The sequence below is a fragment of the Ottowia sp. genome, from assembly GCF_016703145.1.
Lineage (GTDB): Bacteria > Pseudomonadota > Gammaproteobacteria > Burkholderiales > Burkholderiaceae_C > Ottowia.
The window spans coordinates 1,627,044-1,742,386 of the sequence record NZ_JADJCO010000003.1 but is presented as its reverse complement, the minus strand read 5'-3'; the positions used below and the strand labels follow the sequence as shown (position 1 = coordinate 1,742,386).

Here is a 115,343-nt window from a genome sequence, read left to right as displayed (position 1 = left end):
TCTTGCCGGCGAAGTCCACCGTGACACGATCGCCGTCCTCGACCGGCGCGCCTTGCGCGCGCTGGGCGAAGCTGCGGCGCTGCTTGCGCAGGATGTCCAGCGTGCGATCGACGGCTGCGTCGGTCACCTCGGCGGTGGCCTTCTCGACCTCGGCCGTGGCCAGGTCGCCGATCTTCACGTCGGGGAACACCTCGAACACGGCGTCGAAGGCCATCTGGCCCTCGGGCGCGCCGTCCTTCTCGGTGATGGTGGGCTGGCCGGCCACGCGCAGCTTGGCCTCGTTGGCGGCGTTGAAGAAGGCCTCGCCCACCTTGTCGTTCATGACCTCGTACTGCACCGAGTAACCGTAGCGCTGCGTCACGATGCCCATCGGCACCTTGCCGGGACGGAAACCGTCCATCTTGACGGTGCGCGCCAGCTTGCGCAGGCGGGCGCCCACCTCGTTCTGGATGGTCTCCACGGGCAGGGTGAGCGTCATCTTGCGCTCGAGCTTCTCAAGGGTTTCGACATTTACGGCCATGGTGTTCTCTCTACAAGTTGATGTCTGGTGCGCGGGGGGGGACTCGAACCCCCACACCATTGCTGGCGTCAGGACCTAAACCTGGTGCGTCTACCAATTTCGCCACCCGCGCAACGCTTCAAATGATGCGGGCGGTTCGCTCTGCGGGAGCAATCGCCCGGGAAATTTGGCGAACTGGTGATTTTAGCCTGCCGCCGAGGCGTCCCCGCGGCCCTGTGCGCCCATATGTTGGTGCGCCTGCATGGCGTTCTCCACGATGTGCGGCGCGAGCCCGCGGCGCTGCAATGCGTCGCCCAGCTTCATGCGCAGGAAGTTGCTGGTGGTGTAGCGCGAGACGCCGCTGTAGTAGCGCTCCACCATGTCCCGCACCATCTCGGAATAGAGGTCAAGCACCTCGGGCTGGATGCTGAAGTTGTCGTAGTTGACGATGGCCCAGGCGCGCCGTTCCAGCGGCTTCAGGCGTTGTTCCACCTGGGTCTGGATGGCCTGCACGTCGGCCGCGCTGCGCACCGTGAAGCCCTCGAAGTTGATGAACAGCACGTTCTGTTGCGGGTCGTAGGCAAGGCGCTGTTCCAGCGGCAGGCTCAGCATGTCCTCGCGCAGGCCCATGGGCTCGGGCCGGAAGATGCGTGCGTCCATGAGCGTGGGCGGCGCCTGCATCACCGGCACGAAGTCCATGCAGTCCAGGACGTCGCGCTGCAGGTCCACGCCCGGCGCGATCTCGATCAGTTCCAGCCCCTGCGCGCACAGGCGGAACACGCAGCGCTCGGTGACGTAGAGCACCCGTTGCCCGCGCTGCACGGCCACCTGGCCGCTGAAGGTGCGGTGCTCCACCGCCTGCACGAACTTGCGCGTGCTCCCGGCCATGAAGCTGCCGACGAACACCACCTTCTTGGCGTTCTGGCTGATGTTGATGAAGCCGCCGGCGCCCGCCAGCTTGGGGCCAAACTTGCTGACGTTGAGGTTGCCCTCGCGATCGGCCTGAGCCAGGCCGAGAAAGGCGATGTCCAGGCCGCCGCCGTCGTAGAAGTCGAACTGGTAGGGCTGGTCGATGATGGCCTGGCAGTTCACCGCGGCGCCAAAGTTCAGGCCGCCCGCGGGCACGCCGCCGATCACGCCGGGCTCGGCCGTCAGCGTCAGCAGGCTGGCGATCTTCTCCTCGTTGGCCACCTCGGCGATGCCTTCCGGCATGCCGATGCCCAGGTTGACCACGCTGTTGGCGTCCAACTCCAGCGCGGCGCGGCGGGCGATGATCTTGCGCGAGCCCATGGCCATCGGCGCCACGGCGCTCACCGGCACGCGCAGTTCGCCGCTGAAGGCGGCACTGTAGGGTTCGCTGAAGGTCTGCCAGTGGTTCTCGGGCCGGGCCAGCACCACGCAGTCGACCAGCACGCCCGGCACCTTCACTTGCCGCGCCGGCAGCGCGTTGCGGTCGGCCAGCCGCTCCACCTGCACGATGACGATGCCGCCCGAATTGCGCACCGCCATCGCGATGGCCAGCGCCTCCAGCGTCAGCGCCTCCTTCTCCATGGTGATGTTGCCATCGGGGTCGGCCGTGGTGCCGCGGATGATGCCGACGTGGATGGGGAAGGCTTGGTAGAAGAGGTATTCCTCCCCGTCGATGGGCATCAGGCGGACCAAGTCCTGGGTGGTCTTCTCGTTGAGCTTGCCGCCGCCCAGCCGCGGGTCGACGAAGGTGCCCAAGCCGACGCGAGAGAGGTGGCCGGGCTTGCCCGCCGCGATGTCGCGAAACAGGTGCGAGATCACGCCTTGCGGCAGGTTGTAGGCCTCGATCCGATTGCCGACGGCGAGCTGCTGCAGGCCCGGCACCAGGCCCCAGTGGCCGCCGATGACGCGCTTGACCAGGCCCTCGTGCGCCAGGTGATTCAGTCCCCTGTGCTGGCCGTCGCCCTGGCCGGCGGCGTACACCAGCGTCAGGTCGCGCGGTGTGCCACTGGGCTGGGGGCTGGCCAAGTCGTTGTTCAGGAAGCGCTCCTCGATGGCGATGGCGATTTCTTCAGCGAACCCGATGCCGACGAAGCCGCCGGTGGCTACCGTGTCGCCGTTGCGGATCAGGCGCGCCGCATCGGCGGCGGTGACGATCTTGTCGCGCTGAGCCAGCGTGGGCGCCATGGACAGGCGGGATGGCTCCAAGAGCTCGTTCATGCGGTGTCTCCTCGGGTTGTCGTTGTGGCGGGCAGGCGGGCTAGTTGAACGGCTCTTCACGCGTGCGTCGCTTCTGGTCGTCAACGGGATCGACCCGCGGGTGCATCTGCTTGCGCACGATGGCCGCCGCGGTACCGTCGGCCTGCATGGCCGCCCAGGCCGCTTGCCATCTGCCGGACTCGGCGGGCGGCAGGTCAGGCGAGGTGGCCAGGTAAAGCCGCGAGACCCGGATCACCTGGCCGAACTGCAGCACATCCAGGTTGCCGCGCACTTCGCGCATCGCGTGGGTCACCATCGCGCGCGGCGCCACCCAGGCGTCGATGCTGCGGTCCTTCATGCGCTTGGCATTCATCCACTCCTCTCGCTGGGGCGACACCTTGGTGAAGCCCTGGGACCGCACCAGCGCCTCGGCGCCGGAACTGGCCAGCACGCCCACGGGGCGGTCCTTGACGCGCGCGAGATCCGACACGTCCACCCCGGGCGATCCGACCAGCACCAGGTCGTCCTGCAGCACTTCCACCATCCAGTTGTAATGCGGCTCGCGCTCCGGCGAGCGGGTCAGGGCCAGGATGCCGACCCGGGGGCCCTTGCGCGCCAGCTCCTGCGCGACGTACCAGGGCATGTACTCGATGCGGCCGGAATGGCCCACGCGCCGCGCGAGTTCCCTGACCAGGTCGTGGATGACGCCGTGGCCCGGCCCCGGCTGCTCGGAAACCGAGGCGGAAGGGGTCTGGTAGGTGTAGGGTGGCAGTTCGGCGGCAACCAGGCGCAGTTCCTGGGCCTGCGCGCCGACACAGGCGAACAGCCCGAGCAGCAGGCCACGCAGCAGGGTACCCATGATCAGAACACCCCCACGGTGAGGTACAGGCCCAGCACCAGCAGGCTGGCCGAGAACGCGGTGAGGCTGCCGACCACGAACAGGTCGAAGTACGACTGCTTGTGCGTCAGGCCGCAGATCGCCAGCAGGGTGATCACGGCGCCGTTGTGCGGCAGGATGTCCATCGCCGCCGAGCCCATGGCGGCGATGCGGTGCATGATCTCGGGGTTGATGCGCGCGGCCTCGGCGGCGGTGGCGTAGTACTCGCCCATCGCGCCCAGCGCCAGGCTCATGCCGCCGGAGGCCGAGCCCGTCATGGCGGCCAGCACCGTGACCACCAGCCACAGCGACACCACCGGGTCGGAAGTCACCGCGCGCAGCCCTTCGCGAACCACGGCGAAGGCGGCCAGCGCGGCGATCACGGCGCCGTAGCCCACCTCCGAGGCGGTGTTGGCCATCGGCAGCAGCGAACCCATGGTGCCCTTGTTGAAAGTGTCGCGAAGATCGGCGATGCGCGAGCGATTGGCCAGCGCGATGAATACGATGGCCGCCAGCATGGCGCCGATGATGGCCCAGATCGACAGCACCTTCTTCAGGTCGATGTGCTTGAACTTCGCGGTGGCCAGGTAGCTGTGGTCGAAGGCCGGGATGACGTACTTCGACAGCAGGAAGTTCAGCGCGATCACGATCAGGATCGGCAGCAGGGCCATGAAGAAGGACGGCAGGTTCGAGTTGTCGACCGCGGCGAACTCCTCCTTGTGGTCGCCGTAGCCCTCGCCGGCCTTGTGGGCGCTGCGCGTGCGGTACGACAGCCACAGCATGCCGGCCGCGAACATGAACACCGCTGCCACCAGGCCCATGCCCGGGGCGGCGTAAATGGTGGTCTTGAAGAAGGGGATCGGGATCGCGTTCTGGATCGCCGGCGTGCCCGGCAGCGCCACCATGGTGAAGGTGAAGCTGCCCAGACCGATGGCCGCCGGTATCAGGCGCTTGGGGATCCGCGCCTCGCGGAACAGCGAGGCGGCGATGGGGTACACAGAGAAGGCGACCACGAACAGCGAGACGCCGCCGTAGGTGAGCAGCCCGCAGGCGATCACCACCGCCAGGATGGCGCGCTGGCCGCCCACCCACTGCACGATCTGGTGGGCAATGGCGCGCGCCGAGCCCGATTCGTCCATCAGCTTGCCGAACACGGCGCCCAGCAGGAACAGCGGAAAGTAGGTGGCGAAGTAGCTGCCGAGGGCCGGCATGAAGATCTGCGTGTAGCTGGCGAAGAAGGGCAGATCGCCCAGGTTGAAGGCCACCGCGACGGCGGCGCAGATGGGCGAGATGAAGATCACGTTCCAGCCGCGGTGGGCCAGGAAGATGAGCAGCGCCAAAGAGGCAAAGATGCCGACGATGCCGAACATGCGAAAGTCTCCGGAGAATTGTGGAAACGATGAACCTGTGCAAGGAGCGTGCCGGGCGTCGCCACTATCGGACAGCTCGGATCCGGGCTGAAATTTACGGGTTAACCCTTGCGATGAAGCGCAATTCTTCAGGAGGGCACCGCTTTACCGTCCAGCCTCATGGACGGCCCGAGGCACGGTGTACAGTGACCTGGACAGGGCGGCGGGCATCACGCCGCAGGCACGCGAGGTGCGCATGCGCCCGCAGATGAAGCAGAACCGGCGGCGGTTTCACGACGGAGACAAGGGCGCAGGATGTTGGACAACAAGATGGCATGGCCGGTCGGCGTGCCGGGCCACAGCATGGCGGACATCCGCACGCTCGCGATGCGTTCGCTGTTCGACCGGCTGGAAGGGCTGTGCGAAGGCGCGGTGGCGGTCGACATGGACGCGCGCGTGGTCTGGATCAACGACAAGTACGCGCGCAAGGTGGGGTTGCGCGGCGCCGATCAGGCGCTGGGGCGACCGGTCGAGGAGATCATCCCGGACAGCCGCCTGCGCGAGGTGGCCGGCAGTGGCAAACCCATTGCCATCGACATCATGAGCCTGGGCGACGAGCACGTGGTGGTCACCCGCATGCCGCTGAGCGACGACGGCGGCGCGCCCGTGGGGGCGATCGGCTTCGTGCTCTACGACAAGGTGGAGGGGCTGCGGCCGGTCATGGCCAAGGTGCAACAGTTGCAGACCCGGTTGCGCGCCGCCGAGCGCGCCCTGGCCGAGAGTCGCAGGGCACGCTACAGCCTGGCTTCGTTCCTGGGCGTTTCCGCGCCGGCGCTCGAGATCAAGCGCCAGGCGCGCCGCGCGGCGCAACTCGATGCCACCGTGCTGCTGCAGGGCGAGACCGGGACCGGCAAGGAACTGCTGGCGCATGCCATCCACCAGGTCTCCCCGCGCATCGATCGCTCCTTCGTCAGCGTCAACGCGGCGGCAGTGCCGGAATCGCTGCTCGAGGCCGAACTCTTCGGTGCCGCACCCGGGGCCTATACCGGCGCCGATCGCCGCGGCCGCGAAGGCAAGTTCAAGCTGGCCGACGGCGGAACCCTGTTCCTCGACGAAGTGGGCGACATGCCGCTGGCGCTGCAGCCCAAGCTGCTGCGCGTGCTGCAGGAGCAAGAGATCGAGCCGCTCGGCGCCAACCGACTGATCCGGCTCGACGTGCGCGTGATCGCGGCCAGCAGCTTCGATCTCGAGCAGCGCGTGGCCGAGGGGCGCTTTCGCGCCGACCTGTACTACCGGCTGAACGTGCTCACCCTGAGGCTGCCGCCGCTGCGCGATCGGCCGGATGATCTGCCGCTGCTGGTCGAGCGGCTGCTCGAGGATATCGGAGGCCGGCTGGGCCAGACCATCGAGATCGACGACGAGGCGATCCAGGCCCTGCAGCACCATGACTGGCCGGGCAATGTGCGCGAGTTGCGCAACACGCTGGAGCGTGCGCTGCTGCTGTGCGATGGCACGCAACTGACACGGGCCCACGTCATGGCGGCCCTGCCGGCCAGCGCCTCGCGCCAGCGCGCACCGGCCGCCGCGGCCCCGGACGAGACGGCCGCGGCGCCGCCATCCGGCATGCAGCCGCTTCACGCCGCCGTGCAGGCGGCCGAGCGCGAAGCGATCGCTGTCGCGCTGCAGGTGCACGGCGGCCGCAAACTGGCGGCGGCACGCGCCCTGGGCATTTCGCGGGCGGCCCTGTACCAAAAGCTGGCGCTGCACGGGTTGGCATAGCGGGCGAGGCGCGCCCGCGGAACCGGTTGCCCGGCCGGTCAGCGGGCCACGCCCAGCAGATCTTGCAGCCGCGTGCTGATGGTGATGTCATGACCGTCACCAAACCTCGCTATTCAGTGCTCAGCTGTGGGCACGTTCCCGCGATGCCACGGGCGCCGCCCGCACCCGGAACCAGGCCGCGTACATCGCCGGCAGGGCCAGCAGGGTCAGCGCCGTGGCGACGATCAGGCCGCCCATGATGGCCACCGCCATCGGACCCCAGAACACGCTGCGCGACAGAGGGATCATCGCCAGCACCGCCGCGGCCGCCGTCAGCACGATGGGCCGCAGCCGGCGCACCGCCGCCTCGACGATCGCATCCCAGGCCGGCACGCCGGCGGCGCGGTCCAGCTCGATCTGGTCGATCAGGATCACCGAGTTGCGCTGAATCATGCCCATCAGCGCGATCACGCCCAGCAGCGCCACGAAGCCGAAGGGCCGGCCCAGCAGCAGCAGCGCGCCGGCCACGCCGGCGATGCCCAGCGGTCCGGTCAGGAAGACCAGCATCGAACGGCTGAAGCTGTGCAACTGCAGCATCAGCAGCGTGAAGACGATGAACAGCATGATCGGCACGCCCGCCACGATGGAAGAGGAGCCCTTGCTGCTCTCCTCCACCGCGCCGGCCACCTCGATGCGCACGCCGGTGTCGCCGGCCGCCTTCCAGCCGGCCTCCAGCTCGCGCAGCTTCGGCAGCAATTGACTGGTGACGGTCGCGCCCTGCAGCCCCTCGGAGATGTCGCCCTGCACGGTGATGGCGTAGTCGCGGTTCCAGCGCCACATCACGCCCGGCTCCCAGGTGAAGACGGGGCGGGCGATCTGCGTCAGCGGAATAGCCCGGCCGCTGGCCGTGGGCAGGTAGGCGTTGCCAATGTCCGAGATGGCTTCGCGCTCGTCCGGCGACTGGCGCAGCACGATGTCGATCAGCTTGTTGTCCTCGCGGTACTGCCCGACGGTGGTGCCGCTGAACATGATGCGCGAGGCCTGGGCGATGGACTGGCTGGTCACGCCCAGCGCCCGCGCCTTGGACTGGTCGATCTCCAGGCGCACGGCCTTGACCGACTCATTCCAGTTGTCGTTGACGCCCAGCATGTGGGGGTTGGCGCGCATCGCGGCCTTGACCTCGTCGGCCTGCTGGCGCAGCTGGGCCGGGTCGGAGCCGACCAAGCGGAACTGCACCGGGTACGGCACCGGCGGGCCGTTGGGCAGCAGCTTGACCCGGCCACGCACCTCGGGCGCCTCCTCGGCCAGCAGCTTCGGCAGGCGCAGGCGGATCGCCTCGCGCTGGCGCAGGTCCTTCGCCAGCACGATGAACTGCGACACGTTGGTCTGCGGAAAGACCTGGTCCAGCGGCAGGTAGAAGCGCGGCGTGCCGGAGCCGACCCAGGTGGCGACGCTCTCGACGCCTTCCTCCCGCATCAGCCGCTGTTCCAGCCGTTTGGCCACGTCTTCGTTGGCCTTGAAGGAAGTGCCCTCGGGGAACCAGATGTCCACCATGATCTCGGGCCGGCTCGAATCGGGAAAGAACTGCTGCTGCACCCGGGTCATGCCGAAGATGCCGAGGCCGAAGATGCCGACCGTCGCCGCGATGGTGATCCAGCGGTGCTGCACGCACCAGTTCACCGTGCGGCGGAAGCGCGTGTAGAACGGCGAGTCGAACAGCTCGCGCGGCGGGGCATGGGGGTCGTGCGGCTTGACCTTGAGCAGCAGCGTGCCCAGGTACGGCACGAAGTACACCGAGACGATCCACGACAGCACCAGCGCGATCACCGTCACCGCGAAGATGGCGAAGGTGTACTCGCCCGTCACCGACCGGGCGATGCCGATGGGCAGGAAGCCCGCGGCCGTGATGAGCGTGCCGGTGAGCATGGGCTTGGCCGTCACGTCGTAGGCGAAAGTGGCGGCGCGAACCTTGTCGTAGCCCTCCTCCATCTTGCGCACCATCATCTCGACCGCGATGATGGCGTCGTCCACCAACAGGCCCAGCGCGATGATGAGCGAGCCCAGCGACACCTTGTGCAGCCCGATGCCGAAGTAATTCATCGCCAGGAAGGTCACGGCCAGCACCAGCGGGATGGTGATGGCCACCACCAGGCCAGGCCGGTAGTCGATGGTCCAGCCGAAACGGCCGCCCTTGTGCAGCCCGAGCGCGATGAAGCTCACGGCCAGCACGATCACCACCGCCTCGATCAGCACCCGCACGAACTCGCCCACCGAACTGGCGACGGACGCCGGCTGGTCCTGCACCTGCGCCAGCGTCATGCCCGCCGGCAGACTCTGCCCGATGCGCTGCGTGGCCGCGCGCAGCGACTGGCCCAGCGCGATAATGTCGCCGCCCTTGGCCATGGAGACGCCCAGCGCGATCGTCTCCCGTCCCTGGAAGCGCACCTTGACCGAGGGCGGGTCCACGTAGCCGCGGTGCACCTCGGCGATGTCCGACAGGCGCAACTGGCTGCCGGAGCTGCCGCGGATCGGCATCGCCCTGAGCTGCTCGACGTCGTTGAACTGCCCGCCCACGCGCACCTGCACCACGTCCTGCGGCGACTGCACGGCGCCGGCGCTCTCGACCGCGTTCTGCGCGCCCAGCTGCTGCAGCACGGCGTTGAAGTCCAGGCCCATCTGCGCCAGGCGCTTCTGCGAGACCTCGATCCAGATCTTCTGGTCCTGCACGCCGAACTGCTCGACCTTGGCCACGTCCTTCACGCGCAGCAGCTGCTGGCGCACGTCGTCGGCGAAGTCCTTCAGCTCGGCGTAGCTGTAGCCGTCGCCCTGCAGCGCGTAGATGACGCCGTACACGTCGCCGAACTCGTCGTTGAAGAACGGCCCCTGGATGCCGCCGGGGAGCGTGGAGCGCATGTCGCCGATCTTCTTGCGCACCGTGTACCAGACGTTGGGCACATCGGCCGGACGCGAAGAGTCCTTGATCTCGAAGATCACCTGCGACTCGCCCGGCTTGCTGTAGCTGCGGATCTTGTCGGCGTAGGGCACCTCCTGCAGCGTGCGCTCGATCTTGTCCGTCACCTGCTCGGCCACCTGCTGCGCCGTGGCGCCGGGCCAGTAGGTGCGCACCACCATCGCGCGGAAGGTGAAGGGCGGGTCCTCGTCCTGCCCGAGCTGGAAATAGGCGGCGAAGCCCAGCACCATCAGCACCACCATCAGGTAGCGCGTCAGCGCGGCGTGCTCCAGCGCCCAGCGCGAGAGGTTGAAGCCGGACCGGGCCGGCGGAGGCGTGTCGGAATGCGGCATGGCGGCGCGTCAGCGGGAAGCGGCCGCTCCCGGCGCCAACGCCGGGGTAGCCTGGATTGCTATTCCATTGATAGCTGATGACGTAATACCAGCACCGGCTTCAGCCGATTTTGGCTTATAAATCGTGACCTTCTGCCCCGACGTCAGCACGTGCACGCCGCTGGCCACCACCTGCATGCCGGGCGCCAGGCCGGCGGCGATCACCGCGTCGTTGCCGTCGGCCATGGCCACCTGCACGGGCTGCGAGCGCACGGTGCCGCTGGCCGCGTCGTACACCCACACGGCCGAGCCGGCGCCCTCCTGCCGCAGCGCGCTGGTCGGCAGCTTGATGACCGGCACGCCCTGCGCGCCGCCAGCGCGCGGGGCCACGTACACGGTGGCGCCCAGCGGCGGCGCCTCGCCCGCCAGCGCCACCTTGACCGCGTAGGTGCGCGTGACCGGGTCGGCGCTGGCCGCCACTTCGCGCACGCTGCCGGCCAGCGCCTCGCCGCCCGCCCAGCGGCGCACGTCCATCGGCAGGCCGATGGGCATCGCCGCCACGCGGTCTTCCGGCACGGCGAACACCGCGTCGCGCGGGCCGTCCTGCGCGATGCGCACCACCGGCGTGCCGGCGGCCACCACCTGGCCGACCTCGGCCTCCACGCCCGTCACCACGCCGGCGGCGTCGGCCACCAGGTGCGTGTAGGCGGCCTGGTTGCCCTGGCTGGCCAGCTGGGCGCGCGCCTGGTCCAGCGTGGCCTGCGCGGCCTGGAGCTGCGCGCCGCGGCGCTCGATCTCGGCGCCGCTGATAAAACCCTGCTCGCGCAGCGCCTCGAAGCGCTTCAAGTCCGCCGCCGCCAGGTCGCGCTGCGTGGTGGCGGCCTGCACCTGCGCCCGCCCGGCGTCGGCCGCCAGCTGGTAGTCGCGCGCATCGAGCTGCGCCAGCAGCGCCCCGGCCGCCACGCGCTGGCCGGGCTCCACCGCGCGGCGCACGATCTTGCCCGCGACGCGAAAGCCCAGGCGCGACTCCACCCGCGCCCGCACCTCGCCCGCGTACTCGTGGCCCGAAGCGAGGCGGCCCTCACCCACGGTGAGCAGCTTGACGGCGCGCACCGGCTCTTCCACCGGCGCCGGCTTGCCGCAAGCGGCCAGCAGCAGCGCCAGCGCGGCCAGGGCCGCGGCCCGCCCGGCGAAACGGCGCACCGGCGCCTGGGAACCGCGAGGGTGTGGATCCATCGAGGACACCTTTGAAGCAATTAATGACTGACTGGTTAGTAATCTATGGCAAGGCGCGGGAGCCTGTCAAGACGAATCGGAAGGGGGCAGGCACAATCGCGGCGCCGCCCATGCCGACCCCGCCTTCGCCCGTCCACGCGCCGATCGACCACTACGAGAACTTCCCGGTCGCCTCGTGGCTGTGCCCGCCCCGGCTGCGCGCGCCGATCGCGGCGATCTACCACTTCGCGCGCACCGCCGACGACATCGCCGACGAGGGCGACGCCCCCGCCGCCCGGCGCCTGGCCGACCTGGCGGCGTACCGGCGCGAGCTGCACGCCAGCGCCGCCGGCGCGCCGCCCGAAGGCAGCCGCTGGCCCCAGGTCTTCGGCCCGCTGGCCGCGCAGGTGCGCGCCTTCGGCCTGCCCCTGCCGCCCTTCGACGACCTGCTGTCCGCCTTCGCGCAGGACGTGGCCATGACGCGCGACGGCGCCGCCTACCCCGACCTGCCCGCGCTGCTGGACTACTGCCGCCGCTCGGCCAACCCTGTCGGCCGGCTGCTGCTGCACCTGTACGGCGTGCGCGGCGCCGAGGCGCTGGCCGAGAGCGACGCCGTCTGCACCGCGCTGCAGCTCATCAACTTCTGGCAGGACCTGAGCGTGGACATCCCGCGCGGCCGCTACTACCTGCCGCTGGCCGACTGCGCCGCGCACGGATTGGCCATCACCGATCCAGCGTCACGGTTCCCGGCCCTGCGGCCGGACCCGGAAACTACGAAATTAATAGCACACCTCGCAAGCCACGCGCGGTCTACCATGCAAAAAGGCTTGAAAATCGTGCACCGCGTGCCCGGCCGCGCGGGCTGGGAGCTGCGCGCCGTGGCGCAGGGCGGCCTGCGCATCCTCGACCGCATCGACGCGCTCGGCCCCGCCGTGCTCGCGCAACGCCCCGCGCTGGGCCGGCGCGACGCACCGCTGATCCTGTGGCACATGCTGCGGATGTGACAATCCGCGCGTGACCACGCCCCAAGACTACGTCCAGCAGAAGGCCGCCGCCTCGGGCAGCAGCTTCTACTACGCCTTTCTCTTCTTGCCGCCGCCGCGCCGCGCCGCCATCACGGCCTTCTACGCCTTCTGCCGCGAGGTGGACGACGTGGTGGACGAGATGCGTGACCCCGGCGTGGCCGCCACCAAGCTGGCCTGGTGGCAGACCGAGGTCGGCCGCGCCTACGCCGGCCAGCCCACGCATCCCGTGATGCAGGCGCTGATGCCCTGGACGGGTGAGTTCGGCATCGAGGCGCGCCACCTGCTGGCCGTGATCGAAGGCTGCCAGATGGACCTGGCGCAGACGCGCTACCTCGACTTCGCGCAACTGGAGCGCTACTGCCATTTGGTGGCCGGCGTGGTGGGCGAGGTGTCGGCCCGCATCTTCGGCCAGACCGCGCCGCAGACCACCGCCTACGCGCACACGCTGGGCCTGGCCTTCCAGCTCACCAACATCATCCGCGACGTCGGCGAGGACGCGCGGCGCGACCGCATCTACCTGCCCGTCAACGAGCTGCAGCGCTTCGACGTGAAGGCGCACGAAGTGCTGAAGGGCGTCTACAGCGACCGCTTCACCGCGCTGATGCGCTTCCAGGCCGAGCGCGCGCACCGCCTGTACGACGAGGCCCTGGCCCTGCTGCCCGCCGCCGACCGCCGCGCGCAGAAGCCCGGCCTGATGATGGCCAGCATCTACCGCACCCTGCTGCGCGAGATCGAGGCCGAGCACTTCCAGGTGCTGCACCAGCGCATCGCCCTCACCCCGCTGCGCAAGTTCTGGCTGGCGTGGAAAATGCAGGCCCTGGGGCGTTTCTGACCGTGGAAATAGCTATATTTTCAATAGCTTTTAGTGCAGTATCCGTGTGGGCTGAAGCCATTTTCCACGCATGAACCCTTCCGCCGCGCCGCCGGCACGCGTCGCCATCGTCGGCGCCGGCTGGGCTGGCCTGGCCGCCGCCGTGCGCGCCGTGCAGGACAGCCACCACGTCACCGTGTTCGAGGCCGCGCGGCACCTGGGCGGGCGCGCGCGCGGCCTGCCCCTGAGGCTGCCCGACGGCCGCGAGCTGCGGGTGGACAACGGCCAGCACATCCTCATCGGCGCCTACACCGACAGCCTGCGCCTGATGCGCACGGTCGGCGTCGATCCGGCCCAGGTGCTGCTGCGCCGGCCGCTGGCCCTGCAATTCCCCGACGGCAGCGGCCTGCGCCTGCCCGACTGGCCCGCGCCGCTGGACGCCGCCGCCGGCATCCTGGCCGCGCGCGGCTGGCCCTGGCGCGACAAGCTGGCCCTGCTGCGCGCGGCCGCCGGCTGGCGGCGCGCCGGCTTCGCGTGCGCCGCCACCGCCACCGTCGCCGACCTGTGCGCCGACCTGCCGCCCCGGCTGATTGCCGAATTCATCGAGCCGCTGTGCGTCTCCGCCCTCAACACGCCCATGGCGCAGGCCAGCGGCCAGGTCTTCCTGCGCGTGCTGCGCGATGCGCTGCTGGGCCCGCGCGGCGGCTCCAACCTGCTGCTGCCGCGCATCGACCTGGGCGCGCTGTTTCCCGAAGCCGCCGCGCGCTGGCTCGAAGCGCGCGGCGCCCGCGTGCTCACCGGCCAGCGCATCGACGCGCTGCGCTGGCAGCCGCCGCACTGGCACGCGGCAGGGCAGGCGTTCGATTGCGTGATCATCGCCACTTCGGCACCCAATGCGGCGAAAACTCTGATCCAGTCAGCGCTGGATGCTCCTGATTCAGCAGCATATCGACTGCGCCGCTGGAGCGAGGGCACGGCGCGGCTGGCGCACCGCGCCATCACCACCGTCTATGCGCGGACGCGGCCGGCACCCGCCGGCCGAGCGCTGCTGCACTCCCCCATGGTGGCCCTGCGCAGCGCAGCGGACGCGCCCGCGCAATTCGTGTTCGACCGGGACGCCATCGTCCCGCCCGGGCCGCCCACCGGCCTGCTCGCCTTCGTCGTCAGCGACAGCAGCGGCGAGCGCGCCGACCTCGAAGCCGCCATCACCCGCCAGGCCCTGCGCCAGCTCGGGCTGCGCGTGGAGCCCCTGCTCACCCTCACCGAAAAGCGCGCCACCTTCGCCTGCACCCCGGCCCTCGCCCGCCCCGCCCTCGCCATCGCTCCCGGCCTGCGCGCCTGTGGCGACTACGTCGATGGCCCTTACCCCGCCACGCTCGAAGGCGCCGTCCGCAGTGGCTGGCAAGCCGCCGCGGACCTGCACACCGCTGGGCTAGAATCGCCGCCTCAAGCGGGTGTAGTTCAATGGTAGAACGGCAGCTTCCCAAGCTTCATACGAGGGTTCGATTCCCTTCACCCGCTCCAACAAGGCGTCCATGGCCGCCGATGTCGTCCGGGGGCTACGGCATTCACCCGACATACACGCGAGCTGAACTGCCGCACTCCATCAGGCTGGCCTCGCCGATCCTGTTGAATCTGCTGATTGCGCCGTGGGGCCCGACAGGCCCAGCACCTGACGTGAAAGCTGCTGCTGGCACGTGGCCGAAGTGCATGCGGCGGTATCCAGCTGGCGGTAACTCGCAACCAATGTGAATGCCGGACCGCGGCCAGCAGAGCTGGGCGATGTCGCCCCCGCATTTGTGCATGAACAAATGGAGGCGGTGTCTCGTGAACTGCCGCGCCCGTTCGGCGCGGCACCGCCGCCGCTTGGTGTCGGCGCGCGTCCCGGCTATGCTGGCTTTTCGTGCCGACTGGGTGACATGAGGCAAGCTGCGCTGGAAGACACGGCATGGAACGAACCCCTCTTCATCAAAAGAACCAACTGCTCGCGGCCTTGCCGGATGCGGAGTGGAAGCGATGGCAAAGCGAGCTGGAGTTGGTGGACATGCCGCTCGGAGAAGTGCTGTACGAGTCGGGCGTCCCCATGAACCACGTCTATTTCCCGATCGACGCGATCGTGTCGCTCCTGTATGTGCTGGAGGACGGCGGCTCGGCGGAAATCGCGGTCGTGGGCAACGAGGGCGTGGTGGGGATCGCCATCGTCATGGGCGGAGAGTCCACCACCAGCCGGGCCGTGGTGCAAAGCGCCGGCAAGGGCTGGCGCATGCGCGCGCACGTCATCAAGGCGGAGTTCGCCCGCTCGGGGCCGGTGCTGCACCTGCTGCTGCGCTACATCCAGGCCCTGATCACGCAGATGGCCCAGACCGCGGTGTGCAATCGCCATCATTCCCTGGACCAGCAACTGTGCCGCTGGCTGCTGCTGAGCATGGATCGGCTGGAGGGGGACGAACTGGTCATGACCCAGGAGCTGATCGCCAACATGCTGGGCGTCAGGCGGGAAGGCGTCACCGAGGCGGCGCTCAAGCTCCAGCGCGCGGGCCTCATCCGCTACGCGCGCGGACACATCACCGTGCTGGACCGCGAGGGGCTTGAACAGCGGACCTGTGAGTGCTATGCGGTGGTCAGGGAGGAATACGGTCGCCTGCTGCCCCATGGCACGGCGAACTAGAGTCACCCGGCCGGGATGGCTTATCTGTCCTTGCCGACCTGGTTGCCGATCACGCCGCCCACCGCGGCTCCACCGACCGTGCCCACCGCGCTGCCGCCGGTGAGGACCGCGCCCCCGACAGCGCCGACACCGGCGCCGATGGCCGTGTCCCGGTCCCGTCTCGACATGCCGCTGCATGCACTCAAGCCCACCAGAAGGGTTGCTGCCAGGAGGGCTGCGCTGAGCTTGATCGTTTTCATGGAGGTACCTCTTTGAGGAAGCGTGGAATGGATTCCACGCACAGACGGATGTCTCTTGACGAAGGGTCGGCCCGTAAAACATCCTGAGCGGGCAATGGACCAGATGAAACCCAGACTACGCCCGGACGACGCGCCGGTCTGTGCGCTTGCGCACCGAGGCGGCTGAAGGGCCCAGGGCGTGGACCCGCCGCCGCGCGGACTTTGTTCGCTTGCGCACAGACGCCTGCCCGGCGCGCCCGTACAAGGGGCCATGGCCCATGGATCTGCCGATCCGCGGGCTGCGCAAGGAGTCCGTTCATGTCCAGTTTCTCTTCCCTCGTTCCCAGTTGGGACACTTCGTCGCTGGGCCATCCCGACAGAACCCCCCGCGCCGAGCGCCTGATGCTCGGCCAGCACCTGGCCCACTGCGGCGCTTTGCGGGGCCCGTTGCGGGCGGCGTGGACCGGCCTGTCCAGATGCCACCGCCTGCTGGCGGAGCGCGCCCTCACGGCGACCCTGCTGATCGCGCTGGTGGCCGGCACGGCGTGGCTGGTGCTGTAGCACCCGATGCACGGAAAACCCATGGGACTGCGACGCCGATGGACCTGGGTACCCCCACAGCTCGATCGTGTACTGGATACCCGCAGCGGCCCCACCCTCGGGCCGTTCAGGGCCGAGCTGTTCGGCTGCGCGGGCTTCGAACGGTACGGGCTCAGCCTGAACGGTTCGCACCGCGTGGGCAAGGCCCGGTTCGGGCAGGCCACGTTCCATCCGCGCCTGCAAGGCAACCTGCGGTCGCTGCGCACGTCGTTCCGCTACATCGCAGAACTCACCCAGGACGGGCATGAAGTCGGCCCGGGCTCCGAGTGGCTGCTGGACAATTTTTCGCTGATCGAGGATCAACTGAGGGAAATCGGCGAGGGCCTGCCCACGCGCTACTACCGCACCCTGCCCGTCCTGCAGGCCGAGTCCCTCGTCGGGCTGCCGCGCATCTACCACGTGGCCTGGGCTTTCGTGGCGCATACCGACAGCGCCTTCGACGAAGACCTGCTGACCTGCTTTCTCAACGCCTACCAGGAGGGCGGCGAGCTCAGCCAGGGCGAGCTCTGCGCGCTGCCCACCACGCTGCGGGTGGTGCTGGTGGAGAACCTGCGGCGCCTGGCCGACCGGATCGCCAGCCACGGGGCCGCGCGGGAACTGGCGGTGCTGTGCGCCGACCGCGCCCATCCCCTGGCGCTGGACGAGCTTCAGGCCATGCAGCGCCTGATGGATGCGCGCGGCGTGGGGCAGGTCTTCCTGGCCCATCTGGCCCAGGTGCTGATGGGGCACCGGGGCGGCTCCGGCGGTTCGCACCCGGCGGTGGACCGTTGGCTCCAGGAAGCCATTCCCGACCTGCCGTCCCTCCAGGTGCAGCAGCACGCCGACCACGCCGCGGACCACCTGAGCGTGGGCAATGCCGTGGCTTCCCTGCGGCTGATCGGGGCCAGCGACTGGCCCAGCATCGTGGCCCACACCAGCCGGACCATGCGCGTGATGCAGGCGTCGCCGGTGTTCGTCGCCGAGGACGATGCCAGCCGCAACACCACGCTGCACGGCATCGAGCGCCTCACCGCGCGCTGCAAGGGGCAGAGCGAATCCGCCGTGGCGCAGACGCTGATCCGCTTCATGTCCGGCGCGCAGGGCTCCGCCGCCCAGGCGGGGTACTGGCTCCATGGCGCGGGGCGCGCGCAACTGGAGCACGCGCTGGGCGCGCGGCGGCGCCTCGCGGACCTGGGGCATGCGCTGCCGGCGCTCCCCCGCACGGCCACTTACATGGGGGCCATCCTGGCCGGCACGCTGGCGCTCGTGGCCGGGCTGCTCCATCTGTCGGGCGGCGCGCTGACGCAGCAGGGCTACGCGGCCCTCGGCCTGCTGGGGCTGCTGATGGCGTTCCCGGCGTCCGAGGCGGTGATTGCCCTGGTCAACCGCCTGATCTCCGAATCGGCCACGCCGGCGCATCTTGCGCGGTTTCTGCTCAAGCACGGCATCCCGCCGTCGGCGCGCACGATGGTCGTGATTCCGGCGCTGCTCGGCAGCCGCGCCACGGTCGCGCAACTGGTGCACCGCCTGCACCTGCACTACCTGGCCAACCCGGAGGCCAGCGCCCAGTTCGCCCTGCTCAGCGACTGGGCCGATGCGGACGCCGAGAGCCTGCCGGAAGACGCAGCCCTGCTGGCGCACGCGCAAGAGCTGCTGCAGGCGCTGAATGCGCGGCACCCTCCGGCGCCCGGCGCCGCGCCGCGCTTCCTGCTGCTGCACCGCGCCCGCGTATACAGCGCCACCCAGCGCCAATGGATCGGGTGGGAGCGCAAGCGGGGCAAGCTCGAACAACTGGTTGCCACGCTGGCCACGGGCGTGCCGGGGCCGTTCATGGACATGGCGGCGCTGTCGCAGGCGGCGCCGGACACGCGCTACGTCCTGACGCTCGACAGCGACACCGAACTGCCTCCCGGCCAGTTGCGCGCCCTGGTGGGCGTGGCGGAGCACCCGGACAACCAGCCCCGGCTGGACGGCACGGGCCGCACGGTGACGCAGGGCTACGGCATCCTGCAGCCGCGCGTGGTGGCGCCCCTGCCCCGGGCGGGCGCCCGTTCGCCGTGGCAGTGGCTGTTCGCGGGGCAGCAGGGCATCGACCCCTACAGCGCCGCGACGTCGGACGTGTACCAGGACTTCTTCGGCGAAGGCAGCTTCATCGGCAAGGGGCTGCTGCACGTGGCCGCCCTGCACGCCGTGCTGGGCGAGCGCCTGCCGCACGAGCGCGTGCTCAGCCACGACCTGCTGGAGGGCGCGCTGGTGCGCTGCGCGGTGGTGTCCGACGTGGCCGTGATCGAGGCGGACCCGCCGCACAGCGACACCGACGCCGCGCGCCAGCACCGCTGGACCCGCGGGGACTGGCAACTGCTGCCGATGCTCTGGCACCACCGGCGCTGGGGGCTTTCCCCCGTCAGCCGCTGGAAGCTGTTCGACAACCTGCGCCGCTCCCTGGTGGCGCCGGCATCGCTGGTTTTGATCGTCGCCGCCATGGCCGGGCATGGCCTGGCGCTGCCGATGGCGCTGGCGCTGACGGCGATGGCCTATGCCACCGGGCCGGTGGTCGGCAGCCTCGCCGGCCTGCTGCCGCGCCGCGCCCGGTCGGTGGGCGCGCGCTTTGCCATTGCCGGCGGCAGGGATCTGCTGCGCGCCGTGCTGGGTGGCGCCTGGTACCTGGCCCAACTGCTGCCGCAGGCCCTGCTGCATGCCGACGCGATCGCCCGCACGGCGTACCGCATGCTGCTGAGCCAACGGCATCTGCTGGAGTGGACGACCGCCGAATCCGCCCACGCCGCCCTCAAGCCGGGCCTGGCGCCCGCGCTGGCCCGGCATCGGGCCGCCTCGTTGAGCGCGCTGGCGCTGCTGGCGGGGCTGTGGGCGCTGCCAACCCCCATCACACCCCTGGCCCTGTGCGTGCTCGCGGTCTGGGCCTGCAGCCCGGTGCTGGTGTGGCTCTGCAACAGACCCTGGCAGCACGCCCATCGCCCCGCGCCGGCCCCGGACGACCGCGTGCTGCTGGAGGGCATCGCGCGCGACACCTGGCGCCTGTTCGAGCGCTGCGTGGGCCCGGGCGACCACCACCTGCCGCCCGACAACCTGCAGACCGCGCCGTTCGAGGCCATCGCCCACCGCACCTCGCCCACCAACATCGGGCTCTACCTGCTCAGCGCCGCCTGCGCGCGGCAGTTCGGCTGGATCGGCAGCTTCGAGCTGCTGGCGCGCCTGGAGGCCACGCTTGGCACGTTGCAGAAAATGGAGCGCCACCGGGGGCATTTCCTGAACTGGTACGACACCGAGACCCTGCAGCCCCTGCACCCGCGCTACGTCTCGACCGTGGACAGCGGCAACCTGAGCGCCCATCTGCTCGCGGTGTCCCAGGCCTGCGCCGCGCTGGCCCGCGACCCGCTCGACCAGCACGCGGCGCTGCGGGCGATGCACGCCTCGCGGGCGCGGCTGGCGCCGCTGCGGGCCGGCATCCATGGCCTGCTGCACCACCCGCCGCACCAGACCGCCACCGGCCGGCTGCTGGACGCCGAACTGCCCTCCCCGCAGGACCTGCCCGGCCGCGCCGCTTTCTACGCCCTGCTGCACGGCGCCGCGGCCGAACTGAGCGCCCAGGCACCGCCCGAGCCCCCCATGCCGGCGGACGGCGAGGCACGCGCCCACGACGGGCTGCAGTGGCTCCTGGCCGACCACCTGGCCACGGTGCAGTCGGCGGCCCTGGACAGCGCGGCCATCGGGGCCGGCGACGGCCCCCTCATCACGCAGCGGTTGCTGGCGCTGGCCCGCGCGCTGGAGCAGTTGGCCTGGGAGGCGGATTTCGGCTTCCTGTTCCACGCCAAGCGCCATCTGCTGCACATCGGCTACCGGCTGGAAGAGCAGCAGCTCGACACCTCGTTCTACGACCTGCTGGCGTCGGAGTCGCGCACCACCAGCCTGCTCGCCATCACCAAGGGCGATGTGCCCGTGCGGCACTGGAAGGCGCTGGGGCGGCCGTTCTTCGCCAGTGGCCGCAGCGCCGTGCTGCGGTCGTGGTCGGGCTCGATGTTCGAGTACCTCATGCCGTTGCTGGTCATCGCCGAACCCCCGGGCGGCGCACTGGACGAGGCCAACCGCTCGGCGCTGCGGGAGCAGATGGCCTTCGTCGGCGGGCACGGCATGCCCTGGGGCATTTCGGAAAGCGCCTATGCGGGGCGGGACCAGACGCTGGCGTACCAGTACGCGCCGCAGGGGGTGCCGCGCCTGGCGCTGCGCCGCACGCCGGCGGCCGAGAAGGTGATCGCCCCCTACGCCACGGCCCTGGCGTGCCAGGTGGACGTGCAGGCCGCCTGCCAGAACTTCCGCGCCCTGGCGGCCCTCTCGGCGCGCGGGCGCTACGGCTTTCTCGACGCGCTGGACTTCACGCCCGGGCGGCAGACCCACGGCGAAGCCTTCACGCGGGTCAGCACCTACATGGCGCACCACCAGGGCATGACCATCGTGGCGCTGGCCAACGTGCTGCTGCGGGGCGTGGCGCAGCGCTGGATGATGGGCCACCCCGGCATCGAGGCGGTCTCATCGCTGCTGCAGGAGCGCGTTCCGCGCGAGCTCTCCAGGCTGCGCACCCCGCCGGCGCTGGGGGCGCCGCCGCAGTCCCCGCACAAGCGGCGCGGGCATTCCACCCGCACCGTGATCCCGGGCGCGCAGGCCCTGGAGCCCACCCACCTGCTGTCCAACGGGCGCTACAGCGTCACCCTGCGCGCGAACGGCGCCGGCTGGAGCCGCCTGGGCGCGGCCGGCATCACGCGCTGGCGGGATGACGTATTGCGCGATGCCTGCGGCAGCTTCGTGTACCTGCGGCTCAAGCGCCATGCCACGCCGGTCTCGGTGACGCGCCACCCGGCGCCCGACCCGGCGGCCACCTACCAGAGCACCTTCCAGCAGGACCGCGTGTGCTTCGAGGCGCACTGGCCCGGCCTGCGCGCGCGCACCACGGTCTGGGTCAGCCCCGAGGACGACATCGAGTTCCGCAAGGTGGTGCTGAACAACCTGGGCCCGCAGACCATCGAGCTGGAGCTGATCTCGGCCTTCGAGGTGACCTTGACGAGCGCCGCGGCGGACGAGGCGCATCCCGCCTTCTCCAACATGTTCGTCAAGGCGGACTGGCGCCCCGACCAGCAGGCCCTGTGCTTCGAAAGGGTGCCCCGGCTGGCTGGCGACGGCACCCTGCGCGCCGCGCATTTCCTGGCCCATGCGAGCGGCGAGATCCTGGGCCTGCGCTGCCAGACCGACCGCAGCCAGTGGCTGGGGCGCGGCCATGCGCCGAGCCAGCCGCTGGCCAGCCTGGCGCCCGTGCCCGGCCAGGCGGCGGCGCTGGACACCCACCTGGATCCCGTGGCGGTCCTGGGCGCGCGGCTGCGCATTGCCCCAGGGCAGCAGGTGAGCGTGACCTTCGCCACCGCCGCATGCGACTCCGAAGCCACGCTCATGGCGGTGGTGGACAAGTACCGCCAGCCCAGCTACGTGGAGCGCGCCTCGGTGATGTCCGCGACGCTGGCGCAGGGCCAGGCGGCGCCGCACCGCCCCGGGCCGGAACACCTCCCCGCCCTGCAACTGCTGACCACCGCCCTGGTCTTCACCCTGCCCAAGGCCGCCTTGAAAAGCGCGGCGAGCGCGCCGGGCGCGGCCCAGGCCCATGACCGGCGGGTGCTGTGGCCGCTGGGCGTTTCCGGCGACCGGCCCCTGATCCTGGTGAGCGCGGGCGCGCCGCAGGGCCTGGGCCTGCTGCGCATCCTGGTGCAGGCCTTGTGCGAATGGTCGCGTGGCGGCGTGGGGTGCGACGTGGTCGTGCTCAGCAGCGAAGCCCATTCGTACCACATGCCCGTGCAGCAGGAACTGAACCTGCTGTGCGACCAGCACGAGACGGACCGCAAGGCCCGCCCGGGGCCGGCGGTGGCGGGCCTGCACGTCTTCCGCCCGGCCGAGATCACCCCCGAGCAACTGGCCAACCTGCAACGCCTGGCGTGCGCATGGCTGCACGCCGATGGCCGCGCCCTGTCGCACCAGGTCAAGGCCTGGAGCGACCGCCACGCGGCCCGGTCGGGCCCGCTGCGCGCCGATGCGCCGCCGCGCCAGGTGGGTGTTCGCCGCAGCCTGGGCAGCGCGGCCCGGGCGCCGACGGGCGCGTTCTCCACGGACACGGGCGACTTCCAGTTCGACGTGGGGCCCGCCCTGCGCCCGGCCAGGCCCTGGGTCAACGTGTTGGCCAACCCCGGCTTCGGCAGCCAGATCTCCGACAGCGGCGGCGGCAACACCTGGGCGCTGAACAGCCGGCTGAACCAGCTCACGGCATGGCGCAACGACCCCGTGGCCGACACGCCCGTCGAATGGTTCCTGCTGCAGGACCGGCGCACGCAGGACGTCTGGAGCGTCACGCCCTCCGCCTGGGGCGAGGCTGGCGCGACGTACCGCATCGTGCACGGCCAGGGCTTCACCGGCATCAGCCACCGGCGCGGCGACCTGGGAGTCTCGGTGCGCTGGTGCGTGGACATCGAGACCGCGGTGAAACAGGTGCGCATCACGGTCACCAACCACGGCACGCGCAAGGCGCACCTGCGCATCGTCGGCATGGTCGAGTGGATGATGGGGGAAAAGCGCGCGGACCGCGCGACGGTGGCAACCGCGCCTTGCCTGGCCCATCCGCCCGCCCAGGGGCTGGAGGGGCTGCTGTGCACCCAGACCGAGGCCGCGGCCGGCTTGGGCGGTGGAACGGCCTTCTTCTGCGAAGCCCACGGCCATGCGAGCGACAGAAGCCACGACAGCCTGGACTGGACCTGCGACCGCAGCGCGTTCTTCGACACCCAGGGGCAGTTGCAGCTCCCGGCCCTGCTGGGCCAGCGCGGCGGCTACGGGCTGGACCCCTGCGCGGCGCTGTCGCGCCTCGCCACGCTGCGCCCCGGCGCGACCATCGAGCAGGTCTACCTGATCGGCTACGCGCCCAGCCCCGAGGCCGCGCGGGCGCTGATGGCGCAAGCCGCCCCCGTACCCGCCACCCAGCGCGAGCAAGCCGTCCGCCGGTACTGGGACTCGCTGCTCGGCGCCACCCAGGTCCGCACGCCCGACCCGCTGCTGGACGTGATGGTGAACCGCTGGCTGCTGTACCAGACCCAGTCCTCGCGGCTGTGGGCCAAGGCGGGCTTCTACCAGGCCGGCGGCGCGACCGGCTACCGCGACCAGCTGCAGGATGCCATGGCCTTCGCCTGGGCGGATCCCTCGCTGCTGCGCGCGCAGATCCTGCTGTGCGCCTCGCGCCAGTTCCAGGAGGGCGACGTGCAGCACTGGTGGCATGCGCCGGGCGGCGCGGGCGTGCGCACCCGCTTCTCCGACGATCTGCTGTGGCTGCCCTTCGCCTGCGCGCACTACCTGCATGCCACGGGCGACCCGGCCATCCTGCGCGAGGACGTGCCGTTCCTCGATGCCGCGCCCCTGCCCGACGGCGTCGAGGACGTCTACGGACGCCCCAGGTCAGCGAAATCTCGGCCTCGGTGTACGAGCACGCCGCGCGTGCCATCGACCGCAGCCTGGCCGTGGGCGCGCACGGCCTGCCCCTGATCGGCACGGGCGACTGGAACGACGGCATGAACCGGGTGGGCCATGAAGGCAAGGGCGAATCGGTGTGGCTAGCCTGGTTCCTGTGCGCCATCGTCAGCGACTGGATACCGCTGGCGCGCAGCGCTGGCGACGCCACCCGCGCCGCGCGGTGGCAAGCCGCGCGGCAGGGCTGGCGCCAGGCGCTGCAGGGCGCGGCCTGGGACGGGCAGTGGTTCAAGCGCGCCTTCTTCGACGACGGCAGCCCGCTGGGATCGGCCAGCCAGCCCGAAGCGCGCATCGACCTGATCGCGCAGGCGTGGTCCGTGCTCTCCACGCCGGACTGGTCCGCCCGCCAGGCCATGGCCATGGAGGCGGTCGAGGCGCATCTGGTCCGGCCGGACCTGGGGCTGATCCAGTTGCTGGCGCCGCCCCTGGTGCACGCCGTGCCCAGCGCCGGCTACATCCAGGCCTACCCGCCCGGCGTGCGCGAGAACGGCGGCCAGTACACCCATGCCGGCGTGTGGGCGCTCATGGCGGCGGCGGCGCTGGCGGTTCGCCAGCCAGCGCCGCACCCAGGCGCCGCCCAGGCCACCGACACGCCCTACCGCTACTTCACCTACCTGAGCGCGGCCCACCGGGCCAGCCACCCCGAATGGGGCCGGCATTACCAGATCGAGCCCTACGTGATGGCAGGCGACGTCTACAGCCAGCCGCCCGACGCGGGGCGCGGCGGCTGGAGCTGGTACACCGGCGCGGCGGGCTGGATGCACCGCGCCGCCGTGGAGTCCATCCTGGGGCTGCACCTGGGGGCCGAGGAGCTGTTCTTCACGCCCTGCCTGCCCGCCCACTGGCCCGAAGCCGAGTTGACGCTGACGCGCGACGGCCGCTCCATGCGGTTCATCCTGGTGCGGGCCAGCCCAGCCATGGCGCTGGACAGGTGGGCCGCCTCGGGCGCGCGGCTGCTGCGCGTGGGCGAGCGCCTGCGCTGGCGAGACCTGCCCGCGCACAGTTGCTTCGTCGTTCCTCTTGCGCCGGAGCGCACAGCCCATCCCGCGCACCGGGGAACCGGCGCCGAGGGCCAGGAGGCTGGCCCCGTGCAACCGGCCCCCTTTCGAACGCGCAATGTTCGCCATCGCACCGACCCCCGGCAGGCACCGGTCTACGCTGCAAGCAGCAAGAGTCCACTGGAGAAAGCCATGACGCCCCCCTCGCAAAACGAACGCGACCCGAAAATGCTCGCGAAACAAAACGCCGGCTTCACCGCGCCTCCGAAAGGCGTGGCGCCGCGCATCCTCCTCGCGAAGGACCGTGCCGGGACGACCGCACCGCCCCCCACCGAACCTCATCGGGAAATCCTGACCCTGAAGCGGGCTTCAAGGGTGCGCTATCCATAGCCGCCCGAGGCGGGTTGCCCGTAGGCGGCCTCTATCGCGGCGCGGCATCCGCCTGTGCCTGCTCGATGCGGTTCAGGGCCTGGCGTATCGCGGCAAGGATCAGCGTGTCCGCGCAGCCGTCATCGATGTCGGGCACATCCCATCCGAAGATGGCACGGTATTTGTCGACCAGGGCTTTGACGTCGGACACCAACTGGGCGCGGCGCGCGTCCAGTTCCAGTTGCTCCAGCTTCGCCATGGCATCTCTCCTTCAACGCGTGGTGGGCGGAGTGCCGTTCTAGCGACCGCAACCGATGCCGTCCGTGCGCCACCGCGCACTGACGAAGGCCACGCTTCAGCGTCAAAGGCTGTCCACCACGCCGCCATCCACCCGCAGCGCAGCCCCCGTGGTGGCCGACGCCTGCGGCGAACAGGCATAGACGATCATGGCCGCCACCTCGTCCACGGTGGCCAGGCGGCCGATGATCGAGGAAGGGCGCTGCCGGCGCACGAAGGCGGTGCCCACCTCGTCGATGGACTGGCCGGTTTTGCGCACCGCCGGGGCCAGCACCTCGGCCACGCCCTCCGACAGCGTGGGGCCGGGCAGCACCGAGTTCACCGTCACCCCACTGCCGGCCACCCGCTTGGCCAGACCGCGCGCAATGGCGATCTGCGCGGTCTTGCTCATGCCGTAGTGCACCATGTTGGGCGGGATGTTGAAGCCCGACTCCGACGCCACGAACACCACGCGGCCCCAGCCCCGCGCCACCATGCCCGGCATGTAGGCGCGCGCCAGGCGCACGCCCGACATCACGTTGACGTCGAAGTGGCGCTGCCACACCTCGTCGGGCGCCTCGAAGAAATCCTGCGGGGCGTAGATGCCCAGGTTGTTGACCAGCACGTCCACCGCCGGGTGCGCGGCCACCAGCGCGGCGCAGCCCTCGGCCGTGCCCAGGTCGGCCGCGAAGCCCTGCACGGTGGCGCTCGGCGCGGCGGCGCGCACCGCCGCCACGGCCTGATCGACCGCCTGCTGCGTGCGGCCGTTGACGATGACGGCCGCGCCGCTGCCGGCCAACGCTTTGGCCGTGGCCAGGCCGATGCCCAGGGTGGAGCCGGTGACGAGGGCGGTTTTACTGGTGAGATCGATGTGCATGGGACAACTCTTTCGAAAGTGAAAAATTGTGAAGGCTTCACGCCTGCCCGAGCAGGGCCTCCAACGCTTTCTGCATGCGCCGCGAGTTGGCATTGTCGTAGGCCACCCCAGGACGTGGGCTGGAATTGTCATCCACCCCCAAATTTCCCAATTTCCGCCAGTTTCCGCTGATCAACGAGCAGACGGTGACCGGTAAACGCTACAACGCGCAGTCCAGCATCGAGGTCGATACCGAGGTGTTCTGACCACCAGCGCCGGGCCGTGCGCGTCGGCCTGCGTCAGTGCGTGGTGTGTGCCCCGCTGCAGCAGCGCAGCACCACGCGGCCGGTGATCTGGCCGCGCCGCATGCGTTCAAACACCTGGTTCACCTGGTCCAGCGGCTGCGTCTCGGTGATGCAGCGCAATTTGCCCTCGGCGGCCAGCGCCAGCACCGCGCGCATGTCGTCGCGCGTGCCCACCGATGAGCCCACCACGCGCGCCTCGATGCCCACCAGCGACAGCGCCGGGAAGGTCAAGGGCTCGGCAGGCAAGCCCACCACCGACAACGTGCCGCCCGGGCGCAGGCAAGTGAACGCCGTGTCATACGCCGCCTTGGCTGCCGACGTGACCACCGCCACATGCACGCCGCCCTGCTTGCGCAGTGCCTTGATGCCGCCGGCATCCGCGGCGTTCAGCGTTTGTGCCGCGCCCAGCTCGCGGGCCAGCGCCAGTTTGCTGTCGTCCAGGTCCAGCGCGATCACCTCGGCGCCCCAGGCACGGGCGATCTGCACCGCCAGATGGCCCAGGCCGCCGACACCAAACACCGCCACACGCTGGCCCGGGCCGACGCCCGCATTTTTCAATGCGCGGTAGACCGTCAGCCCGGCGCAGAACAGCGGCGCGGCTTCTTCAGAGCTGAGGGCATCTGGAATCGGCAGCGCGTGGCTGGCACGCGCCGTCATGTAGTCGGCAAAACCGCCATCGACCATCACACCGGTGATCACCGCGCGCCGACAGAGGTTTTCGCGGCCCTCCAGGCAGGGCTCGCAGGCGCCGCAAGTGGCATGGTTCCAGGCGACGCCGACGCGGTCGCCCACCGCCAGATGCGTCACGTTGGCACCGCGCTCCACCACGCGGCCCACCACCTCATGGCCGGGGATCAGGTCCGCCTTGGTGGCGGCTTTCAGTGCCGGCTGGTCGCCTTCGGCCACATGCAGGTCCGAATGGCAGACGCCGCAGACCTCGACCTGGATCAGCACCTCATCCGGCTTGGGGGCCGGGCGGGGCACGTCTTCCACGCTGAGGGTGGGGCCGAAACTGTGAAGCACTGCAGCTTGCATGAGAGATCTCCTGGGGTTTGGCGAATTTGCGGGGCGCAAAGGCGCAAATGGGGCGCAAATCGGGTGTGTGCAAATGGAGCGCAATGGCGCAAACGGGGTCAGATTGGCGCAAACGGGGCGCAAACGGGGTCAGATGAAATTTTTCATCCGCCCCTTCTCTCACCCCTTCCGCAGCAACGCCTTCAACGCATTCTGCAACCGCCGCGCGCCGGTCTCGTCGTAGCCGGCCGCCAGCACGGCGGCCGCGTCCTGGCCCCAGGTTTGCGCGGGCGCGGGGTCGTTGCGGCGGGTGAGCAGTTGCAGTTGCAGGGCGCGGCGGGCGTTGATGTGCTCGGCTGGAGTGGGCACCTCGGCGGCCATTTCCAGGCGCAGGAGGGCTTCGGCGGATTTGCCGGCGTTGCCGCCAGCGCTGGCACCGAGGGCCTGGGTCCAGGCGCCGCGCACGGCCGGGGTGACGGCGCGGCCCAACTCCTGCACGCTGGGCACCTGGTCGGGCTGGCGCTGCTGCCAGGCGGTCAGCAGTTGCGTCAGGGCCTCGCCGTGGGCCTGGGCGGCCAGCTTGCGCAGGGCGGCCTCGGCGTGCTCGACGGCGTCGCGCTGGGCGCGGAAGGCGGCGTCACCCAGGCGCGGGCCGCGGTCTTCGCGCGGGAAGCGGTCGTTGCGATCACCAAAACGGTCGCCGCCGCCACGCGCGTCGCGGCCGCCAAAACCGCCGGGGCGGCCGTCACGGCCACCGGGGCCGCCCGGTCGCCCGCCGGCGCGGTCGCCAAACTTGCCGCCGCGGGCGGGGGCGGGCTCGGACTTGCGGGCGCCGGGGCGGTCGTCGCCGCGCATGGCGATGAGCGGCTTGGCGGGTTTGGAAGGCGCGGCGGGCGCGGGCGCCGGGGCGGCGCCGTCACCCTCGCCAGCATCGCCTTCAGCGGCCTGGGCGGCCTCGGATGCTCCTGATTCAGGAGCTGATGGCGCAGTATCGGCGCTGGCCGGAGCCTGTTTTTCTTCAGAACCGGACGCGGCGGCGGCCTGGCCGCGGGTGGCGGCGTCGAGCTGCGCCATGGCGGCGCGGATGCGCTGGGCGTCGCCGCTGGCGTTGGCGGCCTCCAGCGCCTTGGCGGCGTCGAGCACGGCCTTGTCGTGCACGCTCATGGCGGCCTGCTGCTTCTCGCGCTCGGCGCTCTTGCGGTTGAAGGCGTCGTCGATGGGCTTGCGGAAGGCGTCCCACAGCTTCTGCTCGTGCTTGCGGTCCAGGGGCACGGTCTGGGCCTCGGCCTGCCAGCGCTGCTGCAGTTGGCGGACGGCGTCGATGCGCAGCATGGGCGCGGCGCCCAGGGCGTCGGCCTCGGCGATGAGGGCCTGGCGGCGCGCGGTGCTGGCCTTCTGCTCGGCTTCCAGCGGCGCGGCGGCGGCGTGGATGGCGGCCTTCCACTGGGGCTGCAGGTCGGCGTAGGCTTTCTCGGACAGGTGGCCGGCGTTGCGCCAGCGTTCGGAGAACTGGTGGATCTGGCGGTTGAAGGCCTTCCAGTCGGCGCCGCCTTCGGGCTGCGCGTGGGCGGCGCCCCAGGCCTTGACGTCCTCGATCAGGGCCAGGCGCTGGGCGCGGTGCTCGGCGGCGTCGGCGCGCACCTTGTCGAGCCAGGCGTCGACGAATTTGTGCGCGGCGTTGCAGGCGCGGTCGAAGCGCTTCCACAGCGCGTGGTTGGGCGCGCCGCCCTGGTCGGCGGCCTTCCATTCCTCGCGCAGCTTGCGGAGGGATTCCTGCAGCTTGCGTCCGCCCATGGCGGGGATGGTTTCGACGCCTGCCTCCGGCGTCGGCGCCGGCGCGAGGACGGGGGCGACGTTGAATGTAGTCTCAGTTTCTTTTTGGCCTTCAGCCAGCGCCAATTCTACGCTTTCAGCTATGATTTCAGGAGTATCCGACGTGTCGGAGACGGGCGCTTCAGCAACGGCCGCGTCATCCACGGCGGCTTCAGGCTCGGCCGCCTCGGGCGCATCGGCCGGCGCGCCCTGGGGCACGGGGGCGCCCTTGGCCTTGCGCTGGACGAGCAGTGCCTCGGCCCGGGCGACGAGCTGCTCGCGCAGCTTGTCGGCGCTCCAGCGTTGCCAGCCTTCCAGCTCGCCGGCGGAGACCAGGGTGGCGTGCACGCGCGCTTCCAGCGCGTCGTCGATCAAGCGGCCGTGGGCCTTGAGCGACTGGCGCAGCGCCTGGGTGGCGCTGTGCGTGTTCTTCGTGTGGCCGGCGGCGACGGCCTGCTCCAGCAGCATCACGCCGGCTTCGACAGCCTTGGCGGCGGCGGCGCGCTGCTCGGGGTCGATTCGGGGCCTGGCGGGCTTGTCGGCGGCAGGCGCGGCGGCGCCCTCGCCCGCGGGCTCGCCGCGCGCGGCGCGCAGCTCTTCGGCCCACACGGGCACGGGCGGCAGCGGCGCGGCGGCATCCAGGGCGGCGGCCACGGCCTGGGCCAGCGCGGGGGTGAAGGCACTCCATACCGCTTCGAGCTGGGCTTGCGCGGCCTCGATCTGCGGCGGGTAGCGCAGGTCCACGCTGGGCCATTGCGCGTCTGCCTGCAGCGCCTGGGCCTGTTCGCGCCAGTGGGCCAGGTCGGCGGCCAGCGGAGCCTGCTGCGCCTGAGCCTCGGCCCAGGGCTTGGTGGACAGCAGCTCAATGCGCTGGGCCAGCAGCGCGGCGGCCTCGCGCTGCACCATCACGCGTTGTTGCAGGTCCTCGACGGTCTTGATGCGCTCGACCAGTTGCACGCGCAGACCGGCCAATGGCTCGCGCGACAGCGGCGCGCCGGCCTTGGCGGCGTCGCGCTGCCAGGCCAGGGCGTCGGCGATGTTCAGGCGCGCGGCGTCCAGCAGCGCCTGGGCCTTGGCCTGCCACTCGGCGGCGACGGCTTCCTGGTCCTTGGCGCGGCGCAGTTCGTCGAGCTTTTCGCGCAGCGCCTTGGCGGCGCCCTTGTCCTTGGCGGACAGCTCCTTGTAGACGGCCTGCATCTGCTCGGCGGCGGGCCCGGTGGCCAGCCAGTCGCGCACGCGCTGGGCACGCTCGCCCGAGGTGGCGGCGGAGAACACGCCGCCGGTCAGGGCGTCGAGCGGATGGGCCTCGGGCGCCTGGGGCGTGGGGGCCGGGGCGGTGGGCTGGGGGTCTTTGGGGTCGCGGGAGAAGGGGAACATGCTGCGGAGGATGTACGGCGGATGCGGGCGCGCCCGAGCGGCGCGGCGTGAGCCGCGTATTGTCACCGGGATTGCGGCGCTGGCGGCATGGGGCGGCGGGCGGGGTCGGCGTTTGAATTGTTGGTGGGGTTGGAGGCGCTAAGCTCGCCCCGTGCCCACCCCCATCCGCCGCATCGCGCACCTCGACATGGACGCCTTTTACGCGTCCGTCGAATGGCTGCGCTATCCGCAGCTCAAGGGCCTGCCGATGGTCATCGGCGCCGGCGCCGCGCGCATGGATGGCCTCCTGGCGGCGCTGCCCGAGGGTGCCACGCGCGCCGACATCCCGGTCGGGGCGTTCCCGCTGCTGCGGGACTACGTGGGACGCGGCGTCATCACCACCGCCACCTACCCGGCGCGCCAGTTCGGCGTGGGCTCGGCCATGGGGTTGATGAAGGCCGCCAAGCTGTGCCCGCAGGCCATCCTGCTGCCGGTGGATTTCAGCGAATACCGGCGCTATTCGCGCGAGTTCAAGCGCGTCATCCGCGAGATCGCGCCGGTGATGGAAGACCGCGGCGTGGACGAGGTGTACATCGACTTCACCGAGGTGCCGGGCGGCCAGCGCGAGGGCGGGCGGGTGCTGGCGCGGCTGATCCAGAAGAGCATCCTGGACGCCACCGGCCTGGGCTGCTCGATCGGCGTGGCGCCCAACAAGCTCGTCGCCAAGATGGCGAGCGAATTCGACAAACCCAATGGCATCAGCATCGTCTTCGGGCACGACGTCGAACGCCTGATCTGGCCTCTGCCCTGCCGCAAGATCAACGGCATCGGCCCGAAGGCCGACGCCAGACTGCAGGGCCACGGCATCCGCACCATCGGCGAGCTGGCGGCGCGCGAGCGCGCGTGGCTGGCCGGGCACTTCGGCAAGAGCTGCGGCGCCTGGCTGCACGACGCCGCGTGGGGATGCGACGAGCGCCTGGTGGTGACCGAAAGCGAGCCGGTGAGCATGAGCCGCGAGACCACCTTCGGGCGCGACCTGCACGCCGTGCGCGACAAGGCCGAGCTGGGGGCCATCTTCACCGGGCTGGCTGAAAGCCTGGCGGCCGACCTGCAGCGCAAGGGCTACCAGGGCAAGACCATCGGCATCAAGCTGCGCTTCGACGACTTCCGCATCGTCACGCGCGACACCACCATCGCCCAGCCCACGCACGACGCCGCCACCATCCGCCGCGTGGCGGGCCTGTGCCTGAAGCGCGTTCCGCTCGACCGCCGCCTGCGCCTGCTGGGCGTGCGCGTGGGCTCGCTCAGCAAGCTGGGCGCCAAGCGCGCGGGCGAGGCCGCAGCGGCCGGCTCGCCGCACGACACGGCGCCGCTGTTCTGAAGCAGTCCCGCGTTCAGGGAAACGTCAGCGGTTCATGGCGCTGCGCAGGTGACAGCACGGACCGAACGGCCGCGGAGCAGGCCAAGCCAGTGCGCTCCTGGCCGGGCTCTGCCCGGACAGCGGGTGCGCCCCCTTGAGGGGGAGGCGCAACATCGCGCAGCGGGTGGAGCCACGGGGGTGGGTCAATCCACCAGGGCCGAATACACCAACTGGCGCAACTGGGTGCGGATCGGGTAGGCGCTGGAAGGCAGCAGCTGGGTCATGAAAATGGCGGTGATCTCCTCGGCCGGATCGACCCAGAACGCCGTGCTGGCGGCACCGCCCCAGCCGTACTCGCCCGGGGTGCCCAGGGTGCCGGCGGCGATGGGATCCTGCAGCACCGAGAAGCCCAGGCCGAAGCCCTGGCCGTCGAACCCCACCTCGGCGAACAGGGGAATGCCGAACTGCTTCAGGTCCTGCCCGCCGGGCAGCGAGTTGGTGGCCATGCGCCGCACCGTGCGGCTGCCCAGGATGCGCTGGCCCTCCAGCTCGCCGCCGCGCAGCAGCATCTGCGTGAAGCGGTGGTAGTCGGCGGTGGTGGACAGCAGCCCGCCGCCGCCAGACAGGAAGCTGATCTCGCCGAGCAACAGGTTGCCGAAGTCGTCGTTGCGCGTGGCTTGGCCGTCCTTGCCGGGCACGTAGAGCGCGCCCAGCCGCTCGCCCAGGTCGCCGCGCAGGCGGAAGGCGGTGTCCCGCATGCCCAGCGGGCCGAGGATGCGCTCTTCGAAGAACTGCTCCAGGCTTTGCCCCGAGATCACCTCGACCAGGCGGCCCAGCACGTCGGTGGACACCGAGTAGTTCCAGCGCGTGCCCGGGTCGAAGCGCAGCGGCAGCGTGGCCCAGGCGTCCACGCACTGCTCCAGCGTCCAGTCCTTGGGCACGCCCCATTCGAAGCCGGCGTTGCGGTAGATCTCGTCCTGCACGTGGATGTGGTGGAAGCCGTAGGTCAGGCCGGCCGTGTGGTTGAGCAGGTGCACGATGCGCATCGGCTCGGTGGCCGGCCGGGTCACCGGCTTGATGGCCGGGCCGCCGGTGAGCACGCGCATCTGCGCGAAGGCGGGTAGGTACTTGGCCACCGGGTCGGTCAGCTCGAAGCGCCCTTCCTCGTACAGGATCATGGCCGCCACCGAGGTGATCGGCTTGGTCATCGAGTAGATGCGGAAGACCGTGTCGTCCTCGACCGGCAGCTTGTTTTCGATGTCGCGCCAGCCGTAGTTCTCGCGGTAGGCGATCTCGCCGCGGCGGCTGACCTGCACCTGCCAGCCCGGCAGGCGGCCGTCATCGACGTAGGCGGCGAAGTGGCGGCCGATACGGGCCAGGCGGGCGGGGTCGAAACCAAGCTGGGACATGGGAATTCGTCAAGTGGACAAGGATCGGCCGCATCCTAATCCACTCCCCCGCCGTCCCGATGTCACCGACGCGCGCCCGCGCCGCGAGCGACAATCCGCGCACGCTTTCCCAGGAGATCGTGCGCGAGGCGGTCACGGCGGCCCGAGAGCGGCGCGAGGGCGACTTTCCGGCGCTGGCGCCGCTGCGGTACTTCTATGAAAGAGGGTCGCAGGCCGGTCAGCGCCGCGCCTGCGCCCGCACCTGCCGCCACACGGCCAGCGCCTGAACGGTGTCGCGCACGTCGTGCACGCGCACGATGCGCGCCCCGCGCTCGACGGCCATGAGCGCGGCGGCCACGCTGCCGGCCACGCGCTCGGCGGCGGCCGGCGGCACCGGCGCGTCGCCCTGCAGCGCGGCGCCGATGGACGACTTGCGCGACCAGCCGGCCAGCAGCGGGTAGCCGGCCGCCAGCAGCTCGTCCTGGCGTGCCAGCAGCGCGAAATTCTGCGCCACGGTCTTGCCGAAGCCGATGCCGGGGTCCAGCACGATTCGGGTCTTTTCGACCTCCAGCCTGCGCAGATTCTGAGCCGATTGCTCCAGAAAAAGGAGCACCTGGGGCACCGCGTCGCCCGCCATCGGCGCTGACTGCATGGTCCGCGGATCGCCGTGCATGTGCATCAGGCAGACGCCGCAGGCCCCATGGCGGGCGACGGCCTCGGCCGCGCCCGGCTGACGCAGGGCCCAGACGTCGTTGACGATGTCGGCGCCGAGGTCAAGCGCGGCCTGCATCACCCCGGGCTTGTAGGTGTCGACCGAAACGGGCACGCCCAGGCGCACCGCCTCGCGCAGCACCGGCAGCACGCGCGCCAACTCCTCGGCCAGCGGCACGGGCGGGCTGCCGGGGCGCGTGGATTCGCCGCCGATGTCGAGGATGTCGGCGCCCTCCTTCAGCAGCCGCTCGCAGTGGCGCAGCGCGGCCGGCGCGTCGGCGTGGCGCCCGCCGTCCGAGAAGGAGTCGGGCGTGACGTTGACGATGCCCATCACGCGCGGCGCGCTCAGGTCGATCTGGAATCGGGTGGTGCTCCACTGCATGCGAAAGGCCGTCCTGCCGAAACGAAAAAGCGGGGCCGAAGCCCCGCTGGATGCGACGATGCCGGCGTGCGCCCCGATCAGGCCACCGTGGGCGCCGGGTCGGCCGGCTTGGCGGCCGGCGTGCCGCCGCTGCCCCCCGTGCCGGACGACGGCGTGCGCGGCGTGAAGTCCTTGGGCGGGCGCGGCACGCGGCCGGCCATGATGTCGTCGAGCTGCTCGACGTCGATGGTCTCCCATTCGAGCAGCGCCTTGGCCATGGCGTGCATCTTGTCCTGGTTGTCCTCGATCAGCTTGCGCGCCAGCTTGTACTGCTCGTCGATGATGCGGCGCACCTCGGCGTCCACCTTCTGCATGGTCTCTTCCGAGATGGTGGTGGTCTTGGTGACGCTGCGGCCCAGGAAGACCTCGCCCTCGTTCTCGGCGTAGACCATGGGGCCGAGCGCGTCCGTCATGCCATAGCGCATCACCATGTCGCGCGCGATGTGCGTGGCGCGCTCGAAGTCGTTGCTGGCGCCGGTGGTCATCTGGTTCATGAACACCTCCTCGGCGATGCGGCCGCCGAACAGCATGCTGATCTGGTTCAGCATGTATTCCTTGTCGTAGCTGTAGCGGTCGTTCTCGGGCAGGCTCATCGTCACGCCCAGCGCGCGGCCGCGCGGGATGATGGTGACCTTGTGCACCGGGTCGCACTTCGGCAAAAGCTTGCCGATGAGCGCGTGGCCGCTCTCGTGGTAGGCGGTGTTGCGGCGCTCGTTCTCGGGCATGACCATGCTCTTGCGCTCGGGGCCCATCAGGATCTTGTCCTTGGCCTTCTCGAAGTCCTGCATCTCGACCACGCGCGCGTTGCGGCGCGCGGCCATCAGCGCGGCTTCGTTGCACAGGTTGGCCAGGTCGGCGCCGCTCATGCCGGGCGTGCCGCGCGCGATGATGTTGGCGCTGACGTCCTGGCCGATCGGGATCTTGCGCATGTGAACGTTCAGGATCTGCTCGCGACCACGGATATCGGGCAGCGTGACGTAGACCTGCCGGTCGAAGCGGCCGGGGCGCAGCAAGGCGGCGTCGAGGATGTCCGGCCGGTTGGTGGCGGCCACCACGATCACGCCCAGGTTAGTCTCGAAGCCGTCCATCTCCACCAGCATCTGGTTGAGCGTCTGCTCGCGCTCGTCGTTGCCGCCGCCCAGGCCGGCGCCGCGCTGACGGCCGACCGCGTCGATCTCGTCGATGAAGATGATGCAGGGGGCGTTCTTCTTGGCGTTCTCGAACATGTCGCGCACGCGGGCCGCGCCGACGCCGACGAACATCTCGACGAAGTCGGAGCCGGAGATGCTGAAGAACGGGACCTTGGCCTCGCCGGCGATGGACTTGGCCAGCAGCGTCTTGCCGGTGCCCGGCGGGCCGACCAGCAGCAGGCCGCGCGGGATGCGACCGCCCAGCTTCTGGAACTTCTGCGGGTCCTTCAGGAAGTCCACCACTTCCTTGACTTCTTCCTTGGCCTCGTCGCAGCCGGCCACGTCGGCGAAGGTCACCTGGTTGGTGTTCTCGTCCAGCATGCGCGCCTTGCTCTTGCCGAAGCTGAAGGCGCCGCCCTTGCCGCCGCCCTGCATCTGGCGCATGAAGTAGACCCACACGCCGATCAGCAGCAGCATCGGGCCCCAGCTGACCAGCAAGGTCATCAGCAGCGAGCCTTCCTCGCGCGGCTTGACGTCGAACTTGACGTTGTGGTTGATCAGGTCACCCACCAGCCCGCGGTCGAGGTAGGTGGCCTGGGTGCGCACGCGGCGGTCGTCGGTCATCACGGCCACGATGTCGGTGCCGCCCTGGCCCTCCTGGATGGTGGCGCTCTTGACGCGGTTGTTCCGTACCTCCTCCAGGAAGTCGGAGTACGCCACGTGGTTGGCGCTGGCCATGCGGCCGCCGTCGAACTGCTTGAACACAGTGAACAGCACCATGGCGATCACCATCCAGACGGCGATCTTTGAAAACCATTGATTTTTCAAGGCCTTGCGCTCCAGTCGGAAAAACCCGGCAATGCCGGACAGATGCGGGGCATTTTAGGCTTTTCAACCCACCGGCCCGCCCCGCATCAACCCGCGACCCTGCCGGCGGGGCGGCATTCAGGGCCGCGAGGCGCCACGGCCTTGACGCACGTCAAGCAGCAGACGGCGGCCCACCCTTCAGACCGATCCCCACCAGAAAGGTTTCAGCCGACTTGCCGCGCGAAGCCTTGGGCTTGACGGGCTTGACCACGCGAAAGCTCTCCTTGAACAGCTTGACCAGCTGGCTGTAGCCGCTGCCGTGGAACACCTTGACCACCAGCGCGCCCTCGGGCTTGAGGTGCCGCTGCGCGAACTCCACCGCCAGTTCCACCAGATGGCTGATGCGCGCCGCGTCGCTCGACTCGATGCCCGACAGGTTGGGCGCCATGTCCGACACCACCACATCCACCGGCTGGCCCTGCAGCGCCTCGGTCAGTTGCGCCAGCACCGCATCCTCGCGGAAGTCGCCCTGCAGGAAGCGCACGCCCTCGACCGGCTCCATCGGCAGGATGTCCAGCGCCACGATGGTGCCGTCGAGCTGGCCCACGGCCGCGCCGCCGGGCGAGAGCTTGCGCCGCACGTACTGGCTCCAGGCGCCGGGCGCGCTGCCCAAATCCACCACGCGGTGGCCGGGCTGGATGAGGCCCAGCGTTTCGTCGATTTCCTTCAGCTTGTAGGCGGCGCGGGCGCGGTAGCCCTCCTGCTGCGCCAGCTTGACGTAGGGGTCGTTGAGATGGTCGTTGAGCCAAGCCTTGTTGACCTTCTTGCTCTTGGATTTGATTTTCATGCTGCCCGGATAATACGGGCCATGACCCAAATCGAATTGACGCCCGCCGAACGCAAGGCGCACCGCGCCGACGCGCACCACCTGGACCCCGTGGTCATGATCGGCGGCGATGGCCTGACGCCCGCCGTGCGCCAGGAGGCCGACGCGGCGCTGAACGCGCACGGCCTCATCAAGATCCGCGTGCTGGACGGCGAGCGCGACGCGCGCGAGGCGATGTTTCGGCAACTGGCCGACGAGCTGAACGCCGCGCCCGTGCAGCACATCGGCAAGCTGCTGGTGCTGTGGCGGCCCAAGCCGGCCAAGGAGCGCGCCGAGGACGAGGACCGCCGGCCCGGCCCGAAGGACGTGAAGGTGCTCAAGTACAGCAAGCGCGGCGGCCAGCGCCCCGAGGTGCGCGTGGTGCGCGTGCTGGGCAACCAGCGGCTGACGCCGGGCGGCAAGGTGAAAAGGGTCCAGCCCAAGCAGAAGTCGGTGAAGAAAAACCGCGCCGACTGATGGCCGAACGCTCCGAAATCGATAGCTATTCACGCAACACTGGCGCCGGAAAACGCCATATTCTGTGCATGAAATGGGGCACCAAGTACGGCCCCGAGTACGTCAACCGCCTCTACGCCATGGTGCGCCGGCACCTGACGGGCGACTTCCAGTTCGTGTGCCTGACCGACGACGAGCGCGGCGTGCGCCCCGAGGTGCGTTGCCTGCCGATCCCGCCGCTCAACCTGCACCTGGCGCCCGGTCAGCGCGACGGCGCGTGGAAGAAGCTCACCACTTTCGAGGCCGACCTGCACGGCCTGCGCGGCACGGCGCTGTTCCTGGACCTGGACGTGGTCGTGGTGGGCAGCCTGGACGGCTTCTTCACCCAGCAGGGCGAGTTCCTCATCATCCACGACTACCCGCGCTTCTGGCGCTTCGGCGAGCGCATCGTGGGCAATTCGTCGGTGTACCGCTTCCAGCTCGGCGCGCACGCCGACGTGCTGGCGCACTTCCGCGCGCACATGGATGAAGTGCAGCGCGCGCACCGCAACGAGCAGGACTTCCTCTCGCACTTCCTGCACCGCCAGGGCAAGCTGGGCTATTGGCCGCGCGGCTGGTGCCCCAGCTTCAAGTACGACTGCATCCCGCCCTGGCCCAGCAACTACTGGCGCGCCCCCTTCGTGCCCGAGGGCGCGCGCATCGTCATCTTCCACGGCGAAGTGAACCCGCCCGATGCGCTGGCCGGCAAGCGCAACAAGCGCTTGCGCTACATCAAGCCGGCGCTGTGGGTGGAGCAGGCATGGAAGGGCTGAAACGCGGGTTTCAAGCAATAAACGGCGCCAGCCCGCGCTAGTATTTCGCTGGCCGCTATCGATAAATGAGCAACCGGCTCAGCGCGCCACGCCCGCGCCCACGCCGGCCAGGGGCCGCCCCACCAGCCGCGTGAGGATCGCCAGCGGGCTGGCCTGCGGGTTCACCTCGCGGCCCGGTGGCAGGTAGAGCGTCTGCTCCATCATGTGCTGCCCGCTCATGACGGCGTGCGTGGCCTGGTCGGAATAGCACACCCACACGCTGCCGGCCGGAAAGGGCACGCGCACCTGCGCGCCCGACTTCTGGTACTGCTCGTCGAACTTCATCAGGTCGTGCAGCTGCAGCATCAGGTGGTCGTACTCGCTGCGCAGCGACTTGGTGACGTGCAGCGCATTCAGCACCTTCGCCTGCCACGCGCGGTACGGCTTGGCGCGGGGCAGGAACTGCCGCGCCACCGCCTCGAACGAATCGCCCACGCGCCACACGCGCGGCACGCTGGCCGGGTTGACGTTGGCGAAGACGCGCAGGATGCGCTCGCCGTAGTTGGGGCGCGACGGGAAGGCGTCCACGTGCAGGCGCTGGTCGTCGGCGCGCACCGACTGCGCGCGCGTCTCCACCTGGCGCGGGCGAAAACTGGTGGGCGCGATGCGCAGCGCGCCGCGGTACTCGGGCAGCAGGCCATCGACGAGCTGCCGCGCCCGCCGGCGGAAGCGCCCGATCATCGCGGCCAACTGGCGCTGCTCGTCCGCGCTGCCGGCGGCGCCCTTGAGCACGCCGTCGGCGCCCAGGCTGACGTTGCGCGACTTCGGCGCCAGCATGTCCTCGCGCAGCAGCGGCTGCTCGGCGGGCAGCACCTCGAAGGCCAGGCGCGGGAAGAACAGCACCTTGCCGTCCTCGACCGCCGCCGTCCACTCGGGCCGGCTGCGGGCCTGGCCCCAGTCGGCCAGGTCGAGCTGGATGATCCGCGACTCCATGTCAGCCCCGCTTCCCGCCGCCCAGCCGCCACAGCAGCGCCGCGGCGCACAGCCACTGCAAGGCGTACAGCACCGTGCCCACGCCGTGCCACAGCCGCAGGTCCTGCCGCGCCACGATGCGCGGGGCCACGGCAAACTCCACCAGCAGCGCCAGCAACAGGCCGGCAACTACGATAATGATAGCTTTCCGCTCAGTATCCACACCGGCTTCCGCCACATTTTGCTTCAAGACCAGCAGCAGCGCGGCGCCGCAGGCCACCGACACCCAGGTCTGCGCCGAGAACAGCCGCGCCGCCATCCGGCCCGCCATCGCCGGCGTCGGCAGGTGCGCGAACAGCATTGGCACCACCATGAAGCCCACCGCCGTCAGGCTGCCCCACCACAGGGCGGCGGCGAACAGGGGCAGGCGAGAAGCCATGTCAGAGGTATTTGACGGCGATGATCTCGTAGTGCTTCACGCCACCCGGCGCCTGCACCTCGGCGGTGTCGCCCTCCTCCTTGCCGATCAGCGCGCGCCCGATGGGGCTGGAGACGTTGATAAGCCCCTGCTTCAGATCTGCTTCGTCCTCGCCCACGATCTGGTAGGTGACCTGCTCGCCGCTGTCCTCTTCCTCCAGGTCGACGGTGGCGCCGAACACCACCCTGCCACCGGCGTCGAGCCCGGACGGATCGATCACCTGCGCGGCGGCCAGCTTGCCCTCGACCTCCTTGATGCGGCCCTCGATGAAGCCCTGGCGGTCCTTGGCGGCGTCGTACTCGGCGTTCTCGCTCAGGTCGCCCTGGGCGCGCGCCTCGGCGATGGCGTTGATGACCTCGGGGCGGTCCCGGGTCTTCAGGCGGTGCAACTCGGCCTTGAGCTGCTCGGCGCCGCGCTTGGTGATGGGGATGGTGGCCATGTCTCGAATGTTCCTTGCCAAAAGCGAAACCGCCGAGCGTTGTCCCTCGGCGGTGTGGTTGGTTGGGGGGGATTATGCCGCGATCGGCCACCCCCCGGAAGGCGGCATCACCCCAGCTGGGCATGCATCTCCTGCACCGAGATCACGCCCAGGCGGTCCATGAACTTCATGCCCTCCACCGCGGCCTCGGCGCCGGCGATGGTGGTGATGGTGGGCACGCGCGCCAGCAACGCGCTGGTGCGGATGGCGCGGCTGTCGGCGATGGCGTTGCGGCGCTCTTCCACGGTGTTGATGACCAGGGCGATCTGCTCGTTCTTGATCATGTCCACGATGTGCGGCCGGCCCTCGGTGACCTTGTTGACCGTCTCGCAGGCCACGCCCGCGTCGCGGATGGCCTGCGCCGTGCCGCGCGTGGCCACCAGCGCGAAGCCCATGGCCACCAGCTCGCGCGCGATCTGCACGGCCTGCGGCTTGTCGCCGTTCTTGACGGTGAGGAACACCTTGCCGCTGGGCGTGCCGTCGGCCTTGAGGGCGCGCGGCAGGCGTTCGCCGGCGCCCATTTGGGCCTTGATGTAGGCCTCGCCGAAGGTCTTGCCGACGCCCATCACCTCGCCGGTGGATTTCATCTCGGGGCCCAGGATGGTGTCCACGCCGGGGAACTTGACGAAGGGGAACACGGCCTCCTTGACGCTGAAGTACGGCGGCGCCACCTCGGCCCCCACGCCCTGCGCATCGAGCGACTGGCCGGCCATGCAGCGCGCGGCCACCTTGGCCAGCTGCACGCCGGTGGCCTTGCTGACGAAGGGCACGGTGCGGCTGGCGCGCGGGTTCACCTCCAGCACGTAGATCACGTCCTGGCCGTCCTTTTCCTGGATCGCGAACTGCACGTTCATCAGGCCCACCACGTTCAGCGCCTGGGCCATGGCGGCCGTCTGGCGCTTGAGCTCGGCCACCGTGGCGGCCTTCAGGTAGTACGGCGGCAGCGAGCAGCCCGAGTCGCCCGAGTGCACGCCGGCCTGCTCGATGTGCTCCATCACGCCGCCGATGAACACGCGGCCCGTGGCGTCGCGGATGGCGTCCACGTCGCACTCGATGGCGTCGTTGAGGAAGCGGTCCAGCAGCACGGGCGAGTCGTTGCTGACCTTGACGGCCTCGCGCATGTAACGCTCGAGGTCGCGCTGCTCGTGCACGATCTCCATGGCGCGGCCGCCCAGCACGTAGCTGGGGCGCACCACCAGCGGATAGCCCAGTTCGGCGGCTTTCTCCAGTGCCTCGCCTTCGGTACGGGCGGTGGCGTTGGGCGGCTGGCGCAGGCCCAGCGTATGCAGCAGCTGCTGGAAGCGCTCGCGGTCCTCGGCGGCGTCGATCATGTCGGGGCTGGTGCCGATGATGGGCACGCCGTTGGCCTCCAGGTCGAGCGCCAGCTTCAGCGGCGTCTGGCCGCCGTACTGCACGATCACGCCGGTGGGCTTTTCCTTGTCGACGATCTCCAGCACGTCTTCCAGCGTGAGCGGCTCGAAGTACAGGCGGTCGCTGGTGTCGTAGTCGGTCGAGACGGTCTCGGGGTTGCAGTTGACCATGATGGTCTCGTAGCCGTCCTCGCGCATCGCCAACGCGGCGTGCACGCAGCAGTAGTCGAACTCGATGCCCTGGCCGATGCGGTTGGGGCCACCGCCCAGCACCATGATCTTTTTCTTGTCCGTCGGCTCGGCCTCGCACTCCTCCTCGTAGGTGGAGTACATGTAGGCGGTGTTGGTGGCGAACTCGGCGGCGCAGGTGTCCACGCGCTTGTAGACCGGGCGCACGTTCAGCGCGCGGCGGCGCGCGCGCACGGCGGCGTCGGTGGTCTTCAGCAGCTTGGCGAGGCGCCGGTCGGAAAAGCCTTTCTGCTTCAGCGCCAGCAGCTCCTCTTTCGAGAGCGCATCGAGCGCCCGGTCGCCGTGCTGCTCGGTGTGCTGGTCCAGATCGAGTTCGATCTTCACGATCTGCTCGATCTGCACCAGGAACCACTTGTCGATCCTGGTGATCTGGTGCACTTCATCAAGCGACCAGCCGGCGGCAAACGCGTCGCCGACGAACCAGATGCGGTCCGGGCCGGGCTCGCCCAGCTCCTTTTCGAGCCATTCACGGTCCTGGGTCTTCTCGTTCATGCCGTCCACGCCCACTTCCAGGCCGCGCAGCGCCTTCTGGAACGATTCCTGGAAGGTGCGGCCGATGGCCATGACCTCGCCCACGCTCTTCATCTGCGTGGTCAGGCGGTTGTCGGCCGCGGGGAACTTCTCGAACGCGAAGCGCGGGATCTTGGTGACCACGTAGTCGATGGTCGGCTCGAACGACGCGGGCGTGGCGCCGCCGGTGATGTCGTTGCGCAGTTCGTCGAGCGTGTAGCCCACGGCCAGCTTGGCCGCCACCTTGGCGATCGGGAAGCCCGTGGCCTTGGACGCGAGCGCCGACGAGCGCGACACGCGCGGGTTCATCTCGATCACGATCATGCGGCCGTCGCGCGGGTTGACCGAGAACTGCACGTTGGAGCCGCCCGTGTCCACGCCGATCTCGCGCAGCACCGCGATGCTGGCGTTGCGCATGATCTGGTATTCCTTGTCGGTCAGCGTCTGCGCCGGGGCCACGGTGATGGAGTCGCCGGTGTGCACGCCCATCGGGTCGAGGTTCTCGATGGAGCAGATGATGATGCAGTTGTCCGCCTTGTCGCGCACCACCTCCATCTCGTACTCCTTCCAGCCCAGCAGCGATTCCTCGATCAGCAGCTCGTTGGTGGGCGAGGCTTCCAGGCCGCGCTTGCAGATGGTCTCGAACTCTTCCGGGTTGTAGGCGATGCCGCCGCCCGTGCCGCCCAGCGTGAAGCTGGGGCGGATCACGGTGGGAAAGCCCACCTGCTTCTGCACGCCCCAGGCTTCTTCCATCGTGTGGGCGATGCCCGAACGCGCCGAACCCAGCCCGATCTTGGTCATCGCCTCCTTGAACTTCAGGCGGTCCTCGGCCTTGTCGATGGCCTCGGGCGTGGCGCCGATCAGCTCGACGTTGTACTTGGCCAGCACGCCGTGGTGCCACAGGTCCAGCGCGCAGTTCAGCGCGGTCTGGCCGCCCATGGTGGGCAGGATGGCGTCGGGGCGCTCTTTGGCAATGATCTTCTCGACCGTGGGCCAGGTGATGGGCTCGATGTAGGTGACGTCGGCCGTGGCCGGGTCGGTCATGATCGTCGCGGGGTTGCTGTTGATCAGCACCACGCGGTAGCCCTCCTCGCGAAGCGCCTTGCAGGCCTGCACGCCGGAGTAGTCGAACTCGCACGCCTGCCCGATCACGATGGGGCCGGCGCCGATGATGAGGATGGTCTTGAGGTCTGCGCGCTTAGGCATTCGCGGCCTCCGCCTTGTGTTTTTCCATGAGTGCCGTGAAGCGGTCGAACAGGTAGCCGATGTCGTGCGGGCCGGGCGAGGCCTCGGGGTGGCCCTGGAAGCAGAACGCCGGCTTGTCCACGTAGGCCAGGCCCTGCAGCGTGCCGTCGAACAGGCTCACGTGGGTGGCGCGCACGTTGGCGGGCAAGGTCTTCTCGTCGACCGCGAAGCCGTGGTTCTGGCTGGTGATGGACACGCGCCCGTCGTCCAGGTCCTTGACCGGGTGGTTGGCGCCGTGGTGGCCGAACTTCATCTTGTAGGTGCTGGCGCCGCTGGCCAGCGCCATGATCTGGTGACCCAGGCAGATGCCGAAGGTGGGCGTGCCGCTGTCGATGATGGCGCGCGTGGCGGCGATGGCGTAGTCGCACGGCTCGGGGTCGCCCGGGCCGTTGGAGAGGAACACGCCGTCGGGACGGCGCGCCAGCACGTCCTCCGCCGGCGTCGTGGCGGGCACCACGGTGACCTGGCAGCCGCGCTCGGCCAGCATGCGCAGGATGTTGCGCTTGACGCCGAAGTCGTAGGCGACGACCTGGAACCGCGGAGCGTCCTGCGTGCCGTAGCCGCTGCCCAGCACCCACTCGGCCTCGCGCCAGTCGTAGGGCTGGCCGGTGGTGACCACCCGGGCCAGGTCGAGTCCGACCATGGGCGGCGCGGCGCGCGCCGCGGCGAGGGCGGCCTCGATGCGGCCGGGGCTGGGCGCCTCGCCCGTGGCCAGCGCCACGATGGCGCCGTTCTGCGCGCCCCCGGTGCGCAGGATGCGGGTGAGCCGGCGCGTGTCGATGCCGGCGACGGCCAGGGTGTGCTCGGCCGCGAGGTAGTCGCTGAGCGTGTGCTCGCCGCGGAAGTTGCTGGCCAGCAGCGGCAGGTCCTTGATGATCAGCCCGGCGGCCTGTACCTTGGCGGACTCGACGTCTTCGGCGTTGGCGCCGTAGTTGCCGATGTGCGGATACGTCAGCGTGACGATCTGCTGGCAATAGCTCGGGTCGGTGAGGATTTCCTGGTAGCCGGTGATGGCGGTGTTGAACACCACCTCGCCGACCGTGGTGCCGGCGGCGCCGATGGACTGGCCGATGAAGACGCTGCCGTCGGCGAGGGCCAGGATGGCGGGCGGGAATTTCCCCTCGAGAGACGAAAGCACTGGGTTCTCCGTGATGTGACGGTCGCCCGCGCCGCAGCTCAGGCGACGTCTGTCGCGGCGGCTTTCAGATGAGAAAAGTGCTTTGGAGCGGTCGGGCGACGCTGTTTCGAGAAAAGCCTCTGATTATAGCTGGCGGCCCCACCCGCCCTGCGTCAGCCCAGCCCTTCGGGCTTGATCTGCGCGCGCTTGATGACCGTGCTCCAGCGCTTTTGCTCGGACTGGATGAAGCTGGCGAACTGCGCGCTGCTGCTGCCGACGGCCAGCGCGGTTTCGTGCGCCAACTTCTCGGCCACCAGCTTGCCGCGCGTGGACTTGACGGCCTCGGCCTCCAGTTGGGACAGGTGGCCCAGCGGCCAGGTACGAGGAGCCAGCAGGCCGTACCACTGCGTCATCTCGAAGCCCGGAAAGCCCTGTTCGGCCACGGTGGGCACGTCGGGCAACTGCGGCAGGCGCTCGGCGGTGCCGGTGGCGATGCAGCGCAGCTTGCCGGCCTTGATGAACGACAGCAGCGCCGGCGCGCCGACCGAGGCCGCCTGCAAGCGCCCGGCCATCAGGTCGGTCAGCATGGGGCCGGTGCCGCGGTAGGGCACGTGCAGCATGAAAATCTGCCCGACCATCTTCAGGTACTCGACTGCCAGGTGCCCGGCGCTGCCGTTGCCGGCCGAGCCGTAGTTGAGCTGGCCGGGGCGGGACTTGGCGTAAGCGACCAGTTCCTTCACGTTCTTCACCGGCAGGTCGGGATGCACGACGTACAGGCTGGGCACCTTGGCCAGCAGCGTGACGGGCGCGAAGTCTCGGCCGACGTCGTAGGGCAGCTTGGGAAAGATGTACGGGTTGACGGCCAGCGTGCCGATGTGGCCGAGGATCAGGGTGTGCCCGTCGGTGCTGCCCGCCACTTCCTGCATGGCGATGTTGCCGGCGGCGCCGGGCTTGTTGTCGACGAACACGTTCTGCCCCAGGCCCTTGGACATCTCGGCGGCGACGGCGCGCGCCACGATCTCGGAGCTGCCGCCCGGCGCGAACGGCACCACCAGGCGCAAGGGTTTGGCGGGCCAAGCCGCCTGCGCCGCGACGGGGCCGAGGCAGGCGCCCAGCCCCAGGGCGGACGCGGCTTGCAGACAGTGGCGGCGGGACAAGGCAGTCGTGGTCATGGTGATCTCCTCCTCGATGGACGCTGTGGCCGGCACAGCATAGCAGCTGTCCCTGACGCCGTGCACCCCCTGGGCCGCGGCGCCAGCGCGTGTTCAGGCGCTGGACGCCCCCACGGCGCTGGCGTGCAGGCAGATGGCGGCGGCGGCGGCGACGTTCAGCGACTCTTCCCCGCCCGGCTGGGCGATGCGCAGCGCCTGCGCGGCGCGAGCGGCCAGCGCGGCATCGACGCCCTGCCCCTCGTGCCCCAGCACCCAGGCGCAGGGCCAGGGCAGGTGGGCACGGTGCAGCAGTTCGCCCTGGTGCGAGCTGGTCACCAACAGCGGCACGGTCAGCGCCCGCAGATCGTCGGGCGACAGGCCTTCCACCAGCCGCAGCCCGAAATGCGCGCCCATGCCGGCGCGCAGCACCTTGGGCGACCACAGCCCGGCCGTGCCCTTGAGCGCGGCCACCTGCGCAAAGCCGAAGGCTGCCGCGCTGCGCAGGATGGAGCCCACGTTGCCGGCGTCCTGCACGCGGTCGAGCACCACGGTGGCGGCATCCGCCTGGAGGGTTAGCGCCTGGGCCTGGTCGATCACGAAGGCCATCGGCGCTGGCGACTCCAGGCCGCTCACGGTGGCCATCAGCACATCGTCCAATACTATATTTTTAATAGCTGCATGCGCAATATCGGCACTGGCCAGAGGCCAAAAATACTCTGAAAACACTCCCAGCGCCGGCCGCAGCCCGCGCGCCAGCGCCGCACGGCACAGGTGGTCGCCCTCGACCCACACGCGGCCCTGGCGGCGGTAGGCGCCGCTGTCCTGCGCCAGGCGCTTCAAATCCTTCACCAGCGGGTTGTCGCGGGAGCTGATGCGCACCGGCTCGCGCTCGGTCACGACGCCGCCTCCACCACCGCCGGCAGCACGCGCGCCACGGGCGCGAAGCTGCGCCGGTGGTGCTCGCACGCGCCGTGCGCGCGCAGCGCCGCCAAGTGCACCGCGGTGCCGTAGCCCTTGTGCGCGGCAAATCCGTACTGCGGCCACTGGGCATCGATCTCGGCGCACCAGCGGTCGCGGTGCACCTTGGCCAGGATGGAAGCAGCCGAGATGGACGGCACCAGCGCGTCGCCACCCACCACGGCCTCGGCACGCATGGCCAGGCGCGGCAGGCGGTTGCCGTCCACCAGCACCTTGGCCGGCAGCAGGCGCAGGCCCGTCACGGCGCGCTGCATGGCCAGCAGGGTGGCTTGCAGGATGTTCAGCGCGTCGATCTCGGCCACCGTGGCGTGGGCGATGGCGCAGCACAGGGCCTTGGCGCGAATCTCGTCGAACAGCCGCTCGCGCCGCGCGGCGCCAAGCTTCTTGGAGTCGGCCAGGCCGGCGATGGGCCGGCGCGGGTCGAGGATGACGGCGGCGGCCACCACCGGCCCGGCCAGCGCGCCGCGCCCGGCCTCGTCCACGCCGGCGACGAGGCCGGGCGCGTCCCAGTCCAGCGGCGCCTGTTCAGCGCGCAAGAAGCGTGTCGATCGCATCGGTGGCCAGTCGGGCGGTGTCGCGTTGCAGTTCATCGTGCAGCGCGGTGAAGCGCTGCTGCACGGCCGCGATTCTCTCAGGCGCGTCCAGCCAGTCCAGCAGCGCGCGCGCCAGCGCCTCGGGCGTGGCGGCGTCCTGCACCAGCTCGGGCACGACGAAGGGCGCGTCGGGCGCGTCGGCGTGCTGGTGCGCCGTCACGCCCGCCGGGCGGTGCAGCCACGCGCGCGGTGCGCACAGCACGTTGGGCAGGCCGATCCAGGGCAACTGGCGGCGGCGGCGCATCAGGCGGTAGCTGAGGCCCGGCATGGCGTAGGCGATGACCATCGGACGCTTGAACAGCGCCGCCTCCAGCGTGGCCGTGCCGCTGGCGATCAGGGTCGCGTCGCAGGCGGCCAGCGCGGCGTGCGACTGGCCCGCCACCACCTTCAGGCGCTCGCCCAGGCCGCTGGCGCGCGCCGCGGCCTCGATCCGGGACTGCAGGTGCGGCACCGCCGGCACTATGAATTGCGTAGCTGGCTGCGCAGAAGCCACGTGGGCTGCAGCCGAGAAAAACCTTGAAACGAGGCGCTCGACCTCGGCCGCCCGGCTGCCGGGCAGCAGGGCGATGACGGTGCCGTCCTCGGGCAGTCCCAGCAGCCGCCGCGCCGCCGCGCGGTCCGGCCGCATCGGGATGACGCTGGCCAGCGGATGGCCGACGTAGGTGGCGTCGATGCCGTGCTCGGCCAGCAGCCCGGGCTCGAACGGGAACAGGCACAGCACGTGGTCGGCCGCCGCCTTCAGCCTGAGCAGCTTCTCGGGCCGCCAGGCCCAGAACGAGGGGCTGACGAAGTGCAGCGTCTTGATGCCCGCGTCTTTCAGCCGCGCTTCGAGGCCGAAGTTGAAGTCCGGCGCATCGACGCCGATGAACAGCTCGGGCCGCTCGGCCAGCAGCCGCTCGGCCACCTGGCGCCGGATGCGCAGCAACTCGGGCAAGCGCGGCAGCACCTCCAGGTAGCCGCGCACGGAGAGCTTCTCGACCGGCCACCAGGCGTCGAAGCCGCGGGCGGCCATCTGCGCGCCGCCGATGCCGGCCGCCGCCAGGCCGGGCCAGCGCGCGCGCAGGCCGTCGAGCAGCAGGCCGGCCAGCAGGTCACCGGAGGCTTCGCCGGCGACCAGTCCGAAGCGCGGGGCTTTCATCGAGGACGGCTACCGCACGATGCCGCGCTGCGCGCGGGCCAGGAAATCCTGCATCAGCGCGATGTCCTCGTCCGCCTCGGCGACTTCGCCGCGCAGCGCCTCGATCTGCTGGCGCGCGGCCTCCAGGGTGAGGCCCTTGCGGTAGAGCAGCCGGTGCATCCGCTTGACCATGGCGATGCGCTCGAGCGCGTAGCCGCGTCGGCGCAGGCCCTCGGCATTGATGCTCTGCGCCTCGGCCGGGTTGCCGGCGGCGGTGACGAAAGGCGGCAGATCCTGCGCCAGCCGGGCCTGGAAGGCCGTCATGGCGTGCGGGCCGACGCGCACGAACTGGTGCACGCCCGTCAGCCCGCCCAGGAACACCCAGTCGCCCAGGTGCACATGGCCGGCCAGTTGCACGGCGTTGGCCAGGATGATGTGGCTGCCCAGTTGGCAGTCGTGCGCGACGTGCACGTAGGCCATGATCCAGTTGTCGTCGCCCAGGCGCGTCACGCCGGCGTCCTGCGCCGTGCCGGTGTTGATGGTGACGAACTCGCGGATCGTGTTGCCGTCGCCGATCACGAGGCGCGTGGGCTCGCCGGCGTACTTCTTGTCCTGCGGCGGCGCGCCGATGCTGGCGAACTGGAAAATGCGGTTGTCGCGGCCGATGGTGGTGTGGCCCTCGATGACGCAGTGCGGCCCCACCGTGGTGTGCGCGCCAATGCGCACGAAGGGCCCGACGATGGCGTAGGGACCGACGCTGACGGTGGAGTCGAGTTCGGCCGCGGGATCGACCAGCGCCGTGGCGTGGATGCGGCTCACGCCCGCTCCTTCTACGACACCTGGCGGCGGGTGCACATCAGCACCGCCTCGCACGCCACCTCGTCGTCCACCGTGGCCTTGACGTTGAACTTGTAGATGCCGGCGCGCGCGCGATCCATGGCGGTGTGCAGGATGAGCTGGTCGCCCGGCTCCACCGGCCGCTTGAAGCGCGCGCCGTCGATGCCGACGAAGTAGAACACTTGGCTGTCGTCGAGCGAGATGCCCTCGGTCTCGAACGACAGCAGCGCCGAGGCCTGCGCCAGCGCTTCCAGCATCAGCACGCCGGGCATCACCGGCCGCTTGGGAAAGTGGCCGACGAAGAAGGGCTCGTTGGCGGTGACGTTCTTCAGCGCGCGCAGCCGCTTGCCCGCCACGTCCACGTCCAGCACGCGGTCCACCAGCAGGAAGGGGTAGCGATGCGGCAGCTTGTCGAGGATGCGGTGGATGTCCATCATGACGGTTGCTTCATTTTTGATAGCTTATGGCGCATATTTGGCGCCGGCTAGTGGCCTATTTTATTCTGTTTTATCGGGCAGCAGCCGCTCCAGGCGCTTGAGGCGATCACGCAGGGTGTGGATGTGCTTGAGCGTGGCGGCGTTCTTCTCCCAGGCGCCGTTCTCGTCGATGGGAAAGAAGCCGGTGTAATGCCCCGGCTTCAGGATCGAGCGCGTGACGATGGAGGCCGAGGAGATGTGCACGTGGTCGGCGATGCTCAGGTGGCCCAGGATCATGCCGGCGCCGCCCACCGTGCAGTGCGCGCCGATGCGCGCGCTGCCGGCCACGCCCACGCAGCCGGCCATGGCGGTGTGCCTGCCGATGTGGCAGTTGTGGCCGATCTGGATCAGGTTGTCGAGCTTGACGCCGTCCTCGATCACGGTGTCGTCGAGCGCGCCGCGGTCGATGCAGGTGTTGGCGCCGATCTCCACGTCGTCGCCGATGCGCACCGCGCCGAGCTGCTCGATCTTGGCCCAGCGGCCCTCGTCGGGTGCGAAGCCGAAGCCGTCGCCGCCGATCACCGCCCCGCTCTGGACCAGGCAGCGCGCGCCGATGATGCAGTCCTCGCCGACGGTCACGCGCTCCTTCAGCACCGTGCCCGCGCCGATGCGCGCGCCCCGGCCCACGAAACTGAGCGCGCCCACGCTGGCGCTCGGATCGACGAAGGCGCCCTCCTCCACCACCGCGCTGCGGTGGATGCCTGGGCGCGGGCCGCCGCCGTGCACGCGCCGCCACAGTTGCGTCACCTGCGCGAAGTACAAATGCGGGTTGGGCGCGACGATGCAGTCGCCGCAGCCGCGCGCGACCTCGGCCAGCTCAGGACCAACGATGACGCAACCGGCCTGGGACTCGGCCAGCAGGTGCGTCAGGCGGGGGTTGACCAGAAAGCTCAACTCGCCGGCCCGGGCATGCTCCAGAGGCGCCAGGCGGGTGACGATGCGGTCCGCGTCACCGAACAGTTCGCCGCCGAGGGCCTGGACGATGGCACCGGTTCGCAGCGTCATGGAAGGCGCTCCAGAAGGACGGGGAGCCAGGGCGCGGCCGGCGCGGCCACGGTCACTTGGCGCCGTTGTTGAGCGCCTTGATCACCTTGTCGGTGATGTCGAGCCGGGGGTTCACGTAGACGGCTTCCTGCAGGATCACGTCGTACTTCTCGGCATCGGCCACCTGGCGCACCACGCGGTTGGCGCGGTCGAGCACCTGCTGCAGCTCTTCCTGCTTGCGGGCGTTCAGGTCTTCCTGGAACTCGCGGCGCTTGCGCTGGAATTCGCGGTCCTGGTCCACCAGTTGGCGCTGGCGCGTCTGGCGCTGGCTCTCGCTCAGGGTGGGCGCCTCGCGCTCGAAGCGCTCGGACGCGGTCTTGAGCGCCAAGCCGGCGTCGTCGATCTCCTTCTCGCGGCGGGAGAATTCCTGCTCCAGCTTGGTCTGCGCCGCCTTGGCGGGCGTCGCCTCGCGCAGCATGCGATCGGTGTTGACGAACCCGATGCGCGCGCCGTCCTGAGCCTGGGCCGCAGGTGCCCACAGGGCCGCGCCGGACAGCGCCACGACGGCCAGATGACGAACGATGTACTGCTTCAAAACGAGGTTCCGATCTGGAATTGGAAACGTTGGATTCTATCGCCGGCCCTCTTGCGCAACGGCACGGCGAAGGCGAAGCGCAGCGGGCCCAGGGGCGAGATCCAACTGAAGCCGATGCCGGTGGAGTAGCGCAGCCCCTCGCTGCCGATCTTCTCGCCCTCGCCGTAGAGCGCGCCCACGTCGACGAAGCCGAACAGCCGCAGCGTGCGGTCGTTGCCGGCGCCGGGGAAGGGCATGATGAACTCGGTGTTCAGCGTGAACTTGCGCGTGCCGCCAATGAAGGCGCCAGTCACGTCGCGCGGGCCGAGGGTGGACTGCTCGTAGCCGCGCACCGACCCCAGGCCGCCGGAGTAGAAGTTCTTGAACACCGGGAACGGATCCCCGCCCAGGCCCTTGCCCCAGCCCAGCTCGCCGTTGAAGGCCAGCGTGTACTGCTTGGACAGCGGCACGTACTGCTGGTACTGGTAGTTGGCCTTGACGTAGCGCGCATCGCCGAACAGCCCCAGCTCGCCCATCAGGCGCTGGTAGCGGCCCGAATTGGGCGCCAGCGCACTGTCGCGCGAATCGCGCGACCAGCCCAGGGTGAACGGGAACGCCGTGCTGGAGTAGCCGAACTGGTTGGCGTAGGCCAGGTACGCGGCCGGGATGTTGGTGCCGGGCTTGATGCGCGTGCGCTCGGCGTTCATGCCCAGGTAGACGGTGTCGAGCTCGGTCACGGGCACGCCGAACTTCAGGCCCGCGCCCATGGTGATCAGGGTGTAGTTGCCGCCCTGGTCCTGGTACGGCTTCTGCGTCTTGTAGTAGACATCGACGGTGCGCGAGACGCCATTGGTGGTGAAGTACGGATCGGTCGCGCTGACCACCAGGGTGCGGTTGAACTTGCCGGTGTTGAGCTGCAGGTCGAGCCGGTTGCCGGAGCCGAACACGTTCTCCTGCGCCAGGCCGAAGGTGAAGGACAGCTTCTCGGCCGACGAATAGCCCGCGCCCAGCGAGATGTTGCCGGTGGGCTTTTCCTTGACCTCGACGTCCAGGTCCACCTGGTCGGGCGCGCCGGACACCTCGGACGTGGTGACGGACAGCTCGGTGAAGTAGCCCAGCCGGTCCACGCGGTCGCGCGACAGGCGGATCTTCTCGGCGTCGTACCAGGACGATTCGTACTGGCGGAATTCGCGCCGGATCACCTCGTCGCGGGTGCGCGTGTTGCCCTGGATGTTGATGCGGCGCACGTAGGCGCGGCGCGAGGGGTCGGCGCGCAGCACGACGGCGACGCGGTTGTTGGCGCGGTCGATGTCGGGCACGGCCTCCACGGTCGCGAAGGCGTAGCCGTAGTTGCCGAAGTGGTCGGTGAAGGCCTTGGTCGTCTCGGCCACCTGATCGGCGTTGTAGGCCTCGCCCGGCTTGATGGTGATGAGCGACTTGAACTCATCCTCCTTGTCCAGGAACCTGCCGTCCAGCGACACGCCGGAGACGACGAAGCGGTCGCCCTCGGTGACGTTGATGGTGACAGTGATCGACTCCTTGTCGGGCGACATGGCCACCTGGGTCGAGTCGATCTTGAAGTCGAGGTAGCCGCGCGCCAGGTAGAACGAGCGCAGCGCCTCCAGGTCGGCGTTGAGCTTGGCGCGCGAATACTGGTCGCTCTTGGTGTACCAGGACAGCCAGCCGCCGGCGTCGAGGTCGAACAGGTCCTTCAGGCGCCCGTCAGAGAACGCCTGGTTGCCAATGATGTCGATGCCCTTGATGCGCGCCGGCCGCCCTTCGGTGAGGTTGAAGGTCAGCCGCACCTGGTTGCGCTCGGTCGGGGTCACCGTCGTCACCACCTCGGCGCCGTACAGGCTGCGGTTGATGTACTGCCGCTTGAGTTCCTGCTCGGCACGGTCGGCCAGCGCCCGGTCGTAGGGCCGGCCGGCGGCCAGGCCGGCGTCGCGCAGCGCGCCCTGCAGGATCTCGTTGGTGAACTCCTTGTTGCCGGCGAATTCGACCGCCGCGATGGTCGGCCGCTCCTGCACGATCACCACCAGGACCTCGCCGCTGACCTCCAGCCGCACGTCGGTGAACAGCCCCAGGCCGAACAGCGCGCGGATCGCGGCGGCGCCCTTGTCGTCGTTGTAGGTCTCGCCCACGCGCACGGGAAGCGGAGCGAACACCGTGCCGGCCTCGACCCGCTGCAGGCCCTCGACGCGGATGTCGCGCACGGTGAACGGATCGACCGCCCACGCCATTTGCGCCGCCAGGGCCAGGGAGACGACCGAAGCCAGGGTCCGCAGGCGGAATCGATGTGCGATGGATTTCATGGATGCTGTGAAGGCTGCGGCCTGCCGGGGCCGCGAGAAAGGGTCGATTCGATCAGCCCAGCCGATGGGCGACGTCGTTGTACATCGCGATCGCCATCATGGTCAGAAGAAGGCACATGCCGACATACTGCAGGCGCTCCAGCCAGACGCCGGTGACAGGCTTGCCCGTCACCGCCTCCCAAAGATAATACATCAGGTGCCCACCGTCGAGGACCGGCAATGGCAGCAGGTTCAGCACCCCCAGGCTGACGCTGATCAAGGCCAGAAACCCCAGGTAGTAGGTGAGCCCCAGGCTGGCCGATTTACCCGCGTAATCGGCGATGGCGATGGGCCCGCTCAGGTTCTTCAGCGACAGCTCGCCCACCAGCATGCGGCCCAGCAGGCGCAGCGACAGCGCGGAGACCTCCCACACGCGCACGGCGCCCGCCCACAGCCCGTCCAGCGGGCCCAGGCGCACGGTCACCAGGTCGGGCGCGGCGCCGACGAAGGCGCCGATGCGGCCGATGCGCTGGCCGTCCTCCTCGCGCGCGTCGGGCTGCACGTCCACGTCCAGCACGCGGCCGCCCCGCTCCACCTGCCAGGCGGCCAGCGGCGGCGGGCCGTCCGCGGCCGAGGCGCGGATCAGCTCGCGCAGCTGCTGGCCGTCGTGGACGGCCACGCCGCCGACGCGCCGCACCACGTCGCCCTCGCGCAGGCCGGCGCGCCCGGCGGCGCCATCGGGCATCACCTCGCCGATCACGGGGCGGCTCAGCGGCGAGACGATGCCGACCTCGCGGAACAGCCGCGCGTCCGGGTCGCGCGCGCGCAGCGACGACAGCGGCAGCGTCAGCTCGCGGCTGCGCCCGCCCTCGGGCGCGCTGGCCACCTCCAGCACCACGTCGTGCGCGTCGAGGGCGCCGCGCGTCAGCAGCCAGCGCAGGCTCTCGAACGAGGCCAGCGGTTCCAGCTCGTCGCCCGCCAGCGCGCCGCGCCGCACGAATTCGCCGCCGTGCAGGCCCGCCTTCTCGGCCAGCGAGCCGGCCAGGGGCGGCGCCAGCACGGCGCGCGGCTCGTCCACGCCGATCCAGTTGACCGCCGCGTACAGCAGCGCCGCCAGCACCAGGTTGGCCACCGGCCCGGCGGCGACGATGAGGGCGCGCGACTTCAGCGGCTGGGTGTTGAAGGCCAGGTGGCGCTGCTCGGGCGGCACGGTGGCCTCGCGCTCGTCCAGCATCCGGACGTAGCCGCCGAGGGGGATGGCACCGATGACGAATTCGGTGTCCTGGCCGGGCCGCTGGCGCCGGGGCTTCCAGCGTGCCAGGGTGGGGCCGAAGCCGACCGAGAAGCGCAGTACCTTCACGCCGCGCGCCACGGCCATGCGGTAGTGGCCCCACTCGTGCACGGCGATCAGCACGCCCAGGGCGACGATGAAGGCGATCAGGGTGGTGAGCATGGTGCGGATTGTCCCAGTTCGGGCCGGCCGGCGCTGCCCCGCGGCGGCTTCACGCCGGGCAGCGCCGCACGGCCTGCTCGGCCGCGGCGCGCGAGCGCGCGTCCAGCGCGAGCAGCGCCTCCAGCCCGTCGGGACGGCCAGGCTGCACGGCGTCGAGCGTGGCGCGGTTGACGCGGTGGATCTGGTCGAAGCGGATGCGCCGGTCCAGGAAGGCAGCGACGGCGATCTCGTTGGCGGCGTTCAGCACCGCGCAGGTGCCGGGCTCGGCGCGCAGCGCCTCCCAGGCCAGGGCCAGGCCAGGGTAGCGCTCGCGGTGGCCGTCGCCGTCGATGGGCTCGAAGCTCAGGTCCTGCAGCGCTCGGAAGTCCAGCGCCGCCGCGCCGGAATCGATGCGCTCGGGCCAGCCCAGCCCGTAGGCGATGGGCACGCGCATGTCGGGCGTGCCGAGCTGCGCCACCACCGAGGTGTCGCGGTACTGCACCATCGAATGGATCACGCTCTGCGGGTGGATCACCACGTCGAGCTGGTCGGGCCCCACGTCGAACAGGTAGCGCGCCTCGATCACCTCCAGCGCCTTGTTCATCATGGTGGCTGAATCGACCGAGATCTTGCGCCCCATCACCCAGTTGGGGTGGGCGCAGGCTTCCTCGGGCGTGACGGCGCGCAGGCTGGCCGGCGCGCGGGTGCGGAACGGGCCGCCCGAGGCGGTGAGGATGATCTTGTCGATGCGCGCCGCCCAGGTGGCGGGGTCGTCGGGCAGCGACTGGAAGATGGCCGAGTGCTCGCTGTCGATGGGCAGCAGCGTGGCGCCGCCCTCGCGCACGGCGCGCAGGAACACCTCGCCGCCGACCACCAGCGCCTCCTTGTTGGCCAGCAGCAGGCGCTTGCCCGCGCGCGCCGCCGCCAGGCACGGCGCCAGCCCGGCGGCGCCGACGATGGCGGCCATGACGGTGTCCACCTGCGTGTCGGATGCTATGTTTTCAATAGCTGATGACGAAGTATCCACGCGGACTTCAAGCCCTTTCTGTTTGATTTTCTCGGCCAGTTCGCGGGCATGGGGCGCGCTGGCCATCACGGCCACGCGGGGGCGGAAGCGCTCGCACTGCGCCAGCATCACGTCAACCTGCGTCGCCGCCGCCAGCGCCACCACCTCGAAGCGGTCAGGGTGGCGCGCCACCACGTCCAGCGTGCTGGTGCCGATCGAGCCGGTGCAGCCCAGCACCGCCAGGCGCTGCCGCGTCATGCGCCCGCCCCCGGCGTCAGCGACACCAGCATCATCGCTAGCGGCAGCGCGGGCAGCAGGGCGTCGATGCGGTCGAGCACGCCGCCGTGGCCCGGCAGCAGGCGGCTGGAGTCCTTGACGCCGGCGCTGCGCTTGACCAGCGACTCGGCCAGGTCGCCGACCACGCTCATGGCCGACAGGAACACGGCGCCCAACACCAGCAGCCACCACCCGCCCTGGTGCAGCCGCGTGTACAGGCTGGCCGAGCCGGTGGCGTGGGCGCCGTCCAGCCACACCCACAGCGCCGCCACCCCCAGCACGCCCAGCATGCCGCCCCACACGCCTTCCCAGCTCTTGCCGGGGCTGATGGCCGGCGCCAGCTTGCGCCCGCCCGTCAGCCTGCCGCCCAGGGCGCGGCCGGAGAAATACGCGAACACGTCCGCCGCCCACACCAGCACCAGCACCGACAGCAAGAAGTTGACGCCGATGCGCCGCGCCTGCGCCATCGCCAGCCAGGCCGCGCACAGCGCCGCCACGCCGCCGGCCCAGCGCAGCCAGCGCGGCACGCGCGGCCAGCCGGCCACGCCGCGCCCGATCAGCCAGCCGCCCCCCAGCACCCAGGCCAGGGCCGCCGCCGTCCACAGGAGGGGCAGCGGGCGCTCGACCGCGCCGCCCCACCACAGCGCGGCGCAGATGCCCGCGCACAGCAGGCCGGTGGCCTGCGCGCCGGCGCCGGCCACGCCCACCAGCCGCGCCCATTCCCAGGCGGCGGCGCCGATCAGCACCAGCGTGAGGGCGATGAACGGCGCGGGCGTGCCGGCGAACAGCGCCGGCAGCAGGATCGCCAGCAGCACGACGGCGGTGATGACGCGTTGACGCAGCATGGGGAATTCCTTCAGGCCGATGGCCGGGCGACCTGCTCGGAGGTCTTGCCGAAGCGCCGCTCGCGCGCGACGAAGGCGGCCAGCGCCTCATCCAGCGCCGCCTCGTCGAAGTCGGGCCAGAGCCGGTCGCTGAAGAACAGCTCGCTGTACGCGCACTGCCACAGCAGGAAGTTGCTGATGCGCTGCTCGCCGCCGGTGCGGATCAGCAGGTCGGGGTCGGGCACGTGCGACAGCGCCATGGCGCGGTCCAGCGCGATTTCGGTCACCGGCTCGCCGCTGGCCGCCACGCGCGCGGCGGCCTGGGCGATGTCCCAGCGGCCGCCGTAGTTGAAGCACACGTTCAGCACCATGCCGGCGCCCTGCGCCGTGGCCGCCTCGGCCTCGGCCAGGCCCTGGCGCAGCCGCGCGGGGAGCCCCCGCCGCTCGCCGATGAACAGCAGCCGGATGCCGCCGCGCTGCAGCTCGGCCACCTCGCGCGCCAGCGCCTTGGCCAGCAGGTCCATCAGGCCGCTGACCTCGTCCTCGGGGCGGTTCCAGTTCTCCGACGAGAAGGCGAACACCGTGAGCGCCCGCACGCCGCGCTGGGCGCAGGCGCGGATGCAGCGCCGCAGCGACTCGACCCCCTGGCGGTGGCCGGCGATGCGCGGCAGCAGGCGGCGCTTGGCCCAGCGGCCATTGCCGTCCATGACGATGGCGACGTGGCGGGGGACCGCAGGTGCGGCGGAAGCAGCTTTCGCCATGCGGCGCGTGAGAGTCCGGAGGCGGCGCGGCCTTCAGACTTCCATGATGTCCTTTTCCTTGGACGCCACCAGCGCATCGATCTCGGTGATGTGCTTGTCGGTGGCCTTCTGGACTTCGGTTTCGGTGCGCTTCTGGTCGTCTTCGGTGGCTTCCTTGTCCTTGACCAGCTTCTTGATCGCGTCGTTGGCGTCGCGGCGCTGGTTGCGGATGGCGATCTTGGCCTGCTCGCCCTCGGCGCGCACGATCTTGGTCATCTCGCGGCGACGCTCCTCGCTCATGGGCGGCATCGGCACGCGGATCAGATCGCCCATGTTGGCCGGATTCAGGCCCAGGTCGCTCTCGCGGATGGCCTTCTCGATCTTGGCGCCCATGCCCTTTTCCCAGGGCTGCACGCTGATGGTGCGCGCGTCCAGCAGCGACACGTTGGCCACCTGCGACAGCGGCACGTGGTTGCCGTAGTACTCGACGTGGATGGTGTCCAGCAGCGCGGGGTTGGCGCGGCCGGTGCGGATCTTGGTCAGGTTGTGCTTGAAGGCGGCGATGGACTGGTCCATCTTGCCCTGGGCGTTGGTCTTGATGTCGGCGATCGTCATGTCAAAGCTCCACGTTCACGGCTCATGCGGGGTCAGGCGTGCACCAGCGTGCCCTCGTCGGCACCGAGCACCACGTTCTTGAGGGCGCCGGGCTTGAAGATCGAGAACACCCGGATCGGCAGCTTCTGGTCGCGGCACAGCGCGAAGGCGGTGGCGTCCATGATGCCCAGGTTGCGGCTCATGGCCTCGTCGAAGCTGAGCGCGGCGTAGCGCGTGGCCGACGGGTCCTTGTTGGGGTCGGCGGTGTAGACGCCATCGACCTTGGTGGCCTTCAGCACCAGCTCGGCGCCGATCTCGGCGCCGCGCAGCGCCGCCGCGGTGTCGGTGGTGAAGAAGGGGTTGCCGGTGCCGGCGGCGAACACCACCACCTTGCCCTCCTCCAGGTACTGCAGCGCCTTCGGGCGCACGTAGGGCTCGACCACCTGGTCGATGGCGATGGCCGACATCACGCGCGCGGTCAGACCCTGGTGGTTCATGGCGTCGGCCAGCGCCAGCGCGTTCATCACCGTGGCCAGCATGCCCATGTAGTCGGCGGTGGCGCGGTCCATGCCGGCCGAGCCGCCGGCCACTCCGCGGAAGATGTTGCCGCCGCCGATCACCACCGCCACCTGCACGCCCATGCGGGTGATCTCGGCGATCTCGCCCACGATGCGCTCGATCGTCGCCCTGTTGATGCCGAAGGCGTCGTCGCCCATCAGGGCTTCGCCCGAGAGCTTGAGCAGGATGCGTTTGTGGGCGGGCTTGGGCTTCGTCATAGGCAGGGGTGGAGCAAACTTGATGAGTTTAGCGGCTGGCGCCGCCACGAAAAAAGAAGGGGCGCGCCGCACGCGCGACGCGCCCCGGTGGCCAAGGCCTCAGGCCTTGCCTTGCGCGGCGGCCACCTGGGCGGCCACCTCCGCGGCGAAGTCGTCGGTCTTCTTCTCGATGCCCTCGCCCACCACGTACAGGGTGAAGCCCAGCACCTTGGTGCCTTTTTCCTTCAGCATCTGCTCGACGGTCTGCTTGTCGTTCTTCACGAAGGACTGGTTGAACAGCGACACTTCCTTGAGGTACTTCTGCACCGAGCCTTCGATCATCTTGGCGGCGATGTCGGCCGGCTTGCCGGACTCGGCGGCCTTGGCGGTGGCAACGCTGCGTTCTTTCTCGATCAGCTCGGCCGGCACGTCAGCGCTGGTCAGCGCCACCGGCTTCATGGCGGCGACGTGCATGGCCACGTCCTTGGCGGCTATCTCGTCGCCGTCGAACTCGACCAGCACGCCGATGCGGGTGCCGTGCAGGTAGCCGGCCAGCTTGCCGCCGCCGGCCTTGCGCACGAAGCGGCGGAAGCTCATGTTCTCGCCGATCTTGCCGATCAGGCCCACGCGCACGTCCTCCAGCGTCGGGCCGAAGCTGTCCTGGCTGTGAGGCAGCTTGCCCAGCGCGTCGATGTCGGCCGGGCCGTGCTCGGCCACCAGCCGGGCGGCGGCCTGGGCCAGCGCCAGGAAGCTGTCGTTCTTGGTGACGAAGTCGGTCTCGCAGTTGACCTCGATCATCGCGCCGGTGTCGCCGGCGATGTGCGCGACCACCACGCCCTCGGCCGTCACGCGGCTGGCGGCCTTGCCGGCCTTGGTGCCCAGCTTGACGCGCAGCAGCTCCTCGGCCTTGGCCATGTCGCCTTCGGCCTCGGTCAGGGCTTTCTTGCACTCCATCATGGGGGCGTCGGTCTTGGCGCGCAGTTCGGCGACCATGCTTGCGGTGATTGCTGCCATATCTTGGTTACTCCGTGTGTCTGATGTTCAAGGCCGGGCCTGGTGCCAGCCCGCCGGGAAAAATTGAAAAAAGGGGCGCTGACGCCCCTTTGCCTGGAAAGCCGCGGGCGCCGCGTCAGGCGGCGTTCTCGCCCTCGACCTCGAAGAACTCGTCCCCGCCCTCGGCGGCCACGGCCTTGACGACGTCGTTGACGGCGTTGGCCTTGCCTTCCAGCACCGCGTCGGCGAGGCCGCGCGCGTACAGCGTGACGGCCTTGGCCGAGTCATCGTTGCCGGGGATCACGTGGTCGATGCCGTCGGGGTTGTGGTTGGAGTCCACCACGCCGATCAGCGGGATGCCGAGCTTCCGCGCCTCGGCCACGGCGATCTTGTGGTAGCCCACGTCGATCACGAAGATGGCGTCGGGCAGCGCGTTCATGTCCTGGATGCCGCCGATGTCGCGCTCGAGCTTGGCGATCTCGCGGGTGAACATGAGCTGCTCCTTCTTGCTCATCGCGTCCAGGCCGATCTCCTGCTGGGCCTTCATGTCCTTCAGGCGCTTGATCGAGGTCTTGACGGTCTTGAAGTTGGTCAGCATACCGCCCAGCCAGCGCTGCTCGACGAAGGGCATGCCGGCGCGCTGGGCTTCCTGGGCCACGATCTCGCGCGCCTGGCGCTTGGTGGCCACGAACAGGACGGTGCCGCGGTTGGCGGCGAGCTGGCGCGCGTACTTCTGCGCGTCCTGGAACATCGGCAGCGACTTTTCCAGGTTGATGATGTGGATCTTGTTGCGATGGCCGAAGATGTAGGGGGCCATCTTGGGGTTCCAGAAGCGCGTCTGGTGGCCGAAATGGACACCGGCTTCCAGCATTTCACGCATGGTCACGGACATGGGATTACCTTTGCAAGGTTGGGTCTAAAATCCAGCCCGCTCATCGCCTGAGCAGCCGTCCATGAAAAACGGCGCTGGCGGGCGACACCTCGTCAGGGCTGGTTTGGGATTTGTCCTGCTGCGCCAGGCCCGCTTGAGAAAACGGCCAGCAGCAGAACCGTCGAATTATAGCGCGGCGCCATGGCCGCCCCAGCCCCCTGCGCCGCCCGTCCACCGCGCGACCATCCTTATTAACTATCCAATTGATAGCTGTCCGCGCAATATTCATGCGGTCTTTTTCCGTATTTTCCTCTTGAAACTCGCATGAACATCGCGATCCTCGGCGCCGGCATCATCGGCGTGACCACGGCCTACGAGCTGGCCGCCGACGGCCATCAGGTGACGGTGTTCGAACGCCACGCCAGCGTGGCCGAGGGCGCCAGCTTCGCCACCGCCGGCCTGCTGGGCGTCGGCGGCATCGTGCCCTGGGCCAGCCCGCACGGACCGCTTCGGACGCTCGCCCGCCTGCTGGCCGGGCAGGCGCCGGTGCGGGTGGCGCGCCCGCTGACCGCCGCCGACCTGGCCTGGGTGCGCCGCTGGCTGCGCGGCCGCGATGCCGCCGCCCACGCCGTCCACCGCGCGCGCCTGCAGCGCCTGGCCGCCTACAGCCGCCAGCGCCTGCACGAGGTGGCCGGCCGCATGGCCTACGACTTCGACCGCAGCAGCGGCGTCCTGGTACTGCTGCGCGGCGAGCGCGAGCGCCAGCTCGCGCAACCGGGCGTGGCCGCGCTGCGCGAGCTGGGCGTGGCCTGCCGCGAGATCGAGGCCGACGAGGCGCGCCGCATCGAGCCCGCGCTGAACCCGCACACCCCCCTGGCCGGCGCCCTCCACCTGCCGCAGGACGAGGTCGGCAACTGCCGGCAGTTCGCTGTCATCCTGCGCGACGCCGCCGAAGGGCTGGGCGCGCGCTTCATGTTCGGCACCGCGGTGGCGGCCCTCGACCCGGCCCGGCCCGCCACGCTGCACCTGGCCGGCGACCCTGCGCCGCGGCACTTCGACGCCGTGGTGCTGTGCGCCGGCGCGCCCTCGGCCGCGCTGCTGGCGCCGCTGGGCCTGCGCCTGCCGCTGCGGCCGGTCTACGGCTATTCCATCAGCGCCCACATCCCCGAACCCCTGCACGCGCCCGTCAGCGGCGTGGTGGACGAGCGCCTGCGGGTCGCCATCACCCGCCTGGGCCAGCGCGTGCGCGTGGCCGGCGCGGCCGAGATCGGCGGCCGTCCCGACGCGCCGAACCCGCACGCCCTGCAGACGCTGTACCAGACGCTGGCCGACTGGTTCCCCGCCGCCGGGCGCCTGTCCAGCGGCGTGCAGGTGTGGAAAGGCGCGCGCCCCGCGCTGCCCGACGGCCTTCCCATGATCGGCGCCAGCGGCCTGCCCGGCCTGTGGCTCAACCTGGGGCACGGCGACGGCGGCTGGGCGCTGGCGTGCGGATCGGCGTGCGTGGTGGCCGACCTGATCGCCGGCCGCGCGGCCGAGATCGACACCGACGGCCTGGGGCCAGCGCGCCTGCGCTGAACACGGGGCCGGTGCCCGCACAATGCCGCCATGCCCCACCCCATCCGCCCCGGCCCGCCGCTTGTCCTGTACGACGCCGCCGCCACGCGCGCCGTCGAGCAATCCGCCGCCGCCCGGTTGCCCGCCCATGCCCTGATGCAGCGCGCCGGCCTGGCCACGGCGCGGCTGGCGCTGGCGCTGGCGCCGCACGCGCGCCGGCTCTGGATCGCCTGCGGGCCGGGCAACAACGGCGGCGACGGGCTGGAGGCGGCGGTGCACCTGCGGCGCTGGGGGCTGGAGCCCGTGGTCACCTGGCTCGGCGCGCCCGACCGCGCCCCGGCGGACGCGCGCGCCTCGTGGCGGCGCGCCGCCGAAGCCGGCGTGCATTTCGCCGACCAGCCGCCCGAAGCGCTGGGCCCGCAGGACCTGTGCATCGACGCCCTGCTGGGCATCGGCGCCTCTCGCGCGCCCACGGGTCGCATGGCCGACTGGCTGGCGCGCCTGCGGAGCGGGCCGGCGCCGCTGCTGTGCGTCGATCTGCCGTCCGGGCTGGACGCGGACACCGGCGTCTGGCACCTTCTGGATGCTCCTGAAACAATAGCTTCTGGCGAAGCACCCACGTCGGATGGAGGCCAAAAACACCTTGAATCTCCGCCCGCGGCCGTCCACACCCTGTCCCTGCTTGCCCTCAAGCCCGGCCTGTTCACCGGCCAGGGGCGCGACGCGGGCGGCCAGCTCTGGTTCGACGACCTGGGCATCGGCGACCCCGGCGTGCCGCCCACGGCGTGGCTGACCGGCGCCCCGGCGCCCGCCGCGTGTCCGCACGCCAGCCACAAGGGGCGCTTCGGCGACGTCGCCATCGTCGGCGGCGAGGGCCTGGCCGCGCGCGGCATGGGCATGGCCGGCGCGGCGCTGCTGGCCGCGTCCGCCGCGCTGCACGGCGGCGCCGGCCGCGTGCTGGTGTGCCCGCTGGACGGCGGCGCGCTGGCGCTCGACCCCGGCCAGCCCGAACTGATGTTCCGCACCTGGCCGGCGCTGGCGCCAGCGCTGGCGGCGCTCACCGTCGTGTGCGGCTGCGGCGGCGGCGAGGCGGTGCGCGCCGTGCTGCCCGAGGTGCTGCGCCGCGCCCCGCGCCTGGTGCTGGACGCCGACGCGCTGAACGCCATCGCCGCCACGCCCGACTGGCAGCCGCTGCTGGCCGCGCGCCACGCCGCCGGCCAGGCCAGCGTGCTCACGCCTCACCCGCTGGAAGCCGCGCGCCTGCTGGGTACCACCACCGGCACCGTGCAGACCGACCGCCTGCGCGCCGCGCGCGCGCTGGCCGAGCGCTTTCAGGCCACCGTGGTGCTGAAAGGTTCCGGCTCGGTCGTCGCCGCGCCGAGCCAGGCGCCGCGCATCAACCCAACCGGCGGCGCGCGCCTGTCCACCGCCGGCACGGGCGACGTGCTGGCCGGCCTGGTCGGCGCCGCGCTGGCGGCCGGTGCCCCAGCCTTCGACGCCGCCTGCAGCGCCGTCTACCGCCACGGCGCGGCGGCCGATGCGTGGCCGGACGGGCGCGCGCTCACGGCGGGCGCATTGGCGCGGGCGCTTCGGTCCTGAAGCGCGAACGCCGCGCGAGAACGCGGCGTTTTCAAGGATTTCAGGCTTCCAGCCCGCGTGCGTATTGCGCCATAAGCTATTAAATCAGTAGCATTCCGGTCATCGCACCGCGCCTCACCCCCGTCCCACGAACGGCATCTTGGTGGCCATGACGGTGTGGAACAGCACGTTGGCCGAGAGCGGCAGGTTGGCCATGTACAGCACCGACTGTCCGACCAGCGCCACGTCCATCACCGCCTCGGCGGCGATCTGGCCGTTGGGCTGGAGGATGCCGCGGGCCATGCGCTCGGTCATGTCGGTGGCGGCGTTGCCGATGTCGATCTGGCCCACGGCGATGTCGTGCGCGCGGCCGTCGAGCGATGCCGTCTTGGTCAGGCCGGTGACGGCGTGCTTGGTGGCCGTGTAGGCGATGGAATGCGGGCGCGGCGCGTGGGCCGAGATGGAGCCGTTGTTGATGATGCGCCCACCGCGCGGCGACTGCGCCTTCATCATGCGGAAGGCGGACTGGAGGCACCAGAACATCCCGTTCAGGTTCACCTCCACCACGGCGCGCCACTGTTCGGGGCTCAGTTCGTCCAGCGGCACGGGGGGGGCGCCGGTGCCGGCGTTGTTGAACAGCAGGTCGACGCGGCCGAAGGCCTGCACGGCGCGGTCGAACAGCGCCTGCACGGCCTGCGGGTCGGCGACGTCGGTGGGCACGGCCAGGACGCGGTCGCCCGCGCCGCTCTCGGCGGCCACCTGCTGCAGCGGCACGGCCCGGCGCCCGGCCAGCGCCACCTGCCAGCCATCGGCCAGCAGGGCCAGCGCGGCGGCCTTGCCGATGCCGCTGCCGGCCCCGGTGACGACGGCGACGCGGGGATGAGAGGTCTGGTTCATCGCATGGTCCTGGTGGGTTGCCGCCTAGCGGCGCGGCTTGCTGCTGCGCTTGGCATTGGTCGCCGCTTTCTTGACGGCGGATTTCAGCGCCTGCATGGGCGAGGCGCGCTCGCGCGTGTCGCCGCGCCCGGCATCGCGCGCCTGGCGTGCGGCGCGCTTGGCCGGCTGGCCGCGCTCGCCGGCGGGGGCCACGCCCTTGTCGCGCAGGGCGCGCGAGACCAGCTCATCGCCCTCGCGCACCAAGCGGAAATCGATCTTGCGCGCGTCCAGGTCGACGCGGCTGACCTGCACGCGCACCCGCGTGCCGATGGCATAGCGGATGCCGGTGCGCTCGCCGCGCAGCTCTTGCCGGACTTCGTCGAAGCGGAAGTATTCACCGCCCAGTTCGGTGATGTGCACCAGCCCCTCGACGTACAGTTCGTCGAGCGTGACGAACAGGCCGAAGGTGGTGGCGGCGCTGACGGTGCCCCCGTATTCCTCGCCCAGGTGCTCCTTCATGTACTTGCACTTGAGCCAGGCCTCGACGTCGCGGCTGGCCTCGTCGGCGCGGCGCTCGTTGGCGCTGCAGTGCAGGCCGGCGGCTTCCCAGGCCTGCAACTCGGCCGAGAGCTTCTTGGGCCGATTGTCGGCGTCCTGCCTGCGCGAGGCGCTATTCTTTTGCAAGCGGCGGCTGAGCTTCTCGTGCGCCTCGCCAGGCGTGGGCAACTGCGGCAAGTTGTAGGTCCGCCGCTCCAGGATGGCTTTGATGACGCGGTGCACCAGCAGGTCGGGGTAGCGCCGGATGGGGCTGGTGAAGTGCGTGTAGGCGTCGTAGGCCAGGCCGAAGTGGCCGCTGTTGACGGGGGTGTAGATGGCCTGGCTCATGGAGCGCAGCAGCATCATGTGGATCTGCTGGGCGTCGGGGCGGTCCTGGGTGGCCGCGGCCACGCGCTGGAACTCGCCGGGCTGCGGCTCGTCGCTGACCGACAGCCCCAGGCCCAGCGCCTTGAGGTAGGCGCGCAGGATTTCCACCTTCTCGGGCGTGGGCCCCTCGTGCACGCGGAACAGGCCGGCGTGCTTGCCCAGGCCGATGAAGTCGGCGCTGCACACGTTGGCGGCCAGCATGCATTCTTCGATCAGGCGGTGCGCGTCGTTGCGGGTGCGCGGCACGATCTTCTCGATGCGGCCAGACTCGTCGCAGACGATCTGCGTCTCGGTGGTGTCGAAGTCCACCGCGCCGCGCTTCTCGCGCGCCTTCAGCAGGGCGCGGAACACGTCGTGCAGGTTCAGCAGGTCGGGCACGCGCGCCTGGCGCTTGGCGGCCTCGGGCCCGCGCGTGTTGGCCAGGATGGCGGCCACCTCGGTGTAGGTGAGGCGCGCGTGGCTGAACAAGACGGCGGGGTAGAACTGGTAGGCGTGCACCTCGCCCTCGGCGGTGACGAGCATGTCGCACACCATGCACAGGCGCTCGACCTCGGGGTTGAGCGAGCACAGCCCGTTGCTCAGCTTCTCGGGCAGCATGGGGATGACGCGGCGCGGAAAGTACACGCTGGTGGCGCGGTCGTAGGCGTCCACGTCGATCGGGCTGCCGGTCTTGACGTAGTGGCTGACGTCGGCGATGGCCACCAGCAAGCGCCAACCGTTGGGCTTGCGGCCGCGGCCGGTGACGACGGCGGGCGTGCAGTACACGGCGTCGTCGAAGTCGCGCGCGTCCTCGCCGTCGATGGTGACCAGAGGCACGTCGGTCAGATCGACGCGGCCGGCCTTGTCGGCCGGGCGCACGGTGTCGGGCAGCGCGCGCGCCTCGCCGATGCAGGCGTCGGAGAACTCGTGCGGCACGCCGTACTTGCGCACGGCGATCTCGATCTCCATGCCGGGGTCGTCCACCTCGCCCAGCACCTCCTTGACATGGCCCACGGGCTGGCCGTAGAGCGCGGGCGGCTCGGTCAGCTCGACCACCACCACCTGCCCCGGCTTGCCAGCGCCGATGGCGGTCTTGTGGATCATCACGTCCTGGCCGTAGCGCTTGTCCTCCGGCGCCACCAGCCACAGGCCGCCCTCGTTGAGCAGCCGGCCGATGATGGGGTGCGGCGGACGCTCGACGATCTCCAGCACCCGGCCCTCGGGGCGGCCGCGCCGGTCGTGGCGCACCACGCGCACCTTGACGCGGTCGCGGTGCAGCACCGCGCGCATCTCGTTGGGCGGCAGGTAGATGTCGGACTCGCCGTCGTCGCGCACCATGAAGCCATGGCCGTCGCGGTGGCCTTGCACCGTGCCTTCGATTTCGTCCAGCAGGTTGCCGGGTGGCTCTGATTTTTTGATATATACTCCTTGGTTCCTGATGCCCAGGTGGCGGAATTGGTAGACGCACTAGTTTCAGGTACTAGCGGGTAACTCCGTGGAGGTTCGAGTCCTCTCTTGGGCACCAACATGAAAGCAGCGGGTCTGAACATACCAGACGCGCCGCGACGAAAAGGCCACCTCCGGGTGGCTTTTTTCTTGCCTGTCCATCAGACGGGCAAGGCCACGAGGTCGTGGCCTTGCGTGCCGACGATGCGCGCGCGAGTGAACTCGCCCACCTTCAGGGTCTTGCTGGCCTTCTCGGGCGGCAGCAGTTGCACGGTGCCGTCGATCTCGGGCGCGTCGGCGTAGCTGCGCCCCACCCCGCCGCGGCGGCCCAGCGCGGGCGCCGAGTCGACCAGCACCTGCATGATGGCGCCGACACGCTCGCGCAGCTTGTCGGCGGACACCTGCTCGGCCACCGCCATGAAACGCGCGCGGCGCTCCTCGCGCAGCTCGGGCGGCAGCATGCCGGGCAGGTTGTTGGCGGTGGCGCCCTCGACCGGCGAATAGGCGAAGCATCCCACGCGGTCGATGCGCGCGGCGCGCATGAAGTCGAGCAGGTGCTCGAACTCGGCCTCGGTCTCACCCGGAAAGCCGGCGATGAAGGTGGAGCGGATCACCAGCTCGGGGCACATGTCGCGCCAGCGCTGGATGCGCTCCAGGTTCTTCTCGCCACTGGCGGGACGCTTCATGCGCCGCAGCACGTCGGGATGGCTGTGCTGCAGGGGCACGTCCAGGTACGGCAGCACGCGGCCTTCAGCCATCAGCGGCACGATGTCGTCCACGTGCGGGTAAGGGTACACGTAGTGCAGCCGCACCCAGGCGCCAGTGCGGCTCGGCCAGCTCGGCGAGCTGTTCCACCAGCTCCAGCATGCGGGTCTTCACCGGGCGGCCGTCCCAGAAGCCGGTGCGGTACTTCACGTCCACGCCGTAGGCCGAGGTGTCCTGGCTGATGACCAGCAGCTCCTTCACGCCACCCTCGAACAGCGCGCGCGCCTCCTTCAGCACGTCGCCGATGGGCCGGCTGACCAGGTCGCCACGCATCGAGGGAATGATGCAGAAGGTGCAGCGGTGGTTGCAGCCCTCGCTGATCTTCAGGTAGGCGTAGTGGCGCGGCGTAAGCTTCAGGCCCGCCTCACCGAAGGCGCCGGGCACCAGGTCGATGAACGGGTCGTGCGGTTTGGGCAGGTGGTGGTGCACCGCGTCCATCACCTCCTGCGTGGCGTGCGGGCCGGTCACGGCCAGCACCGACGGGTGCAGGTGCTTGACCAGGTTTTCTGAATCATTTTGGCCTTCAGCGCGCGTCCCTTCTATGCCAGAAGCTATCGTTTTTGCACCAAGGCAGCCGGTGACGATGACCTTGCCGTTGACCGACAAGGCCTCGCCGATGGTGTCCAGGCTTTCCTTGACCGCCTCGTCGATGAAGCCACAGGTGTTGACGATGACCAGATCGGCCCCTTCGAACGTCTTGCTGGTCGCGTAGCCCTCGGCCGACAGTTGCGTCAAGATCAGTTCCGAGTCGGTCAGCGCCTTGGGGCACCCCAGGCTGACGAAGCCGATGCGCGGGGCGGGCGTGATGGTGTCATTCATGCGGCGATTGTCGCAGCCCGCGCCAGGCGCGCTCTGGCGGGCCGGACGCCAAGAACGCTATCGCTTGATGCCAAAGGCGCCCAGCACCTGCTCGGTCTGCTTGGTCATCTGCTCCTGCAACTGCAGGAACATGGCCTTCGACTGCTCCAGGTAGTTGCCCATCACGCCCTGCATCACCGGCGACTGCAGGCGCATGAACTGCGACCACATCTCCGGCGTCAGTCCCTGGGACTGCTCGGCCAGCTTGGCCTGGATGTCCATGAAGGCCTGGACGTTCTTCTCCAGGTACGAGCCCATGAAGCCCTGCATCGCATGGCCGTAGAAGCGGATGATGTTGGCCAGCACCGCCTCGGTGAACATGGGCGCGCCGCCGGCCTCTTCTTCCAGGATGATCTGCAGCAGGATGCTGCGCGTCAAATCCTCGCCCGTCTTCGCGTCGCGCACCACGAACGCATCGCGGTTCATCACCAACTGCCGCACCTGCGCCAGCGTGATGTAGGCGGAGGTGTCGGTGTCGTAGAGCCGCCGGTTGGGGTACTTCTTGATCACCCTGGGCGCCTGCGCACCCGCGCGCCCCGCCACGGTTCCGGTCTTGAAAGGCGCGGAAACTCTGGTACGGCTCATGGTGCGGGGTGTCCCTGAGGCTGCTGCATCGCCACGGATTCTAGGCGGGCCGCGCGGGCGCCCCGCGCGACCTTCGCTGATGTGAAAAAGTCCGCTATCTTGTGGATAGCGGACTCTTTACTGCTTTCGCTGAATTTCTGGTAAGACGTACAGGGGTCGAACCTGTGACCAACGGATTGCCGCTGCCGAGCTTGCGGGGAACAGCCATGACGGCGGGGTCGTCGTTGGCGATGTTGGCGGGGTCGTCGGGCAGGTCTTTCCAGAACGGAATGCTGAAAGCATCTGCGCCGGCCTTCAGTTGGTCGTCGATAGCACTGTTGCGCGCGACGATGCTGGATTGCACCAGGGCCGATTTCTCGACGGAGTTTTGAACGATGTACGCGGTGAATTCCTCAGGGACGACGACGTCCGCAATTTGAGTGACAGCCATGATCGGCCTTTCAAAATCAGGGGGTGATTTCGCAGGCCAGCTACTGCTGTCAGCGTTCGCGCGACGGCGCGGGGGAGGGGTGCCCGCCAGCTACTGCCAGCGGGGACGCCTAGATTTTAGGCAGTGCGATGGACTATCGCAAGCCGAGCAGCGGGGCTTTTGTCGGGGCTGGGGGTTCGGTGGGATCGGGTGCCCAGGTAAGGCCGCGAGAACCGCCATTGCCACCAACACCGCCGCCGCCGGAAGATCCCGTGCCGCGCACGCATCGGCCCAGGTCGGTGTCGGGCAGGCGGTCGCACATTTTCGTCAGAAAGCTCCACATGCCGCCGCTCAGGTCGGCAGGCTCGCCCTTCTCATCGAACCAAGCCGGGCCGCTCAACGCCATGCTCATCGGGCAGCATCTTGAGCAATCCCAGCTCGGCGCAGGTGTCCTTGAGGTAGCGCCACGGCCCGGCCGCTGCGCCGCGTAAATCGTCCTCCAGCGGCTTCAAAACTTCCAAGGCATACCAACGCTGGTGCAGGTCGCCCTGGGCCATCAGGTCGGCCAAGGGCACGCTGATGGGCTTGCCATCGGCGTCCAGCTCGCCGGTCGGGATCAGGGCATTGGGGTTGCGCGCGGCGATGTCCTGGGCGCGCGCCTGCTCAGGGGTGGCAGGCTTGGCCGGTTCGGGCGCCGATGGCGGCGCAGGTTCATCGCGCCCCAGCAGATGGGACACGGCATCGACAACCTTGCCGATGAGGGTTTGGGGCGGCGCGTCTTGGCCGCCAGGGTGCGCTACCTCGCTTGCTGCTTCGCCACTTCGGCGCTGGCCCGGTTCATGGCTTCCACGATTTTGCGCGCCCAGGGGTCCACCGTCGCCTCGGGAAGCACGGTAAAGCCCGAGGCCGATTTCTCCACGGGCGTGGGCGCCGTCGATGGCGTCAGAGAAGGTGCGGAGAGCGGAGCTTTCATGTACACGAGGAATTTCCTGTAGGGGAATTGGCCGGACTGGCGTGCCGGCTGGGCCGCTGTTATCGACGGCCTGAATTCTCACCCTTGCATCACCATTATAGTGCTGGGCGATGGCCCGCACCGTCTCCGGCGCGTTCGCGTGCGCCTGAGCCAGCGCATCAATGGGCACTGGCCTGCCTTCTTGGGCGGCACGCTGGATGACGCCCTGGATGGCCAGTTCCGGGGGCCGATAGACGTAGAGAATTTGAACGCTGCGGCCCGAGTCCAGCGCCGCCTGCACATCGCTCAGCGCGCGCGCCTGATTGGAGAATGTGCCGTCCACCGTGATATCGGCGGTGTTTTCACCCAGCAAGGATTCGCGCGCGAACGACTTGCCAGAACCGCCGCCGCCCGCCATGAACAGCACGGCGTTGTCACGCCCTTCCGCCACCGGCCGCGCCAGCGCGCGGGCGTAGAGCTGCTTGGTCAAGGCGCTGGCCGCCTCGTGGATGTCGGCGGCGCGCAGGCGGTTGTCGCGGTACGCGGGCGACAGTTCGCGCACCAGGTCGGTGTCGATCAGGTGGCCGCCGTCGGTGAGGTTGCGGCCTTCGGCGTTGGACAGGGCGGCGTACTCGGCCTCCAGGTGTTCGGCCGGCCGGCCGCCGAAGTCCAGCGACTGGCCCAGCAGCGTGTCGCCCTCGTTCAGGCTCCGCGCCAGCCCGTCCGCGCGCGCCGCCACGGTGGCGGCGTCGGTGGGCACGTCGGCCGCCACGCTGACCATCTCGCCGCTGTCCAACTGCTGGCGCGCCAGTGCCTGCGCCTCGCGCGCGGCGTTGCTGGCGGCCAGGTCGCCCGGCTGGGTGAGCGTGTCGCCGTCGCGCGCGTGCACCTCGTTCATGGTCAGCGCGGCGGCATGCTCGTCCGGCGTCAGCGCGGGCGGGGCCTTTGGCTTGGCGCGGTGGAACGCGGCGCCGAAGGACACGCCCGCGACGGCGGCCACGGCCAGGTTCACCGGGTCGAAGGGTTGGTGCTGCTCGGCGATCTTGCCGTAGTCGGCATGCTGCAGCAGCAGGTGAATGCCGCCCGTCTCAGCCACGTTCAGCGCCGGGTTGGCCACCGCCCCGATGGCGGCGCTGCCGGCGCGCGTGGCACCCATGGCGGCCGGCAGGCGCAGGCCCGCCGCACCGGCCATGCCAGTCATCAGGCCGGCCGCTGCGGCGGTGCGCTCGTCCACGCCCTTGTCGCCCAGCTCCTGCGCTCGGCCCACCCCCAGGTCGGCGCCGAACAGCACTGGGGCGGCCGGGCCGGCCGGCGCGTAGGCCACCGCCTTCGCCAGGCTGGACAGCACACCGTGGGCGATCTGCCCGGCCATGCCAACCGACAGCGGGTCGGGCGCGTAGCCCTTGGCCTTCTCGCGCAGGCTTTGGGGCACGTCCGACGCGGGCAGCGCGGCCAGGGCGGCGCGGCTGTCGTCGGCCACCGGCAGGCCCACGTCCACCGCGCCGGGCGAGTAGTTGCCCACGGACTGGCCATGCGCTTCGAGCATGCCGGCCCAGGCGCTGGCCGAAGTCAACGCGGCGGTCGGCAGGGCGTCGGCCAGGGCGCTGCCGAAACCGCCAAAGGCGCCGGGCTGGCTCGGGGCCGATGACTGGCGCACGGCCTCACGCTCGCGGTCGGCCTGCTCACTGGGGAAGAACTCGAACATCAGCGCGGCACCTGCAACAGGTACGGGCGGCCGTTGGCGCCCATCACCACGCCATTGCCGGCGCGCACCCAATAGCCGCCGCCCTGCACGCTCTGCAACTGCGCGCCGGGCAGCATGCGGGCGAAATCGGCAGCGGCAAGCTTGGCGCCGCCCGCGCTGAACTCGCCGCCCGCCGCCTTGATGGCCTGCGGCGCGGCACCGCCCACGTAGTCGCGGAACTGGCTGTAGGGCTTGCCGTAGGGCAGTACGATCTGGCTGCCGTTGTGGTTTTCGATGCCTCCGGTGGCGATCTGGATGGCGGACTTCCAGCGGCCGGCGTTCAGCACGCCGGAGTAGTCGCCGTCCTCGGCCGATTTCGCGGCGTAGACCACGCGCGCGGTTTGCAGGTACAGGTCGGCCGCGCGCTCGCTGCCCTTGAAGGCCGATCCCGTGACGCTGTTCCAGTCGGACAGCATCAGCTTGGCCTCCGGCATCTTGACCAGCGCCTTGCCGCCCGCGTGCCCACTGCCGTCTTCCTTGGCATCGGGCGGCGTCAGGATGGCCTGGCCGCGCAGGATCAGGTCGGCCGTGTCGTGCCCCTGCGTGGTACGGTAGCCGCTGGCCTGGTACAGCCCCGCCAGCGCCACCGTGGGCATGTCCGGGGCGATGGCCTGCAGCGCGGCCTTGTACAGGGGCAAGTTGTTCACACCCTGCGCCATGGCGCCCAGCAGCTTCTTTTGCTGCTCCACCGGCTGCGTGCGCAGCAGGGCCGTCAGGCCCTTGGCCTCGCCATCGGTGAGCAGGTTCACGGGCGTGCCGTAGTCGCGCGCCATCTGCGGGGCGACGCTGGCGCGGCGCGCCATCTCCTGCCCCAGCGCGCCCAGGTCATCCGGCTTGGCGATGGGCTGGATGCCGTAGGCGCCGGCCTGCAGCGCGAAAGCCACCGGGTCATTGGCGCGCGCCTTGTTGACGTGATCGACCGCCTTCAGGAGGATGTCGTAGTTCTGCTGGCGTGCGGCGAAGCCCACGCCCGGCTGGGGCTTGGAAGCCTTGACCAACTCCGCCATGCCGGCGGCCGGCATTTCCTTGAGCTGCTGCAGGTTCTGGCCCAGCGCGGCCACGCCCTGCTGCTCGCGGAAGCGGCGCACGCCCTCATCCTGGCCGTAGGCGCGAATGAACGCCCCTTCGCCAGGCGGGTTGCTGGCGAAGCCGTTGGCCATGTACTCGGCGCTGGAATCCTTCACGCGCTGATCCAGCACCTGACGCTCGGCCGCCATGGACTGCTTGGCTTGGGTGGCGGCCAGGTGCAGCACCTCCTGCTTCCACTGCGGCGGCAGGCCGTCGATCAGCGGCAGGCCGGTGGTGGCCTGCCCCAGGTCGGGCAGAGCCGGCGCGCGCGTGGCGGCGGCCGGCAGGCTGGACTGGCCCAGCGCCGCCGACAGGCCGCGCCCCAGGGTGGCATCGTCGTATGGCTGCTTGCCGTTCTCGTGGCGCACGATGGCGCGCGTGAGCCCGCTCAGGGTGGCGGCATCGCACAGGTTCAGCGGCGCGTCGGGCTTGACGCCCATTTCCTTTGCGACGGCGGCGACGTAGGCGCTGGTGTTGTTCTCGGTGGCGGGTGCCCAGCGGGCGATGATGTCCTGCACCGTGTTCAGGCCGTACTTGCCCTGGTAGGCCAGCAGGTTCTTGCCCAGCGCGGCAATGCCGGCCTCGGGCGTGGCGAAGCTGGCAAAGCGCGGGTCGTTGCCGTCCACCTGGCCGGCCCACTGGATGCCGCTCTTGACGATGTTGCCGGGGTTGTTGTTGCGCAGGCCGCGCGCGGCCGACAGGTCGCCTGAGCCGGTGGAGGCTCCCGCAGCGCCAGCGGCACCGCCTTGCGCTGGCGCGAACCCCACGCCGCCATTGGCGTTGACCTCCATCGCCAGCAGCGACTTGGCCTTCAGGAACAGCTTGTTGCCTACATCGTCCTGGAACCCGGGCGAAAGCTGGGCGGCGTTCTTCAGGTAGTGCGCCAGCGCGGCCTGCGGGTCTTTCACCGACCAGGCGTCGTAGCGCGCCTTCAGGCCGGTGTCGCGGTACTGCTGGAACTGCAGTTGCTCGGTGGTCTCGTCCCAGCCGTTGATCTGGGCACGCGCGCGGGTTTCGTTGCGCGCCACCTCATCGGCGGCAGACCATCCCTTGTCGTCGGTGAAGTTCTGCGCGGCGGTCTGATAGCTGACCACGGCGCGCGCGTTGGCGGTGTTGTCTCGGAACTGGCGTTCTTGCGTGCCCGCGTGCATGTCCATCTGCTGGCGGGCATGCGCCATGCGCTGCGCCAGCGCCGGCTCCAGCATGGCCCGCGCGCGCGGGTTGGGGATGCCGTCGAGGATGCTGGCGTACTGGTCGCGCAGGCCCTGCTGCGCCACCTCGTAGCCCTTGATCGCGGCATCGCCCCGGGTGTTCAGATAGCCGCCCTTGGGGTCGTACAGCAACTTGCTGGCGGCCTCCATCGCCTGCACGTCGCCGGCCTTGGCGACGGTCTGATCGGCCCGCGCCTGAATGTCGTCAGCGATCTTGCCCATCGACTGGCCCGCACCCTCCAGCGCCTGGCCGAATCCCTGCATCTGGCGCGCGCCAACGTCGCTGACCTCGGGCGATACCAGCCGGCCTTGGGGGATGCCGCCCGGCGTGGCTTGCGGGCCGTCTGGCATGGGGACTCGAGGCATCGGTTACCCCTTCAGGATGGAGACATTGACCATGTCCGCATGGTGCTGCGCGCGCGCCGCGTCACGCGCACCGGCTTGCACGCCTGTACTCGAACGACTACAATGCAGGCATGCAAATCGAAACGACCGAACCTTTCGAGGCTTGGCTGGACGGCCTGAAAGACCGCCTGACACGCATCCGCTTGTCGCGCCGTCTGGACAAAGCAGAGCGCGGCTTGCTGGGCGATGTGGAACCGGTGGGCGAAGGCGTGTACGAGATGCGAGAGTTCTTCGGCCCCGGCTGGGGCATGTACTACGTGCAGCGCGGCCAGGTTCTGATCGTGATGCTGGGCGGCGGGGACAAATCCACCCAGCAGGCGGACATTGCCGCCGCCATCGCTTTGTCCAAGACCTTGCCGGAGTGAACCATGAGCACCCAAATCACCAAAACCCGTTCCTTTGACCTGGCCGAAAGCCTGCGCGATGAGGAAGACATCGCCGCCTATCTCACGCTGGTGATTGAGGATGGCGACCCTGGCGAACTGGCGCATGCGCTGGGCGTGGTGGCCCGCGCACGCGGCATGGCGCAGATCGCCGCCGATGCAGGCATGGGGCGCGAAGCGCTGTACAAAGCCCTGCGCGCCGATGCCAGCCCTCGCTTTGACACCATCGCCCGCGTGTGCAAGGCGCTGGGCGTCAAGCTGGTGGCCGTACCCGAGCACGCGCCGGCGGCTTGATCAGGCTTACCTCCAGCCGTTGTTCAGTTCGAACAGCGCGCCGAGGGGATCGCCGGCCGGGCCAGGCCACCGCTGCTGCCGCTGCCCTTGTTGAACTCGTACCATCCGCTCGCCACCCTTCCCGCGCTGCCCAGCAGCGAGGTGCCGGCCGCCAGGCCCGGGCTGATGCCGGCCGCGTTGGCGCGCGACATCGTGGCCTGGCTGCGCGCGTTGGCGGCCTGCATGCGCTGGCCGAACGCGGCGCGCATGGCGTTGATCTCCAGCGTGGCGCGGTCGGTCTCCCGCATCACGTCGGTGCTGGCCTCCACGTCGGCCGCGCTGCCCTCGCCCAGGGCGATGCCGTTGGCGGCCATGGCGGCGCGCTGGCGGCTCTTGAGCTGGCCGTATTGCGCCGTGGTCGCGGCGATGCGCTGCTGGCCGTCGCGCAGCTCGGCCTGCGCGCCCAGCTCGGCGATGCGGGCATTGGCCTCCGAGATCGCGGCCTGCGCGCCGAGGTTGCCCTTCTGGATGCTGGCCTGCGTGCTGGCGCCGAAGGCGGACGTGATGCCGCCAGCGACTTGCGAGTAGAGAGATGTTGGCGAGTGCGCCGGAGGAGAGTCTCATGCCGGCATGGTGGGCCGCGTGGGCGGCGTCACGCGCACCGGGTCAGCGCGGCCAGAACGGCGGCGCAATTATGCGCCAATGGCGTATGATAGATGAATACTCACCGTCGTGGAAACAACCGCATTCCAGAGCCTCTGGCCGGACTACTGGACAGAAGGCGAGCGCGGCGAGTTCGCTGCCTACATTGCCCAGCACCCACAAGCTGGCGACGTCGTGCGCGGCTCGGGCGGTGTGCGCAAAGTGCGATGGGCGCGCAAGGGCTCTGGCAAGAGCGGCGGCGTGCGCATCATTTATTTCGTGCGCAACGAGCGCGGCGAAATCGTTCTGTTGACCCTCTACGCCAAAAGTGCCCTCGACAACATCCCCGGCCACATACTGAAGGAAATTCGCCATGCCATCGAATCGCGAACCCCTGACTGATGCGCAACTTGCGGCCAAAGAGGCCGGGCGCGACATCGGCGCTGAAATCCTGGCCGGCATCCGGGACGTGAAGGCGGGGCGCACTCGCGCTGTGTACTCGCCCGTAGTGGCCGCGCGCCAGAAATCCGGGCTTTCTCAATCTGGCTTTGCCGCCGCCATGGGTGTGTCCGTTCGCACGCTCCAGCAATGGGAGCAGGGGCGGCGACAGCCGACGGGTGCCGCCAAGGCGCTGCTTCAAATCGCCGAACGCGCGCCTGATGCACTGGTCAAGGCGGGGCTGGTTCCTGCTGCATAAACGTCGTTGCCGCGTGGACGGTGCAGGCCCTTGCCGCCTGACTGCGGCGTCACCGTCCCCAATCCGTGCGCGCCCGCATGCGCCCCAGGCAGCCCGGCGGCAGCAAGTCCGGTCAGCGCGCCTTCTGGAACCCGAAGGCGATGGCGGCCGGGTTCCGCGTTTCGCCCTCGGACAGGGCCTGCACGCCCTGGATCGTGCGGTTCACCTGCGCCGAGGGCAAGCCCGTGACGCTGCCCGTCACGTTGATGACCGCCCGGCCCAGGCCCGCGTCCGCCTCGCCCTGCTGCACCTGGCCCAACAGCCTGGCCGTCTCGGCCACCATGCGGAAGCTGCCCGGCCCCTGGTAGTCGAAGACCCGGTCACCCACCGCCAGCGCGGCCGCCTGGTCCGACAGCTCGCGGATGCCCACGAACATGGACAGCGGCAAGCTGATGTTCTCCTTCATGATCTGCCGCACCAACCCCCAGTATTTCTCATCGTCGTCATCGTCGCCGGGCTTCACGCCCCATTTGATCAGCGCCGTCAGCGTGGCCGGGACCAGGGTCAGCATCAGGATGTCGGCGGTCTTGCGGGACAGGCCGCGCTCGCTGCGCGCGGTCTGCCACACCATGTTCAGGGCGCTGGACAGGTAGCCGTAGAACACGGTCAGCCACTTGCCGAAGCGGTCGCGCTGCACGCCGCTCAGGTTCTGGATGGCGCCGTCGCCCTGCGTGTCGATCACGGCCTGGTCGGCGATGGCCACGGCGGTGGCCTGGTCCTTGCCCTCGGCCGTGGCCTTCTCGAACGCGGCATGCCAGGTGGGCACGTCCACGCAGGTCTGCACCCAGCCCAGCAGGTCAAAGGCGTGCTCGGCCACCGCGCCGTGCACCTGGCGCAGACGGCTGCCGGTCAGGTCGATCTGGCGCTTGAGGTCCGCCACCTCGCGAAAGCGCGTGTTCGCGCGGTTGCGCATGAACGCGCTCAGCTCGCGCGCCTGGGCCATCCGCGCCCTCGGGGAGCCCATGAACGCCGCCAACGCCTTGAACACCGGGCCGCTGCCCAGCCGCGCCATGCTGTTCGTCAGGCCGAGAGGCTGCTGGATGGCCGTCAGCAGGCTGTAGCCCATGGCGGCCGAAGACACGCTGGCGCGCAACTGCACGCCGAAGCGCTCCCATCCAGCTTGCTCTTTCACGTTCTCGGTCACGATGTCCTCGTGCCACCGGCGCAGCGCGCTCAGGTAGTCCGGGCCGTGGCTCTCGCGCACGGCGTCCTGGAAGTCCTTGTGGCGCAGCATCTTGCCCACGTCCATGCTCCATTCGTGCCAGGCCAGGTCGTGCACCACCTGGGACAGGCCCCGGTGCACGCCGCCCAGGGTCAGCAGCAGCGGGTACGGCGTCTCATCCAGCCGCGCCTTGGTGTAGCCGCGGCGCGTGGTGGCGGCCGTGTGCGCGGCGCGCAGCGCGTCCTTGGCGACCGCCGCATCCTCTTTCTCGCCAATGGCCGTGGACCCCCTGGGATCGTACACGATGGGGTAGTACCCGCCGCGCAGCGTGCCGTGCCTCGTCACCAGGGGCGTGTGCGCCACCAGCTCCATTTCGCGGCCGTACAGGCGCTTGTGCTTGGCCTGCGCCTCGGGCGTCAGCTCGGCCATCAAGTCCCAGATGGCCTGCACGGCGTTCAAATCCTCGGCCGTCATCTCGGTGTCGATGAGCCGCACCAGTTGCTGCTGACTGAAGTTCCGGCCCGCGATGCCACCGGTCAGCAGGCGCGCGATGTTGCCCTCGTTGCCCATGTTCAGCGCGAGGGCGAACACCTGCTCCTGCGTCAGGCTGATGCCCACTGCCGGGCGCAGGCGTGCCGCGCGGAACTTGCCCGCGCGCGCCAGCACGGGCGTCATGATCTCCATCAGCTTCTCGGTCAGCTCGGCCTGGCGCGTGGCCTTCCAGTTCGCGCGCTCCTGCGCCGAGCGGGCGAAGAAGCTCCACATCGGCCCGCCCGTTTCGCCGCCGTCCATCACCTGGCTGATGTTGGCCACCTTCAGGTGCGACAGGAAGAACTGGTGCGCCTTGAGCTTGCGCGCGCCGGCATCCGTGGCCGGCGTGCGCTGCTCGGGCGTGGCGTCGCCGGCGTGCTGCTCGATGCCGGCCACCAGCTCGCCCAGCACGGCGTCGAAGTCGCGTTGCTCGGCCGCCACCAGCAGCTTGTGCTTCAGCCGGCCCAGGTGCTCGATCTGCTTCACGGTGTCCAGCAGGCCCCGGAACTCCTCCACCGTCATGTCCTTGTAGGACTTGGTGAACGCCTCGTTCTGCAGCTCGGCCGGCACGTCCGGCTCCACGCCGGCCTCGCGCTGCGACTCCAACCACGCGGCCAGGGTCTTGCGCTTGTCCGCCGCCTTCAGGCTGGTGCCCTTGCGAAGGTCGAAGCGCTCCAGCAGCGTGCCGATCTGCTCCAGATACTCCGCGTCCAGGCCCCGCGCGTCGCCGTCGAACTTGGCCAGGTACTTGCGCCCGCGCTCCACTTCTTCCCGCGCGTCGTGCGCCGCCTTGGAAAGGTAGTTCTGCAGCAGCTCGTTGCGCTTCTCGGCCGCCGCCGTCTGCACGTCGCCCTTCTTCATCGCCGCTGCCGCATTGCGCGCCGCCTTGGCCTGCGCGTTGCTGTAGAGCGAGGGCGCGAGGTTGCGCACCTTCAGCCGGGCGATGGTGGCCGCCGCGAACTGCCGCGCCGCGTCGGCCAGCACCCGGGGCGCGCCGGTGGCCTTGGTCAGCGCGGCCAGCTCGGTGGCCACCATGCGCCCGCGCGCCTCGTTGTGGATGGCCGCGTCCGCCGCCGCCGCCAGCGCCTCGGGCGTGGCCAGCTCGCCGTGCTGCTCCAGCATGCGCTGGTCGATGCGCGCCTCGATCTCCTCGTCCAGCGGCGTGGCCGACAGCAGCGCCTGCACCAGCGCGTCGCCCGAGTCGAAACCGCCCAGCAGGTCGGCCGCCACGTCCGGGTGCAACGCGCCCTTGGTGGCGGTCATGCCGTGGCTGGACAGGCGTTGCCAGGACGTGGTGGCGCCCACCGCCTCCTTGACCTGCGCCATCCACCGGGCGATACTCGGGCTGGCGCCACCCCCAGGCGGGACGGTCGGGGCAACCCGATCCCCCACTCCCCCCGGCTCTGCCGGATCCATGCTCGGGGTGGCGCTTTCTATTTCCAGCGCCTCCACGGTGTAGACCTTGTTGGCCTCGCCCGCCAACTCCTTCACGGTCAGCTTGACCTGGTAGACCTGCCCATCCTGCGTCACCAGCGGCGCAAAGAATCGGTGGATCGCCACGATGTGGGGGTCGCCCGCCCGATCCGGGTGGGTCTCGCCCAGGCGGGCCATCTCGAACAGCTTGTCCACGTTCGCCACGGCCAGCGCCTGCACCGCGGGCGAAACCGACTTGCCCACCGCCTTGCCGCTGAGCATCTTGGCGACATTGGAGCGCGACACCTTCGCCTCCATGCCCGTGGCCTGGTTCTTCAGCGCCGGCTTGTCCTCGCCCGCGAAGGCCGCCGCGCGGTCCTTGGCTTCCTGGAAGGTGCTGGCCTGCCGGCGCGCCGTGTAGGGCGATGCCGCGCCGTACATCTCCTTGAGGCTCGCCACGTCCAGCCGCCCCGCGCCCAACTGCGACGGGTCTTGCACCTGATCGCCCGCGCGCAGCTCCTCGAAGGCCAGCGACGGGTCGCGGAAGGCCGAGTAGTGCGGCACGCCGCCCAGCTCGCCGGCCACCAGCTCCTCCAGCTCGCGCAGGTCGGCGCCGCCGTTCTCGTCGGCCGTCAGGTAGCCCTCGGACACCAGCAGCTCGGCCATGGCGTCGGCCGACAGCCCACCCTCCTTGCGGAAGATGGGCTTGCCGAACACGCCCGACTGGCGCGTGAACTCGTCCTTGTGCACGCCCAGGTGCTGCGCGGCCGACTCGCGCGCGATGCCGCCCAGCTTGGCGATGGCCGTCAGCAAGGAATCGACCTCGCGGTTCAGGCCGCTGCTCGGCTTCGGTGGCGCGGGCGGATCGCCGATGCGGTCCTCGTCCTGCAGCCGGCCCGTCAGGAAGCGCCAGGCCCGGTACACCGGCTCGGCCATCACCTCCCGGCGCACGTCCACCGCCGCCGCGTCACGCGCCGCCTTGGCTTCGCGCTGCAGCCTCTTCAGCACGCGCGAGCGCGCGCCGCGCAGCCATTGCAGGTCGCGCAGGCCGCGCGCCTGCAGGTCCTGCACCGCGTCCTGCGTGGCCTGCCCGCCCTGCGCCTGGTAGGCCGCCCAGCCTTCGGGCGTCATGCCGCCCTGCTCGGCCGACTCGAACAGCGCCAGCATGCTGCGGCCCTGCTCGGCCTGCACGATGGCATCGTTGGTCGCCAGCATGCGGTCGAACACCGCGCGCACCTCGGGCGTGAGCGTGCCCGCCTCGGGGTGGCCGGCCAGGAAGTCCTTCAGGCTGGTGTACACGCGCAGCAGCCAGGAGCGGAAGCGCTGGAAGTACGGCGCCAGCTCGATGCTGGGCGCCTTGCCCTCGAACAGGTACGCCTCGAACGATTCGGCGGTGCGTTCGTGCAGGGCGCGCTTTTCCTCGAACGGCATGTTGTGCCATTCGGTGAGCTGCGCGGCCACGTCGCCCTTCAGGCCGTGCCAGGTCAGCAGCTGGCCCACGTCGGCCAGCATCTGCTGCTCGCCCGGGGTGATGCTGGCGCCCTGCCGCTGCGCGGCCACGATCTCGCTGGCCAGGGCAATGTCGTTCTCGAAGAAGAAATGGCCGCTCTCATGGAGAAACGAACTCAAATCCGCGCCGCCCAGCAGCGTGATGGCCAGGCGCTCGGGGTTGAAGGCGGCACGCGGCCCCTGGTTGTACACGGCCTCGATCCGCGCCGCCTCGGGCGTCAGCAGCGCCTCGTCCCAGATGACGTAGTTGGCGCTGCCCTCGCCGCTGGCGCGGCTGTTGCCGTCCAGGTAGCGCAGGCCGGGGATGCCGATGCTGTTCAGGTACTCGCTGGCGGCTTTCGGGGAGCCCGCGGCCCTTTCGATGGCCCCATACAACCCCGCGCCGGCCAGAACACCATCATCGACACGGCGGATGCTGATCCCCCCAAGCTGCTCGGCCGCCTCGGCGAACTCGCGAGCCTGCGCCAGGGCCTCGCGCAACTTCTCGGGCTGCTCGCTCAGCGGCTTGTCCCAGTCCAGCAGGTCGGAATCCTCGGGAATCTCGGCCTGGTAGAGCTGGCCGCCCGACTTGAAGTGCGGGGCCACCTCGCGCTCGAACCACGCCACCGCCTCCGGCGAGATGCCGCTGTCGGGATCGCGTCCGTGCGCGATGACCTGTTGCGGGGAATCGTGCAGCATCAGCCGCTCCAGCAAGGCCGCCTTGTCGTAGCCCAGCGGGCCGCCGCGCGAGCCCTCGCGCTCTGCCGCGTCGTAGTAGCTGATCACGCTCCGGCCACGAATCGAGGGCGCGTGGCCGGCCTGCGACGACAGCGAGATGCGATACCCATCGGCCACCTCGCGCGCGCTGGCGAAGTACATCCCCCACCCCATCATCAACAAGCCGTCCAAACCCGCATGGTTAAAGGACTTGGCTGTGATCGACATGGGTCTTTACCGTCGCTTTTACCGTCAGAAGCGCAGATCTTTTGCTGGCGCGGGAGATGAAGCGATTTGCGGGGAAGCAACTCTTGCGACACCATCGTCAATCAGAACATAGGATACACAAAAAGCAGTGTCCTTTGTCAGTTGATTGGTCGCCTACGGCAGCCTCAACAGCTTCCCGATTGCTGTGGCCACTGTCTCCAGGGCATCGATGACACCATCTATGACGAAATCGAGCGCCCGACCGTAGCCTGCGTTGACATTTGCCGTGTCGAAACCAAGGCGCTGCAGGGTCGCGAGGCATTGCTCCACGGTTTCGTGTGCGTCGGCGATTCGAAGGTCGTTGTTGAGGAACAGGGGCGCCATGGCTTCACTACGGTCGCGCCAACCTTCCGGCTCTGTCCCTGAGGCAAAGGCATCGCTCGCCTCCTCGTGAGCATTCAGCCTTTCGATGACATTTAGAAGCGCCTGCAGCAGCTTGAGGCTTCCGAGATCCCTGACAGCAACTCTCGGACATCCGGCGCCCTCCAACAATGACTTGAGGTAGCCATTTGGAACGCGCTGCCACACCTCGTGCAGACTTTTGCAGCGAGCCAAGAACATCTGTTGTGACATGTCTAATGGTGCGACCTGGGCTAACCGACTGAGCGTCGGATAGGCCATCCAACCATTGGCCACAACCTCCGCACGATCAAAGCCAGTCAGTTCTACTACCGACTTGTTCAGCCCCACAGTTGCGCCGAGTGCGGAAAGACCGTCACCCAATCGTAGAAGCACATCGAGCAACCGCTGCACCTTGGCAACCACATGCTCTTCATTCAGGTCTGCATGGGCAAAGTCGGCCGGATCGACTGCGAATGATCGGGCGTGAACGACCTCGCGATCCGGCTTCGGCTTGTACAACTCACGCATTGGCACTTGGATTAAATTTCGTCCCATCCGACGGCATTCGGTGAAACTCCACTGCCCTCTATATGACGGACTGCAGTACCACTGTCCTCCAATATGAGTCGGAGTCGTGTCGTAGAAAGTGCTCTGCTCGTACTTCTGGAGAAATCGATCATGGAGATAGACCGGATCCACCCCCACTAGGGCATTCGCACGCGCGTGAGTCATTGCCTGAGCGTCACCAGGCCACAGAACCCCCTCAGCAGTCTGCTCTGGGCATAGTTCCGGCATCACCGCCTCGACGGAAGCCCAAAGCTGGACCAGAAGCCCGCCTTCGTGCTCTCGGATATCCAACTCATACCAGGCTACCCCTTCGGCAGGCTTGCGGCTCACATGAGTCGCCCCTCCCATGATCGCGCGGACCTCCGGGACATCTTGCAACTGGGCTGAGTAGTAGAAAACTCGCACACCCCGCGCGCCACGCAGCCAAAGGTAGCGGCGGAGGTACTCATTCGACATGCGCCAGCTGACCGATCTCTTCAAGTTCCAGTGGTAGTCACTCGACACCTCGCCCTCAGCCACACCGAACTCCGGAAGCCCCAAGTCATCGTAGACAAGGCGTTGCTGATCGTTGCCGACACAACGGGGCGTCAATCCAAGGGTCATCCAGACCTTCTCGGCTAGATTGAAGGTGTAGAACGAGCTGTCACCCCACGCCGCAACGATGTAGTCATAACCCGATATCGACGGAGCAAAATCGGTCGAGCAACCACGCACATCGCCGGTAGGAACGGAGTACTCGACCACACCATCGCCCGCCTCAGAAAGAACTTCGATGAGGCCATCATCCACTCCGGGAACCACTGCCATCAGCAAATGCAGATGCTCGGCTTGCACTCCATACGGATCGGATTCCTGCATCGCGGCCACCTCTACAACTTGGCTGGGCGACAAACCGACAGGTTCCAGCAGGCCGCGCAGCCTTGGTGGCAAGGCATGAGCCGGGATGGGAAATGCTGCGAGATAGTCAAAGGGCATGATTCTTCTTGTAAGTTTTCAAGATGGTCAGGTGCTAGGCGCTTTGTGCTTGTGCCATTTCTGTGGCAGGCAGCATGATGTCGCGCCAACGGATCGGGGCAGCGGGCAGCAAATTCGTCTCGGCCTCCAGTAGCCCAGGATGTCCGGGGGTGGTTCTCCACGGCTAACGCAACAACTTCGCGACATCCCTGCATGTCGCCATCGCCCCGAAGTCGCTCAGCGAACTCCAGGGCAAGCGCAGCCTCAAACAGCCGCGGGAACCTCAGACCATTTGCAGCGGCACGCCGACGCAAGTAGTTGTTCAGTGCCGCTCGATGGACTTCCAACGACCAAGGTACGGTTTTTCCAGAGAGCGCGTGAGCAAGTAGCGCTTCCGAGGAAGGCTCTCCCAGCTCCTCTTGAATCAACGCCTCAATTGCCGACGGCATCTCGGCTAAATCCTGTCTTGCCACATGCATATTGAACAATGCATGCAAAGCCAAATAAGGCAATCTGAGGCGTTTCTCCAGGCGCGGGACAAACTCACACGCAGCACCCAGCACGGGTCTCAAATCAGTCACGGCAGCATCGGGCTCCTTCAGAAGACAGGATGCAAGTTGCTGCAGAAAACCCTCCAGCTTGTCACGTCCGGCTTTCGTGATGTCGCCTTCGGTACGACCGACCCAGAACTGAGGGGCCATGCGCACTTGAACAACGCCGCTTCGTTCCATGTGATAGTTATACGGCTCACGCTCTACGGAAGGCTGGCGCATGACAAACTCAATGATGACGCTACGCATCAAGCGCGACAGCCCCTGCAGGGTCAGATGCGTGGTTCGGCCTTCGATTGCGATCTCGCCGTGACCATGTCCCAGGGTCACGGCATCCGGTAGCCGCCGGAGCTGGTGTACGTACTTGGATCGCGATTGATAGGCCGTACCGAGCGCCTCCACAAGGTCCGATCTACCCAGCAGAAGGCCACTAGCAGCACTGGAAGCCCGACGAAAGTACGCGGGCGTTATATTGGCAACTGCGAACTCTCGGAAGCGCCGCGCCAACGCGACATGTTCAACTCTGAGTAGGGCTTCCCTGACACGTTGGCCAATCGTTTCGTCTGCCCCAGAAAGCGCCTCATCGACCGCCTTGCGCTTTCGCTCATCAAACGAATCCCAGTCGCTTTCATGACCATCAAAGTCCTGGGCCAGTGACTCTACAGAAGCAACGAGCAAGGTGTAGGCCAGTTCCAGATCATCAGCAATGCGATGCATCCCATTGACGTACGTCCGAAGCGCGCGCATGACACCTAAAAAGGTGTGTCGTGGCAGTCCGATGAGCTTCCCAAAAAACTCTGCCAGAAACGTCAGTTCATCTGGCTTGCACCAGATCTCGCCATCGAAGAATCTGTGGACAAGCGTTTGAGGGGCGACCCTTGTAGCCAATCCACGCTGCCCGGTCGTCAGCCTCCGGGCCAGATCAACGTCGGGCGTACAAACGCAATTCAACGCAAATGACACTGCCACCGAATAGTCTTGAAGATAGGGTTCGACGCCGGAGGAGACGAGCACTCCCGGCCCCTGCTCTTCTTCTTCCATGCGCTCAGTGAGCTCATAGACCAAGACCGTCGGACGTATCGAATAGCTTGATGACGGAAACAATCGCCCTGCGGCTGTTTCGACAACCTCTTCCCTAGCGAGGATGGCATTCGTATAGAGCATGCCGCGCAAGAGGTTTTCCCTGCCTGCGGGTCTGGTGAACAGCTTTCCAGTGGCAATTTGGAGCACGCGTCCTCCGACTCAATCGCTGCGCATCCGCGATGGGTACCTAGCGTCAAAAACTTTATCTTCGAGCCATTCGCACAGGCAACGATCGTCTTCATGAGCTTTCCAGCAGGCGTCTCTTTGACACCGCTCAGACTTTCGGACTTCTACTCTCATTTCACCTCCAACTTAGCCCAATATAGGGCGGGCGCTACACACAACCAGCTTCATCGATCCGCGGGTCATGGCCACGTATAAGTGCTGTGCGCTCATGCCCTCCGTATTCAGAACGACCGCCACTTCCGCCTCCAGCCCTTTGAGCAACAGCGTGCTGCCGACTGCACGCTTGGGCAACGGGCGGCCCAACAATCGGTTCTCTTCCCGTACGCGTCTGGCAGCCTCCGCAAGCGGGACGTTTCCTGCCGAAGCTCCACGCAGCGCCTTGAGCACGCCGTAAAGAATGGCGGGCCGATGCACGCGCACATTCGGCATTTCGCGCAGCTCCGACAGCAGTGCTGCGGCTGCGGCGATGGATGGGGCGCGCTGGAACGCCAAGGCACTGCTCTCCGCTGCGGACGGCGGATTCCTTGCGGTTCCTCGGGCCAACGACTCCAGACGCCGTGTCAGCTCTGCGACCCCCACGTTGGTCATGACGCTTTGCGCCAGCACCAGCAATTGCCCCAAGGCCCCCGCAGACGCAACATCAAAACTATTGCCGAAGGCGATGAGGTCTTGCAAATCGACCGCCTCAACGGTCGAGGCCCCTGGCGTCTGGCTTGCAAAGTTCTGCTGGCTCGAACGGTTGCGGCTGTCGGCGATGATCAGCACACGACCGTCGGCGGTGGGCGGCAGTGTCCGCGCCGCAGCCAGTCGCTGCGGATGGTCGTTGGGAGGGACGGTCTGAACCCACGTCACATGTGCTGGTGGTCCGGTGCGCAGATCCACCGACTGACCAGCCACCAACAGGCGGCGAGCCTCCAGCAGCCACTGTCCGAGTGCTTCCGCACCGGCATTCCGCCACCGCCACGGCGTGGCCAGTTCCGCCACAACCGGAAAATGCGCGCACACTTGCTGCTCCCAGTTGGCCAAGGCGTTGCCACCGAAGCCGAAGATGCCTTGCATCGGATCGCCAAGCACGCAGGTCGGCAGGATCAGCGAGAGAAAGTAGACAAGATAGTGCTGAGGCACCGAACAGTCCTGGTACTCGTCAACAATGAGATGCGCATAGGACGCTTTCAGTACCTCGCCGACGTGCCCGGCCTGCAACAGCTTCCACGCGAATTCGCGGATCGCCGGGTAGTCCCGCGCAGGCGTGGCAAGCCGCAGGATGTCCGGGTCATGACCGCTGCGCCCCGGAAAACTCGCAATCAACCGAATGGCCCAGCCGTCGATGGTGCTCAATCGATAAGCACTGTGTGGCACACCGACACGGTCCAGCCGGCCACGAAGTGCCGCCACGCCAGCGTTCGTGTGCGTGAGCACGAGGATGGGTTTGCGACCTCCGTGAGCGGCCAGGGCGTGGGCGATCAACTGCGTCTTGCCGCACCCGGCCGGTGCCGTAACCGTGCCGCGGGCGATCGCGCGCAGGTCGATTTCAGCGGGGCCCATGGGCCGCCCACGCAGATACCTGGTCCACCAGTGCCTTGAAGCCTGGATCGCATAGCGGCAAGTCCGGCGCCACGATGGTTCTTGCGACGTCCTCCATCCAAGAGATGGACTTGAACCAACCGGCCTTGCGGATGCGCGCCGCCTGCCCGAGCAAGGCTCGGCTAGGCACGGACAGCGCTTGCGTGTTCTGGATTTCGTCCCAGACGGACTGAACGGTCAGCGTGTTGTTAGAGACCGTGCGCAGGTGTTCGTGAATCAGGTCGCCATGCAGGTCGTGGGCATATTTGATCAAGTGCTGGCAGGCCACCGGCGTAAGGCTGCCAAACAGTTCGTCCTCCAATGCGCGGCCTGCGCGATAGGCGACGACCGCGCCACCGGCCTGTAGGAATGCCTGTTCGATGGCAGGCGTAGGCTTCTTGTCGTCATCCCGCACCACCATCACCCTGTAGCCTAACGACTGAAAGGCGGCCGCGCGGGCATAGGGCCGGTCGGGCTCGCCACCGCCACAATCGACCATGGCAATGCCCTGTGCTGCCAGGGACACGCCGCCGTGTTCGACCCGGTGCAAATCCAGGCCACGCAGGAGTCCGATCTCGCTGGCCCCTTCGCACACGATCACGGAGCCAGCCAGAAAAGCCTCGGGATAGAGGCGAATGGTGCTCTGGGTGTCGTTATCGGTGCCCACCATCCGGGCCTCGTGGCCGTGAAGACTGCGGCGCAGCACGAAAAGCTGGCCGCCCGACAACTCCCTGAGCGCCACTGGCGAATGCGTGGTGAGGAACGCTTGCAGCGGGGCCGCTTCCTTCGCGCCGAGCGAGCCGAGAAACCGAGAGATGCGGTGCGGCTCAAGACCGTACTCCAGTTCGTCCGAAAGGACGATCGACGTTTGGCTGGCTGCCTTGCGCTGCAGACCAGCGACCAACAGGCGCGTGGACCCGACGCCGAGACTGCGAAGCGGGATGCCGCCTTCGTTGTGCAGAGAGATGGTCCCGCCGCCGAACGACACGGAATGCGAGTCGAGCAGTGCCCTCGCCTTCGCGCCAATGTGGACGCCGAGTTCCTGGGCGGTCGCGACGACGATCCCCAGCGCTTCTCCCAATTGCTGCTCGGCCTGGTCGCCAAAGGTGCCGCGCGCATCCCGTGCAGCCTTCACGAGTGCCGCCGAAGCATCAGCGCGTTCCTCCGAGATACGGTTTAGGACCGAGCCCCGTTGCCAGGCCAAGTTGTAGTCAGCGAGCGCGCCGATCCGCGTCGGCGCCAAGGCCAGACGGTCCTTCCATGCGAGTGTCTTCACCAGCCCTTGCTGGGCGGCGCGGTCGGAGATGAGAGTCCAGGATGGCTCCAGGTCGCTGGCGACGGTCAGATTCAGGCAGAGAACCACTTCTGCACCGGCGGACGGCTCGTCTTCGACGACGCCCGTGGCGGCGTGATAGCCGCGCAGAAACGCACCGAAGCTTTCCAGTGTACTCATGCTGTCATCCAGCGCGCCCAGTGTCAACGTGATGCTGATTGGAGCGGTGATGTCCAGGCCGAAAAAGTCAGCGTCGGAAATCTGGACATTGCGCCTAGCGCCCAAGCACAGGTCGATCGCATCGAGCACCGTGGATTTTCCGCTGTCGCCCGTGCCGATCAGACAATTGATGCCAGGCGATGGGCACCACACCAATTGCTTGATGCCACGGAAGTTGGCGATCTCGATCTTTCTTATTCTTGCCATTGGGTGCCCCAGTGATGGTGTGCGGTCTTTTCCGCTTTAGAAGGTTTTGGTGCAGAAGCACTCTGCGCATTTTTCGACTATTTCCGCAGCCTGAAAGCGACCGTGCTGCCCACGACCGGCGGAACCTACGCTGTCAAAGCGATGACACTCGCTATCGCAATCGTGCTCGTGTGACTGGCGCTCACCAACCAATGGGCAATCCCCCGTTCACTCGCAATTGTCACCAATCGGCGGTGCAGCACGACGGCCGGCGCACCGTTTCGCTGAGAGACAACCTCGACATCCGTAAAAGCGATGCCATCACCCCACCCCGTTCCGAGTGCTTTCAGTACGGCCTCCTTGACGGCAAAGCGCGACGCAAGCCTTTCTGTTCTGTCGCCGCCCTCTTCCGCGGTGGCCAACTCTGCAGTCGTGAAGTAACGATCCAAGAAGTCGCTCGCCTGTTTGTTTACGAGGCGGGCAAAATCCGCGGTGTCGACAACATCCACACCATGGGCCACTACGTTCCGAAAATTCAAAAGCCGCGTCTCGTCGGTCATAGCATGGCCTCCTATCGCTACGTCAATCGAACAGCCATCAAGGCTTATGAGAAGGTTTCCGCCGAACGCTTTTCGGTGGACCGAGAAAGGTCAGGCTCTTCGCATCCTGATCGACCAATATCTTCCCGCCACCAGCTCTCAGGACCTGGCGCCAAACATCGAACCCAACCAGAATTGCGTGCTGCCACTCGCCTAACGACCGCTCACGCACTTCGAGAAGCGACGTCACGCCTTTGACCGTACGCAGCAACTTGTAGTCCAAGTCGGTGACGCCTTCGAGCCACCGATGTTCCTTCGCGTAATCAAAAGCCAACGCTGCGACGCCCTCATCCAGGACCTGCGCTCTGCCACCGTCCTGCACCTCGTCGACCTGGGGATCGCTCTTGCGCTTCCTTTTCAGAAGTTTCCGAATAACAGGCGACCAGCCGAGTACCGCGACGTAGCCAAGATGGAAGACGTCGTGAAATCGATAGCCGTCAGGGTCATCAGCGTTGTCAGTTAGATCGTCACCGATCTTCTTGCCGTTGACGCGCATGCGAATCTTCGTGCGCCCATTCACGATGACCTCGCTGAGTTCAACTTCGAAACGTCGAGGCAACCGCTCGTTCTCTTCGAACTCTGCATCGAAAGCGAGCACCCCTGTGTCTTGCGGCCCCCAACGGTCCTGGGTCTTCTTCAGATTTTCTTGCGCTACATCGTTCAGCTTGAGATCGAATTTCGCAGCGACGTTGGCGACATACCAGAGCAAGTCACCTAGTTCCTCCGACACACGCTCCCTGAACAGGAGATGGGAATCACCATCTCGAAGGTGCTTTTTGTACTCGCTGAGCAACTCACCTGTCTCACCTGCCAGTCCGAGCAATGGAACCACGAGATCGGTTCCCGCATCGCCACTTTTTTGTCGCGAAGGAACGCGATCGGTCTTCTGTGCTTCTCGCTGGTAGGTGTTCAAGTTCATCACGAGCTTCCTAAGTCCAAGGTTGACTGGGCAGTTGACCTGTTCGCGGCTTTCTCATTCCGCATTGGGCTGACACGGCTCGAAAGATCTGCCTCGATCTTTGAATTGATACCCCATTTGGGTGGATACCAAGGCAGGTCCAACGGTCCGGTGGGAGAAAACTTTTGCTTGATGCGCGTGCGCCCGGAGATTCCGGCCACGTCTGGGTGAGCGACCCGCGCGTACTTGTCGACCTCGCAGAAGAGGTTTTGGCAATCGATCAATTGCAGCCGGCGTCCCCACAGGGACTGGAATTTGATGCCTAGCCGCTCGAACTCACGCTCCTGGTTGTCGGCCATCAATCGGATCAGTTCCGCTTCGTTGAGACCCGCGCTGTCGGCGAAACACTTTCTCAGACCATCGCGTGCACCTGGACCTGGGATGACGAAATCCATCTCGGAGAAGTCCGTGACTTCGCTGTAGTTGATGTCAGTCACGAACTGGTATGCCAGGAAGTCCCCAATCGTTGGGTAGCTTCGGAGCAGTTCGAACGCGGTCTGCATCTTCTTCAACTGCGCCAACTGGCCTGCAAGGTCATCAACCATCATTCGCTCCAGCAAGCGCAAATGGTTTTGATGCTTGGCCGTATGCCCGAAGGCAGAGCCGCCGGGCGGCATGATGTAGGCGGCCGAGTAGATCCGCCCCCCTGCCCTCATCGCCTGACTTAGAACCTTGTCATAGTGCTCAAACTTGTAGTTCTTGAAGGTGATCTCGCCGAAGGTGTGCTCAAGCAACTTCCAGGTCTCGATCTTATTGAACAGCTTGAACAGCAAAGTACGGAACAGCACCTCGGATGGCGACCTCGGAAGATCGTCACGGTAAATCACATGCCTGATCAAGTACTGGCTGACACGATCCGAAGCACGATACGCGTTTGTAAATTTGTGGACAGAGATCACAGGATCGGTAGTCCACGGCGCTGGCTTTCCCTTCAACCTTTGGCAGAACACGTTCTGCCGCTCCACGGCGAATCGCCAGTAGCTATCGAATACCGGCGTCACCTTGATCGGCAGCAAGTGCGATGGGCTTGCAGTCGGCTCAAGCACGGCTGTCGGGTCGTTTTCCGAAGGCCGGCAACTCTTGCTGATGCCAACTCTCACGCTGCAGTCTCGACAACTGACGCGACCTCTTTGGTTGATGCCGGCGCAGCAGCGAACTCATCAACACAACAAGCACGCGCAGCTTCTACCAAAGGCTGAAAAATGGCTTCCGATTTCGGGTACTCATCAAACTTCTCCACACCAACAAAGACATTCATCCTGATCAGCTTCTTCTTCATTTCGTGAGCCATAAATGCCCCCAGCTGCGCAAGTCCCAAGTAGTTTCCATATGCCTTGGTGAACAGCTTCTGCGTTGCGTAAAAAGCATTTACAACCAAACCCTCTTCGGTGGGCTGAAAGCTAACGTGCTGCAAACACGGAAACTGCAGTTGAGCATCGGCGACATGATCTCGTGCAGGGTCAAAAATGCTTGCTTGGAACATGGAATCACGCACGCCCTGGCGGCCACCGAACTGAGACAGTATCCATTCGAGCTGATTCCCTTGGCACTGATCTGGCCCCTGGGTAATCAGTCGCTGAAAATAGAGTCCCCGGCGATTCGCCGATTTGTTCATTGCCTGATACCGAGGGAATGCGTTTTTATACATGTCAAAAAGTTTTGCCCTATCACCCTGCGCCATTTTCCAAAGTCGCTGAGGAAAAATGGTAAATGCGACATCTTCAATACTCCGTTTTCCCTTGATGGATAGAGCCTTCTCTAGAGCGCCCCGAACCCTCTCGTCTTCAATAGCAGCGCCGTCATCCTCAAACCCCGTGACGCTGATGATTAGAGGAGATATTTCCTTCCCTGGATGTTCAGTCACATGAAGAAATGCCCTCGCCCATGCGTGAGAGAGATTGCGCTCATCCACGAGCAGCGGCTTAATAGCAGAGGCGTGTTTACTCATCGACAGGCTCCTCAAGGTGACGAAATCTAGCCAAGCCAATATATTGGCGCCGGGCGACACGAACATAGGTGGCCCACGAGGTACCGGGTATTACCACTCGTGTGATGCCACACTTTGCCGCTCGAAAGAGTCGCCCGGCAGCTAACTCACGCTCGGGCACGAGCATTGAGGCGTCCACAACCACACTCGGTGGAAGGAGCAGCAGCCCGTCCTGCTCGATGTCGAGCGTCGGTGAATTCCAGTGCCGATCTGCTACCGTGAGCGGCATGGCAACGACCTCGCCCAGCAGTTCCGTGCGGATCATCTTTGGCGTAATCCGTCCAAGGCGATCACGCTGCACCCGGTTGATCATGTTGATACCGTAGGCGAGGTGATTCACCAGAGTCGCCTGCCCTACTCCGAAGTTGCAGGCGATGGCGTACATATCGAGGGCTGTTGCGCGGTTCGGGTCCAAGCCCCGCTTCGCGAAGGCCTCCCGCAGGCCAAGCGTGGGCATTAAAACAAAAGCCGCGAAAGCGTCAGCCAGAATTTCGTTCGGAGGGCGATCGGCGCTGCTGGCCTGATCTTCCCGCAGCTCGTCGATGGTCGAGCCGTGCCCAAAAACGTGATGCCCCAATTCGTGCGCGCACGTGAAAGTTCGTCTCGCCAAAGGCCTGAGTACAGAAACATGAATGCGCGGCTTCGGTGTCCGGTCGTACATGCCCTCCATATTGATATCGTTGAAGCGGACTGCGACGTTGTGCGCCTCGCACAAGCCATAAATGCAGGTGGGACTCTTGAGATCCACGCCCGCCTTGACGCGCGCCGCGATTGAAGCCTGCATGCCTTGCATCACCAGGGCTTTTCGCCCGGGGGCCGACGTAACCGAGAGCTGAGCGCTCATTTACTCACCCCTCCCTCTTCGGCATCCGAGCTGCGCATCGACGCCAGCAGCCGCAGCAGTCGATCCAAATCGTCCGGCTTCAGCTTGCTCAGTTCGCGTGCGGCAAGCTGGAGTCGCGGGTCGTTCATCTCGAGCTGTTCGGCTGTTTCTCCGAGCAGCCATGAAACGGTGACATCGTAGGTCTCCGCAAATCTCGTCAGTTCTTCTGCAGAAACACGGCGATTGCCGGCCTCGATCTCAGAAACCGTCGGCCGATGCATCTGCAGCACCTTGGCCACCTGGCCTTGCGACAGGCCTGCGGCTTTTCTGGCCTCTCGCAGACGTTCGGCGAGCGCCGAACGATGCGTGTCCGGGCTGTCTGTCATTGCGCGTTCGCCTGCTTAGGTTCAACGACGGCTTGGGCTTCTACCAGGGCTACGACCTTTGCCACGATCTCGTCAATCGTCAGCGCAATGCTGGAATCGTCCTGCCGGAAGATGTTCACATCATTGGCGATGCTGATCCCGAGCTTCGCGCCCAGCATGCCAATGGCGACGGGCCATATCTTGCTGTCGAACTTCGGCAGTTCCTCAATAGGTTTCGTCGCGCCCCCAAGCGGTGGGCACTCAAGCTCACTCGTGGCTTGTATGTTCTGCAGTACTTCCACCAGGGTCGTCTGAATCAAAGCGGCATCCATTTGGACCTCCATGTGGGCCATTACGGCCGGTAAGAATATCTTACCACTCCTCAAGAATCGCTGCAAGCGGCGCGTGGACGCACGGCGAAGGTCGGAGGCATCCGACTCTGCACAGGTGCAGGCTGCGCGCCGCCCTTGGCTTCAGGGGACGGGCCCAGCAGTCAGTCCCTGGTACCCAACGAGGACTGCCGATCGTCAGCACTCAAGGGCGGATTCAACCGGTCGATGCAACCGTCACTAGCAGCGACGTGTCTGTCGACTTACGCCCCCACAGTACCGAACCTGAATGCAAATGGACCGTATGTATCACCCCCGTACCATCAGCGCATGAGCACAGGATCAAAACTCGGACGAGCGCGACTGGTTGACATCGGCGTCAACTTCCACTCGGGGCAGTTGGTGTCGCTGACCGACCAACTGTTGGTGCGTGCACGGGCGGCAAACGTGACCCAGATTCTGGCGACAGGCACATCGGCGGCGTCCAGTCGTCTGGCCCTTGAGCTTGCAAGAGCCAATCCGGGCACCGTCTTCGCGACCGCGGGGGTGCACCCCCATGGCGCAAAGTCATACGACCCAAGCACCTTCCGCGAGCTGACCGAACTCTGGGCATGCCCGGAGGTCGTGGCTATTGGAGAGTGTGGCCTTGACTACAACCGCAACTTCTCGACTCCCCAAGCGCAACGCATTGCCTTCGAACAGCAGCTGTCAATGGCTGTCGAGACCCGCAAGCCGCTTTTTCTTCACTGCCGCGACGCCTTCACCGATTTCCACGACATGCTTACCCCTGTGGTGGCCGCCGGAGCGCGCGGCGTCGTGCACTGCTTCACGGGCAACCGTGCGGAGGCAGAAGCCTTTCTCGCGATGGGGCTCGACATCGGCATCACGGGCTGGGTCACAGATCTCCAACGCGGGCAGGCGCTTCGCGAAGCGCTGCCAGCCATTCCGCTGGATCGACTGCACCTTGAAACGGATGCTCCTTATCTGTTTCCCAAGAACGCCGAAACGCGTCGTGGGCACAACGAGCCGGCAAATCTTCCCTGGGTAGCTGCAAGCGTGGCAGAGCTCTTGGGCTGCGACATCGACGAGATCATTCAGACCTGCAGTTCCAATAGCCGACGGATGTTTGGCCTTCCAGGCAATTGAAGGACTTCGACCCCTCTATGCTCGGCGCGTCGCGGGCACCCTTTCAGGGTGAGCAGGTCCGGGTTATCAGGAAATCCACTGCCAAGCTTGTCCAACGACGAACCAGAGCTGTGCCTCCCCGGCGATGCCGGGCCGCGCTGTACCTGCTGCGCATCGAGCCGCCTGCGTCGTCTCGCCCCTTCGGCTTCCATCGCTGATGCCTTCGCGGCGGTGCCGCTGCGCGCTGCGCTTGCGGATGCAATGTGAGTTGGTGTGGGTAGGCTGGCTTGCTGTTCCCTTCATCCTTGCACACCGTTCTCGCGGTCAAGGTCTACGCGTGCTGCGCACGCTGGCGTCCTGCCGGCCGTCTTCGAACCTGTGACAGCTGCGCTGCGGCGTGCCGGTTCCGGTCTCGGGCAATACCGCCCGATCACTGGAGTTCGCCATGTCGCACGATCTGTTCTCTTCCCTCGATTCCTTCGTTGCCGTTTCCTCTGTTGCCTCTTCGCTGCTCGTTCGTGATGTCGCGGGCGAGTACCGCCCGGCCGAGGCCGACGAGGTGCTGCTGGCCGCACAGCGGGTGCTGGCGGGCCGGATGCGTGGGACCGAAGTGCTGACTTCGCCGGCGGTGGTCAAGGACTTCCTGCGGGCACGGCTGGGGAACTTGCCGCATGAGATCTTCGCGGTGGTTCATCTGGATGCGCAGCACCGGGTGCTCGACTACGTGGAGATGTTCCGGGGCACCGTGAGCCAGACATCGGTGTATCCGCGCGAGGTGGTCAAGGATGCGCTGAGCCGGAATTCAAGCGCTCTGCTGCCGGTGCACAACCATCCCAGTGGTTCGGCGGAGCCGTCGCGGGCGGACGAGCATCTGACGCAGACGCTGAAATCGGCGGCGGCGCTGATCGACGTGCGGGTGCTGGATCACCTGATCGTGGCGGGCGACTCGGTCCTGTCGATGGCAGAAAAGGGGCTCATGTAGGCAACGAGGGCTTCGGCCCTCTTTTTTCTTTTCATCGTGCGCGCTGCGCGCGTGTGCTGGGTTCCGGGGATTGGCTCATTTGCACATCCCCGCCGCACCTTGCTTGGCACTCTTGTCATGCGGCCGAGGAGCCATTATTTGAACAGCCATACAGCAAGGTGCGCCGAGGTAAAGCAGGGGCGAGACGCCCAGCCGATCTCGCAGTGACGACGGTGTCCGATCTTTTCGTCATCCTGCAGTTCTTTTCTTGTATGTACGTGGAAGGCGTCGTGTGCCGGGCCGCATTCGGCCGGTCACAAGTCACTGGGGCTGCGGGCTACGGCCGTAGCCCTTGGCCAGGCGCGGCGCCATCTCTGGGAAGAGGATGCCGAGCACGGCGTCATAGCGCACAGGCCGCAGGTGCGTCTCGTCGCCAGCATCCACTTTGTCGATGATGCCTTGCCGCCAGGACGCATAGCGCTCGGCTTGCTTCGAAGTGAACCGGGTCTCCAATCCATAGGCCTTGACGGCCATGGGGTACAGCGTGTGCCATTGCTGGTAGCCGGGGCCGCTTTGCGTGATGGCGTTGAGCACTTGGTACCCGGTATCGAATGCATAGCCGATGCCCCGGTTGTGCTGGATCGACAGCAGCCGTGAAACGATGCCAGCCACACCCAGCATCTCCGGGTCGGCGGCGCCCGGATAACCGTGCGCGGCAAGGGCTTCTGCGGCTTCCATGAGCCGCAGCCAGGGTTCGCTGTCCTTTCCCAGCAGCGCAGGCGCTGGGCCCTCTCCTCGGTGTGCCCGCCGGGCTTTGTCGATGCGGGTATTGGCGTCGTGAAATTCCGTGGCGGCGGCCAGATAGATCACGACCCATTCCGATGCTGGCGTCGCGAGCAGTCGGGGACGCCGCAGTTCGGCCAGGCGCTCTTGAAAGCGGACCGTGACCGGATGCTGGTCCAGTTCCGCTTCGAGGATCTGGCGACGGAGCCGCCAGGTCGGGTGATGAACCCAGCGCTTGCCGACGGTTTCGTTCACCACCAGGTGGCGCAAGCCTTCCCTAGTCACCCGGCCGCCGAGCGAGCCGATGTCGATTTCCAACGTCGGCAGGTTGAGTTCCCGGATGCGACGCAGCTTTTCCTGATCAATGCCGTGGGTCACAGTGACCTCGATCAGCACGGTTCGAGGCCACTGTTGGCTGCTGTGGGTGTCTTCTATCAATTCTTCAAAGGCCCCATCAAGCCAGGTTTCGGTAAACCCGTAGATATAGGGCCGTGGCTCGCGCAAGGTGCAGATGACGTCGGGGACGATGCTGCCCTGGCGTTGCTCCAACTGGGTGTTTTCCAGTGGCAGCGTCTCGGACGATGTTCCCCACTGAGCGCGAAGCGTGTTGGCCTCCCATTCGCCGCCGAATTCGTCGGGTGCGTAGCGGGTCACTTCGACATAGAGGCCGGGCGTCGTGATCTGCGACGCCTGTTCGAGGATCGCTTTGACTTCACTGTGCAAAAGGGTCTCGCGGCGCCATTGCTGAGCGACGGATGGATCCAGGTCCAGGGGCAGACCCCGATGAAACAGTGCTTCGTCCGCTTCCCCCCAGGCATCCATGGCGTCGTGCGCGGTCTGGCGGGCCTGCGCGCTCGCGGCCGCGTGCAATGCCTGGTCGTTCCAATGCGCGCACCAGCGGATGTCTGGAAGCAGGCGCAACCGCGCGCGGATCTCCTCCTGCGACATCATCGCAATAGCGGGGTCGGAAAGGGATAGCGTGACGATGGCGCGCCCATGGCCATCGCTGCCTGCATCGCGTTGCCCGGTGAGATCGACGATGAGTTCCCGGCCATCTGGCAGCGTCAACAGCGCCGTGGCGTGATCATGGAGTACGGCGCTGCCAATGGAAATACGCTCCTCGCCTGTCTCTGCCCAGCCCTCATAGCCCTGGCCGCTGAAGCCAGTGGCGGAGGCCGACATTCTGCGTCTGGGTAGATTGATGAAGCCCTGCTCCTTCAAGTGTCGAATCGCGGCCAGCCGCGCGGCAACGAGGGTGCAGTCATCTTTCTGGGCGCCTTTGGGGTGGCGGAAATGCGCCGTCGGATTCCGGCGCAGAGGTTGCCCCGCCAACACCGGCGTCAGCGAAAGGTTGCAAGCCGGGCATTGGCATTCGGCCCCTCCTTCGATGATCTCGGAGTCGTGGATGTAGCGTGGCTCGCCGGTGCGCGAGTCGTGACCCCATTTCAGCGGCACGGTGGCGGCATTGGGCACGGGACGCGTCGGTGCGGTAGGGGTGTCGACCTGCCAGATGCTCGAACCTTGCGCCATTGCTACCTCTGTGCTGCGGGAAATTCATCCGCGCCTCATTTGTGGGAGCTGGCCGTATTGTTTGCGGCTGGTGTACAGAGTGAGGTGCGGAATGCCGTGCTGACCAAGGATGCTACAGGTCCTGGCAGTGCTGCATTCCATACTGGGCGTCTCCGGCCAAGGAGCTATGGCCGGCCGCGCTGTCGTGCTGCGCATCGAGCCACCCTGCCCTGCGGTCCTGGTGTCTCGCCCCCTTCGGGCTTCCATCGTCCCCTCGCTCCGCTCGGCTGACGCCTCCGGCCCGGCTTCCAGCTTCGGGCCTGCGCGCTTCGCTTGCCGTGCGGTCGGCGTGTTGGAGGGCCGTTGCCTTGTTCAGCCGTCTTCCCTGACTCCATCACCTTGCTCGCGACTGTAGCCCGCGGCCGTGTGCCGTCAAGGCGCGCAGGGCCGTGTCCTCGGCTGCGCCTGCGGGCCGCACCAACCCTGCGCTTGTCTCCTTGACGGCCCCCGTCCGCGCGCTCCTGACCGTCGCGGGCGATGAACTCAGGAAGACGGTGGCAACGAGGCCAACCGGGTTCTTCGTGCCGACCGCACCGAACAGCCGAAAGGCTGGGCTCCGAATCTTGGAATCCGGTGTGCGGTTTTCTTCAACAGCCAAGTCAGGAGAAAGACCATGCAACTCGCATCCCGTTTCACAAACCATTCCCCCGCACTGCGCAGCGACTACCCGCTGTCCGATGACCACATCCGGCGCGTGGCCCCATCCATCTTCGCGGACGCCCCGCATGAGAGCCGTTCGGAGCGCTACAGCTACATCCCCACCGCCGCCGTGCTGACCGAGCTTCGCAAGGAAGGGTTCCAGCCCTTCATGGTGACGCAGACCCGCGTGCGCGATGAAGGCAAGCGCGAGCACACCAAACACATGCTGCGGTTGCGCCACGCCAGCCAGATCAACGGCGCGGAGGCCAACGAAATCGTGCTGCTGAACTCGCATGACGGCACCAGCAGCTATCAGATGCTGGCCGGGATGTTCCGCTTCGTGTGCAGCAATGGCCTTGTTTGCGGCGACACCGTAGCGGACGTGCGCGTACCCCACAAAGGCGACGTGGCCGGTTCCGTTATCGAAGGCGCTTTCGAGGTGTTGAGCGGCTTCGAGCGCGTGAAGGAATCCCGCGACCTGATGCGCGGCATCACCTTGGACGATGGCGAATCCGAAGTTTTCGCCCGCGCCGCACTTTCCCTCAAGTACGACGACCCGGACAAGCCCGCGCCCATCACCGAATCGCAAATCTTGATGCCGCGCCGGTTTGACGACCGCCGCCCCGACCTGTGGAGCGTGCTCAACCGCACGCAGGAGAACTTGACCAAAGGCGGATTGCATGGCCGCGGCGCCAACGGACGCCGCCAGCAGACCCGCCCTGTGCAGGGCATTGATTCGGACATTCGCCTGAACCGTGCCTTGTGGCTGCTGGCCGATGGCATGCGCCAGCTCAAGGCTTGAACCGTTCCCCCCGCCGGAGGGGCGGTTCCCCTCCATTCCTTTGTTTCACTTGATTGGAGATACACCATGAACGCCGTTACCACGACTGAAGCCCGCGCCGTCAACACCGCAGCCAGCAGTTCCGCCCATGTGCTGCAAGCCGCCGACCCGAGCAAGCACATGATTCTGGTTCCGCTGTCGCGGCTGGTGTTGCGCCCCACGGGCCGCAATGTGCGCAAGACCCCGCGCATGTCCATTCCCGAACTGGCCGCGAGCATCCAGCGCGTGGGCCTGCTGCAAAACCTGATCGTGATTCCCGCCGCCGATGGCCCGCATTACGAAGTGGTGGCCGGTGGCCGTCGCCTCGCAGCCCTCAAGCTGCTGGCGAAGAAGCACCGCATCGCCAAGGATTGGGACGTGCCTTGCCTGCGGGTGGCCGATGGCACGGCCCGCACGGCCAGTCTCACCGAGAACGTGCAGCGCGAAGCCATGCACCCGGCAGACCAGTTTGAAGCCTTCGCGGCGCTGGTGGCCGAAGGCCGGCCCATCGAGGACATTGCAGCGGATTTCTCCGTCACGCCGCTGGTGGTGCAACGCCGCCTGAAACTCGCCAATGTCTCGCCGCGCCTGATGGCCGACTATCGCGCCGATGCCGTGACGCTCGATCAGTTGATGGCCCTTGCCATCACCGACGACCACGCCGCGCAAGAAAGCGCTTTATGTCGTTATCGGGATAACGCGGCTTATGTGGAGCAGAAGATTATGCCGAGCATGGTCTCCAAGACGTTGATCCACGGGGGCAACCTCTGGATCTGCTCGGCATAACCGTGGTGCCGTAATACCTCTGCCTATGTCGCGTTGCGGACCTCGGAAAGCATGGCGATGAGGGTGTCGGATGGTGGCCGGAACTTCCCTGGTTTGACTGACGGGGGCATGTGAGCAGCCAGTACTGCAAGCTTCTCCGCCGGATCGGCGCGCAGGTAGGTTTCGGTTGTCGTGATGTTGGCGTGTCCGAGCCACAACGCGACCTTGCGGATGTCGCCGGTGGCCGCGAGCGTGTGCATGGCGCAGCTATGCCGCAGAACGTGAGGCGTGATGCGCTTGTGCAGCAACGAGGTTTGTTTCTGAGCGGCAACTGAAACGTGCTGGGCGAGTCGATGGGCGAAGCCGTCGCGGGTCATGGGTTCACCGTTGCGGTTGAGGAACAACTCCGGTGCCAGTACTTTGGGGCGAACAGCGAGCCAAGCCCGCAGCGCCATCTGCGTCTCGCGCCACAGCGGCAGGACACGCTCCCGGCGACCCTTGCCAACAATCCGGACCGTCGCCAGTAAGTTGCTAGGAAAGCTGTCCAGGCGCAGCGCCAGCAGTTCGGCCACCCGCAGACCTGCAGCGTAGGTCAGGTGCATCATGGCTCGATCACGCATGCCGTTGGTCGTGTGGGTGCTTGGGGCGGCCAACAGCGCCTGAATCTCCTCGCGCGTCAGGTAGTCGATCAGGGCGGTGTCGGTGCGCTTCTGCGGCAGCGCACGAATGCGAGCGGCCTGGTCAAGGCAAGCCGGAACCTGGTATTCAAGGTAGCGGAAGAAGGCTCGAATAGCCGCAAGCCTGGCATTGCGTGTGCGAGCACAATTGCCGCGCCCAGCTTCTATGTCGTCGAGGAACTTGAGCACCAGGTCCGGACTGAGGTCTTCGACGCAAAGGTCGCAGGGTCTGCGGCTGAGCCTCTTGGCGGCGAACCGGATCAACAGAGAAAAGCAGTGGGCATAGGTCGCGACGGTATGAGGACTGGCGTTGCGGTCGCGCGGCAGATGCTCTCGCAGGAACGCAGTCAGATGCGGGGCAAGATCTGTCATGCCATCTCTCCCCGGAAGAGTTGCTCACCCGCCAGGGCGATGTCGCGCATCAAGACCGGCGTCGCTTCGAGATACCAGTACGTCTTCGTGACGTCTACATGCCCGAGATAGGTGCTGAGCGCCAGCATGTGGTTGGCGACCACTTGCCGATCGTGGGAGCAGGACTCCAGTGAGCGCACAGCGAAGGTGTGCCGCAGGTCGTGCAGCCGCGGGCCTGGTATTGAACCCGACGCACGCAATCCCAGTTGCCGCAGGAGCTGAGTGAATACTTGTTGTGCGCAGCGCTGATTCGGAGCATGGCCAGTGGTCACCACGAACAGGTCATCGCCATGGGAACCAAGCTTCGCGCGGACCGCGAGGTAGCGGTCCAGCGCCTGCCGCGTGGTCGGATGAAGCGGCAAGAGCCGACTCTTGCCGAACTTGGCATTGCGGATGATGAGTCCGTCCTCGGTGAGATCTCCGCGCTTGAGCGCCAAAGCCTCGGATATGCGCAGGCCAGCCGCGCCAGCAGGCCGAAGAGATGATGGTACGTATGCGGCCTGATCGACCCTTCGGGTCCCAACTTGAGCGCGGCGTCCATGATGGAGCGGACGTGGTGAGGGTCCAGTAGATGCGGCGTCGGCCGTGGCAACTGCCGCCCAAAGGCTCCGGCTGGCGGCAGCTCGTGGCGTACATCCTCCGCATGGAGAAAGACACAGAAGAGTCTGATGGCGTTGTAGAAGGTTCGTGCCCGGTTCGGCGTGGAAGCCTTGCGGCACCACTCGAAGATGCGGTGAGACAGAAGGTGCTGATCTCCACGCTCCTCTGCATAGCGGGCGAACTGCCGCAAGATGCGCTCTGGCGCGTCGAACTGGAGTCCGAAACCACGCCGCATTGCGACATAGCGGATGACGTCGTCGCTCAGCATGGTGCACCTCCCGGCCAGGGCTGGGCGACACGGGCCAGCATGGTCACGTCGACCTTGGCATAGATGGCCGTCGTCTCAGGCGATTGGTGACGAAGGATGGCACCAACGGCTTCCAGGCTGGCACCGGCCCTAACCATCGAGGTCGCCAGCGAATGGCGGAACACATGCGATCCTGTTGGTCCACCCTCAATACCGGCGCGAGCGCGGGCCTTTGCGACGAGGCAAGCGATGGCCGACGACTTCAAAGGTCCCTGCGGTGCCTGAAGGCGCAGAAAGACGTGGTCTTCCCGTACGCTCGGGCGAGCTTGCTCGATATAGGCCAACAACGCATCCCCGGCATCTTGCGGCAATGGCAACTGCATCGCCCTTCGGCTCTTGCCAGCTACGCGCAACCGCGCAGTCGTCCAGTCAATGTCTGACAGCCCAAGCTGGCAGATGTCGCCGGCCCGCATCCCGAGCCGGGCCAGCAGCAGGATGATCGCTCGATCACGCAGTCCTGCTGGTGTACTGGCGTCACATGATGCAATGATCTGCTCGATCGTTGCCGGGCTCAGAAACCGTGGCAAACCGGCGTTGCGAGGACCTCGAGCGAAGGGGACGGCGTGTATGAGTTCGGGACGGCACGCATCGTTGGCCGCGAGATACCTGAGATAGGACCGCAGCACGATCGCGGTCAGTTGCACGGACTTGTGGGATCGGTTCGCGGGCTGGTCCAGCACGACATTGCGAATCGTGATGGCGTCATACGTACCCGGGTCAGCATCCAGCGACGGTAGCCAGCGCGTGGCCTCGGCAAGATAACGCACGACCGTCTGCTTGGTGACTCCGCATCGATGGACAAGCCACGCCCGGAAATCGGTCAGGCGCGGGTCCTCCGCTGTGACACTAAGCGGAGGCACCAGGCCACCGTCACGCAGGAATTGAAGCAATGCGGACGCTCCGCGCCGCCGTTCAGCCACACCCCAAGCGGTCACGGTCCCATGCTTGCGACAAAGAAAGCACCTGCAATCGTGTTGCGCAAAGCGTTCGACATCACGACCATCCACATCCTGCGCTTGAATGCGAGACAAACGAAGCCAGTGGACGAAGTGCTCGGCAGCGGAAGAAAGCATGCTCCGGGTCCCTCTGCTGTATCCCCGCAGGATGAGATGGTTGCCGTAGGCCGGAAGTTGAGCTGCAACTGGCGCATGATCTTCGGGAACAGGTATGGCGCCGCGATCTTCGAGGTAGGCAACGAACCGCCGGACATTGGTGATGTAGCCCGGCCGCTGCGCCTCTTGCGGGCTGTAGCCCTGTCCGTGAAAGCCCTGGCATCGGCATTGATGGCGTGCAAAGCGCTCGACGACAGTGGCCCCTACCTGAGCAATGGAAATGCGCCGCGACCGCAGCCAGTACAGGAAATGACGGGCCGCGCTGGCACGGGTCGCAAAGGAAGGAAAGCCGCGCTGGGTGTCGAGGTACTCGGCAAGCAAGGCGTCGGCCTGGGCTGCCTTGCTATGCCTGGATGACGTATGAAACGTCGGGTTCGGACTGGCGATCATGTTGATCCTTCTTCTGGTTGGGAAGAAAGGATCATGGTTATGCCGAGCGACTCCAGAGGTTGCCCCCGTGGATCAACGTCTTGGAGACCATGCTCGGCATAATCTTCTGCTCCACATAAAGCGCCTTCTACGATGCGCCGACATGGCAGCGCGGCCCGTCCGCGCTGCGCGAACGCCTCACCGAGCGCGAGATTGACGCTTACCGGCATCCGCTGGTGCGCTTCGTCGGGTTGGACGCCTACGAGCAGGCAGGCGGCGGCATCCGCCGCGACCTGTTCGCGGAAGGTGATGCGGGCGTGTATCTGACCGATGCCGCGCTGCTGGAAAGGCTGGCGCAAGACCGGCTGACCGGTATCGCGGCCAAGGTGAAGGCCGAAGGATGGGCTTGGGTGGATGCCACGCCGGGCGTGACACATGCCGACCTGCAAGCGTTCCAGCGTGCGCCGAGGGAGCGGCGCGAGCCGAGCAAGCGCGAAGCGCAGCGCATCGAGAAGCTGCAAGCCAAGATGCAGGAAGTCGCCGAAGCGGTGGATGCCGCAATGGACGCCGAGGACGAGGACAAGGCAGACGCCTTGCAGGAGGAAGGCGAAGCCTTGGGCGAGCAGTTGCAGGCAATGGAAGCTGGTTTGCAAGGGTATGCCCCGAGCGCGAAGGTCGCAGCGGGTGCCATCGTCACCATCGACCGCAACGGCGAGGCCGTGATTCATCGCGGTTTGCTGCGCGAGGCCGAAGCGAAGGCGCTGCGCACGCTGGAGAAGCTGCGCCAAGGTTTCAGCGGCGCCGAAATCGAAAGCGACGAAGGCGACGATATCGACGAAGCGCCCAAGGCCGCAGCCATGTCCGACCGGCTGGTCCAGCGCCTGAGCGCCCATCGCACGGCCGCGCTGCAAATCGAAGTCGCACGGCATCCGCAAGTGGCGCTGGCCGCGCTGGTGCATGGCATGGTGCAAACCATCTTGCAGGGCAGTCACTACGGGCACGATCTGCCGCTGGGGGTTCGCCTCACGGTGCAAGATCGGCTGGAAGGCATGGCCCCGGACTGGCCGGAATCGCCCGCTGCCGTGACACTGCGCGAGTTGCAACAGGTGGCCGGTGAAGGGTTGCCGCAGGACAGCGCCGAACTGTTCGCCGTGCTGCTGGCGAAGCCGCAAGACGAACTGGTGCGGCTGCTGGCGGTATGCGTGGCCTCCACGGTGGACGTGGTGACGTCCCGCGCCACGCCACACCAGCCCGGCGAGGAACTGGCGCAGGCCGTGGGCCTCGACATGGCTGCATGGTGGCAACCGACTGCTGAAGGTTTCTTCAAGCACGTTCCGAAGGCAGCGATTCTGCAAGCCGTGGGCGAGTACGCGCCGGAGCACGTCACCCGGCTGGCGAAGTTGAAGAAGGCCGACATTGCCAGCGAGGCCGAACGGCTGGCGGATGGCACGGGCTGGATGCCCGCCATCTTCAAGGCCGAAGGCCCGCAGCAGGCAGCGCAGGAAAGCGCGCAGGAAGAAGGCCCGGAGCAGGACGCCCCGCAGGATGCCGAGGCAATGGCGGATGAACCCGCCGTGGCGCTGGCCGCTTGACCCACGCCGAAGGCAAGCGCTCCGGCCTCGACCGGGGCGCTTCGCAGGAAGGAGAAGCCCCATGAACCACACCACGACCAACCACCCGCGCATAGTGGCGATCTATGCCCCCGGCACGGTGCGCGCCCGCCGCTGGCACGGCGCAGGCGACGTGCGCGGTTACCGTCCGCCCTCGGGCTGGTCAGCCCGCGCTGACCTCACCGACATTCATCCCATCACAGGCCGCACCTTGCCGCATGCCGTGTGGTGGCTTATCGAGACGAAGGAATAACCGCGATCAGCACCGCGCCCAGGCCGTTCCGCCCTGGGCGCGGTGGACGCAAAATCCGGGCGCGGCAGTGGCCGCACCCGGTGTTGAAGGTTCAACCGCCCCATCAGAACGCCGCCGCCTTCGCGCTGGCTCAGGCGGCGGCGTTGAAGGCATCGCTGTAGTGCGCGATGCCTTCCGGCACTGTCCCATGCAGGGCCAGCGCCATGAAATAGCCGGGCGGCACGCCCGGCAGTTGCAGGCCCGCATGGGCCTGGAAGCCAAAGCGCGTGTAGTACGCTGGATCGCCCAGCAGCACGCAGCCTGCGGCGTGTATAGCCCGCAGTTCAGCCAGCGCCTGTTCCATCAGGCGCGAGCCAACGCCTTGTCCCTGCCTTGCCGGCAGGACAGAGATCGGCCCCAATCCGTACCAGCCTTCGGCCCTTCGCCCGCGGTCATCGGTGATCGTCACCGGAGACAGCGCGACGTGGCCGGCGACCTGCCCTTGCTCCTCGGCCACGATGGAGAGCGTCAGTTCGTCGGCGGCACGCAAAGCGCGCACGATGAATTGCTCAGTGTGGCTGGTGTGCGGTGCATTGGCGAAGGCGGCGACTGTCACGGCCTCGATGGCGGCAATATCGTCTGGAGTTTCGTGTCGGAGCTGGATGGTCATGGTGTTCTGCGTTCCCTGCTCAAAATATAGAACAGCCTGGGCGTGTCGGCGCAATGCGCCGCCGGGCTTTCGGGCTGCGCCCCGTGCCGACTTCGCCGTCACGGCCATTCGGCTCCAATCCCTCACGCCTTCGCGCCTGCGGCGCTGCGCGCTTCGCTTGCCTCCAGGGGAAAGCCCTGCTGGCTATCCCCGCCGCGCGATGCTTGGCGCCCCTTGATGCCGCCGAACCGGCGTGCGCCGGATCGGCCCGGCCAGCGCCCCGTCGCAGCGGACATGGCGTGGCTGATGCGCTTGGGCTTGCTGCGGCAGGTTGTACGAAAGCGTGCCGTCCCCGACGCTGGCGGTTCGTTGTCTGCGTGTGTCACGAAGGATAGTTCACGGACACGCCGCCCGGCCTTGTGGGGAGCCTCCGCACCGCGCTTGCAGCAGGGCCTCCGCAAGGTGCAGGGGCGCATTCCTCCTGTCGTTGGGGATGGGCCTTTGCTTCATGTCAGGGGGCGTGCCGGTGAAATCTTTGCGCAGGGATGCCGAGTCGGCCAAGTCTCCTTTCGGATTGGGGGTGGTTCGGCCCAAGGCGTCCTTGTGTTGTTGTGAATCCTGGCGGTGGCCCGGCTGCACCTCGGGCTTCATGGCTGCAACCGTCCGGCGAAAACAATTTCCCCTGCTTTGTCACTGCGTTCGGCGCATTCCTCGCGGGACAAATTGTTTTCGCCTCCCGGCCCTCCACTGCGTTGCGGCCGCAAGCGGTGCAGCCAGCCCGTCCCCCGCCGGCCGGATCACAACAAGGACGCGATGGGCGCGAACCTTGTTCAACCGTAAGGAGATTCATCATGGCAACCATCGGCACCTTCACCGCGGACAAAGACGGCTTCACCGGCACGCTGCGCACCCTGACGCTCAACGTCAAGGCCAAGCTGGTTCCCAACGACAAGGGGGACAACGAACACGCCCCCGATTACCGCGTGCAGGCAGCGGGATTCGACATCGGCGCGGCGTGGAAGAAAATCAGCAAGGCCGAGCGGCCCTACGTGTCCGTGACCCTCGACGATCCTTCGTTCGCGGCAACGGTCTATGCCCGGCTGATCGAGGAGGAAGGCGGCACGCACAACTTGATCTGGTCGCGCAACAAGCCCCAGGCGGCCTGACGGCCGCCAGCGCCCCGCTTACTGCGGCGGGGCGTTTCGGTTCATCCGCTCACCTCGTTCGAGTGAGGGGACTCCCCAAGCACCAGCAAAACAGGGGCCAGCACCGCCTGGCCCACGACATGAAGGCCCGGGCCTCTGCCCATAAGTTCAGTGATCCGCGCCTCGTTGAGTAAGCCTGCTGCGCAGTCTTCCTCCATTTGCGCTGTCAATGCGGCTTTGGCCAAGGTCAACGTGGCCTCGGCCTGCCGCGACAAGCCGCTCACCGATTGAATGTCATGGGCAATCAGGCCATCGAGCATCGGTGTGATGGCCTGCAGGTTTCCCTTGACCATCTTTTCTTTCAAACCCTCCACCACGAACGTGGCCATGCGCCAAATCTGCTGCGGTTGTTGGCTGAGTTCTTTCTCAATCAATGCGCGCGCTTCAAGCGACGACAAGGTGGGGCATGGCGCGAGAGCTTTGCTCATGGTGCGAGCGAGCTTGAGAAGCTGATGTTCTTCCATGCGCTCCAAAAGGTTTGCGAACGCATGTTGTTGCGTGCCGTTGGCGAGTGCATCCGCGAGCCCTTCAGTGGCGTTTTCCGGCACATGAACGCGGCCTGGCGCGGAGAACACTTGATGCTTTTCGATGTCGTGTGGCGGATGCTCCGCGAGCGGATCAATGTCCACGGTCACTTCGCGCGTGGCGGAACCCTGCGGTGCCGTGCCCAGGCGCATGGCAAAGGTAAAGGCGGAAAACAGCGCAACACGGCCATAGATTTGGCCGTCGGAGCCATCAATACCGACCGTCACTTGATGCCCAAATTCAAATTTGTTGGCGCGCGCGCCTACGGGCGGGCTGAAATCCCACCAGGCCGGTGCCTTGCCTCCGAAGGGTTCCAACGCAGCCGCCAACGCTGCGCGCGCCTCGATCATCTCTTCGCGCTCTTCCGGCTGCTGTTCGCAGCCTCCCTGCGCCGCGACCTTGGCGGTGGCTTGCGTGTAGTTGATGAAATCCGACAGCGCCCCTGATCGCGCGACTTCCGGGAACTCCTGAGCGAAGAATGTCTGCGTCATGTACGCGATGGCGCCAAGACCACACGCACCGCCAAATTTGCGCTTGTGGTGAATGGAGCCCGTGATGTACGGCCGCATGGATGGCTTCGACAAGGGTGTCCATTCGTGTCCGTCGTCCTCCATCTTCTTGGTGAACTGTTTGACCGACTGCTGGTTGGGAAACCCGAGGTGCAACTCTTCACCTTCGCCAACCGGGGTGCGCGAGATGACCCGGGGCTTCGTGAATCTGATCTCCTTGGCAGAGATGGAAACCGTCTCCCCAGTCAGCGTGTGCTCGCCAAAGGCGGTTTTCAGGTGACTGGAGTGATCCGGGCGAACGCCCAGGTACGCATTGAAAAAATCGAGCTGTCCGGCGATCTCGCTGACGAGACCGGAGTAGCTGTTGTCGTGCTTGGGGCAATAGATGCCTGAATTGACCCGCCGACCCCCAAGGGCGGCGGGGAAAACGTGCTCTCCAGAGCCTGCGGCTTGGCCGCACACGATGCATGTTTTTGCCATTGCGTTCCTTCTCAAAGCCGCAACACGCGGCCAACAAGGCTACGTGCAACAGGGTTATTCCTGCGCTTCGCCTAGGAGTTCTTCAACTGCTCCCATCAAGTGGGCGACGCTGAACCCCAGCGCACGCGCGATCTTGAAGATGATCGCGAGCGTAGGCATGTGCTCGCCGCGCTCGACCTTGCCCATGTGGGAACGCTCGACGCCAGCCAGGTGCGCCAGTGATTCCTGCGCGATGCCGCGCTCCATCCGCAGCGCACGCACCGCCGCACCGAAGGCGTGAGCCAGCTCGGCGTCATGGGTGGTGGAACCGGCCGGTCGGCCGCGCTGAACGGATCGCTTCTGCATGGACAGAAGCGTCAAGTCGCAGCACAATTAAAACCACGTTATCTTTAACTCATTCGTGCCACTGGCCCTTATTCGTGCTTTTACGGAAATCCGCTTTTGCAGATTCCGACAGAACCGGAGAACCGCCATCGTGTCTTTCCATATTTCTACAATTCCACTTTTGCGCTTGTGTGCTTCTTCCACGGCTTGGGTGGAATACGCCTCCGCGCGTCGACGTGGAAACGCAAAACCGGCTGGACACTCCCATGTTGAAGCAGGAATACCGTGATGAACGCTCCCCTTGTCACCGATGAACAGCGCGCCGCGCTGCTGGCGAACGGGCGGCTTGCCGCCGCCGGTGAATCGCACGACCCGTTGCCGGTCGTGCGGCTGTTCACGCCCGACGCGCACGCCACCTGGCTGCTCACCGCGCTCGATCCCACTGACGGCGACACGGCCTACGGCCTGATCGACCTGGGAATCAGCATGCCCGAGCTGGGCCGCGTGAAGCTGTCCGACCTCGCGTCCATCGTCGGGCCGAACAAGCTGCCTGTGATGCGGGATCGGTATTTCCAGGCGGTGCGCCCGTTGTCGGAATATCTGCGGTTGGCGCAAGAGAACGGCTCCATCGTCGATTGAACCGCCCACGCACCGGCGAAACCGGGCGTATTGAGACTATTTCAGTCTTATTCCAGACTCGCCAAGTCTCAATTGGCACGGCGGCCTCAAATCCGAAGTGCAACACCCCCTGCTGTAAGGTGTTCACATGCCATCCGCCTCCCGATACGAACAACTCCAACCCGAAGACCGCATGACGATCGCGAGCATGCGCCAGCAAGGGCAAAGCGTGCGCGCGATGGCCCGCACGCTGGGGCGATCGCCATCGACGATCAGCCGCGAGCTGGCGCGCAACACGGGCGCTGACGCGGCCTACGGCTCGCACCGCGCACAGCTGTCCTGCCAGGCGCGCCGGCGTGCTGCCCGCCCTCTTGCCAAACTGTCTTCTGACAGCCTGTCCTGGAGCCTGGTGATGACCCTGTTGGACTGGAAGTGGTCGCCCCAGCAGATTGCCGCTACCCTCAAGCGCACCTTTCCCAACGAGGCCGCGCGCCACGTGTCCCACGAAACCATCTACACCGCCATCTACGCCCAGCCTCGGGGCGAACTGCGCCGCCAGCTCATCGCCTGCCTGCGCCAGGGCCGTGGCACACGGTTGCCGCGCAGCCGTGGCACCGACCGGCGTGGCCAGATCCCCGAGATGGTCAGCATCCACGTGCGCCCACCCGAGATCGAGGATCGCGTGATGCCCGGCCACTGGGAAGGCGACTTCATCAAAGGGGCGGGCAACAAGTCCTCCGTGGGCGTGCTGGTGGAGCGCTCCAGCCGCCTGGTGCTGCTGGCCAAGATGGACGATGCCACGGCCAGCTCGGCGCTGGCCGGTTTCACGGCCAAGCTCAACGCGATTGCCGATCCGATGCGCAAGAGCTTCACCTACGACCAGGGCAAGGAGATGAGCTACCACCGGCAACTGGCCGCCGCCACGGGCGTGCAGGTCTACTTCTGCGACCCCCTGGCCCTGGCAGCGCGGCACCTGCGAGAACACCAACGGGCTGCTGCGCCAGTACTTCCCCAAAGGCACTGACCTGAGCGTGCACAGCCAGGACGAACTGGACGCCATCGCCGACAGCTTGAACAGCAGACCTCGCGCAACCCATGGCTTCAACACCCCGCTGGCTGTGTTCTCACACCTGCTGGCCATGGCCCAGCAGGCCCCTGTTTTCGCTCAATAACCAAGTGTTGCGCTTCGGTCTTGAAACCGCCCACTCATGCATCCAAGCCCTGCGCTTCTGCTTGAAAAAGTCACGATCTTTCATGCGGCTTGCGGCATGGTGTTTTGTGCCGCGTGACATTTTTGGCTCATGCGGCCGTCGCATTCGGACGGATTTCGCAATGCACCGGAGCCCATCGGTCTTGACTACCAATGGTTACAGCCTGCCCCGATTCTGATGATGTTTTGACCTTGATGCGATAGCTCCGCGTTTCTCGCCGTGGCGGCGTTCCTGAATTTCGACAGGAGCTTTCGTCATGGTCGATCCTCACCATCTTGCGCACTGGTATCCCACCGCCGCCTACCTCTACGTCTTGTGGCTGGATGCGCTCGCGCTGGCCTGGGAGTACCTGCGCCGTCATCCCGATTACCGGCTCGACTGGCTGCGCCAGCATCGCCGGCCAGAAGCCGCACAGCAGGCGGCGCATCGCTGGGGCTTGCGCCTGTTGGAAGACCCGGCCTTGGATGCGCGCGACGCGCATCCGGCTTGGCTGCCCGGCCATGCCGGCGTGGTGCAGCTCTATCCCGATGCCGATCCGCCGTCCGACGCTGTGACCTTCGCGTTCTGGCGTATCCCCGGCCACAAGCAGCTGCTGCATGACGGCAAAGGGCTGGCGCTGATCGCGCTCCGCCCCGGCCAGTGCCTGCGCTTCGTGCTGGCGCATGGCCTGGAAGACGGCATGGCCGTGGCCTATGCCCATCGCGGCGGCGCTACCGCACCTGCGCGCGGTCATGTGCCTGGCGCAGCCCTGGCCGATACCAAGCCCAGGCCAACGCCTGCCGCGCTGCTGGAGTTGCACACCCTGCAGGCGCTCGACGCGACCCTGGCGGGCGCGTCCTTGCGCGAGGTGGCCGAAGGACTGTTCGGTGCAGATGCCGTGGCCGCTGACTGGCACGCCGATGGCGACCTGCGCGCCCGCGTGCGGCGTCTGGCACGGCGCGGCGATGCGTTGATGCGCGGCGGCTACCGCCGACTAGCACAGCTTCCGCCGTTTGAGAAGGGACGTTTTGAAGGGGACGCAAAACGTCCCTGAGCAGGAGAGCTTCGTTTTCTGAGACTGCCTCCATCCGGTTGCGCTGTGTGGCCGGAGCTTCAAAACCGATGGAGGTTCACACCATGCGTCCCGCTCCCTTGCGGCCTGCCGCCACTGTCTCGACCGCTGCCGCGCAGCCGCAGCGTTATCTCACCAACGACGAAGCCGCCGAGTACCTGCGGCTGTCGCCGCGCACGCTGGAGAAGCAGCGCGTGATCGGCGGCGGCCCGCGCTTTCGCAAGTTCGGCCGCCGCGTCATGTACGCCGTGGCCGACCTCGATGCCTGGGCGGCCGACCGCAGCTTCGAGACGACTTCCGATCCCGAGTACGCCGAGCACCATGCGGCGGACAGCCGTGCGCGCTGATCGGCGGTGCGCGGGTGGGCTTCGCCATGTCCAAACCCTCGCAGGAGCGCGAACAGCTCGATCTGTTCCGCGCCTTGCCGGGCGACATGGCGCCGCGCGACAGCCAGGACCTGATGGCCTTTCCGTTCTTCTCGCTGGCGAAGTCGCGGCGCGTGGCGCCGATCGACTTCCGTGCCAGCGGCATCACGATCCGCGTGGAGGGAACGGCCGAGCACGGCATCGCCACGATCTGGGATGCCGACATCCTGATCTGGGCGGCCAGCCAGATCGTGGAAGCGCGCGATGCGGGCTTGCGCCCCTCGCGGCTGATGCAGGCCACGCCCTACGAGATCCTGCGCTTCATCGGGCGCGGCACGTCGCTGCGCGACTACCAGCGCCTCAAAGCGGCTTTGGATCGCTTGCAGTCCACCACGGTGGCCACGTCGATCCGCGAGACCACGGGAAGACGGCTGCACCGCTTCTCATGGATCAACGAGTGGAAGGAGCTGGCCGATGCTCGCGGCACGCCGCTGGGCCTCGAATTGATCCTGCCGGATTGGTTCTATGCGGGCGTGCTGGATGCGGCCCTGGTGCTGACCATCGACCCGGCGTATTTCCGGCTGACGGGTGGCATCGAGCGCTGGCTGTACCGCCTGGTGCGCAAGCACGGCG

General features: G+C 67.8%; 89 protein-coding genes, 3 tRNA genes and 5 pseudogenes (2 of these 97 cut by a window edge). 32 read left to right on the top strand and 65 right to left on the bottom strand.

Features of this window, described 5'->3' with window-relative positions:
- The 5 genes from tig to IPG65_RS12060 form a co-directional block, all read right to left on the bottom strand.
- Positions 1-520, bottom strand: partial view of a trigger factor gene (gene tig, locus IPG65_RS12080; RefSeq protein ID WP_293189738.1) — the 5' end (the start) only. 794 nt of this gene lie to the left of the window's left edge; 520 of the gene's 1,314 nt are visible here — the first part of the coding sequence; the start codon lies at positions 518-520; the stop codon falls past the left edge of the window.
- A 25-nt stretch (positions 521-545) separates the two neighbouring features.
- A tRNA-Leu gene (locus IPG65_RS12075) sits at positions 546-632 on the bottom strand.
- Between the two features lie 71 nt (positions 633-703).
- Entirely contained in the window at positions 704-2,686 is a 1,983-nt protein-coding gene (locus IPG65_RS12070) for an acyl CoA:acetate/3-ketoacid CoA transferase (RefSeq protein ID WP_293189736.1), read from the bottom strand.
- Between the two features lie 40 nt (positions 2,687-2,726).
- The gene (locus IPG65_RS12065) at positions 2,727-3,524 is read right to left on the bottom strand and encodes a transporter substrate-binding domain-containing protein (RefSeq protein ID WP_293189734.1); all 798 of its coding nucleotides are present in this window, start codon (positions 3,522-3,524) and stop codon (positions 2,727-2,729) included.
- A gap of 2 nt (positions 3,525-3,526) precedes the next feature.
- Positions 3,527-4,912, bottom strand: a complete 1,386-nt coding sequence (locus IPG65_RS12060; protein WP_293189732.1) for a GntP family permease — start codon at positions 4,910-4,912, stop codon at positions 3,527-3,529.
- 342 nt (positions 4,913-5,254) lie between these two features.
- On the opposite strand from IPG65_RS12060, the gene IPG65_RS12055 reads away from it, so the two are divergent.
- Complete coding sequence (locus IPG65_RS12055) at positions 5,255-6,670, top strand: sigma 54-interacting transcriptional regulator (RefSeq protein ID WP_293189730.1); 1,416 nt, start codon at positions 5,255-5,257, stop codon at positions 6,668-6,670.
- A 120-nt stretch (positions 6,671-6,790) separates the two neighbouring features.
- On the opposite strand, the gene IPG65_RS12050 is transcribed toward IPG65_RS12055, so the two are convergent.
- Positions 6,791-9,952 (bottom strand): efflux RND transporter permease subunit, encoded by a 3,162-nt coding sequence (locus IPG65_RS12050; protein ID WP_293189728.1) that lies wholly within the window; start codon positions 9,950-9,952, stop codon positions 6,791-6,793.
- Between the two features lie 9 nt (positions 9,953-9,961).
- Complete coding sequence (locus IPG65_RS12045; protein WP_293189726.1) at positions 9,962-11,167, bottom strand: efflux RND transporter periplasmic adaptor subunit; 1,206 nt, start codon at positions 11,165-11,167, stop codon at positions 9,962-9,964.
- A gap of 110 nt (positions 11,168-11,277) precedes the next feature.
- Between IPG65_RS12045 and hpnC the strand changes: the two genes are divergently transcribed.
- The 5 genes from hpnC to IPG65_RS12020 all read left to right on the top strand — a co-directional run bounded on the left by hpnC (position 11,278) and on the right by IPG65_RS12020 (position 15,650).
- Complete coding sequence (gene hpnC / locus IPG65_RS12040) at positions 11,278-12,150, top strand: squalene synthase HpnC (RefSeq protein ID WP_293189724.1); 873 nt, start codon at positions 11,278-11,280, stop codon at positions 12,148-12,150.
- A 10-nt stretch (positions 12,151-12,160) separates the two neighbouring features.
- Positions 12,161-13,003, top strand: a complete 843-nt coding sequence (gene hpnD, locus IPG65_RS12035; protein WP_293189722.1) for a presqualene diphosphate synthase HpnD — start codon at positions 12,161-12,163, stop codon at positions 13,001-13,003.
- A gap of 70 nt (positions 13,004-13,073) precedes the next feature.
- The gene (gene hpnE, locus IPG65_RS12030) at positions 13,074-14,453 is read left to right on the top strand and encodes a hydroxysqualene dehydroxylase HpnE (RefSeq protein ID WP_293189720.1); all 1,380 of its coding nucleotides are present in this window, start codon (positions 13,074-13,076) and stop codon (positions 14,451-14,453) included.
- Positions 14,433-14,506 (top strand) — tRNA-Gly (locus tag IPG65_RS12025). Before hpnE ends, IPG65_RS12025 begins: the two co-directional genes overlap by 21 nt.
- Positions 14,507-14,930: 424 nt before the next feature.
- Positions 14,931-15,650, top strand: coding sequence for a Crp/Fnr family transcriptional regulator (locus IPG65_RS12020; RefSeq protein ID WP_293189718.1), 720 nt, complete (start codon positions 14,931-14,933; stop codon positions 15,648-15,650).
- A 20-nt stretch (positions 15,651-15,670) separates the two neighbouring features.
- Here the strand turns inward: IPG65_RS12020 and osmB are convergent, their stop codons facing one another.
- Complete coding sequence (gene osmB / locus IPG65_RS12015; RefSeq protein WP_293189716.1) at positions 15,671-15,889, bottom strand: osmotically-inducible lipoprotein OsmB; 219 nt, start codon at positions 15,887-15,889, stop codon at positions 15,671-15,673.
- Positions 15,890-16,186: 297 nt separating this feature from the next.
- Between osmB and IPG65_RS12010 the strand changes: the two genes are divergently transcribed.
- Together IPG65_RS12010 and IPG65_RS12005 are read left to right on the top strand one after the other, a co-directional pair.
- Positions 16,187-16,429, top strand: coding sequence for a hypothetical protein (locus IPG65_RS12010; RefSeq protein ID WP_293189714.1), 243 nt, complete (start codon positions 16,187-16,189; stop codon positions 16,427-16,429).
- A gap of 21 nt (positions 16,430-16,450) precedes the next feature.
- Positions 16,451-25,035 (top strand): annotated as a pseudogene (locus tag IPG65_RS12005) (glucoamylase family protein); the annotation flags it as partial.
- A 397-nt stretch (positions 25,036-25,432) separates the two neighbouring features.
- Here the strand turns inward: IPG65_RS12005 and IPG65_RS12000 are convergent.
- The 4 genes from IPG65_RS12000 to IPG65_RS11985 form a co-directional block, all read right to left on the bottom strand.
- Entirely contained in the window at positions 25,433-25,639 is a 207-nt protein-coding gene (locus IPG65_RS12000) for a hypothetical protein (RefSeq protein WP_293189712.1), read from the bottom strand.
- A 102-nt stretch (positions 25,640-25,741) separates the two neighbouring features.
- Positions 25,742-26,533 carry an SDR family oxidoreductase gene (locus tag IPG65_RS11995; RefSeq protein ID WP_293189710.1) on the bottom strand — a complete coding sequence of 264 codons (792 nt, stop codon included), beginning with the start codon at positions 26,531-26,533 and terminating at the stop codon, positions 25,742-25,744.
- A 278-nt stretch (positions 26,534-26,811) separates the two neighbouring features.
- On the bottom strand, positions 26,812-27,852 hold the full coding sequence (locus IPG65_RS11990) for a zinc-dependent alcohol dehydrogenase (protein ID WP_293189708.1): 1,041 nt from the start codon (positions 27,850-27,852) through the stop codon (positions 26,812-26,814).
- Between the two features lie 159 nt (positions 27,853-28,011).
- Complete coding sequence (locus IPG65_RS11985; protein WP_293189706.1) at positions 28,012-31,020, bottom strand: DUF349 domain-containing protein; 3,009 nt, start codon at positions 31,018-31,020, stop codon at positions 28,012-28,014.
- Between the two features lie 187 nt (positions 31,021-31,207).
- Between IPG65_RS11985 and IPG65_RS11980 the strand changes: the two genes are divergently transcribed.
- Positions 31,208-32,380, top strand: coding sequence for a DNA polymerase IV (locus IPG65_RS11980; protein ID WP_293190087.1), 1,173 nt, complete (start codon positions 31,208-31,210; stop codon positions 32,378-32,380).
- A gap of 182 nt (positions 32,381-32,562) precedes the next feature.
- Here the strand turns inward: IPG65_RS11980 and IPG65_RS11975 are convergent, their stop codons facing one another.
- Positions 32,563-33,768 (bottom strand): serine hydrolase, encoded by a 1,206-nt coding sequence (locus IPG65_RS11975; protein ID WP_293189704.1) that lies wholly within the window; start codon positions 33,766-33,768, stop codon positions 32,563-32,565.
- Between the two features lie 59 nt (positions 33,769-33,827).
- On the opposite strand from IPG65_RS11975, the gene IPG65_RS11970 reads away from it, so the two are divergent.
- The gene (locus IPG65_RS11970; protein WP_293189702.1) at positions 33,828-34,034 is read left to right on the top strand and encodes a hypothetical protein; all 207 of its coding nucleotides are present in this window, start codon (positions 33,828-33,830) and stop codon (positions 34,032-34,034) included.
- Here the strand turns inward: IPG65_RS11970 and folP are convergent.
- The 3 genes from folP to IPG65_RS11955 all read right to left on the bottom strand — a co-directional run bounded on the left by folP (position 33,986) and on the right by IPG65_RS11955 (position 37,663).
- Positions 33,986-34,840: a dihydropteroate synthase gene (folP, locus tag IPG65_RS11965; protein WP_293189700.1), complete on the bottom strand. Its 855-nt coding sequence runs from the start codon at positions 34,838-34,840 to the stop codon at positions 33,986-33,988. The two genes, IPG65_RS11970 and folP, sit on opposite strands and share 49 nt — an antisense overlap.
- 77 nt (positions 34,841-34,917) lie before the next feature.
- Positions 34,918-36,837, bottom strand: a complete 1,920-nt coding sequence (gene ftsH / locus IPG65_RS11960; RefSeq protein WP_293189698.1) for an ATP-dependent zinc metalloprotease FtsH — start codon at positions 36,835-36,837, stop codon at positions 34,918-34,920.
- Positions 36,838-36,988: 151 nt separating this feature from the next.
- Complete coding sequence (locus IPG65_RS11955; RefSeq protein ID WP_293189696.1) at positions 36,989-37,663, bottom strand: RlmE family RNA methyltransferase; 675 nt, start codon at positions 37,661-37,663, stop codon at positions 36,989-36,991.
- Positions 37,664-37,684: 21 nt separating this feature from the next.
- Here IPG65_RS11955 and IPG65_RS11950 point away from each other — a divergent pair, with 21 nt between their 5' ends.
- Positions 37,685-38,158 carry a YhbY family RNA-binding protein gene (locus IPG65_RS11950; RefSeq protein WP_293189694.1) on the top strand — a complete coding sequence of 158 codons (474 nt, stop codon included), beginning with the start codon at positions 37,685-37,687 and terminating at the stop codon, positions 38,156-38,158.
- A 68-nt stretch (positions 38,159-38,226) separates the two neighbouring features.
- Positions 38,227-38,949 (top strand): glycosyltransferase, encoded by a 723-nt coding sequence (locus IPG65_RS11945; RefSeq protein WP_293189692.1) that lies wholly within the window; start codon positions 38,227-38,229, stop codon positions 38,947-38,949.
- Between the two features lie 78 nt (positions 38,950-39,027).
- On the opposite strand, the gene IPG65_RS11940 is transcribed toward IPG65_RS11945, so the two are convergent.
- From IPG65_RS11940 to rpsB, 22 genes are all read right to left on the bottom strand, one after another.
- Positions 39,028-39,921: a Kdo hydroxylase family protein gene (locus IPG65_RS11940; RefSeq protein ID WP_293189690.1), complete on the bottom strand. Its 894-nt coding sequence runs from the start codon at positions 39,919-39,921 to the stop codon at positions 39,028-39,030.
- Between the two features lies 1 nt (position 39,922).
- On the bottom strand, positions 39,923-40,339 hold the full coding sequence (locus IPG65_RS11935) for a DUF4149 domain-containing protein (protein WP_293189688.1): 417 nt from the start codon (positions 40,337-40,339) through the stop codon (positions 39,923-39,925).
- Between the two features lies 1 nt (position 40,340).
- Entirely contained in the window at positions 40,341-40,817 is a 477-nt protein-coding gene (gene greA, locus IPG65_RS11930) for a transcription elongation factor GreA (RefSeq protein ID WP_293189686.1), read from the bottom strand.
- A 107-nt stretch (positions 40,818-40,924) separates the two neighbouring features.
- Positions 40,925-44,191, bottom strand: coding sequence for a carbamoyl-phosphate synthase large subunit (gene carB / locus IPG65_RS11925; RefSeq protein ID WP_293189684.1), 3,267 nt, complete (start codon positions 44,189-44,191; stop codon positions 40,925-40,927).
- Positions 44,184-45,368 carry a glutamine-hydrolyzing carbamoyl-phosphate synthase small subunit gene (gene carA, locus IPG65_RS11920; RefSeq protein WP_293189682.1) on the bottom strand — a complete coding sequence of 395 codons (1,185 nt, stop codon included), beginning with the start codon at positions 45,366-45,368 and terminating at the stop codon, positions 44,184-44,186. Before carA ends, carB begins: the two co-directional genes overlap by 8 nt.
- Before the next feature lie 152 nt (positions 45,369-45,520).
- The gene (locus IPG65_RS11915) at positions 45,521-46,519 is read right to left on the bottom strand and encodes a tripartite tricarboxylate transporter substrate binding protein (protein WP_293189680.1); all 999 of its coding nucleotides are present in this window, start codon (positions 46,517-46,519) and stop codon (positions 45,521-45,523) included.
- A gap of 93 nt (positions 46,520-46,612) precedes the next feature.
- A complete protein-coding gene (locus IPG65_RS11910; RefSeq protein ID WP_293189678.1) occupies positions 46,613-47,395 on the bottom strand; it encodes an RNA methyltransferase in 783 nt (260 codons plus the stop codon).
- Positions 47,392-48,030 carry a ribonuclease HII gene (rnhB, locus tag IPG65_RS11905; protein WP_293189676.1) on the bottom strand — a complete coding sequence of 213 codons (639 nt, stop codon included), beginning with the start codon at positions 48,028-48,030 and terminating at the stop codon, positions 47,392-47,394. Before rnhB ends, IPG65_RS11910 begins: the two co-directional genes overlap by 4 nt.
- Positions 48,002-49,207, bottom strand: a complete 1,206-nt coding sequence (gene lpxB / locus IPG65_RS11900) for a lipid-A-disaccharide synthase (RefSeq protein WP_293189674.1) — start codon at positions 49,205-49,207, stop codon at positions 48,002-48,004. The genes rnhB and lpxB overlap by 29 nt, the downstream gene beginning before the upstream one ends.
- Before the next feature lie 9 nt (positions 49,208-49,216).
- Positions 49,217-50,005: an acyl-ACP--UDP-N-acetylglucosamine O-acyltransferase gene (gene lpxA, locus IPG65_RS11895; protein WP_293189672.1), complete on the bottom strand. Its 789-nt coding sequence runs from the start codon at positions 50,003-50,005 to the stop codon at positions 49,217-49,219.
- Positions 50,006-50,016: 11 nt separating this feature from the next.
- Complete coding sequence (fabZ, locus tag IPG65_RS11890; protein WP_293189670.1) at positions 50,017-50,460, bottom strand: 3-hydroxyacyl-ACP dehydratase FabZ; 444 nt, start codon at positions 50,458-50,460, stop codon at positions 50,017-50,019.
- A gap of 60 nt (positions 50,461-50,520) precedes the next feature.
- Positions 50,521-51,504 (bottom strand): UDP-3-O-(3-hydroxymyristoyl)glucosamine N-acyltransferase, encoded by a 984-nt coding sequence (gene lpxD, locus IPG65_RS11885; RefSeq protein WP_293189668.1) that lies wholly within the window; start codon positions 51,502-51,504, stop codon positions 50,521-50,523.
- A 52-nt stretch (positions 51,505-51,556) separates the two neighbouring features.
- Complete coding sequence (locus IPG65_RS11880) at positions 51,557-52,078, bottom strand: OmpH family outer membrane protein (protein WP_293189666.1); 522 nt, start codon at positions 52,076-52,078, stop codon at positions 51,557-51,559.
- Positions 52,075-54,372, bottom strand: a complete 2,298-nt coding sequence (gene bamA / locus IPG65_RS11875) for an outer membrane protein assembly factor BamA (RefSeq protein ID WP_293189664.1) — start codon at positions 54,370-54,372, stop codon at positions 52,075-52,077. The genes IPG65_RS11880 and bamA overlap by 4 nt, the downstream gene beginning before the upstream one ends.
- Positions 54,373-54,424: 52 nt before the next feature.
- Positions 54,425-55,804, bottom strand: a complete 1,380-nt coding sequence (gene rseP / locus IPG65_RS11870) for an RIP metalloprotease RseP (RefSeq protein WP_293189662.1) — start codon at positions 55,802-55,804, stop codon at positions 54,425-54,427.
- A 49-nt stretch (positions 55,805-55,853) separates the two neighbouring features.
- A complete protein-coding gene (locus IPG65_RS11865; protein WP_293189660.1) occupies positions 55,854-57,047 on the bottom strand; it encodes a 1-deoxy-D-xylulose-5-phosphate reductoisomerase in 1,194 nt (397 codons plus the stop codon).
- Positions 57,044-57,910, bottom strand: a complete 867-nt coding sequence (locus IPG65_RS11860) for a phosphatidate cytidylyltransferase (protein WP_293189658.1) — start codon at positions 57,908-57,910, stop codon at positions 57,044-57,046. Before IPG65_RS11860 ends, IPG65_RS11865 begins: the two co-directional genes overlap by 4 nt.
- Before the next feature lie 11 nt (positions 57,911-57,921).
- Positions 57,922-58,650: a polyprenyl diphosphate synthase gene (gene uppS, locus IPG65_RS11855; RefSeq protein ID WP_293189656.1), complete on the bottom strand. Its 729-nt coding sequence runs from the start codon at positions 58,648-58,650 to the stop codon at positions 57,922-57,924.
- Positions 58,651-58,683: 33 nt separating this feature from the next.
- Positions 58,684-59,244 (bottom strand): ribosome recycling factor, encoded by a 561-nt coding sequence (frr, locus tag IPG65_RS11850; RefSeq protein WP_293189654.1) that lies wholly within the window; start codon positions 59,242-59,244, stop codon positions 58,684-58,686.
- A 32-nt stretch (positions 59,245-59,276) separates the two neighbouring features.
- Entirely contained in the window at positions 59,277-59,999 is a 723-nt protein-coding gene (pyrH, locus tag IPG65_RS11845) for a UMP kinase (RefSeq protein WP_293189652.1), read from the bottom strand.
- 99 nt (positions 60,000-60,098) lie between these two features.
- Positions 60,099-60,992 carry a translation elongation factor Ts gene (gene tsf / locus IPG65_RS11840; protein WP_293189650.1) on the bottom strand — a complete coding sequence of 298 codons (894 nt, stop codon included), beginning with the start codon at positions 60,990-60,992 and terminating at the stop codon, positions 60,099-60,101.
- A gap of 115 nt (positions 60,993-61,107) precedes the next feature.
- Positions 61,108-61,863, bottom strand: a complete 756-nt coding sequence (gene rpsB, locus IPG65_RS11835) for a 30S ribosomal protein S2 (protein ID WP_293189648.1) — start codon at positions 61,861-61,863, stop codon at positions 61,108-61,110.
- 61 nt (positions 61,864-61,924) lie between these two features.
- On the opposite strand from rpsB, the gene IPG65_RS11830 reads away from it, so the two are divergent.
- Genes IPG65_RS11830 through IPG65_RS11820 form a run of 3 tightly spaced genes read left to right on the top strand, consistent with a single transcriptional unit; the run spans position 61,925 to position 64,995 of the window.
- Positions 61,925-62,170, top strand: a complete 246-nt coding sequence (locus tag IPG65_RS11830; protein ID WP_293189646.1) for a hypothetical protein — start codon at positions 61,925-61,927, stop codon at positions 62,168-62,170.
- Entirely contained in the window at positions 62,167-63,417 is a 1,251-nt protein-coding gene (locus tag IPG65_RS11825) for an FAD-dependent oxidoreductase (protein ID WP_293189644.1), read from the top strand. The genes IPG65_RS11830 and IPG65_RS11825 overlap by 4 nt, the downstream gene beginning before the upstream one ends.
- Before the next feature lie 30 nt (positions 63,418-63,447).
- On the top strand, positions 63,448-64,995 hold the full coding sequence (locus IPG65_RS11820; protein ID WP_293189642.1) for an NAD(P)H-hydrate dehydratase: 1,548 nt from the start codon (positions 63,448-63,450) through the stop codon (positions 64,993-64,995).
- A 114-nt stretch (positions 64,996-65,109) separates the two neighbouring features.
- On the opposite strand, the gene IPG65_RS11815 is transcribed toward IPG65_RS11820, so the two are convergent.
- On the bottom strand, positions 65,110-65,871 hold the full coding sequence (locus IPG65_RS11815) for an SDR family oxidoreductase (RefSeq protein WP_293189640.1): 762 nt from the start codon (positions 65,869-65,871) through the stop codon (positions 65,110-65,112).
- A gap of 24 nt (positions 65,872-65,895) precedes the next feature.
- On the bottom strand, positions 65,896-68,145 hold the full coding sequence (gene rnr, locus IPG65_RS11810) for a ribonuclease R (protein WP_293190085.1): 2,250 nt from the start codon (positions 68,143-68,145) through the stop codon (positions 65,896-65,898).
- Positions 68,146-68,193: 48 nt separating this feature from the next.
- Between rnr and IPG65_RS11805 the strand changes: the two genes are divergently transcribed.
- Positions 68,194-68,278, top strand: a tRNA-Leu gene (locus IPG65_RS11805).
- A gap of 82 nt (positions 68,279-68,360) precedes the next feature.
- On the opposite strand, the pseudogene rimO reads toward IPG65_RS11805, so the two are convergent.
- From rimO to IPG65_RS11780, 5 genes and pseudogenes are all read right to left on the bottom strand, one after another.
- A pseudogene (gene rimO / locus IPG65_RS11800) lies at positions 68,361-69,783 on the bottom strand (30S ribosomal protein S12 methylthiotransferase RimO).
- Positions 69,784-69,840: 57 nt separating this feature from the next.
- On the bottom strand, positions 69,841-70,407 hold the full coding sequence (gene phaR / locus IPG65_RS11795) for a polyhydroxyalkanoate synthesis repressor PhaR (RefSeq protein WP_293189638.1): 567 nt from the start codon (positions 70,405-70,407) through the stop codon (positions 69,841-69,843).
- Between the two features lie 94 nt (positions 70,408-70,501).
- Complete coding sequence (locus tag IPG65_RS11790; protein ID WP_293189636.1) at positions 70,502-70,837, bottom strand: hypothetical protein; 336 nt, start codon at positions 70,835-70,837, stop codon at positions 70,502-70,504.
- Positions 70,838-71,190: 353 nt separating this feature from the next.
- Positions 71,191-73,473, bottom strand: a complete 2,283-nt coding sequence (locus IPG65_RS11785) for a zeta toxin family protein (RefSeq protein WP_293189634.1) — start codon at positions 73,471-73,473, stop codon at positions 71,191-71,193.
- Positions 73,473-76,157, bottom strand: coding sequence for a hypothetical protein (locus IPG65_RS11780; protein WP_293189632.1), 2,685 nt, complete (start codon positions 76,155-76,157; stop codon positions 73,473-73,475). The genes IPG65_RS11785 and IPG65_RS11780 overlap by 1 nt, the downstream gene beginning before the upstream one ends.
- A gap of 110 nt (positions 76,158-76,267) precedes the next feature.
- Between IPG65_RS11780 and IPG65_RS11775 the strand changes: the two genes are divergently transcribed.
- The gene (locus tag IPG65_RS11775) at positions 76,268-76,561 is read left to right on the top strand and encodes a type II toxin-antitoxin system RelE/ParE family toxin (protein ID WP_293189631.1); all 294 of its coding nucleotides are present in this window, start codon (positions 76,268-76,270) and stop codon (positions 76,559-76,561) included.
- Positions 76,562-76,564: 3 nt separating this feature from the next.
- Positions 76,565-76,873 (top strand): addiction module antidote protein, encoded by a 309-nt coding sequence (locus tag IPG65_RS11770; RefSeq protein WP_293189630.1) that lies wholly within the window; start codon positions 76,565-76,567, stop codon positions 76,871-76,873.
- Positions 76,874-76,896: 23 nt separating this feature from the next.
- Here IPG65_RS11770 and IPG65_RS11765 read toward each other — a convergent pair whose 3' ends face one another.
- Entirely contained in the window at positions 76,897-77,226 is a 330-nt protein-coding gene (locus tag IPG65_RS11765) for a hypothetical protein (RefSeq protein WP_293189629.1), read from the bottom strand.
- Positions 77,227-77,584: 358 nt separating this feature from the next.
- Between IPG65_RS11765 and IPG65_RS11760 the strand changes: the two genes are divergently transcribed.
- Positions 77,585-77,896: a type II toxin-antitoxin system RelE/ParE family toxin gene (locus IPG65_RS11760; protein ID WP_293189628.1), complete on the top strand. Its 312-nt coding sequence runs from the start codon at positions 77,585-77,587 to the stop codon at positions 77,894-77,896.
- A complete protein-coding gene (locus tag IPG65_RS11755) occupies positions 77,868-78,191 on the top strand; it encodes a helix-turn-helix domain-containing protein (protein WP_293189626.1) in 324 nt (107 codons plus the stop codon). Before IPG65_RS11760 ends, IPG65_RS11755 begins: the two co-directional genes overlap by 29 nt.
- A gap of 112 nt (positions 78,192-78,303) precedes the next feature.
- On the opposite strand, the gene IPG65_RS11750 is transcribed toward IPG65_RS11755, so the two are convergent.
- From IPG65_RS11750 to IPG65_RS11695, 12 genes are all read right to left on the bottom strand, one after another.
- Positions 78,304-83,769 (bottom strand): hypothetical protein, encoded by a 5,466-nt coding sequence (locus IPG65_RS11750; protein ID WP_293189624.1) that lies wholly within the window; start codon positions 83,767-83,769, stop codon positions 78,304-78,306.
- A 153-nt stretch (positions 83,770-83,922) separates the two neighbouring features.
- A complete protein-coding gene (locus tag IPG65_RS11745; protein ID WP_293189622.1) occupies positions 83,923-85,692 on the bottom strand; it encodes a hypothetical protein in 1,770 nt (589 codons plus the stop codon).
- On the bottom strand, positions 85,587-87,452 hold the full coding sequence (locus IPG65_RS11740) for a hypothetical protein (protein WP_293189620.1): 1,866 nt from the start codon (positions 87,450-87,452) through the stop codon (positions 85,587-85,589). Before IPG65_RS11740 ends, IPG65_RS11745 begins: the two co-directional genes overlap by 106 nt.
- A 165-nt stretch (positions 87,453-87,617) precedes the next feature.
- Positions 87,618-89,036: a UvrD-helicase domain-containing protein gene (locus tag IPG65_RS11735; RefSeq protein WP_293189618.1), complete on the bottom strand. Its 1,419-nt coding sequence runs from the start codon at positions 89,034-89,036 to the stop codon at positions 87,618-87,620.
- Entirely contained in the window at positions 89,023-90,753 is a 1,731-nt protein-coding gene (locus tag IPG65_RS11730) for an AAA family ATPase (protein WP_293189616.1), read from the bottom strand. Before IPG65_RS11730 ends, IPG65_RS11735 begins: the two co-directional genes overlap by 14 nt.
- A 125-nt stretch (positions 90,754-90,878) precedes the next feature.
- Complete coding sequence (gene acpS / locus IPG65_RS11725) at positions 90,879-91,292, bottom strand: holo-ACP synthase (RefSeq protein WP_293189614.1); 414 nt, start codon at positions 91,290-91,292, stop codon at positions 90,879-90,881.
- A 37-nt stretch (positions 91,293-91,329) separates the two neighbouring features.
- Positions 91,330-92,250 carry a nucleoside triphosphate pyrophosphohydrolase family protein gene (locus tag IPG65_RS11720; protein WP_293189612.1) on the bottom strand — a complete coding sequence of 307 codons (921 nt, stop codon included), beginning with the start codon at positions 92,248-92,250 and terminating at the stop codon, positions 91,330-91,332.
- A complete protein-coding gene (locus tag IPG65_RS11715) occupies positions 92,250-93,389 on the bottom strand; it encodes a nucleotide kinase domain-containing protein (RefSeq protein WP_293189610.1) in 1,140 nt (379 codons plus the stop codon). Before IPG65_RS11715 ends, IPG65_RS11720 begins: the two co-directional genes overlap by 1 nt.
- Positions 93,386-94,237, bottom strand: coding sequence for a thymidylate synthase (locus tag IPG65_RS11710; protein ID WP_293189608.1), 852 nt, complete (start codon positions 94,235-94,237; stop codon positions 93,386-93,388). The genes IPG65_RS11715 and IPG65_RS11710 overlap by 4 nt, the downstream gene beginning before the upstream one ends.
- Positions 94,230-95,120, bottom strand: a complete 891-nt coding sequence (locus IPG65_RS11705; RefSeq protein ID WP_293189606.1) for an ImmA/IrrE family metallo-endopeptidase — start codon at positions 95,118-95,120, stop codon at positions 94,230-94,232. Before IPG65_RS11705 ends, IPG65_RS11710 begins: the two co-directional genes overlap by 8 nt.
- A complete protein-coding gene (locus IPG65_RS11700) occupies positions 95,117-95,485 on the bottom strand; it encodes a helix-turn-helix transcriptional regulator (protein WP_293189604.1) in 369 nt (122 codons plus the stop codon). Before IPG65_RS11700 ends, IPG65_RS11705 begins: the two co-directional genes overlap by 4 nt.
- Positions 95,482-95,796 carry a hypothetical protein gene (locus tag IPG65_RS11695; RefSeq protein WP_046980573.1) on the bottom strand — a complete coding sequence of 105 codons (315 nt, stop codon included), beginning with the start codon at positions 95,794-95,796 and terminating at the stop codon, positions 95,482-95,484. Before IPG65_RS11695 ends, IPG65_RS11700 begins: the two co-directional genes overlap by 4 nt.
- A 327-nt stretch (positions 95,797-96,123) precedes the next feature.
- Between IPG65_RS11695 and IPG65_RS11690 the strand changes: the two genes are divergently transcribed.
- Positions 96,124-96,939 carry a TatD family hydrolase gene (locus IPG65_RS11690; RefSeq protein ID WP_293189595.1) on the top strand — a complete coding sequence of 272 codons (816 nt, stop codon included), beginning with the start codon at positions 96,124-96,126 and terminating at the stop codon, positions 96,937-96,939.
- 424 nt (positions 96,940-97,363) lie between these two features.
- On the top strand, positions 97,364-97,900 hold the full coding sequence (gene radC / locus IPG65_RS11685) for a DNA repair protein RadC (protein WP_293189593.1): 537 nt from the start codon (positions 97,364-97,366) through the stop codon (positions 97,898-97,900).
- A 300-nt stretch (positions 97,901-98,200) separates the two neighbouring features.
- Here the strand turns inward: radC and IPG65_RS11680 are convergent, their stop codons facing one another.
- The gene (locus IPG65_RS11680) at positions 98,201-100,192 is read right to left on the bottom strand and encodes a hypothetical protein (RefSeq protein ID WP_293189591.1); all 1,992 of its coding nucleotides are present in this window, start codon (positions 100,190-100,192) and stop codon (positions 98,201-98,203) included.
- Positions 100,193-100,844: 652 nt separating this feature from the next.
- Between IPG65_RS11680 and IPG65_RS11675 the strand changes: the two genes are divergently transcribed.
- Both IPG65_RS11675 and IPG65_RS11670 read left to right on the top strand, forming a co-directional pair.
- Entirely contained in the window at positions 100,845-101,672 is an 828-nt protein-coding gene (locus tag IPG65_RS11675) for a DUF932 domain-containing protein (RefSeq protein ID WP_293189589.1), read from the top strand.
- Positions 101,673-101,738: 66 nt separating this feature from the next.
- Positions 101,739-102,413, top strand: a pseudogene (locus IPG65_RS11670) (ParB/RepB/Spo0J family partition protein); the annotation flags it as partial.
- Between the two features lie 86 nt (positions 102,414-102,499).
- On the opposite strand, the gene IPG65_RS11665 reads toward IPG65_RS11670, so the two are convergent.
- From IPG65_RS11665 to IPG65_RS11655, 3 genes are all read right to left on the bottom strand, one after another.
- The gene (locus IPG65_RS11665; protein WP_293187607.1) at positions 102,500-103,504 is read right to left on the bottom strand and encodes a tyrosine-type recombinase/integrase; all 1,005 of its coding nucleotides are present in this window, start codon (positions 103,502-103,504) and stop codon (positions 102,500-102,502) included.
- Complete coding sequence (locus tag IPG65_RS19380) at positions 103,501-103,980, bottom strand: tyrosine-type recombinase/integrase (protein ID WP_366932132.1); 480 nt, start codon at positions 103,978-103,980, stop codon at positions 103,501-103,503. The genes IPG65_RS11665 and IPG65_RS19380 overlap by 4 nt, the downstream gene beginning before the upstream one ends.
- Before the next feature lie 424 nt (positions 103,981-104,404).
- Positions 104,405-105,952: a site-specific integrase gene (locus tag IPG65_RS11655; protein WP_293187605.1), complete on the bottom strand. Its 1,548-nt coding sequence runs from the start codon at positions 105,950-105,952 to the stop codon at positions 104,405-104,407.
- Positions 105,953-106,071: 119 nt separating this feature from the next.
- Here IPG65_RS11655 and IPG65_RS11650 point away from each other — a divergent pair.
- Positions 106,072-107,523, top strand: a pseudogene (locus IPG65_RS11650) (chromosome partitioning protein ParB); the annotation flags it as partial.
- A 61-nt stretch (positions 107,524-107,584) separates the two neighbouring features.
- On the top strand, positions 107,585-107,794 hold the full coding sequence (locus IPG65_RS11645) for a hypothetical protein (RefSeq protein WP_293189587.1): 210 nt from the start codon (positions 107,585-107,587) through the stop codon (positions 107,792-107,794).
- A 130-nt stretch (positions 107,795-107,924) separates the two neighbouring features.
- On the opposite strand, the gene IPG65_RS11640 is transcribed toward IPG65_RS11645, so the two are convergent.
- Positions 107,925-108,443, bottom strand: a complete 519-nt coding sequence (locus IPG65_RS11640) for a GNAT family N-acetyltransferase (protein WP_293190081.1) — start codon at positions 108,441-108,443, stop codon at positions 107,925-107,927.
- An 830-nt stretch (positions 108,444-109,273) separates the two neighbouring features.
- Between IPG65_RS11640 and IPG65_RS11635 the strand changes: the two genes are divergently transcribed.
- A complete protein-coding gene (locus IPG65_RS11635) occupies positions 109,274-109,588 on the top strand; it encodes a DUF736 domain-containing protein (RefSeq protein WP_293189585.1) in 315 nt (104 codons plus the stop codon).
- A 41-nt stretch (positions 109,589-109,629) separates the two neighbouring features.
- On the opposite strand, the gene IPG65_RS11630 is transcribed toward IPG65_RS11635, so the two are convergent.
- Together IPG65_RS11630 and IPG65_RS11625 are read right to left on the bottom strand one after the other, a co-directional pair.
- Positions 109,630-111,141 (bottom strand): hypothetical protein, encoded by a 1,512-nt coding sequence (locus tag IPG65_RS11630; protein ID WP_293189583.1) that lies wholly within the window; start codon positions 111,139-111,141, stop codon positions 109,630-109,632.
- Between the two features lie 54 nt (positions 111,142-111,195).
- A complete protein-coding gene (locus tag IPG65_RS11625; RefSeq protein ID WP_293189581.1) occupies positions 111,196-111,486 on the bottom strand; it encodes a helix-turn-helix transcriptional regulator in 291 nt (96 codons plus the stop codon).
- A gap of 267 nt (positions 111,487-111,753) precedes the next feature.
- Between IPG65_RS11625 and IPG65_RS11620 the strand changes: the two genes are divergently transcribed.
- From IPG65_RS11620 to IPG65_RS11600, 5 genes and pseudogenes are all read left to right on the top strand, one after another.
- Positions 111,754-112,104 (top strand): DUF2958 domain-containing protein, encoded by a 351-nt coding sequence (locus IPG65_RS11620; protein WP_293190079.1) that lies wholly within the window; start codon positions 111,754-111,756, stop codon positions 112,102-112,104.
- Positions 112,105-112,276: 172 nt separating this feature from the next.
- Positions 112,277-113,255 (top strand): annotated as a pseudogene (locus IPG65_RS11615) (IS30 family transposase).
- Positions 113,256-113,550: 295 nt separating this feature from the next.
- A complete protein-coding gene (locus IPG65_RS11610) occupies positions 113,551-114,327 on the top strand; it encodes a DUF2285 domain-containing protein (protein WP_293189579.1) in 777 nt (258 codons plus the stop codon).
- Between the two features lie 83 nt (positions 114,328-114,410).
- A complete protein-coding gene (locus IPG65_RS11605) occupies positions 114,411-114,692 on the top strand; it encodes a helix-turn-helix domain-containing protein (RefSeq protein WP_043376313.1) in 282 nt (93 codons plus the stop codon).
- Between the two features lie 26 nt (positions 114,693-114,718).
- On the top strand, positions 114,719-115,343 hold the 5' portion of the coding sequence (locus IPG65_RS11600; protein ID WP_293189572.1) for a replication initiator protein A. Its footprint extends 209 nt past the window's final position; the window shows 625 of its 834 coding nt (coding positions 1-625); it begins with the start codon at positions 114,719-114,721; the stop codon falls past the right edge of the window.

Bases quoted from the DNA above. Each gene is read 5' to 3' on its own strand.
- IPG65_RS12070 (WP_293189736.1), bottom strand. From the start codon at position 2,686: ATGAACGAGCTCTTGGAGCCATCCCGCCTGTCCATGGCGCCCACGCTG.
- IPG65_RS12065 (WP_293189734.1), bottom strand. From the start codon at position 3,524: ATGGGTACCCTGCTGCGTGGCCTGCTGCTCGGGCTGTTCGCCTGTGTC.
- IPG65_RS12060 (WP_293189732.1), bottom strand. From the start codon at position 4,912: ATGTTCGGCATCGTCGGCATCTTTGCCTCTTTGGCGCTGCTCATCTTC.
- IPG65_RS12055 (WP_293189730.1), top strand. From the start codon at position 5,255: ATGGCGGACATCCGCACGCTCGCGATGCGTTCGCTGTTCGACCGGCTG.
- IPG65_RS12050 (WP_293189728.1), bottom strand. From the start codon at position 9,952: ATGCCGCATTCCGACACGCCTCCGCCGGCCCGGTCCGGCTTCAACCTC.
- IPG65_RS12045 (WP_293189726.1), bottom strand. From the start codon at position 11,167: ATGGATCCACACCCTCGCGGTTCCCAGGCGCCGGTGCGCCGTTTCGCC.
- hpnC (WP_293189724.1), top strand. From the start codon at position 11,278: ATGCCGACCCCGCCTTCGCCCGTCCACGCGCCGATCGACCACTACGAG.
- hpnE (WP_293189720.1), top strand. From the start codon at position 13,074: ATGAACCCTTCCGCCGCGCCGCCGGCACGCGTCGCCATCGTCGGCGCC.
- IPG65_RS12020 (WP_293189718.1), top strand. From the start codon at position 14,931: ATGGAACGAACCCCTCTTCATCAAAAGAACCAACTGCTCGCGGCCTTG.
- osmB (WP_293189716.1), bottom strand. From the start codon at position 15,889: ATGAAAACGATCAAGCTCAGCGCAGCCCTCCTGGCAGCAACCCTTCTG.
- IPG65_RS12010 (WP_293189714.1), top strand. From the start codon at position 16,187: ATGTCCAGTTTCTCTTCCCTCGTTCCCAGTTGGGACACTTCGTCGCTG.
- IPG65_RS12000 (WP_293189712.1), bottom strand. From the start codon at position 25,639: ATGGCGAAGCTGGAGCAACTGGAACTGGACGCGCGCCGCGCCCAGTTG.
- IPG65_RS11995 (WP_293189710.1), bottom strand. From the start codon at position 26,533: ATGCACATCGATCTCACCAGTAAAACCGCCCTCGTCACCGGCTCCACC.
- IPG65_RS11990 (WP_293189708.1), bottom strand. From the start codon at position 27,852: ATGCAAGCTGCAGTGCTTCACAGTTTCGGCCCCACCCTCAGCGTGGAA.
- IPG65_RS11985 (WP_293189706.1), bottom strand. From the start codon at position 31,020: ATGTTCCCCTTCTCCCGCGACCCCAAAGACCCCCAGCCCACCGCCCCG.
- IPG65_RS11980 (WP_293190087.1), top strand. From the start codon at position 31,208: ATGGACGCCTTTTACGCGTCCGTCGAATGGCTGCGCTATCCGCAGCTC.
- IPG65_RS11975 (WP_293189704.1), bottom strand. From the start codon at position 33,768: ATGTCCCAGCTTGGTTTCGACCCCGCCCGCCTGGCCCGTATCGGCCGC.
- IPG65_RS11970 (WP_293189702.1), top strand. From the start codon at position 33,828: ATGTCACCGACGCGCGCCCGCGCCGCGAGCGACAATCCGCGCACGCTT.
- folP (WP_293189700.1), bottom strand. From the start codon at position 34,840: ATGCAGTGGAGCACCACCCGATTCCAGATCGACCTGAGCGCGCCGCGC.
- IPG65_RS11955 (WP_293189696.1), bottom strand. From the start codon at position 37,663: ATGAAAATCAAATCCAAGAGCAAGAAGGTCAACAAGGCTTGGCTCAAC.
- IPG65_RS11950 (WP_293189694.1), top strand. From the start codon at position 37,685: ATGACCCAAATCGAATTGACGCCCGCCGAACGCAAGGCGCACCGCGCC.
- IPG65_RS11945 (WP_293189692.1), top strand. From the start codon at position 38,227: ATGAAATGGGGCACCAAGTACGGCCCCGAGTACGTCAACCGCCTCTAC.
- IPG65_RS11940 (WP_293189690.1), bottom strand. From the start codon at position 39,921: ATGGAGTCGCGGATCATCCAGCTCGACCTGGCCGACTGGGGCCAGGCC.
- IPG65_RS11935 (WP_293189688.1), bottom strand. From the start codon at position 40,339: ATGGCTTCTCGCCTGCCCCTGTTCGCCGCCGCCCTGTGGTGGGGCAGC.
- greA (WP_293189686.1), bottom strand. From the start codon at position 40,817: ATGGCCACCATCCCCATCACCAAGCGCGGCGCCGAGCAGCTCAAGGCC.
- carB (WP_293189684.1), bottom strand. From the start codon at position 44,191: ATGCCTAAGCGCGCAGACCTCAAGACCATCCTCATCATCGGCGCCGGC.
- IPG65_RS11915 (WP_293189680.1), bottom strand. From the start codon at position 46,519: ATGACCACGACTGCCTTGTCCCGCCGCCACTGTCTGCAAGCCGCGTCC.
- rnhB (WP_293189676.1), bottom strand. From the start codon at position 48,030: ATGCGATCGACACGCTTCTTGCGCGCTGAACAGGCGCCGCTGGACTGG.
- lpxB (WP_293189674.1), bottom strand. From the start codon at position 49,207: ATGAAAGCCCCGCGCTTCGGACTGGTCGCCGGCGAAGCCTCCGGTGAC.
- fabZ (WP_293189670.1), bottom strand. From the start codon at position 50,460: ATGATGGACATCCACCGCATCCTCGACAAGCTGCCGCATCGCTACCCC.
- lpxD (WP_293189668.1), bottom strand. From the start codon at position 51,504: ATGACGCTGCGAACCGGTGCCATCGTCCAGGCCCTCGGCGGCGAACTG.
- bamA (WP_293189664.1), bottom strand. From the start codon at position 54,372: ATGAAATCCATCGCACATCGATTCCGCCTGCGGACCCTGGCTTCGGTC.
- rseP (WP_293189662.1), bottom strand. From the start codon at position 55,804: ATGCTCACCACCCTGATCGCCTTCATCGTCGCCCTGGGCGTGCTGATC.
- IPG65_RS11865 (WP_293189660.1), bottom strand. From the start codon at position 57,047: ATGACGCGGCAGCGCCTGGCGGTGCTGGGCTGCACCGGCTCGATCGGC.
- IPG65_RS11860 (WP_293189658.1), bottom strand. From the start codon at position 57,910: ATGCTGCGTCAACGCGTCATCACCGCCGTCGTGCTGCTGGCGATCCTG.
- uppS (WP_293189656.1), bottom strand. From the start codon at position 58,650: ATGGCGAAAGCTGCTTCCGCCGCACCTGCGGTCCCCCGCCACGTCGCC.
- frr (WP_293189654.1), bottom strand. From the start codon at position 59,244: ATGACGATCGCCGACATCAAGACCAACGCCCAGGGCAAGATGGACCAG.
- pyrH (WP_293189652.1), bottom strand. From the start codon at position 59,999: ATGACGAAGCCCAAGCCCGCCCACAAACGCATCCTGCTCAAGCTCTCG.
- tsf (WP_293189650.1), bottom strand. From the start codon at position 60,992: ATGGCAGCAATCACCGCAAGCATGGTCGCCGAACTGCGCGCCAAGACC.
- rpsB (WP_293189648.1), bottom strand. From the start codon at position 61,863: ATGTCCGTGACCATGCGTGAAATGCTGGAAGCCGGTGTCCATTTCGGC.
- IPG65_RS11830 (WP_293189646.1), top strand. From the start codon at position 61,925: ATGAAAAACGGCGCTGGCGGGCGACACCTCGTCAGGGCTGGTTTGGGA.
- IPG65_RS11825 (WP_293189644.1), top strand. From the start codon at position 62,167: ATGAACATCGCGATCCTCGGCGCCGGCATCATCGGCGTGACCACGGCC.
- IPG65_RS11820 (WP_293189642.1), top strand. From the start codon at position 63,448: ATGCCCCACCCCATCCGCCCCGGCCCGCCGCTTGTCCTGTACGACGCC.
- IPG65_RS11815 (WP_293189640.1), bottom strand. From the start codon at position 65,871: ATGAACCAGACCTCTCATCCCCGCGTCGCCGTCGTCACCGGGGCCGGC.
- phaR (WP_293189638.1), bottom strand. From the start codon at position 70,407: ATGAGCCGTACCAGAGTTTCCGCGCCTTTCAAGACCGGAACCGTGGCG.
- IPG65_RS11790 (WP_293189636.1), bottom strand. From the start codon at position 70,837: ATGGCTGTCACTCAAATTGCGGACGTCGTCGTCCCTGAGGAATTCACC.
- IPG65_RS11785 (WP_293189634.1), bottom strand. From the start codon at position 73,473: ATGTTCGAGTTCTTCCCCAGTGAGCAGGCCGACCGCGAGCGTGAGGCC.
- IPG65_RS11780 (WP_293189632.1), bottom strand. From the start codon at position 76,157: ATGCCTCGAGTCCCCATGCCAGACGGCCCGCAAGCCACGCCGGGCGGC.
- IPG65_RS11775 (WP_293189631.1), top strand. From the start codon at position 76,268: ATGCAAATCGAAACGACCGAACCTTTCGAGGCTTGGCTGGACGGCCTG.
- IPG65_RS11770 (WP_293189630.1), top strand. From the start codon at position 76,565: ATGAGCACCCAAATCACCAAAACCCGTTCCTTTGACCTGGCCGAAAGC.
- IPG65_RS11765 (WP_293189629.1), bottom strand. From the start codon at position 77,226: ATGGCCGCCAACGGCATCGCCCTGGGCGAGGGCAGCGCGGCCGACGTG.
- IPG65_RS11755 (WP_293189626.1), top strand. From the start codon at position 77,868: ATGCCATCGAATCGCGAACCCCTGACTGATGCGCAACTTGCGGCCAAA.
- IPG65_RS11750 (WP_293189624.1), bottom strand. From the start codon at position 83,769: ATGTCGATCACAGCCAAGTCCTTTAACCATGCGGGTTTGGACGGCTTG.
- IPG65_RS11745 (WP_293189622.1), bottom strand. From the start codon at position 85,692: ATGCCCTTTGACTATCTCGCAGCATTTCCCATCCCGGCTCATGCCTTG.
- IPG65_RS11735 (WP_293189618.1), bottom strand. From the start codon at position 89,036: ATGGGCCCCGCTGAAATCGACCTGCGCGCGATCGCCCGCGGCACGGTT.
- IPG65_RS11730 (WP_293189616.1), bottom strand. From the start codon at position 90,753: ATGGCAAGAATAAGAAAGATCGAGATCGCCAACTTCCGTGGCATCAAG.
- acpS (WP_293189614.1), bottom strand. From the start codon at position 91,292: ATGACCGACGAGACGCGGCTTTTGAATTTTCGGAACGTAGTGGCCCAT.
- IPG65_RS11720 (WP_293189612.1), bottom strand. From the start codon at position 92,250: ATGAACTTGAACACCTACCAGCGAGAAGCACAGAAGACCGATCGCGTT.
- IPG65_RS11710 (WP_293189608.1), bottom strand. From the start codon at position 94,237: ATGAGTAAACACGCCTCTGCTATTAAGCCGCTGCTCGTGGATGAGCGC.
- IPG65_RS11705 (WP_293189606.1), bottom strand. From the start codon at position 95,120: ATGAGCGCTCAGCTCTCGGTTACGTCGGCCCCCGGGCGAAAAGCCCTG.
- IPG65_RS11700 (WP_293189604.1), bottom strand. From the start codon at position 95,485: ATGACAGACAGCCCGGACACGCATCGTTCGGCGCTCGCCGAACGTCTG.
- IPG65_RS11695 (WP_046980573.1), bottom strand. From the start codon at position 95,796: ATGGATGCCGCTTTGATTCAGACGACCCTGGTGGAAGTACTGCAGAAC.
- IPG65_RS11690 (WP_293189595.1), top strand. From the start codon at position 96,124: ATGAGCACAGGATCAAAACTCGGACGAGCGCGACTGGTTGACATCGGC.
- radC (WP_293189593.1), top strand. From the start codon at position 97,364: ATGTCGCACGATCTGTTCTCTTCCCTCGATTCCTTCGTTGCCGTTTCC.
- IPG65_RS11680 (WP_293189591.1), bottom strand. From the start codon at position 100,192: ATGGCGCAAGGTTCGAGCATCTGGCAGGTCGACACCCCTACCGCACCG.
- IPG65_RS11675 (WP_293189589.1), top strand. From the start codon at position 100,845: ATGCAACTCGCATCCCGTTTCACAAACCATTCCCCCGCACTGCGCAGC.
- IPG65_RS11665 (WP_293187607.1), bottom strand. From the start codon at position 103,504: ATGACAGATCTTGCCCCGCATCTGACTGCGTTCCTGCGAGAGCATCTG.
- IPG65_RS11655 (WP_293187605.1), bottom strand. From the start codon at position 105,952: ATGATCGCCAGTCCGAACCCGACGTTTCATACGTCATCCAGGCATAGC.
- IPG65_RS11645 (WP_293189587.1), top strand. From the start codon at position 107,585: ATGAACCACACCACGACCAACCACCCGCGCATAGTGGCGATCTATGCC.
- IPG65_RS11640 (WP_293190081.1), bottom strand. From the start codon at position 108,443: ATGACCATCCAGCTCCGACACGAAACTCCAGACGATATTGCCGCCATC.
- IPG65_RS11635 (WP_293189585.1), top strand. From the start codon at position 109,274: ATGGCAACCATCGGCACCTTCACCGCGGACAAAGACGGCTTCACCGGC.
- IPG65_RS11630 (WP_293189583.1), bottom strand. From the start codon at position 111,141: ATGGCAAAAACATGCATCGTGTGCGGCCAAGCCGCAGGCTCTGGAGAG.
- IPG65_RS11625 (WP_293189581.1), bottom strand. From the start codon at position 111,486: ATGCAGAAGCGATCCGTTCAGCGCGGCCGACCGGCCGGTTCCACCACC.
- IPG65_RS11620 (WP_293190079.1), top strand. From the start codon at position 111,754: ATGAACGCTCCCCTTGTCACCGATGAACAGCGCGCCGCGCTGCTGGCG.
- IPG65_RS11610 (WP_293189579.1), top strand. From the start codon at position 113,551: ATGGTCGATCCTCACCATCTTGCGCACTGGTATCCCACCGCCGCCTAC.
- IPG65_RS11605 (WP_043376313.1), top strand. From the start codon at position 114,411: ATGCGTCCCGCTCCCTTGCGGCCTGCCGCCACTGTCTCGACCGCTGCC.